Annotated in this window: 102 protein-coding genes and 1 tRNA gene (1 of these 103 only partly in view); 57 read left to right on the forward strand and 46 right to left on the reverse strand. The window is 59.9% G+C overall.

What is annotated here, in order from left to right; genetic code table 11:
* Nucleotides 1–71: 71 nt before the first annotated feature.
* Together AC3IT6_RS26375 and AC3IT6_RS26380 are read left to right on the forward strand one after the other, a co-directional pair.
* On the forward strand, nucleotides 72–1,508 hold the full coding sequence (locus AC3IT6_RS26375) for a peptidoglycan DD-metalloendopeptidase family protein (protein WP_150756620.1): 1,437 nt from the start codon (nucleotides 72–74) through the stop codon (nucleotides 1,506–1,508).
* 3 nt (nucleotides 1,509–1,511) lie between these two features.
* The gene (locus AC3IT6_RS26380) at nucleotides 1,512–2,603 is read left to right on the forward strand and encodes an anhydro-N-acetylmuramic acid kinase (RefSeq protein ID WP_489353583.1); all 1,092 of its coding nucleotides are present in this window, start codon (nucleotides 1,512–1,514) and stop codon (nucleotides 2,601–2,603) included.
* Nucleotides 2,604–2,671: 68 nt separating this feature from the next.
* Here AC3IT6_RS26380 and erpA read toward each other — a convergent pair whose 3' ends face one another.
* The 3 genes from erpA to argC all read right to left on the reverse strand — a co-directional run bounded on the left by erpA (nucleotide 2,672) and on the right by argC (nucleotide 6,142).
* Complete coding sequence (gene erpA / locus AC3IT6_RS26385) at nucleotides 2,672–3,022, reverse strand: iron-sulfur cluster insertion protein ErpA (RefSeq protein WP_007906865.1); 351 nt, start codon at nucleotides 3,020–3,022, stop codon at nucleotides 2,672–2,674.
* 194 nt (nucleotides 3,023–3,216) lie between these two features.
* Nucleotides 3,217–4,632: a group II intron reverse transcriptase/maturase gene (ltrA, locus tag AC3IT6_RS26390; RefSeq protein ID WP_489353584.1), complete on the reverse strand. Its 1,416-nt coding sequence runs from the start codon at nucleotides 4,630–4,632 to the stop codon at nucleotides 3,217–3,219.
* Between the two features lie 475 nt (nucleotides 4,633–5,107).
* Nucleotides 5,108–6,142, reverse strand: a complete 1,035-nt coding sequence (gene argC, locus AC3IT6_RS26395; protein WP_007980174.1) for an N-acetyl-gamma-glutamyl-phosphate reductase — start codon at nucleotides 6,140–6,142, stop codon at nucleotides 5,108–5,110.
* A gap of 135 nt (nucleotides 6,143–6,277) precedes the next feature.
* Here argC and hemJ point away from each other — a divergent pair, with 135 nt between their 5' ends.
* The 6 genes from hemJ to coq7 all read left to right on the forward strand — a co-directional run bounded on the left by hemJ (nucleotide 6,278) and on the right by coq7 (nucleotide 10,832).
* Entirely contained in the window at nucleotides 6,278–6,706 is a 429-nt protein-coding gene (gene hemJ, locus AC3IT6_RS26400) for a protoporphyrinogen oxidase HemJ (protein WP_489353585.1), read from the forward strand.
* A gap of 33 nt (nucleotides 6,707–6,739) precedes the next feature.
* Complete coding sequence (locus AC3IT6_RS26405) at nucleotides 6,740–7,708, forward strand: NAD(P)H-dependent flavin oxidoreductase (protein WP_489353586.1); 969 nt, start codon at nucleotides 6,740–6,742, stop codon at nucleotides 7,706–7,708.
* Nucleotides 7,709–7,801: 93 nt separating this feature from the next.
* Nucleotides 7,802–8,767, forward strand: coding sequence for a DUF805 domain-containing protein (locus tag AC3IT6_RS26410; RefSeq protein WP_489353587.1), 966 nt, complete (start codon nucleotides 7,802–7,804; stop codon nucleotides 8,765–8,767).
* A 61-nt stretch (nucleotides 8,768–8,828) separates the two neighbouring features.
* Nucleotides 8,829–9,617 (forward strand): SDR family NAD(P)-dependent oxidoreductase, encoded by a 789-nt coding sequence (locus AC3IT6_RS26415; RefSeq protein WP_489353588.1) that lies wholly within the window; start codon nucleotides 8,829–8,831, stop codon nucleotides 9,615–9,617.
* Nucleotides 9,618–9,697: 80 nt separating this feature from the next.
* A complete protein-coding gene (locus AC3IT6_RS26420) occupies nucleotides 9,698–10,036 on the forward strand; it encodes a histidine triad nucleotide-binding protein (protein ID WP_007986008.1) in 339 nt (112 codons plus the stop codon).
* A 148-nt stretch (nucleotides 10,037–10,184) separates the two neighbouring features.
* Nucleotides 10,185–10,832, forward strand: a complete 648-nt coding sequence (gene coq7, locus AC3IT6_RS26425) for a 2-polyprenyl-3-methyl-6-methoxy-1,4-benzoquinone monooxygenase (RefSeq protein ID WP_489353589.1) — start codon at nucleotides 10,185–10,187, stop codon at nucleotides 10,830–10,832.
* 105 nt (nucleotides 10,833–10,937) lie between these two features.
* Here coq7 and speD read toward each other — a convergent pair whose 3' ends face one another.
* Both speD and AC3IT6_RS26435 read right to left on the reverse strand, forming a co-directional pair.
* Complete coding sequence (gene speD, locus AC3IT6_RS26430) at nucleotides 10,938–11,729, reverse strand: adenosylmethionine decarboxylase (RefSeq protein WP_007986012.1); 792 nt, start codon at nucleotides 11,727–11,729, stop codon at nucleotides 10,938–10,940.
* A 239-nt stretch (nucleotides 11,730–11,968) separates the two neighbouring features.
* Nucleotides 11,969–12,391 carry an OsmC family protein gene (locus tag AC3IT6_RS26435; RefSeq protein ID WP_007941657.1) on the reverse strand — a complete coding sequence of 141 codons (423 nt, stop codon included), beginning with the start codon at nucleotides 12,389–12,391 and terminating at the stop codon, nucleotides 11,969–11,971.
* Nucleotides 12,392–12,620: 229 nt separating this feature from the next.
* On the opposite strand from AC3IT6_RS26435, the gene crp reads away from it, so the two are divergent.
* On the forward strand, nucleotides 12,621–13,265 hold the full coding sequence (gene crp, locus AC3IT6_RS26440) for a cAMP-activated global transcriptional regulator CRP (RefSeq protein ID WP_223445706.1): 645 nt from the start codon (nucleotides 12,621–12,623) through the stop codon (nucleotides 13,263–13,265).
* Between the two features lie 10 nt (nucleotides 13,266–13,275).
* On the opposite strand, the gene AC3IT6_RS26445 is transcribed toward crp, so the two are convergent.
* From AC3IT6_RS26445 to AC3IT6_RS26460, 4 genes are all read right to left on the reverse strand, one after another.
* Nucleotides 13,276–13,977: a lipoate--protein ligase family protein gene (locus tag AC3IT6_RS26445; RefSeq protein WP_489353590.1), complete on the reverse strand. Its 702-nt coding sequence runs from the start codon at nucleotides 13,975–13,977 to the stop codon at nucleotides 13,276–13,278.
* 133 nt (nucleotides 13,978–14,110) lie between these two features.
* Nucleotides 14,111–14,947 carry an indole-3-glycerol phosphate synthase TrpC gene (gene trpC / locus AC3IT6_RS26450; protein ID WP_489353591.1) on the reverse strand — a complete coding sequence of 279 codons (837 nt, stop codon included), beginning with the start codon at nucleotides 14,945–14,947 and terminating at the stop codon, nucleotides 14,111–14,113.
* On the reverse strand, nucleotides 14,944–15,993 hold the full coding sequence (gene trpD / locus AC3IT6_RS26455; RefSeq protein ID WP_150725215.1) for an anthranilate phosphoribosyltransferase: 1,050 nt from the start codon (nucleotides 15,991–15,993) through the stop codon (nucleotides 14,944–14,946). The genes trpC and trpD overlap by 4 nt, the downstream gene beginning before the upstream one ends.
* A 9-nt stretch (nucleotides 15,994–16,002) precedes the next feature.
* A complete protein-coding gene (locus tag AC3IT6_RS26460; protein ID WP_007906885.1) occupies nucleotides 16,003–16,596 on the reverse strand; it encodes an aminodeoxychorismate/anthranilate synthase component II in 594 nt (197 codons plus the stop codon).
* Nucleotides 16,597–17,004: 408 nt separating this feature from the next.
* Between AC3IT6_RS26460 and estP the strand changes: the two genes are divergently transcribed.
* Nucleotides 17,005–18,915, forward strand: coding sequence for an esterase EstP (estP, locus tag AC3IT6_RS26465; protein ID WP_489353592.1), 1,911 nt, complete (start codon nucleotides 17,005–17,007; stop codon nucleotides 18,913–18,915).
* A gap of 167 nt (nucleotides 18,916–19,082) precedes the next feature.
* Here estP and trpE read toward each other — a convergent pair whose 3' ends face one another.
* From trpE to AC3IT6_RS26515, 10 genes are all read right to left on the reverse strand, one after another.
* Entirely contained in the window at nucleotides 19,083–20,564 is a 1,482-nt protein-coding gene (trpE, locus tag AC3IT6_RS26470) for an anthranilate synthase component I (protein WP_489353593.1), read from the reverse strand.
* A gap of 70 nt (nucleotides 20,565–20,634) precedes the next feature.
* Complete coding sequence (locus AC3IT6_RS26475; protein ID WP_489353594.1) at nucleotides 20,635–21,453, reverse strand: phosphoglycolate phosphatase; 819 nt, start codon at nucleotides 21,451–21,453, stop codon at nucleotides 20,635–20,637.
* Nucleotides 21,450–22,124: a ribulose-phosphate 3-epimerase gene (gene rpe / locus AC3IT6_RS26480; protein WP_150725211.1), complete on the reverse strand. Its 675-nt coding sequence runs from the start codon at nucleotides 22,122–22,124 to the stop codon at nucleotides 21,450–21,452. The genes AC3IT6_RS26475 and rpe overlap by 4 nt, the downstream gene beginning before the upstream one ends.
* A 115-nt stretch (nucleotides 22,125–22,239) precedes the next feature.
* Entirely contained in the window at nucleotides 22,240–23,388 is a 1,149-nt protein-coding gene (locus AC3IT6_RS26485) for an iron-containing alcohol dehydrogenase (RefSeq protein ID WP_489353595.1), read from the reverse strand.
* Between the two features lie 220 nt (nucleotides 23,389–23,608).
* Nucleotides 23,609–24,433: an ABC transporter permease gene (locus AC3IT6_RS26490; RefSeq protein ID WP_489353596.1), complete on the reverse strand. Its 825-nt coding sequence runs from the start codon at nucleotides 24,431–24,433 to the stop codon at nucleotides 23,609–23,611.
* A 12-nt stretch (nucleotides 24,434–24,445) separates the two neighbouring features.
* On the reverse strand, nucleotides 24,446–25,693 hold the full coding sequence (locus tag AC3IT6_RS26495) for an ABC transporter permease (RefSeq protein ID WP_007980201.1): 1,248 nt from the start codon (nucleotides 25,691–25,693) through the stop codon (nucleotides 24,446–24,448).
* Between the two features lie 180 nt (nucleotides 25,694–25,873).
* The gene (locus AC3IT6_RS26500) at nucleotides 25,874–26,917 is read right to left on the reverse strand and encodes an ABC transporter substrate-binding protein (RefSeq protein ID WP_150725209.1); all 1,044 of its coding nucleotides are present in this window, start codon (nucleotides 26,915–26,917) and stop codon (nucleotides 25,874–25,876) included.
* Between the two features lie 48 nt (nucleotides 26,918–26,965).
* On the reverse strand, nucleotides 26,966–28,090 hold the full coding sequence (locus AC3IT6_RS26505) for an ABC transporter ATP-binding protein (RefSeq protein ID WP_046039490.1): 1,125 nt from the start codon (nucleotides 28,088–28,090) through the stop codon (nucleotides 26,966–26,968).
* Nucleotides 28,091–28,361: 271 nt separating this feature from the next.
* Complete coding sequence (locus tag AC3IT6_RS26510) at nucleotides 28,362–29,015, reverse strand: response regulator (protein WP_223445688.1); 654 nt, start codon at nucleotides 29,013–29,015, stop codon at nucleotides 28,362–28,364.
* Between the two features lie 93 nt (nucleotides 29,016–29,108).
* The gene (locus AC3IT6_RS26515; protein ID WP_489353597.1) at nucleotides 29,109–31,505 is read right to left on the reverse strand and encodes a PAS domain-containing sensor histidine kinase; all 2,397 of its coding nucleotides are present in this window, start codon (nucleotides 31,503–31,505) and stop codon (nucleotides 29,109–29,111) included.
* 73 nt (nucleotides 31,506–31,578) lie between these two features.
* On the opposite strand from AC3IT6_RS26515, the gene AC3IT6_RS26520 reads away from it, so the two are divergent.
* The gene (locus AC3IT6_RS26520; protein WP_489353598.1) at nucleotides 31,579–32,568 is read left to right on the forward strand and encodes an alpha/beta hydrolase family protein; all 990 of its coding nucleotides are present in this window, start codon (nucleotides 31,579–31,581) and stop codon (nucleotides 32,566–32,568) included.
* Between the two features lie 142 nt (nucleotides 32,569–32,710).
* On the opposite strand, the gene AC3IT6_RS26525 is transcribed toward AC3IT6_RS26520, so the two are convergent.
* The 3 genes from AC3IT6_RS26525 to AC3IT6_RS26535 are packed head-to-tail and all read right to left on the reverse strand — an operon-like array spanning nucleotide 32,711 to nucleotide 35,167.
* Nucleotides 32,711–33,478 (reverse strand): TerB family tellurite resistance protein, encoded by a 768-nt coding sequence (locus AC3IT6_RS26525; RefSeq protein WP_150725206.1) that lies wholly within the window; start codon nucleotides 33,476–33,478, stop codon nucleotides 32,711–32,713.
* A gap of 1 nt (nucleotide 33,479) precedes the next feature.
* The gene (gene murU / locus AC3IT6_RS26530) at nucleotides 33,480–34,151 is read right to left on the reverse strand and encodes an N-acetylmuramate alpha-1-phosphate uridylyltransferase MurU (RefSeq protein WP_489353599.1); all 672 of its coding nucleotides are present in this window, start codon (nucleotides 34,149–34,151) and stop codon (nucleotides 33,480–33,482) included.
* Nucleotides 34,148–35,167 (reverse strand): aminoglycoside phosphotransferase family protein, encoded by a 1,020-nt coding sequence (locus tag AC3IT6_RS26535; RefSeq protein WP_489353600.1) that lies wholly within the window; start codon nucleotides 35,165–35,167, stop codon nucleotides 34,148–34,150. Before AC3IT6_RS26535 ends, murU begins: the two co-directional genes overlap by 4 nt.
* 130 nt (nucleotides 35,168–35,297) lie before the next feature.
* On the opposite strand from AC3IT6_RS26535, the gene AC3IT6_RS26540 reads away from it, so the two are divergent.
* The 11 genes from AC3IT6_RS26540 (at nucleotide 35,298) to AC3IT6_RS26590 (ending at nucleotide 49,494) form a co-directional block, all read left to right on the forward strand.
* The gene (locus AC3IT6_RS26540) at nucleotides 35,298–38,108 is read left to right on the forward strand and encodes an LPS-assembly protein LptD (RefSeq protein WP_489353601.1); all 2,811 of its coding nucleotides are present in this window, start codon (nucleotides 35,298–35,300) and stop codon (nucleotides 38,106–38,108) included.
* Nucleotides 38,089–39,405 (forward strand): peptidylprolyl isomerase SurA, encoded by a 1,317-nt coding sequence (gene surA, locus AC3IT6_RS26545; RefSeq protein WP_489353602.1) that lies wholly within the window; start codon nucleotides 38,089–38,091, stop codon nucleotides 39,403–39,405. Before AC3IT6_RS26540 ends, surA begins: the two co-directional genes overlap by 20 nt.
* Complete coding sequence (pdxA, locus tag AC3IT6_RS26550) at nucleotides 39,402–40,391, forward strand: 4-hydroxythreonine-4-phosphate dehydrogenase PdxA (protein ID WP_150756416.1); 990 nt, start codon at nucleotides 39,402–39,404, stop codon at nucleotides 40,389–40,391. The genes surA and pdxA overlap by 4 nt, the downstream gene beginning before the upstream one ends.
* Nucleotides 40,388–41,206: a 16S rRNA (adenine(1518)-N(6)/adenine(1519)-N(6))-dimethyltransferase RsmA gene (gene rsmA, locus AC3IT6_RS26555; RefSeq protein WP_489306469.1), complete on the forward strand. Its 819-nt coding sequence runs from the start codon at nucleotides 40,388–40,390 to the stop codon at nucleotides 41,204–41,206. The genes pdxA and rsmA overlap by 4 nt, the downstream gene beginning before the upstream one ends.
* A 115-nt stretch (nucleotides 41,207–41,321) precedes the next feature.
* Nucleotides 41,322–41,702 carry a Co2+/Mg2+ efflux protein ApaG gene (gene apaG / locus AC3IT6_RS26560; protein ID WP_223445650.1) on the forward strand — a complete coding sequence of 127 codons (381 nt, stop codon included), beginning with the start codon at nucleotides 41,322–41,324 and terminating at the stop codon, nucleotides 41,700–41,702.
* Nucleotides 41,702–42,583, forward strand: coding sequence for a symmetrical bis(5'-nucleosyl)-tetraphosphatase (locus AC3IT6_RS26565; RefSeq protein ID WP_489353603.1), 882 nt, complete (start codon nucleotides 41,702–41,704; stop codon nucleotides 42,581–42,583). The genes apaG and AC3IT6_RS26565 overlap by 1 nt, the downstream gene beginning before the upstream one ends.
* 33 nt (nucleotides 42,584–42,616) lie before the next feature.
* Nucleotides 42,617–42,946 (forward strand): thiosulfate sulfurtransferase GlpE, encoded by a 330-nt coding sequence (gene glpE, locus AC3IT6_RS26570; RefSeq protein WP_008051614.1) that lies wholly within the window; start codon nucleotides 42,617–42,619, stop codon nucleotides 42,944–42,946.
* A 297-nt stretch (nucleotides 42,947–43,243) separates the two neighbouring features.
* A complete protein-coding gene (locus AC3IT6_RS26575) occupies nucleotides 43,244–45,166 on the forward strand; it encodes a PrkA family serine protein kinase (RefSeq protein ID WP_007982655.1) in 1,923 nt (640 codons plus the stop codon).
* Between the two features lie 204 nt (nucleotides 45,167–45,370).
* A complete protein-coding gene (locus AC3IT6_RS26580; protein ID WP_007993202.1) occupies nucleotides 45,371–46,642 on the forward strand; it encodes a YeaH/YhbH family protein in 1,272 nt (423 codons plus the stop codon).
* On the forward strand, nucleotides 46,639–48,201 hold the full coding sequence (locus AC3IT6_RS26585; RefSeq protein ID WP_223445646.1) for a SpoVR family protein: 1,563 nt from the start codon (nucleotides 46,639–46,641) through the stop codon (nucleotides 48,199–48,201). The genes AC3IT6_RS26580 and AC3IT6_RS26585 overlap by 4 nt, the downstream gene beginning before the upstream one ends.
* Nucleotides 48,202–48,264: 63 nt before the next feature.
* On the forward strand, nucleotides 48,265–49,494 hold the full coding sequence (locus AC3IT6_RS26590; RefSeq protein WP_489353604.1) for a multifunctional CCA addition/repair protein: 1,230 nt from the start codon (nucleotides 48,265–48,267) through the stop codon (nucleotides 49,492–49,494).
* 82 nt (nucleotides 49,495–49,576) lie between these two features.
* On the opposite strand, the gene folK is transcribed toward AC3IT6_RS26590, so the two are convergent.
* Complete coding sequence (gene folK, locus AC3IT6_RS26595; protein WP_489353605.1) at nucleotides 49,577–50,095, reverse strand: 2-amino-4-hydroxy-6-hydroxymethyldihydropteridine diphosphokinase; 519 nt, start codon at nucleotides 50,093–50,095, stop codon at nucleotides 49,577–49,579.
* On the reverse strand, nucleotides 50,086–50,442 hold the full coding sequence (folB, locus tag AC3IT6_RS26600; protein ID WP_008051601.1) for a dihydroneopterin aldolase: 357 nt from the start codon (nucleotides 50,440–50,442) through the stop codon (nucleotides 50,086–50,088). Before folB ends, folK begins: the two co-directional genes overlap by 10 nt.
* Before the next feature lie 74 nt (nucleotides 50,443–50,516).
* On the opposite strand from folB, the gene plsY reads away from it, so the two are divergent.
* Nucleotides 50,517–51,086, forward strand: a complete 570-nt coding sequence (gene plsY / locus AC3IT6_RS26605; RefSeq protein WP_008051600.1) for a glycerol-3-phosphate 1-O-acyltransferase PlsY — start codon at nucleotides 50,517–50,519, stop codon at nucleotides 51,084–51,086.
* A 23-nt stretch (nucleotides 51,087–51,109) separates the two neighbouring features.
* Here the strand turns inward: plsY and tsaD are convergent, their stop codons facing one another.
* On the reverse strand, nucleotides 51,110–52,135 hold the full coding sequence (tsaD, locus tag AC3IT6_RS26610) for a tRNA (adenosine(37)-N6)-threonylcarbamoyltransferase complex transferase subunit TsaD (RefSeq protein ID WP_489353606.1): 1,026 nt from the start codon (nucleotides 52,133–52,135) through the stop codon (nucleotides 51,110–51,112).
* 199 nt (nucleotides 52,136–52,334) lie between these two features.
* On the opposite strand from tsaD, the gene rpsU reads away from it, so the two are divergent.
* From rpsU to AC3IT6_RS26650, 8 genes are all read left to right on the forward strand, one after another.
* Nucleotides 52,335–52,550, forward strand: a complete 216-nt coding sequence (rpsU, locus tag AC3IT6_RS26615) for a 30S ribosomal protein S21 (protein ID WP_002551877.1) — start codon at nucleotides 52,335–52,337, stop codon at nucleotides 52,548–52,550.
* Nucleotides 52,551–53,030: 480 nt separating this feature from the next.
* A complete protein-coding gene (gene dnaG, locus AC3IT6_RS26620; protein WP_223445630.1) occupies nucleotides 53,031–54,998 on the forward strand; it encodes a DNA primase in 1,968 nt (655 codons plus the stop codon).
* A 67-nt stretch (nucleotides 54,999–55,065) separates the two neighbouring features.
* Nucleotides 55,066–56,913 (forward strand): RNA polymerase sigma factor RpoD, encoded by a 1,848-nt coding sequence (rpoD, locus tag AC3IT6_RS26625; protein ID WP_489353607.1) that lies wholly within the window; start codon nucleotides 55,066–55,068, stop codon nucleotides 56,911–56,913.
* Between the two features lie 123 nt (nucleotides 56,914–57,036).
* Complete coding sequence (locus tag AC3IT6_RS26630) at nucleotides 57,037–60,783, forward strand: bifunctional diguanylate cyclase/phosphodiesterase (RefSeq protein ID WP_489353608.1); 3,747 nt, start codon at nucleotides 57,037–57,039, stop codon at nucleotides 60,781–60,783.
* 15 nt (nucleotides 60,784–60,798) lie between these two features.
* Nucleotides 60,799–60,875 (forward strand) — tRNA-Ile (locus AC3IT6_RS26635).
* A gap of 406 nt (nucleotides 60,876–61,281) precedes the next feature.
* Nucleotides 61,282–61,602 (forward strand): DUF3077 domain-containing protein, encoded by a 321-nt coding sequence (locus AC3IT6_RS26640; protein ID WP_489353609.1) that lies wholly within the window; start codon nucleotides 61,282–61,284, stop codon nucleotides 61,600–61,602.
* Between the two features lie 68 nt (nucleotides 61,603–61,670).
* On the forward strand, nucleotides 61,671–62,273 hold the full coding sequence (locus AC3IT6_RS26645) for a nucleotidyltransferase domain-containing protein (protein ID WP_489353610.1): 603 nt from the start codon (nucleotides 61,671–61,673) through the stop codon (nucleotides 62,271–62,273).
* Nucleotides 62,263–62,703: a hypothetical protein gene (locus AC3IT6_RS26650; RefSeq protein WP_489353611.1), complete on the forward strand. Its 441-nt coding sequence runs from the start codon at nucleotides 62,263–62,265 to the stop codon at nucleotides 62,701–62,703. Before AC3IT6_RS26645 ends, AC3IT6_RS26650 begins: the two co-directional genes overlap by 11 nt.
* Before the next feature lie 15 nt (nucleotides 62,704–62,718).
* On the opposite strand, the gene AC3IT6_RS26655 is transcribed toward AC3IT6_RS26650, so the two are convergent.
* The gene (locus tag AC3IT6_RS26655) at nucleotides 62,719–63,399 is read right to left on the reverse strand and encodes a zinc metalloprotease (protein WP_489353612.1); all 681 of its coding nucleotides are present in this window, start codon (nucleotides 63,397–63,399) and stop codon (nucleotides 62,719–62,721) included.
* A 128-nt stretch (nucleotides 63,400–63,527) separates the two neighbouring features.
* Here AC3IT6_RS26655 and AC3IT6_RS26660 point away from each other — a divergent pair, with 128 nt between their 5' ends.
* From AC3IT6_RS26660 to AC3IT6_RS26705, 10 genes are all read left to right on the forward strand, one after another.
* Nucleotides 63,528–63,989: an Lrp/AsnC family transcriptional regulator gene (locus AC3IT6_RS26660; protein WP_007980298.1), complete on the forward strand. Its 462-nt coding sequence runs from the start codon at nucleotides 63,528–63,530 to the stop codon at nucleotides 63,987–63,989.
* Between the two features lie 260 nt (nucleotides 63,990–64,249).
* Nucleotides 64,250–65,932: a flavin monoamine oxidase family protein gene (locus AC3IT6_RS26665; RefSeq protein ID WP_489353613.1), complete on the forward strand. Its 1,683-nt coding sequence runs from the start codon at nucleotides 64,250–64,252 to the stop codon at nucleotides 65,930–65,932.
* A 12-nt stretch (nucleotides 65,933–65,944) separates the two neighbouring features.
* Nucleotides 65,945–66,739 carry a carbon-nitrogen hydrolase family protein gene (locus tag AC3IT6_RS26670; protein ID WP_489353614.1) on the forward strand — a complete coding sequence of 265 codons (795 nt, stop codon included), beginning with the start codon at nucleotides 65,945–65,947 and terminating at the stop codon, nucleotides 66,737–66,739.
* Between the two features lie 48 nt (nucleotides 66,740–66,787).
* The gene (pqqF, locus tag AC3IT6_RS26675) at nucleotides 66,788–69,217 is read left to right on the forward strand and encodes a pyrroloquinoline quinone biosynthesis protein PqqF (RefSeq protein WP_489353615.1); all 2,430 of its coding nucleotides are present in this window, start codon (nucleotides 66,788–66,790) and stop codon (nucleotides 69,215–69,217) included.
* A gap of 158 nt (nucleotides 69,218–69,375) precedes the next feature.
* Nucleotides 69,376–69,450 (forward strand): pyrroloquinoline quinone precursor peptide PqqA, encoded by a 75-nt coding sequence (pqqA, locus tag AC3IT6_RS26680; protein ID WP_003444522.1) that lies wholly within the window; start codon nucleotides 69,376–69,378, stop codon nucleotides 69,448–69,450.
* 81 nt (nucleotides 69,451–69,531) lie between these two features.
* A complete protein-coding gene (gene pqqB, locus AC3IT6_RS26685; protein WP_489353616.1) occupies nucleotides 69,532–70,443 on the forward strand; it encodes a pyrroloquinoline quinone biosynthesis protein PqqB in 912 nt (303 codons plus the stop codon).
* A gap of 142 nt (nucleotides 70,444–70,585) precedes the next feature.
* Nucleotides 70,586–71,338, forward strand: coding sequence for a pyrroloquinoline-quinone synthase PqqC (gene pqqC / locus AC3IT6_RS26690; RefSeq protein WP_008051584.1), 753 nt, complete (start codon nucleotides 70,586–70,588; stop codon nucleotides 71,336–71,338).
* Nucleotides 71,335–71,610: a pyrroloquinoline quinone biosynthesis peptide chaperone PqqD gene (gene pqqD, locus AC3IT6_RS26695; protein WP_489353617.1), complete on the forward strand. Its 276-nt coding sequence runs from the start codon at nucleotides 71,335–71,337 to the stop codon at nucleotides 71,608–71,610. The genes pqqC and pqqD overlap by 4 nt, the downstream gene beginning before the upstream one ends.
* A gap of 7 nt (nucleotides 71,611–71,617) precedes the next feature.
* Nucleotides 71,618–72,754, forward strand: a complete 1,137-nt coding sequence (gene pqqE, locus AC3IT6_RS26700) for a pyrroloquinoline quinone biosynthesis protein PqqE (protein ID WP_489356682.1) — start codon at nucleotides 71,618–71,620, stop codon at nucleotides 72,752–72,754.
* Complete coding sequence (locus AC3IT6_RS26705) at nucleotides 72,720–74,546, forward strand: S9 family peptidase (protein ID WP_489353618.1); 1,827 nt, start codon at nucleotides 72,720–72,722, stop codon at nucleotides 74,544–74,546. The genes pqqE and AC3IT6_RS26705 overlap by 35 nt, the downstream gene beginning before the upstream one ends.
* Nucleotides 74,547–74,691: 145 nt before the next feature.
* Here the strand turns inward: AC3IT6_RS26705 and AC3IT6_RS26710 are convergent, their stop codons facing one another.
* Nucleotides 74,692–74,850, reverse strand: a complete 159-nt coding sequence (locus AC3IT6_RS26710) for a YqaE/Pmp3 family membrane protein (RefSeq protein ID WP_007904205.1) — start codon at nucleotides 74,848–74,850, stop codon at nucleotides 74,692–74,694.
* Between the two features lie 206 nt (nucleotides 74,851–75,056).
* Nucleotides 75,057–76,340, reverse strand: a complete 1,284-nt coding sequence (locus tag AC3IT6_RS26715) for an aspartate aminotransferase family protein (RefSeq protein ID WP_489353619.1) — start codon at nucleotides 76,338–76,340, stop codon at nucleotides 75,057–75,059.
* Nucleotides 76,341–76,509: 169 nt separating this feature from the next.
* On the opposite strand from AC3IT6_RS26715, the gene AC3IT6_RS26720 reads away from it, so the two are divergent.
* Nucleotides 76,510–77,439 carry a LysR family transcriptional regulator gene (locus AC3IT6_RS26720; protein ID WP_489353620.1) on the forward strand — a complete coding sequence of 310 codons (930 nt, stop codon included), beginning with the start codon at nucleotides 76,510–76,512 and terminating at the stop codon, nucleotides 77,437–77,439.
* A 227-nt stretch (nucleotides 77,440–77,666) separates the two neighbouring features.
* Here AC3IT6_RS26720 and AC3IT6_RS26725 read toward each other — a convergent pair whose 3' ends face one another.
* From AC3IT6_RS26725 to bioB, 10 genes are all read right to left on the reverse strand, one after another.
* Nucleotides 77,667–79,445: an acyl-CoA dehydrogenase C-terminal domain-containing protein gene (locus AC3IT6_RS26725; protein ID WP_489353621.1), complete on the reverse strand. Its 1,779-nt coding sequence runs from the start codon at nucleotides 79,443–79,445 to the stop codon at nucleotides 77,667–77,669.
* Nucleotides 79,446–79,620: 175 nt separating this feature from the next.
* Complete coding sequence (locus tag AC3IT6_RS26730; protein ID WP_489353622.1) at nucleotides 79,621–81,417, reverse strand: acyl-CoA dehydrogenase C-terminal domain-containing protein; 1,797 nt, start codon at nucleotides 81,415–81,417, stop codon at nucleotides 79,621–79,623.
* A gap of 85 nt (nucleotides 81,418–81,502) precedes the next feature.
* Nucleotides 81,503–82,795: a GGDEF domain-containing protein gene (locus AC3IT6_RS26735; protein WP_489353623.1), complete on the reverse strand. Its 1,293-nt coding sequence runs from the start codon at nucleotides 82,793–82,795 to the stop codon at nucleotides 81,503–81,505.
* Between the two features lie 196 nt (nucleotides 82,796–82,991).
* Nucleotides 82,992–84,797 carry a phenylacyl-CoA dehydrogenase gene (locus tag AC3IT6_RS26740; RefSeq protein ID WP_008051571.1) on the reverse strand — a complete coding sequence of 602 codons (1,806 nt, stop codon included), beginning with the start codon at nucleotides 84,795–84,797 and terminating at the stop codon, nucleotides 82,992–82,994.
* A gap of 278 nt (nucleotides 84,798–85,075) precedes the next feature.
* On the reverse strand, nucleotides 85,076–85,372 hold the full coding sequence (locus AC3IT6_RS26745; protein ID WP_489353624.1) for a pyrroloquinoline quinone biosynthesis protein PqqE: 297 nt from the start codon (nucleotides 85,370–85,372) through the stop codon (nucleotides 85,076–85,078).
* Between the two features lie 123 nt (nucleotides 85,373–85,495).
* Nucleotides 85,496–86,176 (reverse strand): dethiobiotin synthase, encoded by a 681-nt coding sequence (gene bioD, locus AC3IT6_RS26750; RefSeq protein ID WP_489353625.1) that lies wholly within the window; start codon nucleotides 86,174–86,176, stop codon nucleotides 85,496–85,498.
* The gene (gene bioC / locus AC3IT6_RS26755; protein WP_489353626.1) at nucleotides 86,173–86,985 is read right to left on the reverse strand and encodes a malonyl-ACP O-methyltransferase BioC; all 813 of its coding nucleotides are present in this window, start codon (nucleotides 86,983–86,985) and stop codon (nucleotides 86,173–86,175) included. Before bioC ends, bioD begins: the two co-directional genes overlap by 4 nt.
* Nucleotides 86,978–87,709 (reverse strand): alpha/beta fold hydrolase, encoded by a 732-nt coding sequence (locus AC3IT6_RS26760; RefSeq protein WP_489353627.1) that lies wholly within the window; start codon nucleotides 87,707–87,709, stop codon nucleotides 86,978–86,980. Before AC3IT6_RS26760 ends, bioC begins: the two co-directional genes overlap by 8 nt.
* Nucleotides 87,702–88,880, reverse strand: coding sequence for an 8-amino-7-oxononanoate synthase (bioF, locus tag AC3IT6_RS26765; RefSeq protein ID WP_489353628.1), 1,179 nt, complete (start codon nucleotides 88,878–88,880; stop codon nucleotides 87,702–87,704). The genes AC3IT6_RS26760 and bioF overlap by 8 nt, the downstream gene beginning before the upstream one ends.
* 159 nt (nucleotides 88,881–89,039) lie before the next feature.
* Nucleotides 89,040–90,095, reverse strand: a complete 1,056-nt coding sequence (bioB, locus tag AC3IT6_RS26770; RefSeq protein WP_150725167.1) for a biotin synthase BioB — start codon at nucleotides 90,093–90,095, stop codon at nucleotides 89,040–89,042.
* A 93-nt stretch (nucleotides 90,096–90,188) separates the two neighbouring features.
* Between bioB and AC3IT6_RS26775 the strand changes: the two genes are divergently transcribed.
* The 5 genes from AC3IT6_RS26775 to rarD all read left to right on the forward strand — a co-directional run bounded on the left by AC3IT6_RS26775 (nucleotide 90,189) and on the right by rarD (nucleotide 95,973).
* The gene (locus AC3IT6_RS26775) at nucleotides 90,189–90,929 is read left to right on the forward strand and encodes a ComFC family protein (protein WP_489353629.1); all 741 of its coding nucleotides are present in this window, start codon (nucleotides 90,189–90,191) and stop codon (nucleotides 90,927–90,929) included.
* Between the two features lie 63 nt (nucleotides 90,930–90,992).
* Entirely contained in the window at nucleotides 90,993–91,757 is a 765-nt protein-coding gene (locus AC3IT6_RS26780; protein ID WP_489353630.1) for a TOBE domain-containing protein, read from the forward strand.
* A 66-nt stretch (nucleotides 91,758–91,823) separates the two neighbouring features.
* Nucleotides 91,824–93,725, forward strand: a complete 1,902-nt coding sequence (locus AC3IT6_RS26785; protein WP_489353631.1) for a PhoX family protein — start codon at nucleotides 91,824–91,826, stop codon at nucleotides 93,723–93,725.
* A gap of 180 nt (nucleotides 93,726–93,905) precedes the next feature.
* Nucleotides 93,906–94,880, forward strand: coding sequence for a serine/threonine protein kinase (locus AC3IT6_RS26790; RefSeq protein ID WP_095944920.1), 975 nt, complete (start codon nucleotides 93,906–93,908; stop codon nucleotides 94,878–94,880).
* A gap of 205 nt (nucleotides 94,881–95,085) precedes the next feature.
* Nucleotides 95,086–95,973, forward strand: a complete 888-nt coding sequence (gene rarD / locus AC3IT6_RS26795) for an EamA family transporter RarD (RefSeq protein ID WP_489353632.1) — start codon at nucleotides 95,086–95,088, stop codon at nucleotides 95,971–95,973.
* A 215-nt stretch (nucleotides 95,974–96,188) separates the two neighbouring features.
* Here the strand turns inward: rarD and AC3IT6_RS26800 are convergent, their stop codons facing one another.
* Nucleotides 96,189–96,707 (reverse strand): glycine cleavage system transcriptional repressor, encoded by a 519-nt coding sequence (locus AC3IT6_RS26800; RefSeq protein ID WP_095944918.1) that lies wholly within the window; start codon nucleotides 96,705–96,707, stop codon nucleotides 96,189–96,191.
* A 568-nt stretch (nucleotides 96,708–97,275) separates the two neighbouring features.
* Here AC3IT6_RS26800 and AC3IT6_RS26805 point away from each other — a divergent pair.
* Nucleotides 97,276–99,453 (forward strand): malate synthase G, encoded by a 2,178-nt coding sequence (locus AC3IT6_RS26805; RefSeq protein WP_489353633.1) that lies wholly within the window; start codon nucleotides 97,276–97,278, stop codon nucleotides 99,451–99,453.
* A 74-nt stretch (nucleotides 99,454–99,527) separates the two neighbouring features.
* On the opposite strand, the gene AC3IT6_RS26810 is transcribed toward AC3IT6_RS26805, so the two are convergent.
* The 3 genes from AC3IT6_RS26810 to AC3IT6_RS26820 all read right to left on the reverse strand — a co-directional run bounded on the left by AC3IT6_RS26810 (nucleotide 99,528) and on the right by AC3IT6_RS26820 (nucleotide 101,259).
* Nucleotides 99,528–100,091, reverse strand: coding sequence for a DMT family transporter (locus tag AC3IT6_RS26810; RefSeq protein ID WP_489353634.1), 564 nt, complete (start codon nucleotides 100,089–100,091; stop codon nucleotides 99,528–99,530).
* Between the two features lie 54 nt (nucleotides 100,092–100,145).
* Nucleotides 100,146–100,439: an EamA family transporter gene (locus AC3IT6_RS26815; protein WP_489353635.1), complete on the reverse strand. Its 294-nt coding sequence runs from the start codon at nucleotides 100,437–100,439 to the stop codon at nucleotides 100,146–100,148.
* Nucleotides 100,440–100,800: 361 nt separating this feature from the next.
* Nucleotides 100,801–101,259 carry a response regulator gene (locus AC3IT6_RS26820; RefSeq protein WP_223445557.1) on the reverse strand — a complete coding sequence of 153 codons (459 nt, stop codon included), beginning with the start codon at nucleotides 101,257–101,259 and terminating at the stop codon, nucleotides 100,801–100,803.
* 253 nt (nucleotides 101,260–101,512) lie between these two features.
* On the opposite strand from AC3IT6_RS26820, the gene AC3IT6_RS26825 reads away from it, so the two are divergent.
* From AC3IT6_RS26825 to AC3IT6_RS26860, 8 genes are all read left to right on the forward strand, one after another.
* Complete coding sequence (locus tag AC3IT6_RS26825) at nucleotides 101,513–103,453, forward strand: putative nucleotidyltransferase substrate binding domain-containing protein (protein ID WP_150759050.1); 1,941 nt, start codon at nucleotides 101,513–101,515, stop codon at nucleotides 103,451–103,453.
* Nucleotides 103,450–104,157 (forward strand): 3'-5' exonuclease, encoded by a 708-nt coding sequence (locus AC3IT6_RS26830; RefSeq protein WP_489353636.1) that lies wholly within the window; start codon nucleotides 103,450–103,452, stop codon nucleotides 104,155–104,157. Before AC3IT6_RS26825 ends, AC3IT6_RS26830 begins: the two co-directional genes overlap by 4 nt.
* 226 nt (nucleotides 104,158–104,383) lie before the next feature.
* Entirely contained in the window at nucleotides 104,384–104,902 is a 519-nt protein-coding gene (locus AC3IT6_RS26835) for an RNA polymerase sigma factor (RefSeq protein ID WP_223445551.1), read from the forward strand.
* Complete coding sequence (locus AC3IT6_RS26840) at nucleotides 104,899–105,873, forward strand: FecR domain-containing protein (protein ID WP_223445549.1); 975 nt, start codon at nucleotides 104,899–104,901, stop codon at nucleotides 105,871–105,873. The genes AC3IT6_RS26835 and AC3IT6_RS26840 overlap by 4 nt, the downstream gene beginning before the upstream one ends.
* Nucleotides 105,874–106,116: 243 nt before the next feature.
* Complete coding sequence (locus AC3IT6_RS26845; protein ID WP_489353637.1) at nucleotides 106,117–108,552, forward strand: TonB-dependent siderophore receptor; 2,436 nt, start codon at nucleotides 106,117–106,119, stop codon at nucleotides 108,550–108,552.
* Nucleotides 108,553–108,624: 72 nt separating this feature from the next.
* Nucleotides 108,625–109,755, forward strand: a complete 1,131-nt coding sequence (locus AC3IT6_RS26850) for a PepSY-associated TM helix domain-containing protein (protein WP_489353638.1) — start codon at nucleotides 108,625–108,627, stop codon at nucleotides 109,753–109,755.
* On the forward strand, nucleotides 109,752–109,931 hold the full coding sequence (locus tag AC3IT6_RS26855) for a hypothetical protein (RefSeq protein WP_489353639.1): 180 nt from the start codon (nucleotides 109,752–109,754) through the stop codon (nucleotides 109,929–109,931). The genes AC3IT6_RS26850 and AC3IT6_RS26855 overlap by 4 nt, the downstream gene beginning before the upstream one ends.
* 178 nt (nucleotides 109,932–110,109) lie before the next feature.
* A complete protein-coding gene (locus tag AC3IT6_RS26860; RefSeq protein WP_489353640.1) occupies nucleotides 110,110–110,739 on the forward strand; it encodes a glutathione S-transferase family protein in 630 nt (209 codons plus the stop codon).
* Nucleotides 110,740–110,751: 12 nt separating this feature from the next.
* Here AC3IT6_RS26860 and rloA2 read toward each other — a convergent pair whose 3' ends face one another.
* A complete protein-coding gene (rloA2, locus tag AC3IT6_RS26865) occupies nucleotides 110,752–111,258 on the reverse strand; it encodes a retropepsin-like aspartic peptidase RloA2 (protein WP_489353641.1) in 507 nt (168 codons plus the stop codon).
* 164 nt (nucleotides 111,259–111,422) lie between these two features.
* Between rloA2 and yihG the strand changes: the two genes are divergently transcribed.
* Nucleotides 111,423–112,310: a 1-acylglycerol-3-phosphate O-acyltransferase, YihG family gene (yihG, locus tag AC3IT6_RS26870; protein ID WP_489353642.1), complete on the forward strand. Its 888-nt coding sequence runs from the start codon at nucleotides 111,423–111,425 to the stop codon at nucleotides 112,308–112,310.
* 1 nt (nucleotide 112,311) lies between these two features.
* Here yihG and AC3IT6_RS26875 read toward each other — a convergent pair whose 3' ends face one another.
* The 3 genes from AC3IT6_RS26875 to purU form a co-directional block, all read right to left on the reverse strand.
* Complete coding sequence (locus tag AC3IT6_RS26875) at nucleotides 112,312–112,866, reverse strand: DUF2780 domain-containing protein (RefSeq protein WP_489353643.1); 555 nt, start codon at nucleotides 112,864–112,866, stop codon at nucleotides 112,312–112,314.
* Nucleotides 112,867–113,136: 270 nt separating this feature from the next.
* Nucleotides 113,137–114,336 (reverse strand): formaldehyde dehydrogenase, glutathione-independent, encoded by a 1,200-nt coding sequence (gene fdhA, locus AC3IT6_RS26880; RefSeq protein WP_150756169.1) that lies wholly within the window; start codon nucleotides 114,334–114,336, stop codon nucleotides 113,137–113,139.
* A gap of 202 nt (nucleotides 114,337–114,538) precedes the next feature.
* Nucleotides 114,539–115,343, reverse strand: the 3' portion of a protein-coding gene (gene purU / locus AC3IT6_RS26885; protein WP_007981374.1) for a formyltetrahydrofolate deformylase. 53 nt of this gene lie beyond the right edge of the window; only the last 805 of its 858 coding nucleotides appear in the window; the start codon falls outside the window, past its right edge — the gene reads right to left on this strand; its stop codon occupies nucleotides 114,539–114,541.

The raw sequence follows: 115,343 nt of genomic DNA on the forward strand, positions 1-115,343 counted from the left end.
TACAGTTATTTCATCTTCATCATGTCATTCATCTTTTCCAATTCATCTTTTTCAAAGTCAAAACACTACTTATGACCAAAGAATCGTCTAAAGCGCCTCCGCTTTACCCGAAGACCCACCTGCTCGCAGCGAGTGGCATCGCCGCCCTTCTGAGCCTGGCGCTTCTGGTATTCCCTTCCAGTGATGTTGAAGCCAAAAAGACGACCCTAAGTCTTGAACTGGAAAGCCCCGCTGAACAACTGACACAAGATCAAGACGCCGCCGAAGCCGTCGAAGCCACAAATGAGGCAGCACCTTCTCCCTTTGCGCAGATTGAAAACACCGCAGAAGAGCCACAGGAAACCGCTGAAGCCGCGCCTGCGCCCACCCCCGCAGTAGCAGTGGTCGCTGAAGAAAAGAAGCCGGATAGCCACAGGGAAGTGACCGTTGCCAAAGGCGACACGCTCTCTACGCTCTTCGAGAAAGTTGGTCTACCTGCCACTTCAGTGACTGACATTCTGGCCAGCGATAAACAAGCCAAACAGTTCACCCAGCTCAAGCGCGGGCAGAAACTTGAGTTCGAACTGGGTCCGGATGGCCAACTGACCAGCCTGCATAGCAAAGTCAGCGACTTGGAAACCATCACCCTGTCCAAGAACGACAAGGGTTACACATTCAACCGCATTACGGCTAAACCGACTGTGCGCTCAGCCTACGTGCATGGTGTGATCAACAGTTCGTTATCTCAGTCCGCCGCTCGCGCCGGCCTGTCCCACAGCCTGACCATGGACATGGCAAGCGTGTTTGGCTACGACGTCGATTTCGCCCAGGATATTCGCCAGGGTGACGAATTTGACGTGATCTACGAGCAGAAAGTGGTGAACGGCAAGGCTGTCGGCAATGGTCCGATCCTGTCCGCACGCTTCACCAACCGCGGCAAGACTTACACTGCCGTGCGTTACACCAACAAACAAGGCAACAGCAGCTACTACACCGCTGACGGCAACAGCATGCGCAAGGCGTTCATCCGCACACCGGTGGACTTCGCCCGCATCAGCTCGAAATTTTCCATGGGCCGCAAACACCCGATCCTGAACAAGATCCGCGCCCACAAAGGCGTCGACTACGCAGCACCGCGCGGCACGCCGATCAAGGCAGCCGGTGATGGCAAGGTCTTGCTGGCCGGCCGCCGTGGTGGCTACGGCAATACCGTGGTCCTCCAGCACGGCAATACCTACACCACGCTCTACGGCCACATGCAAGGCTTCGCCAAAGGCGTGAAGACTGGCGGCACGGTGAAACAGGGCCAGGTGATTGGCTATATCGGCACCACCGGTCTCTCCACCGGCCCGCACTTGCACTACGAATTCCAGGTCAATGGCGTGCACGTCGATCCGCTGGGCCAGAAAGTAGCGATGGCCGATCCGATCTCCAAAGGTGAACGCGCACGCTTCCTCGCGCAAAGCCAACCGCTGATGGCGCGCATGGATCAGGAAAAATCTACCCAGCTAGCTTCGGCCAAGCGCTAAGCCATGGCGCTCTATATAGGCGTGATGTCCGGGACCAGCCTTGATGGCCTGGATATCGCGCTGATCGAGCAAGCCCCGGCGATCAAGCTGATCGCCACCCATTACATCCCGATGCCCGATTCACTGCGCGCCGAGCTGCTTGGCTTGTGCGCCAGTGGGCCGGACGAGATTGCCCGCTCCGCCATCGCCCAGCAGAACTGGGTAAAACTGGCAGCGCAGGGCATTAATACCCTCCTGACCCAACAACAGCTCAAGCCTGAGAGCATTCGTGCGATTGGCAGTCATGGCCAGACCATCCGCCACGAACCGGCACGCGGTTTCACAGTGCAGATTGGCAACCCGGCCCTGCTGACGGAGCTGACCGGCATCACCGTGGTCAGCGATTTCCGCAGCCGCGATGTCGCTGCCGGCGGACAAGGCGCACCGCTGGTTCCCGCCTTTCACGAAGCCCTGTTTGAAGAGCGGGCTGGTAATCGCGCAGTGCTGAACGTTGGCGGCTTCAGCAACCTCAGCCTTATCGAGCCCGGCAAACCGGTCGCCGGTTTCGACTGTGGCCCGGGTAATGTGCTGCTGGACGCCTGGATTTACCAGCAACGCGGCGACCACTTTGACCGTGACGGCCAATGGGCTGCCAGCGGCAACGTAGAACCGGTGCTGTTGAATGCACTGCTCAGTGATCCGTTCTTTGTGACCAAAGGCCCGAAGAGTACCGGCCGGGAAGTGTTCAACCTGCCATGGCTGACACGGCATCTGGCACAACTGCCAGCCTTCGCCGCCGAAGATGTTCAGGCGACGCTGCTTGAACTGACCGCGCTGACCATCATCGAATCACTGCAAAGCGCCCAGGCAGACACGCAGGAGCTGCTGGTCTGCGGCGGCGGCGCCCACAACACTGCCTTGATGAATCGCCTGGCCAGCCTGCTGCCAAACGCCAGCGTCAGCAGCACCGCTACCTACGGTGTAGACCCCGACTGGGTCGAAGCCATGGCCTTCGCGTGGCTGGCTCATTGCTGCCTCGAAGGCATCGCAGCCAACCGTCCGAGCGTTACCGGTGCCCGTGGCTTGCGCGTACTGGGCGCCATCTACCCCGCATAAATCCTCCACACAGCAAAACGCCGCAAGGCCCTGAGGCATTGCGGCGTTCTGTGAAACCGGTGCGCTGATCAGATCGAGAACGAAGAACCGCAGCCACAAGTGGTGGTCGCATTCGGGTTCTTGATGACGAAACGCGAACCTTCCAGACCTTCCTGGTAGTCCACCTCGGCACCTGCCAGGTACTGGAAGCTCATCGGATCGACAACCAGACTCACACCTTCGCGCTCGACGATGGTGTCGTCATCGGCCACTTCCTCATCGAAGGTGAAGCCGTACTGAAAACCTGAACAACCGCCGCCCGTAACGAATACGCGCAGCTTCAAGCGATCATTCCCCTCTTCATCGACCAGGCTCTTCACCTTGTGCGCGGCACCGTGGGTGAATTGCAAAGCCGTGGGGGTGAAGGATTCGACGCTCATGCTGACTATCTCCCGGCGTTACGCCGTCATATTGCGTGATGACGCGCATTATCCGCTTCTCCTAGAAAAGCGGTCAACTATTGTTATGGTATATCAACCAATCCAGTCGCCGGCCCGGATCGAGTAGGAGGCGGCTTCACAGCCGCCGTCCTCTCACACCACCGTACGTACGGTTCCGTATACGGCGGTTCAAGTCATGCGACTAAGCCGTTTATCGTATCCAATATTGAGATCAGCCCAAGGCTGTCCCATAGCTTCTTCGGGAGTGCCTGATTCATATGTGATCCTCCAGAGTTCCACCATGGGCCCAGCCCTTTGGACGCTGACTTACAGGCGCGCGCCTCGCTCAGCCCCAGACGCATCAGATTGCGCGCCCTGGTAAAGGGCTGCTTCCATTGGCGCCAGATGGCACAGCGAAGTTTACGACGCACCCAACCATCCAGATCCTCAAGTGAACGCTTGCTCTGACTGAGCTTGAAGTAACCTGCCCAGCCACGCAGCACCGGGTTTATGCGTTCAATGACCGTTGCCATTTTGCAACTCCGTGCTCCGCGCAGCAGGTCTCTGAGACGGTCGCGCAAGCGACCCAGACTCATCGTCGCCACTTTCAACCTCGGCTGTCGATGCCAGCTCATCCCGTAACCTAGATAGTCGCAGGCCCAAGGCCGTGCCACTCGGCTCTTTTCCCGGTTCAGCGTCAGTTTCAGACGCTGATTCAAGAAGCGCTCAACATTAGCCATCACTCGCTCACCGGCACGACGACTACGCACATAGATGTTCGCATCGTCGGCATAGCGTACAAATCGATGGCCCCGCTGTTCCAACTCTCGGTCAAGTTCGTTGAGCAAGATATTCGACAGCAGCGGCGAAAGCGGGCCGCCTTGCGGCGTACCCTCCTGTCGTTGGCTGACGAGTCCGCCCGACATCGTTCCCGCTTCGAGGTAACGGCGGATCAGTGTGAGCACTCGCTTGTCTTCGATTTGACGCGCCATGTAAGCCATCAGCACGTCGTGGTTCACTCGATCGAAGAACTTCTCCAGATCAAGTTCCACGCACCAGCGATGTCCCGCTGTTACGTGGGCGCGGGCGGTTTCGATGGCTTGATGAGCGCTTCTGCCCGGACGAAAGCCGTAGCTGTAATCCGAGAACAAAGGATCGAAGATCAGCGTGAGCTGTTGCAGCAAAGCCTGTTGGATCAGGCGATCCACGACATTGGGAATACCCAGTTGCCGCGTTCCGCCTTTGAGTTTGGGGATTTCGACGGCGCGTACACCTTGCGGGTGGTACTCGCCGGCCAGCAACCGAGCCTTGAGGATCGGCCAATACTGCTTCACGTAGTCCGCCAACTGGTCGACCGTCATGCCATCGGCACCCTGTGCGCCCTTGTTGCTGACCACGCGTTGATACGCACGCTTGAGGTTGGCCGGTGCAAGCACCCGCGCCATCAGCGTGTCCGGCTCCGCGTTCGTCCACGTCACAGACGCCGTCGATGCTTGCGCCCTGTCAGCCGTCATCCTCGGATACCGTCCGGGACTCGGGGGAACAGTTTTCTCTTGGAGAACATTCTGCGTTTCAGCATTCAACGAGACTCTAACGCCTACTGGCGGCACAACCTGTTCAGCCCTTGGTGACGGGGTTATTCGCCACTTACTACGGCCTCGGCTGACTTCTGCACGCTCGTCCCGAAGCCTTACGACACTCGGTAGCACAGTGGCAAACGTGCAGATCTCCCAGGGTAATTCGCGCGACCTTCCTGCTTATGCCTGTCGGATCTACGTCACAGCGTTCCGTGCAAGTACTGGGCTTTGATGAGCATTGCCATCTCACCCCGCTGCGCCGCCTCTATCCGCTTCCTGTTCGTCAGGCCAGCATTTTGCCTCGGGCTTCCTTCAGATTCGCAGTCGCCCGCGACACCCTTGCCTCTGGCTAACACTTCCCCTTGCCGGGTATGTAGAGGACTTTCACCTCCAAGTCACCAGCGAGGCCACCACAGCCAAGCTGGTTGCGCTTGCGCGCAACGCGCCATGCCTGGCGCACAATGCAAAAAGGCCCGTCAGACGGGCCTTTTGCTGTACGTGATAAAGCTTACGGCAGCATGCCGGCGTGGGACAGGCCCAGACGCTCATCCAGCCCGAACAGAATGTTCATGTTCTGCACGGCCTGACCCGAAGCGCCTTTGACCAGGTTGTCGATCACCGACAGCACAACCACCAGATCGCCATCCTGAGGGCGATGCACAGCGATACGGCAGACGTTGGCACCCCGTACGCTACGAGTCTCCGGATGGCTGCCGGCCGGCATCACATCGACGAACGGTTCGTTGGCGTAACGCTTTTCAAACAATGCCTGCAGGTCCACCGAGCGATCAACAACGGTTGCGTAGAGCGTGGAGTGAATGCCACGAATCATCGGTGTCAGGTGCGGAACGAAGGTCAGGCCGACGTCCTTGCCTGCTGCGCGACGCAGCCCCTGGCGAATCTCCGGCAGGTGACGGTGACCTTTGACCGCATAAGCCTTCATGCTTTCCGACGTCTCGGAGTACAACGAGCCTACGGAAGCACCACGACCGGCACCGCTGACGCCGGACTTGCAGTCAGCAATCAGATGCGCGGCATCGGCCAGGCCGGCTTCGAGCAATGGCAGGAAGCCCAATTGCGTTGCAGTTGGGTAGCAGCCCGGCACGGCAATCAGACGTGCTTTCTTGATCTGTTCGCGATTGACTTCCGGCAAGCCATAGACCGCCTCGTCCAGCAACTCCGGTGCACCGTGCGGCTGGCCGTACCACTTGGCCCATTCATCCGCGTCTTGCAGACGGAAGTCGGCCGACAGGTCGATGACCTTGGTCCCGGCCGCCAGCAGTTCGCCCGCCAAGGCATGGGCAACACCGTGCGGCGTGGCGAAGAACACCACATCGCAGGCACCCAGGGTCTTGATGTCCGGAACGCTGAACGCCAGGCCGTCGTAATGGCCTCGCAGGTTCGGGTACATGTCGGCCACGGCCAGGCCAGCCTCGGATCGGGAAGTGATGACAACCACCTCAGCTTGCGGATGTTGCGCCAACAGACGCAGCAGTTCGACACCGGTGTAACCCGTGCCGCCGACGATACCGACCTTGACCATAAACCTGCCCTCAACGAACCCACTGGAAAGCCGTCGATAATAGGGGCCGCGCGCCCCTGCGACAACCGTCAAGGTGACGTGCGGACGCTCAAGCCTCTACTATTCCCAGTACCGTGAATTGGGGAATAACTAAAAATGCTCTATCTGTGGCTAAAAGCTTTTCACATCATCAGCGTCGTTTGCTGGTTTGCCGGCCTGTTCTACCTGCCACGACTGTTCGTTTATCACGCACAAAGTGAAGACACGATCAGCAAGGAACGCTTCAGCATCATGGAGCGCAAGCTGTACCGGGGCATCATGGGCCCGGCGATGATCGCCACGCTGATCTTCGGCGGCTGGCTCATCTACCTCAATCCAGGCATCTTCAACCAGGGTGGCTGGATACACGCCAAACTGACCCTGGTCGTGTTGCTGATCGGCTACCACCACATGTGCGGCGCCCAGGTAAAACGTTTTGCCCGTGGCGAGAACACCCGCAGCCATGTCTTTTATCGCTGGTTCAATGAAGTGCCGGTTCTGATATTGCTGGCTATCGTAATTCTGGTCGTCGTTCGGCCGTTCTAAATCCAAGAGACACAACTCACCGGGGTACTTCCAATGTCGCTGCCCGCTCTGCTCGAAGAACGTTTGCGTCTGCCCGTGGTGGCGGCGCCGATGTTCCTGATTTCCAATCCGCAATTGGTACTCGCCTGCTGTCGCCAGGGCGTGGTCGGCAGCTTCCCGGCGCTGAACCAGCGCGAAAGCAGCGGTTTCAAGGCCTGGCTGGAAGAAATCGAAGCCGGGCTGGCGACACTGGAAAACCCCGCGCCTTATGCCGTGAACCTGATCGTCCATAACAGCAATCCTCGTTTACAGGCGGATCTGCAGATCTGCGTCGAACACAAAGTGCCGATCGTGATCACCAGCCTCGGTGCCGTGAAAGAACTGGTCGACGCGGTGCACAGTTACGGCGGCCTGGTGTTCCATGATGTGACGACCCGTCGTCATGCCGAGAAAGCGGCCGAAGCCGGCGTGGATGGCTTGATCGCCGTGGCTGCCGGCGCCGGTGGACACGCCGGGACCTGGAGCCCGTTCTCGCTGATTGCCGAAATCCGCCAGTTCTTCGACAAGACCCTGTTGCTGGCCGGCTGCTTGAACCACGGCCATGAAATTCTTGCCGCTCAATTGCTCGGTGCGGACTTGGCCTACTTTGGTACACGATTTATCGGCACGACCGAAAGTCACGCGCCCGACGCCTACAAAGAAATGCTGCTGACATCCAAAGCGGCAGACATCATCCATACTCCAGCCGTGTCAGGTGTCCCCGCGAGCTTCATGCGTAAGAGCCTGGAGGCCGCCGGTTTCGACATGGCTGCCTTGCAAGGCAAGGGCGAGATCAACTTCGGTTCCAAGCTCAAACCCGTGAGCGATGAGGCCAAAGCCTGGAAAACCGTTTGGTCTGCCGGCCAGGGCGTGGGAGAAATCGAGGACTTGCCGAGTGTCGAGCAGTTGATTGCACGTCTCGACGCGGAGTACCGCAAGGCCCTGGAGCAGGCTGCCCAGTTGACCAAGCGCTGGCCGAGCTGACAGCAAACCTTGGCCAGTCTTGCTCGGCTGGCCTTACACTCGCTTGGGCACAACATTCTTCTTTCAACCTCTCGCGACAAGGATGCTTCGCACATGGGCGAAAATCATTTCAAAATCGTATTCGAGGGCGCCTTGCTGCCCGGTGTCGACATCACCACGGCAAAGCTCAATCTCGCCGATTTGTTCAAAAGCGATGTCACGGCCATTGAGCGCTTGTTCACCGGGCGTCCGGTAGCGCTCAAACGCAACCTGTCGCAAGTCGATGCCCAGACCTATCTCCAGGCGCTGAGCAAAACCGGTATCGACGCCCGCATCGAAGCCGAAACGTCGATCGAACTGAACCTCGCCGACGTTCATGACCATGCTCCGGCCAGCAGCCAGGCGTCTTTTACAGATCCGCAGTCCCCTTACGCGCCGCCTCGCGCGCCCGTCGGCGAAGCCGTGGCGGAATTCGCCACACTCAAGCCCTTCAGTTTCGATGGCCGTATCGGCCGCTTGCGTTACCTCGCCTGGACGCTGGTGCTGTCAATTGTGCTCCTGGCCGTTTGCGGGGTGTTTGCATTGGCCGCTCTGACCGTCATCGGCGCGAATTCGACCGGCGGCCTGATATTGGGCAGCTTGCTGGCCTTGATCCTGTTCGTCGGATTTGTCTTCGTCAGCATCCAGATCACTGTTCAACGCTTGCACGATGTCGGCTGGTCCGGCTGGCTGTGGCTGCTGAACCTGGTGCCGTTCGTTGGCAGTTTCTTTCCGTTCGTGATCATGGTCGTACCGGGCAACGACACCGCCAACCGCTACGGCCCGCCGCCTCCGCCGAACAGTACCGCAGTCAAGGTATTGTCTTCGCTGTGGCTGATCGTTATCGCGCTGGTTCTGTTCGGCTCGCTGGCCGGTGGTCTCACGGCGATACGGGAAGAATACAAAAGCGCCGCCCAGAGCAGCTACGAAAGCAGTTCGGTCACCACCGATGAAATCGACGTCGAGGTCGAACCGGTGCCAAATTCCACCGACGATGCAGCCGAAGAGGCCCAGCCCCCTGTAGACTCTGCGAAAAAATGAACAGCGCTCCTGGCCCGTGACACCTGCGTCGCGGCGCGGAGCTGTTGCGATGGAGAACTGCATGACCCGTTACGCTCTGATCACTGGCGCCTCCAGCGGCATCGGCCTGGCAATGGCCGAAGCGCTGGCCCGCCGCGGCCGCAGCCTGATTCTGGTGGCCCGACAACGTGATCAGCTGGAAAGTATTGCGATTGAACTGACCCAACGGTTCGGCGTGGAAGTGCTGTTCCGTGCCTGTGACCTGGGTGAACCGCTGCGCCTGTCCGGATTCCTGCTGGAGCTGGAAGAAGGCGACCGGCAGATCGATCTGCTGGTCAATTGCGCCGGTATCGGTACATGCGGCCCGTTTCTGGCCCAGGACTGGATGACCGAGCAAGACCTGATCGAAGTGAACATTCTCGCCCTCACCCGCCTGTGCCATGCCATCGGCAACAGCATGGCCCTGCAAGGCGGCGGGCAGATTCTGAATGTGGCCTCGGTGGCGGCGTTTCAACCCGGGCCGTGGATGAGCACCTATTACGCCAGCAAGGCGTATGTGCTGCACTTTTCCGAAGGATTGCGCGTTGAGCTGAAAAAGTGTGCGATCAAGGTTTCGGTGCTCTGCCCCGGGCCGACCCGCACGGCGTTTTTCCGTACCGCACAACTCGACAGCGACAAACTGGCCAACAGCAAACTGCTGATGAGCCCCGAGGAAGTGGCGCTCTACACCGTGCGCGCACTGGAAAAGAATAAAGCGATCATCATTCCCGGGCGGCGCAACCGCTGGTTCGCCTTCCTGCCGCGGCTCGGCTCGCGCTGGCTGACTCGCACAATCGCCGGCATGATCAACAAGGCTTACTGCCCGCGCTGATCCAATTCAAGGTAAAAAGCTGGGCGCTGGCATACGCCATGAGTACACTCAGGCCAGCCCAAATAACGGAGAAAACAGCTGTGGATACTCTGTTCACCAAGATCATCAACCGGGAAATCCCGGCGAAGATCATTTACGAGGACGACCAGGTACTGGCCTTCCACGACATTGCCCCACAGGCACCGGTACATTTCCTGGTGGTCCCGAAGAAACCGGTTCGCACCTTGAACGACCTGACCGAGGACGACAAGGCATTGGCCGGGCACATCCTGTTCACCGCCCAGCGCCTGGCACTGGAACTGGGCTGCGAAAAAGGTTTCCGCGTCGTCATGAACTGCAATGAAGAAGGCGGACAAACCGTCTACCACATTCATATGCACGTGCTGGGTCAGCGCCAGATGCACTGGCCACCGGGCTGATTGCGCTAAACCCTGTGGAAGCGGCGCACTGCCGCTTCCACAAAAAGCATCACAACACTGTCACAGCCTCTGCATCACAATGACCCAGCGCAAACCTTCCCCGGCCGTTTGGGTTAAACTGGCCGCCGAAATCCCCCCGGAGGTCAGCATGACTACCCAACGTCACTACTCGCCAATTGACCGCCTTCTGCTGCAAGCCGATGCCGCGATGCGCACCCTGCTGCCCTTCAGCGGCCAGCCGTACCGTCCGTCGCCAGCCATCGTGCAGCCGGATGCGAAAATGAGCGACGAAGACACACGCCACGTTGCCGGTCTGATGCGCATCAACCATACCGGCGAAGTCTGCGCCCAGGCGCTGTACCAGGGACAGGCGCTGACCGCCAAGCTGCCGCAAGTGCGCGCTGCGATGGAGCATGCCGCCGAAGAAGAAATCGATCACCTGGTCTGGTGCGAACAACGCATTCACCAACTGGGCAGCCACACCAGCATCCTCAATCCGCTGTTCTATGGCATGTCGTTCGGGATTGGCGCAGTGGCCGGCCTGATCAGCGACAAAGTCAGCCTGGGGTTCGTTGCGGCGACGGAAGACCAGGTGTGCAAGCACCTGAACGAACATCTGGAGCAATTGCCGGCCGAGGATGAAAAGTCCCGGGCGATTCTTGAGCATATGCGCATCGATGAAGAACAGCATGCCGAAAGTGCGCTGGATGCTGGCGGGTTCCGCTTTCCGGCACCGGTGAAGTTCGGGATGAGTCTGATGGCCAAGGTGATGACCAAGAGTACTTATCGGATCTGATAGCTCTGTTGCCTGATAGGGCAAGCACGCTCCTACATGGGTTCGGTGATAACAATAAAAAAGGCGACTTCCGTGAGGGAGTCGCCTTTTTTGTGTTCGAGAATCTTACGCCATATTGCGCGCGTAGAAGATTTCGAGCATTTCGTGTTTCACCCGCTCGGTCACCTGGGCACGTTGCTCAGAGGACAGGTTGCTGGTGGCGTCGCCGAACAGGTAGTTATCCAGTTCGAAGTTCTTCAGCAGCATCTTGGTGTGGAACAGGTTTTCCTGGTACACGTTCACGTCGGTCATCTGGTACGCGTCGTAAGTGTCGTCGGAGAGGTAGTTCTGGATCGAATTGATCTCGTGGTCGATGAAGTGCTTTTTGCCTTCAACGTCACGGGTGAAGCCGCGCACACGGTAATCCACGGTCACGATGTCCGAATCGAACTGGTGAATCAGGAAGTTGAGCGCTTTAAGCGGTGAAATGACCCCGCAAGTCGACACGTCGATGTCCACACGGAAGGTTGCAATACCACTGACCGGATGGATTTCCGGATAGGTGTGCACCGTGATGTGGCTCTTGTCGAGGTGGGCCAGAATGATTTCGGGCAGCGGGCCCGGGGACTCTTCGATCTGACTGTCGGTCGGGGTTACCGGCTCTTCCGAGATCAGTATCGTGACGCTGGCGCCCTGCGGCTCATAGTCCTGACTGGCAATGTTCAGGATGTTGGCACCAATGATATCGACAACTTCCGTGAGGATCTGCGTCAGGCGTTTCGCGTTGTACTCTTTATTGATGTACTCGACGTAAGCCTGCTGGTCTTGCGGGGTTTCCGCGTAGCAGATGTCATAGATGTTGAAGCTCAAGGTCTTTGTCAGGTTATTGAACCCGTGGAGCTTGAGTTTGCTTTTCACCGTTAAAAACTCTCTATGTGTTTGCGGCCCGGCCGCGTGATCAAGCATGCCCGTCAAATGCGAACAACGCACCTGCGTAGGACGGTTAACACCTCTTCGCGATGGCGATTTTGGTTGTCTGTTCGGGTGCGAGGCCTGTCGGCTGACGGGCCACTACCCTGAAAAAAGTGGCGCATTATGCAGACGTCAGCTTGTGTTCGCCAGAGTCTGCACAGACTTTATGATAGTTGAATGTCGATTCAACCGAGCTCGATGATTTCGTAGTCGTGGGTGATTGCCACGCCGGCCGCACCGAGCATGATCGAAGCCGAGCAATATTTCTCGGCAGACAGCTCGATGGCGCGTTTGACCTGGGCTTCTTTCAGCCCGCGGCCCTTGACCACGAAGTGCATGTGGATCTTGGTGAACACCTTTGGATCTTCGGTCGCACGCTCGGCTTCGAGGAAGGCTTCACAGCTTTCCACTGCCTGGCGGGACTTCTTGAGGATGCTGACCACATCGAAATTGCTGCAACCGCCGACACCCAGCAACAGCATTTCCATCGGCCGGACACCCAGGTTACGTCCGCCGGCATCGGGCGGACCGTCCATGACCACGACATGACCACTACCGGATTCGCCGAGGAACATGGCTTCGCCAGCCCATTGGATGCGTGCCTTCATCGCCAAGACTCCACTGTATAAAAAAGGGTCGCCAGCTTAGCACAGGCCCCGTGATTGACGGCGCCCGGCGTCCTGGGACATATCCCACCGCCTTGTAGGTAAATGCTCGAATATTTCAGGAAGTGTCTGTTAAGCTGACGCCAAATCAATGGCGCATGGCCAGCTTTTCCCCAGCGTTCGCTATTCATAAAAAACCAAACACACCGTGCAGTCTTTTCGGGATACAACCATGGTTGCGATTGCCCCCAACCCCAAGATCAAGAACCTCGACAAGCTGTTGATGCATTGCCAGCGCCGCCGTTATCAGGCCAAGAGCAACATCATTTGTGCCGGCGACCGCTCGGAAACGCTGTTCTTCATCATCAAAGGCTCAGTCACCATCCTGATCGAAGATGACGACGGCCGGGAAATGATCATTTCCTACCTGAACACCGGGGACTTTTTCGGCGAGTTGGGCCTGTTTGAGCAAGCTGGCCTGGAGCAGGAGCGCAGCGCCTGGGTGCGGGCCAAGGTTGAATGCGAAGTCGCGGAAATCAGCTACGCGAAATTCCGCGAATTGTCCCAGCAGGACCCGGACATTCTTTACGTGCTCAGCGGACAAATCGCACAGCGCCTGCGCAACACCACGCGCAAGGTCGGTGACCTGGCGTTTTTTGACGTGACCGGCCGAGTTGCCCGCTGCCTGCTGGAACTGTGTAAACAGCCAGACGCCATGACTCACCCCGATGGCATGCAAATCAAGGTGACCCGTCAGGAAATCGGGCGGATTGTCGGTTGTTCCCGGGAGATGGTCGGTCGCGTGCTCAAGGATCTGGAAGAACGCAACCTGGTGGGCGTCAAAGGCAAGACCATGGTGGTCTTCGGTACGCGATAAGCTCGAAGACCTAGCCGCTGTACATCTGCGCCAGCATCAATCGGTAGAGTTCGTCGAGGCGCGCCAGGGCATGGGGTGCCGTGAACTTCTCATGCAGCGCGATGTGGCTTTCGGCACGTACTCGATGTTCCAGACCGCAGGCCTCGTTGAAACGATTGACTGCAGCGACCATTGACTCTCGGTCGTTGTCCATCAGCATCGCACCGTGCACCAATCCCACTGGTCGCTGACCACCCTGGCTCTGGCGCCACCGTTGCGCGGTGCCGACCATTTTGCGTCCGTCCAGGTTGACGTTGAAGCGGCCATCGCAGAACGCGCCGTCGATTTCGCCAAGGGACGAGGAACCACCCAATTCATCCAGCAACTGGCAGATGGGATCACACAGGCGCCGGTAACCGGTTTCGATGCGGTTCAAATCACCTTCGTTGCGTGGTGGTGCGTAAACCAGGGCGATGTTGATCGTTGTGGCCGATTGTGGAACCGGTTCGCCGCCGGTATCACGCAGCAGTACTGGCCAACCTGCCGCCGCCGACACTTCGCAGGCAGCTTCGAAACCCGGCAAGCGGTTCAAACGGCGCGGCATGACCAGCGCCCGGTCGCTCGGCTGCCAGTACAACAGGCCGAACTCCGCGTCGCCGGCGCAGACCGATGCCAGCAAGTCCTGTTCGGCTTGCAGGCCGGCTTCGATGGTCAGATGGGTCGGCTGGGTCATAAGCTGCTCCGCAACTCTGAAATCTTCAGGGAATTTGAATGCCCCTTCGCGAGCAAGCCCGCTCCCACATTCGACCGCGATCAAATGTGGGAGCGGGCTTGCTCGCGAAGGGGTCGACTCGGTCTGTGAGTAATCAGTCGAGGGTCGAGCCGCTGACAGGCACACCGCGCTCTGGGAAGAACAGACGCTGCAACTCGGTACCCGGGCTTTCGGCGCGCATGAACGCCTCGCCGACCAGGAATGCGTAGACGTCGTTGATTTCCATCAGTTCGACATCGGCGCGGTTGAGAATGCCGCTCTCGGTGATGACCAGACGATCGCGCGGAATACGCGGCAACAGGTCGAGGGTGGTTTCCAGGCTGACATCGAAGGTGTGCAGATTGCGGTTGTTCACGCCAACCAGCGGAGTGTCGAGGGTTTTCAAGGCCCGCTCCAGCTCGTCGCCATCGTGGACTTCCACCAGCACATCGAGGTTGACGCTTTTGGCCACGGCTGCCAGTTCGGCCATTTTCACGTCATCCAGCGCGGAAACGATCAACAGCACGCAGTCGGCACCCAAGGCACGGGCTTCGACGATCTGGTACGGATCGATCATGAAGTCCTTGCGGATCACCGGCAGCTGGCACGCCGCGCGAGCCTGCTGCAGGTACGCATCCGCGCCCTGGAAGTAGTCGATGTCGGTGAGTACCGACAGGCAGGTCGCGCCGCCCTTCTCGTAGCTTCTGGCGATGTCGGCGGGAACGAAGTTCTCGCGGATCACGCCTTTGCTCGGCGAGGCTTTCTTGATTTCGGCAATGACTGCCGGCTGCTTCAGCTTGGCCTGAGCCAGCAAGGCCTTGGCAAAACCACGGGGTGCATCGGCCACCTTGGCCAGGCTTTCCAGCTCGGCGAGGCTGACGCGAGCGCTGCGCTCGGCCACTTCCTCGACTTTGCGCGCCAGAATCTTTTCCAGAACCGTCGGTACACTCATCCCTCATTCTCCACTCTGAATACCGCGGTAAACGCACCCAGTTCCTCGAGCTTTTCCCGAGCGAGGCCGGTGTGCAGCGCATCGTGCGCAAGTGCAACTCCCTCTTTCAAACTGCTGGCATGATCGGCGGCGTACAGCGCGGCACCGGCATTGAGCATGATCATCTCGGCCGCTTTCTGACCGTTTTCGGTCTTGCGCTTGCCCAGGGCATCGCGAATCAGTTCAAGAGAAGCCGCCGGGCTTTCCACCGCCAGGCCATGCAGACTCTGGCTCTTCATGCCCAGGTCTTCCGGCTCGACCCAATACTCGGTGATCTGGTCGTTTTTCAGCTCTGCCACGAAGGTCGGTGCAGCCAGGCTGAACTCATCCAGGCCATCCTTCGAATGCACCACCAGCACATGCTTGCTGCCCAGACGCTGCAACACTTCCGCCAGCGGCCGGCACAAGGCCTGGGTGAATACACCTACCACCTGATGCTTCACACCGGCCGGATTCGTAAGCGGGCCTAGCATGTTGAACAATGTCCGCAGACCCAGTTCGCGGCGCGGGCTTGCAGCGTATTTCATCGCAGAGTGGTGAGTCTGGGCAAACATGAAACCAATACCAACGTTGTCAATGCAGCGCGCCACTTGCACCGGCGTCAGGTTCAGGTAGATACCGGCCGCCTCCAGCAGATCGGCACTGCCGCTCTTGCCCGAGACTGCACGGTTGCCGTGCTTGGCCACGGTGCAGCCCGCAGCGGCAACCACGAACGAAGCAGCGGTCGACACGTTAAAGATATTGGCGCCGTCACCGCCGGTGCCCACCACATCGACCACACCGTCGAGAGTCTTGAGCTCGACCTTGTCCGCCAGTTCGCGCATCACCGACACGGCACCGACGATTTCGTCGATGCTTTCGCTCTTCATGCGCATGGCCATCATGAACGCGCCAATCTGCGCATCCGAGCATTGCCCGGTCATGATCTCGCGCATGACATCGCGCATTTCATCGGTGCTGAGGTCGAGGTGATCGACGATACGGCTCAGGGCTGTCTTGATGTTCATGAAAAGTCCTTAGCGCGTGCCGCCGGTTTGTTTGAGGAAGTTGGCGAACAGTTCGTGGCCCTGTTCGGTGAGGATCGACTCAGGGTGGAACTGCACGCCTTCGATGTTAAGAGTCTTGTGACGCAGGCCCATGATCTCGTCGACCGAGCCGTCTTCGAGCTGGGTCCAGGCCGTCAGCTCCAGACAATCGGGCAGGGTTTCGCGCTTGACGATCAATGAATGATAGCGGGTCACCGTCAGCGGACGATTCAGGCCTTCGAATACACCCTTGTCCTCGTGAAATACCGGGCTAGTCTTACCGTGCATCACTTGACGGGCGCGCACCACATCACCGCCAAAGGCCTGTCCGATGGACTGGTGGCCGAGGCAGACGCCGAGAATCGGCAGTTTGCCGGCGAAATGCTTGATCGCTTCAATCGAGATGCCGGCTTCGGTCGGCGTGCAAGGACCGGGGGACACAACGATGCGCTCAGGGTTGAGGGCTTCGATTTCAGCGATGGTCAGTTCGTCGTTGCGCACGACCTTGACCTGGGAGCCGAGCTCGCCCAGGTACTGCACAACGTTGTAGGTAAAGGAGTCGTAGTTATCGATCATCAGCAACATGGCGTTTAGAACCTCTTGAATTCACTGACTTTGAAGATGGCCTTCGAATGATTGACCCGCAGAGCGCTGCGCTTTGTCAGATGCTGGAGCAGCGCCAGCAAAGCGGCATTTCAAACAGGTAAAGAAGGCGAAGCGATACAGGTCCGGCGAGGCCGGCAAAAGAATTCAGGCGCGCCAACGCCAGCGGGCGTGTGCCTTGATGACTTGATCCAGGAGTTTACTGATGATCAACACGGGGAAGGTCTCGTTCGTACGTCCCGGCACAGTAACTTAGCTGGCCAGAGCGCGCAATATCGCCGGGGGCACTGCCTGCGAAACTATCAAAGGCTTCGCGACAGATGGCAAAAGGCCGGAAGTTTTTGGTACTGTCGTTTCGTTCACTAAAACAATAAATAAACGGACTTGCTCATGATCAAACAGTCGTTGTTTGTACCGCTCGCAGGATGCTTGCTCGCGATCGCATGCGCCCAGGCGAACGCCGCACCCAATCCTTATACAAATTTCGTTGTCTTCGGCGACAGCCTCAACGATGCAGGGACCTTTGCCGACACGGGCGGGCCTGCCGGGGCGACACAGCGCTTCACCAACCGGACGGGGCCGGTGTACCTGGATGGCAGCGGCGAAGTCCGCTCGCTCAACTCCACACAGATTCTGGGTGGGAAACTGGGGTTTTCAGCGGATCAGACGGCATCCTCTGCTTCAGCAGTTCGTGCCAACGAAGGCCTGCCTGATGGTAACAACTGGGCTGTAGGCGGCTACCGTACCGACCAGATTCTTGATTCGATTACCAGCATCTCCGCCACCGGCGAACGCACCCGGGCCGGCTATCTTCCATCCAATAACTTCCGTGCCGACCCGAACGCGCTGTATTACCTGTCCGGTGGCGGTAACGACTTCCTGCAAGGACGCGTCACCAGCCTGCCCCAGGCCAGTGCCGCCGCCGACCGCCTGGCCGACAGCGTGCAGACGCTGCAAACCGCTGGCGCCAAATACGTCATGGTCTGGTTGCTGCCCGATATCGGCTTTACCCCGGCGTTCAACGGCACCCCGCTGCAAGCGTTCACGTCCCAACTCAGCGCCCAGTTCAACACTGAACTGGTAAGCCGACTGCAAAACATCAATGCCGAAGTCATCCCGCTGAACATTCCGGTACTGCTCAAAGAGACGTTCGCCAATCCGGCACAGTTTGGCCTGGCCACCGACCAGAACCTCATCGCCACCTGCTTCAGCGGCAGCGGCTGCACCGAGAACGCCCGCTACGGCATCAACAGCGCCACGCCGGACCCGACCAAGCTGATCTACAACGACTCAGTGCACCCCACCGAAGCTGGGCAGCGCCTGATTGCCGATTACGCGTATTCCCTGCTGGCGGCGCCGTGGGAGCTGACCCTGTTGCCGGAAATGGCCCAGGGCACCGTGCGTGCGCATCAGGATGAGTTGCGCAACCAGTGGCTGGCCGATTGGGAAAACTGGCAAAGCATCGGCCAATGGCGAGCCATTGTTTCCGGCGGCGGACAGCATCAGGACTTTGACGGTCAGGACAGCGTGGCAAGCGCCGACGGCAACGGAGCCAACCTGAACATCGGTGGCAGCTACCGTCTCGATGACGCCTGGCGTGTTGGTCTGGTGGCCGGTTTCTATAACCAGAAACTCGAAGCCGGCAACAACGACTCCGACTACAAGCTCAACACTTACCTGGGCACGGCATTCGCCCAGTACCAGCAAAACCGTGTATGGGCTGACGCGGCGTTGACGGCCGGGCATCTGGATTACGACAGCCTCAAGCGCAAATTCCAGCTGGGCGTCAACGAACGCGGCGAAAAAGGCGATACCAGCGGCTACGTCGAAGCCTTCAGCGCACGCGTGGGTTACGACATTGCGCAACAAGCCAGCAGCCCCTGGCACCTGTCGCCGTTTGTCAGCGCCGACTTCTCCAAGGTACAAGTCGATGGTTACTCGGAGGACGGCAACAATTCCACGGCGCTGACCTTCGCCGATCAGGAGCGTATTTCCCGACGTCTGGGCGCTGGCCTGCAGGGCAAATACCAGATCACCCCGCAAACTCAGGTTTTCGGCGAAGCGGCAATCGAGCGCGAGTACAACGACGATACCCAGGACGTGGACATCAACCTCAATACCCTGCCAAACAATCAGTTCACGCTGGAAGGCTACACCCCACAAAGTCACTTGCAACGTGTGAACCTGGGCGTGAGCCACAACCTCACCCGGGACCTGGCACTGCGCGCCAGCTACAACATCCGCAAGGACGACGACTTCACCCAACAGGGCATCAACGTAGGTGTTGCGCTGGACTTCTGATGTGCAGCCAATAAAAAACGCGGCGCCCTCACAGGCGCCGCGTTTTTTTGGCGATGAGATCATTGTGGGAGCGAGCTTGCTCGCGATAGCGGTGGGTCAGACAACATCAATGTGGCAGTGATGGCCCCATCGCGAGCGAGCTCGCTCCCACAGAATTTTTCGCAAACTCAGGCGTTCGGGGTTTGTTCAGCCAGGGCAACGGCGCGGAACATCGCGCGGCGCTTGTTCAGGGTTTCTTCCCATTCCAGCGCCGGCACCGAGTCGGCGACGATGCCGCCACCGGCCTGCACATGCAGCTCGCCGTTCTTGATCACCGCCGTGCGGATCGCAATGGCAGTGTCCATGTTGCCGTTCCAGGCGAAGTAACCGACCGCACCGCCGTAGACGCCACGCTTGACCGGTTCCAGTTCGTCGATGATTTCCATCGCGCGAATCTTCGGTGCACCGGACAAGGTGCCCGCTGGCAGGATCGCCCGCAGTGCGTCCATGGCCGTCAACCCGGCTTTCAGTTGCCCGGTGACGTTGGACACGATGTGCATCACGTTGGAGTAACGCTCGATGACCATCTTCTCGGTGAGCTTCACCGAGCCGATTTCCGATACGCGACCGGTGTCGTTGCGGCCGAGGTCGATCAGCATCAAGTGTTCGGCGATTTCCTTGTCGTCCGACAGCAGGTCTTTTTCCAGCGCCAGGTCAGCCTCTTCGTTGGCGCCCCGCGGACGGGTGCCGGCAATCGGGCGCACGGTGATCAGGTTGTCTTCGACCCGCACTAGCACTTCCGGCGAACTGCCGACGACGTGGAAGTCGCCGAAGTTGAAGAAGTACATGTAAGGCGTCGGGTTGAAGCAGCGCAGCGCGCGATACAGATCGATCGGCGCTGCCTTGAAGTCGATCGACATGCGCTGGGACGGCACGACCTGCATGCAGTCACCGGCCAGGATATATTCCTTGATGGTGTCGACAGCTTTTTCGTAATCGTCCTGGGTAAAGCTGGAGCGGAACACCGGGTCAGCCGATTGTTGCTTGCTGAAGTCCAGGCCTCGGCGTGGGGTGATCGGCTGACGGAGTTTTTCCAGCAGCTCTTCCAAGCGCGCGCGACCTTGTTCGAAGGCGTCTTCCTGCGCCGGGTCGGCCAGGACGATGGCGTGCATCTTGCCAGCCAGGTTGTCGAACACCACCACGGCGTCGGACACCATCAGCAGAATGTCCGGTACGCCCAGCGGGTCCGGGTTCGGGCATTTGCCCAGGCGCTTCTCGACATAACGCACGCAGTCATAACCGAAGTAACCCACCAGGCCGCCGTTGAAACGCGGCAGGCCAGCAATGGTCGGCACGTTGTAGCGAGCCTTGAAGGCTTCGACGAAGGCCAGCGGGTCTTCCACGTCGTGGTTTTCGGTCTCGACGCCATCGACGGTCACGCTGACGTGATGATCGTGAACCCGCATCACGGTGCGGCACGGCAGGCCGATGATCGAGTAACGGCCCCATTTCTCGCCGCCCTGTACGGACTCCAGCAAGTAGGAATTGGGCTCGTCGGCCAGCTTCAGGTAGATCGACAGCGGCGTGTCGAAGTCGGCCAGGGTTTCGCAGGCAAGCGGGATGCGGTTGTAGCCGGCAGCGGCCAAACGCAGGAATTCTTCGCGGATCATGAGGTGCCTCGTGGCTTGAGGGTCGAACAGTCAGGTATGCAAACGCGCCGGATAACCGGCCGGGATCAAGTCAGGCGCGCCAACGCCAGCGGGCCAGGGCCTTGATGACTTTCATCCAGAGTTTGCGAGTGACCACCACGATGGCGTTTCCAGAAGGGGGTTTGACAGCGTCGGCCAACGTTATCTCAGCGGCCGGATCCAGGCAACCGGGAATTAGTTTGCGCAGGTCGTCGATCACCATTGCCGGTGATTCTTCCGCGATCGGCCGACCGTGGTTATAGCCATAGCTCAGGGCCACGCACTTGACCCCCGCCGCTTTCGCCGCCAACACATCGCTGCGTGAATCGCCGACGAACAACGACTGCGAAGCCGGAATGTTGGCCATTTTCATCACGAAAAACAGCGCGGCCGGATCGGGTTTTTTCTGTGGCAGGGTATCGCCGCCGATGATCCAGCGGAAATAACGGCCGATTTTCATCTGATCCAGCAGCGGCGCGACGAAACGCTCCGGCTTGTTGGTGATCAGCGCCATCTCGACGCCCTGCTTTTGCAGCCATTTGAGGAAGTCGCGCACACCGGGATACACCACCGTCAACTCATGGCTTTCGCCATAAGCCTGCATGAAATGCTCCAGCGCCCGTTCGGCCTCGTGGTCATCGACCGCCGAATGATCGATAGCGCCAGCCAGCGCACGACGCACCAGCACCGGCGCGCCGTTGCCGACCCATTTGCGTACCGCTTCCAGACCGGCGGGCTTGCGACCGAGTTTGAGCAGCATCTTGTCCACAGCCACTGCCAGGTCCGGGACCGAATCGATCAAGGTACCGTCCAGATCGAACATCACCAGCCGCGGCAGTTGCCCCGGGAACAACTGCTCAAAACCACTCATGGGCGAGCCAGCGCCAGTTCGGAACGCATCTTGTCGATGACTTCCTGATAGTTCGGCGCATTGAAGATGGCCGAGCCGGCGACGAAGGTGTCAGCGCCTGCCGCTGCGATTTCGCGAATGTTGTTCACGTTCACGCCACCGTCGATTTCCAGGCGAATGTCACGGCCCGAAGCATCGATCAGCGCCCGCACTTCACGCAGCTTGTCGAGGGTGCCGGGGATGAACTTCTGCCCGCCGAAGCCCGGGTTGACGCTCATCAACAGGATCATGTCGACCTTGTCCATGACGTGCTTGAGCACATCCAGCGGGGTCGCCGGGTTGAACACCAGGCCCGACTTGCAGCCGCCTTCGCGGATCAATTGCAGGGAGCGGTCGATGTGCTGCGTGGCTTCCGGGTGGAAGGTGATGTAGGTAGCGCCGGCTTCGATGAAGTCGCCGACGATGCGGTCCACCGGGCTGACCATCAGGTGCGCGTCGATCGGCGCAGTCACGCCGTACTTGCGCAGCGCCGCGCAGACCATCGGGCCGATGGTCAGGTTGGGCACGTAGTGATTGTCCATGACATCGAAGTGCACGAAGTCGGCGCCGGCGGCCAGGACGTTGTCCACTTCTTCACCCAGGCGGGCGAAGTCGGCGGAGAGAATCGACGGAGCAATTACGAAGGGCTGCATGACGCACCTTTTCTGAGCAGAATCACGATGGCGCGCATTGTATACCTCATGCTTTGACGCGCGCACCGTGAGCGCGATGATTGGACCTTGCCATCATCCCTGATCAGAGAAGGCCCTAGTACGCCGCGCGATAGATCTTTTCGATATCGACGGCACTCAACTTACGCGGATTGTTGCGCATCAAGCGCTCGATCCCCGCCGCTTCCACGGCCATGGAAGGGATGGCGTCCTCGGGCACACCGAAACTGCGCAGGCCCTGGGGAATGTCCACGGCGGCACACAGTTCGGACATGGCTTGCACGGCTTTGTCGGCCGCTTCGTTGATGCTCAAATGAGCGGTCTTCACACCCATGGCCTCGGCGATATCCTGCATGCGTTCGATGCAGGCCATCTTGTTCCAGGTCATGACATGGGGCAGTAGCAAGGCATTACTGACGCCATGGGCAATGTTGAAACGCCCGCCCAGCGGATACGCCAGCGCATGCACCGCGCCAACCCCGGCATTGCCGAACGCCATGCCGGCCATCAGGCTGGCAGTGGCCATGTCTTCCCGGGCTTGCAAGTTCGACGGGTTGGCGTAGGCCTTGGGCAAAGCCTTGGCGATCAACTTGATGGCGCCGATGGCCAGGGCATCGGTAATCGGCGAGGCATTGACCGACAGATAGGACTCGATAGCGTGCACCAGCGCATCGACGCCGCTGGCCGCCGTAACGCTGCGCGGACAGGTCAGGGTCATTTGCGGGCTGACCAGCGCCACATCCGGCAACAGGTAGTCGCTGACAATGCCCTTCTTCAGTTGCGCGAGCTTGTCGGAAAGGATGGCGACGTTGGTCACTTCCGAGCCGGTGCCGGCGGTGGTCGGAATGGCGATCAGCGGCGGGCCTTTGCGCGGGACCTGATCGATACCGAACAAATCCTCCAGCGCACCGTGGTACCCGGCGTAGGCCGCCACGCTCTTGGCAATGTCGATGGCACTGCCGCCGCCGAGGCCAATCAAGCCGTCATGCCCACCGTCGCGATAGACCTGCATGCAATCTTCGACGATGGCGATTTCCGGGTCCGGCAGTACCCGGTCGAAAATCTCGTAACTGCGTTCGCCCAGCTGCGCCAGTGCCAGTTCTACCGTGCCGGACTTGACCAGGGCGGCGTCGGTGACGATCAGCGGGTTGTCGATGTCCAGACGCGTAAGCTCGGCAGACAGCTGCTCGATGGCACCTGCGCCGGTGATCAGTTTGTGAGCGATTTTGAAAGAGGAAAGACTCATGTGCGCAGCCTCTTATAGGTAGGGGAGCTGGGCACAATAGTAGCTGGGGATTGGGGTTTGTCTGCCATTCAGGCGCTGAATGACCAAGGTTTCCGGGAACACTAAAAACCATTGTGGGAGCGGGCTTGCTCGCGAAGGCGGTGTGTCATTCAACTAATACATCAGCTGACACTCCGCTTTCGCGAGCAAGCCCGCTCCCACATTTTTACCGAGTTCGGCTTCAGACCTGCGCAGTACGCAGTTTCTCGCTACGCCCACGCAGCCATTCCAGGGTCAGCAACAGGATCACCGAGAAGGCAATCAGCAGTGTCGCGGCGGCGGCGATGGTCGGGCTGAGGTTTTCGCGGATGCCGCTGAACATCTGCCGTGGCAACGTCGCTTGTTCAGGGCCGGCGAGGAACAACGTCACCACCACCTCATCGAACGAAGTCGCAAAGGCAAACAGCGCCCCGGAGATCACGCCCGGCGCAATCAGTGGCAAGGTCACCCGGCGGAACGTAGTCAGCGGCGAAGCGCCCAGGCTCGCAGCGGCCCGCACCAGGTTGTGATTGAACCCCTGCAAGGTCGCCGACACGGTAATGATCACGAACGGCACACCCAATACCGCATGCACCACGATCAGCGAGAAAAAGCTGTTACCCAATCCCAGCGGAGCAAAGAACAGATAACTGGCCACACCGATGATCACCACCGGCACCACCATCGGTGAAATCACCAGCGCCATCACCAGCGCCTTGCCGGGGAAGTCGCCCCGGGTCAGGCCGATGGCCGCCAGCGTACCGAAGATCATTGCCAGCACTGTAGCCGCCGGAGCGACGATGATGCTGTTCTTCAGGGCGCGCATCCATTCCGCCGAAGCGAAGAAATCGTGATACCACTGCAGCGAGAAGCCCTGCAGCGGGTACACCAGGAAGCTGCCGGAGTTGAACGACAGTGGAATGATCACCAGCACCGGCAGGATCAGGAACAACAGAATCAAGCCGCAGAGAATCCGCAAGCTGTAGAACCACCCCCGTTCGATGGGCGACATATAAGGACTCAGCATTTCGTTCTCCCCTTAGCTCAGGCGCAGGCGGCTCGCGCCCACCAGCCAGCTGTAAATCAGATAAAGCACGACCGTCGCGAGCAACAGCAGCCCACCGAGTGCGGTCGCCATGCCCCAGTTGATGCTGGTGTTGGTGTAGAAGGCGACAAAGTAGCTGACCATCTGATCGTTCGGGCTGCCCAGCAATGCCGGGGTGATGTAGTAGCCGATGGCGAGGATGAACACCAACAGGCAACCGGCACCGACACCGGCATAGGTCTGCGGGAAGTACACCCGCCAGAAGCTGGCGAACGGATGGCAACCGAGGGAAATCGCGGCACGCATGTAGGTCGGCGAGATGCCTTTCATCACGCTGTAGATCGGCAGGATCATGAACGGCAGCAGGATGTGCACCATGGAGATGTAGACACCGACGCGGTTGAACACCAACTCGATCGGCTTATCGATGATACCCATGGCCATCAGGCCGCTGTTGATCAGGCCACCCGATTGCAGCAACACGATCCACGCCGCGACCCGTACCAGGATCGACGTCCAGAACGGCAACAGCACCAGAATCATCAGCAGGTTGCTCTGCCGTGACGGCAGGTTCGCCAGCAGGTAAGCCAGGGGATACGCCAGCACCAGGCAGATCACAGTGATGATCAGGCCCATCCAGAAGGTGCGGGCGAAGATGTCGAGATAGATCGCCTGATCCGGTGTGGCCGGAGCGATTTCGCCAAGGTCGTCGATGCGGTGATCGACAGCCGCCAGCAAGTAATACGGGGTGATGCTGCTGGTGTTGCGGCGCACCGCTTGCCAGTAGGCCGGGTCGCCCCAGCGCTCATCGAGGCCCTCCAGCGCTTCTTTATAAGAGGCCGGCTCAGTGGCGAGCGGCAAGGCGCGGGCGGTTTTGGTCAGCAGGCTGCGGTAGCCAGCCAGTTCCATGTTCAGGCGTTTGGACAGATCACCCAGGGTCTGATTCTTGCGAGCCTCGGCGAGGTCTTCGGCCGCTGCTTTATAAACCGGTTCCGCGGGCAGGCCGCGGCCGTCCCAACTGGCAATGGCGGTCACGGTGCGCGGCATGCCGCCGACCACTTCCGGGTTGCCAACGCTTTTGTAGAGCAGCGCCACGATCGGCACCAGGAACACCAGCAACAGAAACAGCACCAGCGGCGCGATCAACGCCTGGGCCTTCCAGCGGTTGACCCGCTCGGCGTGCTTGAGCCGCTGCTTCAAGGTGGGGCTGGTGCCCTCGTTCAGGGGAACGGCGATAGCCATGACGTACTCCGGGAATCTTTGATCGTTACAGAGATGGAAATACCACCTCGATCGTTATTGTGGGAGCGGGCTTGCTTGCGAAGGCGTCAGCACATTCAGCATCGCTGTTGACTGACACTCCGTCTTCGCGAGCAAGCCCGCTCCCACAGGTGGGGCAAGCCCACCATCACAAGGTTCTGCTTACTTCGCAGCCCAGGAATTGAAGCGCTGTTCCAGTTGCTCGCCGTTGTCAGCCCAGAAGCTGACGTCGATCTGCACCTGGTTGGCGATGTTTTCCGGGGTGGTCGGCATGTCTTTCAGGACTTCCTTGGCCAGCAAGGGTACGGCCTGGGTGTTGGCCGGGCCGTAGGCGATGTTTTCCGAGTAGGTCTTCTGCTGCTGTGGCATTACCGAGTAAGCGATGAACTTCTTCGCCGCTTCAGCGCGCTTGGCATCCAGACCTTTTGGAATGGCCCATGCGTCGAAGTCGTAGATGCCGCCGTTCCACACGACTTTCAGGTTGCTTTCTTTCTGCACGGCAGCGATACGACCGTTGTAGGCCGAACTCATGACCACGTCACCGGAAGCGAGGTATTGCGGCGGTTGTGCGCCGGCTTCCCACCACTGGATGTTTGGCTTGAGCTCATCGAGCTTCTTGAACGCGCGGTCCTGACCGTCCTTGCCGGCCAGCACTTTGTAGACGTCCTTCGGCGCAACGCCGTCGGCCATCAGTGCGAACTCCAGGGTGTACTTGGCGCCTTTACGCAGGCCACGCTTGCCCGGGAACTGCTTGGTGTCCCAGAAATCCACCCAGCTGGTCGGTGCGGTTTTCAGCTTGTCGGCGTTGTAGGCCAGCACGGTCGACCACACGAAGAAACCCACGCCGCAAGGCTGGATGGCGCCCTTGACGTAGTCTTCGGTCTTGCCGAACAACTTCGGATCAAGCTGTTCGAACATGTCTTCGTCGCAACCACGGGACAGTTCCGGCGATTCAACCTCTACCAGATCCCAGGACACACTCTTGGTGTCGACCATGGCCTTGACCTTGGCCATTTCGCCGTTGTACTCACCGGCCACGATCTTGCCGTTGCCTGCCGCTTCCCACGGTGCGTAGAAGGCTTTGACTTGAGCCGCCTTGTTCGCGCCGCCAAAGGACACCACGGTCAGGTCCGGGCCGGCCGCCATTGCGTGTGCCGCGCCCATCATGCCCAGTGCCAAAGCGGTGAATTTCAGGGATCTCAACATTTATTGTTCTCTCCACGTGCAGGGTTGGTGTTGGTGTTGCCGGGGCGATCAATGCGCCTCTAAAAGAGGATCGAGTGCGCGAACGTGCTCGACCTGCCAGCCAAGCGGTACCACGTCGCCGACGGCGAGCGAGGGATCAAGCTCGGCAATCGGCTGTTTCACGAAGAAGTCGGTCTTGCCGCAGACTTCCATGCGAACCCGGACGTGGTCGCCCAGATAGATGAATTCTTCGACTCGCCCGGAGAAGCGGTTGACGCATTGGTCGCTGGAGCCATTGAGGCTCACTCGCTCCGGACGAATGGACAGGGTCACCGGCTCGCCGGTCTGGCCGACGTTGACCGCCAGGGCTTCCACCTTTTCGCCGCGTCCGAGCTCGACAATGCAACGGTCGCCGGTTTGGCTGTGCAGGCGGCCATTGAGGCGGTTGTTCTCGCCGATGAAGTTGGCGACGAAGGTGTTTTTCGGCTCTTCGTAGAGAGTGCGCGGCGGCGCGATCTGCTGGATTTCGCCCTGGTGGAACACTGCCACACGGTCGGACATGGTCAAGGCTTCGCCTTGATCGTGGGTCACGTAGACCACGGTGACGCCCAGGCGCTGGTGCAGGTGCTTGATCTCCATCTGCATGTGTTCACGCAGTTGTTTGTCGAGTGCGCCGAGGGGTTCGTCCATCAGCACCAGTTGCGGTTCGAACACCAGCGCGCGGGCCAAGGCCACACGCTGTTGCTGACCGCCGGAAAGCTGCGCCGGGTAGCGCTGGGCGAAGGCATCGAGCTGGACCATGCTCAGCACACGCTTGACCCGGGCACTGACGTCGCTCTTGTTCATGCCGCGCACGGTCAGCGGGAACGCCAGGTTCTCGGCCACCGTCATGTGCGGGAACAATGCGTAGTTCTGGAACACCATGCCAATGTCGCGCTTGTGCGGCGGCACGTTGTTGATGGCGCGCCCGGCCAACAGAATTTCGCCCGCGGTCGGCGTTTCGAAGCCGGCGAGCATCATCAGGCTGGTGGTCTTGCCGGAGCCGGACGGCCCGAGCAACGTCAGGAATTCGCCTTTGCGAATGTCCAGGTTGAGGTCCTTGACGATCAGGTTCTCGCCGTCGTAGCTCTTCTGCACTCCACGAAAGCTGACCAGAACATCATTGGCCCCTGCGCTTGAATCGACCTGGCTCATACCCACACCTTTGTTATTGATGACTGCTGTGGGACTAAGCCTAGTGGACGCTGGTGTCCACGCAAATCGGGGCGCAAGAGAGATTGGCCTCAGCCGGATGGAAGGCTGGGGGTAGGGATTGCCCTACAAGGATGGCGCGTTTTGGCAAACGCAGTGGCAAATGGTCAGCTATAGGCCACAAGTAACGGTAAAAGTGGCTCGTCAGGCGCGTCGCTATTGGATATGCGCACGATTCAACGACTGATGGAGAACCCTGTGGGAGCGGTGTGGTTTAGAGGAGCTTGTGTTCCATCGCGTACTTCACCAGTTCCGCCAGCGAGGTGATGTTGAGCTTCTGCATCAGCCGCGCCTTGTGGGTGCTGATGGTCTTGCTGCTCAGCGCCAGTTGCTGGGCGATGTCATTGACGTTGGCGCCCTGGGCCAGGCGTTCGAACACGGAAAATTCGCGCTCGGAGAGTAGCGAGTGCAATGGACGCGAGTCGGTAAGACCGACCTCGAAAACCATGCGGTCGGCCAGTTCCGGATCGATGTAACGCCCGCCTGACGCCACTTTGCGAATGGCCGTCAGCAACAGCGCCGGGTCGCTGTCCTTGGTCGCATAACCCGCAGCACCCACCTTCAACGCCCGGGCGGCCATCTGCGCTTCATCGTGCATCGACAACACCAGGATCGCCGGTGGATTGTTCAGCGCGCGAATCCGCGGAATCGCTTCCAGGCCGTTGACGCCCGGCATGGAGATGTCCAGCAACACCACTTCGCAGGGCACATGACGCAAGGTGTCGAGCAACTGCTCGCCATTGCTCGCCTCCCCCACCACCTGCAAGTCCTTGGCCAGGCCGATCAACTGCTTGATGCCTTCGCGAACAATGGTGTGGTCTTCGGCTACCAGTACTCGGATCACGTTCTTCTCCAGATTCAAGATCATTCGCGAGCAAGCCCGCTCCCACATTTGGAATGCGTTTCCCCCTGTGGGAGCGGGCTTGCTCGCGAAAGCGTCAGCACAGACACCAAAAATTCTTCAGGCTTCGCCCAAAGGCACTCGCACTTCTAACGTCGTACCCTCACCCGGCTCACTCTCAAGCGACAACTCACCGCCCATGATCAACACCCGCTCACGCATTCCGACGATCCCAAAGGACGTTGGCCTGCCAGGCGCGGCGACAAATCCTACGCCATCATCGCTGACCGTCAGACACAACTCGTCGCCTTCCAGCGCCAGTGTCAGTTCAACAGTATGCGCCTGGGCGTGCCGCATGACATTGGTCAGCGCCTCCTGAAGGATTCGAAACAGGCCGATTGCCTTCGCATCGCTGAGCACTGGCAAATTGTCCGGCACCTGCACCAGACACGGGATCTGCGTGCGCGCCTCGAATCGACGGGCCTGCCACTCTATGGCCGAGGCGATGCCAGCATCGAGAATCGGCGGTCGCAATGCCGTGGCCACATCACGGACCAACTGAAACAACTGAGCGATCAAGCGCTTCATGCTGTTCAAGCGCTCATTCAGACCAGGGTCGAGCTGGGCGTAGGCCAGTTCGCACATGGACGTTTCCAGCTTCAACACGGTGAGCATCTGACCCAACTCGTCGTGCACTTCCCGGGCGATGCGCGCCTTTTCTTCTTCGCGCACGCTTTCCAGGTGCGCGGACAACTCACGCAGCTGCTCCCGGGAGCTGGCCAGTTCAAGTTCGATGCGCTTGCTTTCGCTGATGTCCCAGACGATCCCGTCCCAGACATACGCGCCGTCTTCCAGCCGGCGGGTGATGGCCTTGATTTCCGCCCAGCGCTGCTCGCCCTGACGCGTGAGGATTCGCCCCTGCCACGACCAGTCGCTGTCGGTATCCAGCGCATGATCCTGGGTCTGGTGATAGCTGACCTTGTCATCTGGATGCACGAGGCTGCGCAGGCCTTTATCGCGATGCGCCAGCGTGGCCGGCGAGTAACCCACCAGGCTTTCGCTGCCTTCGCTGATGTAGGCAAAGTCGATCTGACCGGTCACCGGCGCCCGCTCCAGCCGGAACACCAGCCCCGGAACGTTGGCGGCGATGCCTTGCAGTCGCGCCTCGCTTTCCTGCAAGGCCGCCAGGGCGCGACGCCGCTCGGTGACATCGTTGAGGTAAACCACCAGGTATTCGCCATCGCGAAAGCGCAGAAAACTCAGCGAGACATCGGCCGGCAGGATGCTGCCATCGGCCCGCACGCAATTGGATTCGAAACTTTGCGGGCCATCTTCACTGGCCCGGGCGCGCTTCCACAGGTTCAGCCAACGGTCCATGTGCAGGCCAGGCTCGAAGTCGATCAGGGGGCGATCGATGATCCCGCCAGCCGGATAGCCCAGCATGCTTTCCGCCGCGCGGTTGGCGTAGCGCACATGGCTGTCCCAGTTGACCCAGAGGATGCCGACGGTGCTCTGGTCGATGGAAAACTGGGTGAGCCGCAAGGCCTCTTCGCTGGCGGCGCGCAAGGCGATGTCTTCCTGCGCGGCCAGCAGGCGCTGTTCCAGGTTGTGCTGCTGGCGACGCTGCCAGACCACGATGGCCATGCAACTCAACGCCAGCACGGCCAGCAACAGGCAGAGGTTCTGCCAAAACCCCGGAGACTCGGTGAGCCTCGGATACTTGGGCTGCAGCCATTGATTGTGCAGTTGCTCCAGGTCCTTGGCCGGGATCGCCCGCAATGCACTTTCGACGATGCCCGCCAGTTCCGGTTTGTCGCGGAGCGTGGCCACCCGCAGCAGCTGCGGCAGGCCGACATCCCCCACCACCACCAACCCGGCGAACTCCGTCTCGATCGACAAGCGTCCCAGCTGCGCCTCATCGATCACCGCATAAGTCGCCTGCTGGCCGACCAATAATTGCAATGCCTGGCGCTCCATCGGTACGCCTTGCAGATTCAGGTGCGGGTAGTTGCCGCGCAGGTAATCGGCGATGGCACTGGGCATGCGCACGGCGACGCGGGTCTGGCTGTCGAGTTTTTCCAGCTCGACCGCGCCGGCGCTTTTCTGATCGCTGACCACCAGTTGCGGCACCCGCATGTAGGGGTCGGAAAACTGCCAGAGGCGCAGCCCGCCAGGGGTCTGGGTCAGCCCCGGGGCGATGTCGATTTCGCCCTCGCGGGCCGCGGCTTCCAATTGCTCAAGGTCGGGAAAATTGCGCCAGCTCAGTTCGACATTGAGGTTTTTTGCCAGCCACTTCATCAACTCGACGTTCACCCCGGACAGGCGCTGCAAACGGCGATCGTATTGCGCATAGGGCGCCTGCAACACCACGCCGACCCGCAACTCGCCCTGCTGCGCCAGCCAGTGCTGCTGTTTCGGGGACAGTTGGGCAACGGGCGCCGGAGGCGCGGCGGCCGCCCAGCCCATCAAGGGAAACCACAAGCAGCCGATAACCCACAGGCAGCGAAAACGCATCATTGAACTCTCACACACTGACAAATACTGACCAACCCATTAGGCTGCCGGAACATCTTCTGGCCTGGAATATCCGATGCCCCCTGTCTACCGCCTGGCACTGCCAGCATTGTGCCTGTCGCTGATCCTGCCTTGCGCTTTTTCCGTCAAGGCGGCCGACCCGGCGCCCGCCGCGGAGGAAAAAACCGCCGAAGAAAAACCACTTGAACGTCAGCCGCTGCCTGAGCGTAGTCAGGAAGAAGCGACTGCACTTGAGCGAAAGATCCCGGCTCAGGAACAGCAACAACTGCAAGCAGGCACCGACACGTTTCTGGCCTTGTGGAAACCGGCCAATACCGCCGAACCCAAAGGCGCGGTAATTATCATCCCGGGCGCCGGCGAAACCGTTGACTGGCCGCAAGCGATCGGCCCTTTGCGGCGTAAATTGCCGGATGCCGAATGGAGCAGCCTGAGTATCACCTTGCCTGACCTGCAAAGCGATGCCATTGCGCCTCGAATCGTCGAAGCAGTGCCGGCTCCCAAGGCCGCCGAAACCGGCAGTAAAGACTCGACCACCGCGGCCCCCATCGAACAGGTGGCCGGTGGCGAGGCCGATGTGGCCGACAAGGCCATTGCCGAAACCACTGAGGAACAGTCCAAGGCAGATGCCGAGCGCATCTTCGCCCGGATCGACGCCGCGATCGCCTTCGCCGAACAGCAAAGCGCCCGCAGTATCGTGGTGTTGGGGCATGGTTCCGGCGCCTATTGGGCCGCGCGTTACCTGAGCGAGAAGCAGCCATCGCAGGTCGAAAAGCTGGTGATGGTTGCTGCCCAGGCACCTGTGGCGGCGAAACCGGAACTGGCTGAACTGACCCCAACCTTGAAGCTCCCGACTGTCGACATTTTCTATAACGACAGACTGCTGGATCGCAACGCAGCGCTGGCCCGCTTGCAGGCCAACAAACGCTTGAAGGCGTCGTCATTCAGCCAGGTGTCGCTCAAGGCGTTGCCAGACAACAAGGCCGAACAGGAGCAACTGTTCCGTCGGGTGCGGGGCTGGTTGAATCCGCAGAACCCGGCGGGCTGACAGACCGCGTCGCCCTCTTCGCGAGCAAGCCCGCTCCCACATTTGTCCTTGGGCGATCACAAATTTTGTGTTCACTCTGGAACTAATGTGGGAGCGGGCTTGCTCGCGAAGGGGGCATCACAGACGACATAACGCTGTTCGGCTAACGAAAATCCCGCCGCTCCCGAATCAGCGTATAGGCGTTATGCAGCTCACGCGTTCGCTCGGTGGCCTCACGAACCTGCGTCGCCGTCGCGCCACTGCCGGCAATCTTGTCCGGGTGATGACGACTGAGCAGGCGCCGATAAGCACGCTTGATCTGCGCCGGTTCAGTGGTGGCCGACACCCCCAAAAGCCTTAACGCATCCTGATAACTTGGCACACTGCTGCCCAATGGCCGCTTCTGCGGCTCATAGTCGTGGGCCAGCGCCTGCACCTGATGGGGCGTCCAGCCCAGCCACTTGCCCCATTGGCCGATCAATTGACGTTCACTGCTGCCTGCACGACCATCGGCCCACACCATTCGCCAGCAGGCGCGCAACACGCCTTCTGCCGCATGGGGCTGGGCACTCAGGCGACGCAGATATCCGTGTAGCCGGTCGCGGCCCGACTTGCCGCGATTGAACGCGGCAATCGCACGACACCGGGCCGATTCGGACATGTCCAGCGAGCGCATTTCCGCTCGGGCCTGTTCGATGTGCCCGGCCATCACCTGGCCGTCGCACTTGGCCAGGCGCCCCAACAGAACAAATAGCAATTCATCGTTACGCAGCACCGGGCGACCGCCCAGTTTTTCCCGCAAGTGCCCCCAGCTCTGCAGGTGCAAGCGCCGGTCCAGCGCCTGCCCCAACAACGCGCCGAGCATGGCCCCCGGAATGCTGGCTATGGCAAAGCCTGCTCCGGCTCCGATCAGAGTCCCTGGCCACAGCATGTCAGCGGCTCGCTTCTATCAATGTTTCAACTTCGGCCAGACGCTCGTGAGTGCCGACATCGACCCAGTGCCCCCTCAATTGCTCGCCGGTCACCTGCCCGTCAGCCATGGCCTTGCGCAACAGCGGCGCGAGCTTGAAGGCCCCCGCAGTGCAACCGTCGAACAGCTGCGGATGCAACACGGCGATGCCGCTGTAGGTCAGAGTGGCGGCCTCCGGCTGACCGTCGTGCACCTGAGTTCCGACCAGGCTGAAGTCCCCGGCCGGATGATGGGGCGGGTTGCCGGCCAGCACCAGGTGCGCCAGGCCGTTGATGGGCTGATGCAACACGCTGAAGTCGTAATCGGTCCAGATGTCGCCATTGACCACGACAAACGCTTCATCCCCCAGCAACGGCAACGCGCGGAAAATCCCGCCGCCGGTTTCCAGTGGCTCACCTTCCGCCGAGTACTGAATGCTCACGCCATAGCGCGAACCATCGCCCAGATAGTCTTCGATCTGCTGACCGAGCCAGGCGTGATTGATCACGATATCGGTGAACCCGGCGGCGGCCAGCGCTCGCAGGTGATACTCGATCAGCGGCACGCCGCCGGCACGAACCAGCGGTTTTGGCGTGGTCAGGGTCAGCGGGCGCATGCGCTCGCCTTTGCCCGCGGCCAGAATCATTGCCTTCATGCTTTCACTCCGGCACGCAGACTGGCCAGCAACACATCCAGCCCGGCCAGTTCAGGGCGGCGAGCGATCACCGCTTCTATGTACGCAAAGAAACGCGGCACGTCGCCCAGATAACGCGGCTTGCCGTCGCGGTGGCAGATACGCGCGAAAATGCCGATGACTTTCAGGTGACGTTGCACGCCCATCAAATCGCTGGCACGCAGGAAGTCCTCGAAGTCGGGCTGAACCGGAATGCCGAGGGCTCCCGCTTGCTGCCAGTAGCTTTCGAGCCAGCCGTGCACGCGTTCTTGCGGCCAGCTGAGAAATGCATCCTTGAACAGGCAGGTCACGTCGTAGGTCACCGGGCCATACACCGCATCCTGGAAATCCAGTACACCGGGATTGGGCTCGCTGAGCATCAGGTTGCGCGGCATGTAGTCGCGATGCACCAGGACTTTTGGCTGTGCCAGGGCGCTGTCGATCAACAGTTCGCTGACCTGCTGCCAGAGCACTTGCTGCGCCGCGTCGAATTCGATGCCCAATTCGCGCTTCACGTACCATTCGGGGAACAGTTCCAGCTCGCGACGCAGCAAGGCCACGTCATAGCTCGGCAGAGGCGCAACCATCGGCAACTGCTGGAAAGCCAACAATGCTTGCAGGGCATCCTTGAACAAATCGTCGGCATTTTCGTTGTCGATGACGTCCAGATAGGTCTTGCTGCCCAGGTCATTGAGCAAAAGAAAACCACGCTCGAGGTCTTCAGCATAAATTTTCGGCACATTTATTCCGGATTTCGCCAGCAAAAAGGCGATATCCACGAAGGGTTTGCAGTTTTCCTGGGGCGGCGGCGCGTCCATCACGATGAAACTTTTGTCACCGCCTTCCCAGCGGAAATACCGCCGGAAACTCGCGTCGCTGCTAGCCGCAGTCAACGTGGCCGGGGGTACGACGCCCCAGCCCTGCTCGGCAAAAAGGGTCGCCAATTGTTCATCGAGCCAAACTTTCAGGTGTTGCAAGCGTACATCTTGATCAGGCATTGCAAGGGTCTCCGACGGCGCTAGCCGTCAAGCGGGTCATGCTTTATTATCCAGCATCTTTTTCAGACCATCGAGAGGCGTGCGGCCCACACCGCGGGCAGATGGCACGCAGGAAGCCCGGACTAATAAGATGGCATTGAAATCCCCCGCGTTTGGTAAAAAATTTCCGTTGTTGGTTACCGGCAGTTTGCTGGCGCTGCAACCCCTTGCCACTTCCTACGTGGTCGCCGCGGAACAGTTTGACTGCTCAGTCTCTGCTTCGGGTTCCTGGGACTGTGCACCAAAGTCGCCGGCGGCTGCATTGCCACCGCGTCCCGTTCATGATGGCAGCGCAGTTTCCGCCACCGGCGAAGCCCCGGCCGAGAACGGTTCCAGCGAAGACACTGGCGCCAAGCCGGTGCTGGTCACCGAATCCAAAGGCCGTGGCCTGAAGTCGCGTAGCGCAGACTACAGTCACCTCGACTGGGTTCCCCGCGAGCAGCTCACCGCCGCACAATTGGCCGAAACCGGTCCTTATTGCTCTGGTTCCTATATCGAACCGATTCGTCCTGGCATGGATGACAAGACGAATAAAAGTGACGCTCCAACTTTTATCGGCGCAAAAGCCTCCCGCTATAAGCAGGATGAGCAAGTTGCGACCCTGGCCGGCGACGTTGTCATGCGTCAGGGCAGCATGCAGGTCGAAGCCGACGAAGCCAACCTGTACCAGGCCGAGAGCCGTGGCGAGCTGAACGGTAACGTGCGCATTCGCGACAACGGCGCACTGATCGTCGGCGACCACGCCGACGTGCAGCTCGACACCGGTGAAGCCAAGGTCGACAACGCCGAATACGTGATGCACAAATCGCGCATCCGCGGTAATGCGCTGTACGCCAAACGTGCCGAGAACGCGATCATCCGCCTCAAGGATGGTACGTACACCACGTGCGAACCGAACAGCAACGCCTGGCAGCTCAAAGGCAACAACATCACCCTGAACCCGGCCACCGGTTTCGGTACGGCGACCAACGTAACGCTGCGGGTCAAGGACATTCCGGTCCTGTACACGCCGTACATCTATTTCCCGATCGACGACCGTCGCCAGTCCGGCTTCCTGCCGCCGACCATCGGCACCGGCAGCGATACCGGCTTCATGCTGGTCACCCCGTACTACTTCAACCTGGCGCCGAACTACGATGCCACTTTGTACCCGCGCTACATGGAAAAGCACGGTTTGTTGATGGAAGGCGAGTTCCGCTACCTGACCAAGTCCAGCGAAGGCCAGTTCGGTGCGGCGTACCTCAACGACGAAAGCGACGAACGCGACAAGCAGACCGACGCCGAAACAACCCGCTACATGTACAACTGGCAGCACAAGGGTGGTCTCGACTCGCGAGTGCTCACGCAAGTCGACTACACCAAGATCAGCGATCCGTATTACTTCCAGGATCTGCAGACCGACCAGATTGGCGTGAAAAGCAGCGACTATGTGAACCAGCAGGGCTCTGTCACCTATCGCGGCGACAGCTATACCGCTCGCGTGAACGCCCAGGCATACCAACTGGCGACCGTGTCGAACATTACGCCGTACGACCGTCTGCCGCAGCTCACCCTCGACGGTATGCTGCCTTATCATCCGGAAGGCCTGGACTTCACGTACAACACCGAACTCGTACGGTTTGACCGGGATCTGCAGAGCGGGACATACTTTGACGAGGACGGCGTCGGCTCTCCCCGTATTGATAACAACATTCAAGGCCTGGCTCGCGCCAATGGCGACCGCTTGAATCTCGCACCCGCCATCAGTCTGCCGATGAACACGACGTACGGCTTCCTGACACCGAAGCTCAAGTACCAGTACACCCAGTACCAACTGGATCTGGACAGTACCGGCAAAAGTCAAATCGCGGCTCAAAATCAAGCCGCAGCTGCAGCCGGGACTGAAAATGTCAATGGTCAATTTGACAGCAACCAGAACCGCAGCGTGCCGATCGCCAGCATCGACAGCGGTCTGTACTTCGATCGAAATACCCAATGGTTTGGCAAGAACTACCGCCAGACCCTCGAGCCGCGCCTGTTCTACCTGTATGTGCCTGAGGTCGACCAGGAAGACATCCCGGTATTCGACACCAGCGAATACACCTTCAACTATGCGTCGCTGTTCCGTGACAACCGCTTCTCCGGCTCCGACCGTGTCGGCGATGAAAACAAATTGTCCCTGGGCGTGACCAACCGCTGGATCGAAGACGACGGCTTTGAGCGTCAACGCATCAGCGTAGGCCAGGCCCTGTACTTCAAGGACCGCGAGGTTCAGTTGCCAGGTATCGATGCAAAAACCCGCGCCGATGCCCAAGCCAACGTTTCGCCGTACGCACTGGAATACGAATATCGCTGGAACCGCGACTGGCGCACCACGGCCGATTACAACTGGGACCCGGACAGCCGCAGCCCTCGCTCGGGCAGCGCGATGTTCCACTACCAGCCTGAAGATAATCCGAACAAGGTTATCAACGCTGGATATCGCTATCGTAACGACCAGGTGATCTACAACCAGACCACCGGTCAATGGCAGTTCGGCGGTGACTACGGCACCCCTGGCACTCCTGGCTACGTGAAGGATTACTACAAGATCGAACAGCACGACTTCTCGGTAATCTGGCCGATCGTGCCGCAATGGAGCGCTATCAGCCGTTGGCAGTATGACTACAACCGCAACCGTACCCTGGAAGCCTTCGGTGGTTTCGAGTACGACAGCTGCTGCTGGAAACTGCGCCTGATCAACCGTTACTGGGTCTCCTATGACGAGTTCAGTCAGGAAGCACCGCAAAACGAAAAAGGCGACCATGGCGTCTTCCTCCAAATTGTTCTGAAGGGACTCGGCGGCCTCACCGGCTCCAAGGCAGAGAGCTTCCTCGACAAAGGCATTCAAGGTTATCGTGAACGTGAAGACCAAGCTTTCTGATTGTTTGCGCCCGCTGATTCTGGGCGCGCTGTTCCTGAGTACGGCGGCCAGTGCCGCCGTACAGTCCATCGATAAAGTGGTGGCCATCGTCGACAACGACGTGGTCATGCAGAGCCAACTGGACCAACGCGTTCATGAAGTTCAGCAAACCATTGCCAAGCGTGGCTCTGCCGTGCCGCCGGCCAGCGTGCTGGAGCAGCAGGTACTTGAGCGCCTGATCGTCGAAAACCTGCAATTGCAGATCGGCGAGCGCTCCGGCATCCGCATTACCGACGAAGAGTTGAACCAGGCTGTCGGCACCATTGCGCAGCGCAACAACATGTCGGTCGAGCAGTTCCGCGCCGCCCTGACTCGCGACGGTCTGTCCTACGACGACGCACGTGAGCAGATTCGCCGCGAAATGGTCATCAGCCGTGTGCGCCAGCGTCGGGTCGCCGAACGCATTCAAGTCTCCGAGCAGGAAGTGAAGAACTTCCTGGCATCCGACCTGGGCAAAATGCAGCTGTCCGAAGAGTTCCACCTGGCCAACATCCTGATTCCTACGCCGGAAAGCGCCAACTCCGACGCGATTCAGAATGCAGCCAAACAGGCCGATGCGATTTACCAGCAGCTCAAGCAAGGCGCTGACTTCGGTCAGTTGGCAATCGCCAAGTCCGCCAGCGAAACCGCACTGGAAGGTGGTGACATGGGCTGGCGTAAAGCCGCTCAACTGCCTCCGCCGTTCGATCGCCTGCTGAGCACCATGCCGGTGGGTGATGTCACCCAGCCAATGCGCACCCCGGGCGGCTTCATCATCCTGAAGGTCCTCGAAAAGCGCGGCGGTCAGACCCAGATGCGCGATGAAGTGCATGTGCGCCACATCCTGGTCAAACCGAGCCCGATCCGCGACGAAGCGAAAACCAAGGCCCTGGCTGACTCGCTCTACAGCCGTATCGAGGCTGGCGAAGATTTCGGCGAGCTGGCGAAAAGCTACTCGGAAGACCCGGGTTCCGCCCTCAACGGCGGCGACCTGAACTGGATCGACCCGAACGCCCTGGTGCCCGAGTTCCGCGAAGTGATGGCCAAGACCCCGCAAGGTCAGCTGTCCAAGCCGTTCCAGACTCAATACGGCTGGCATGTCCTGGAAGTCCTTGGCCGTCGCGCCACCGACAGCACCTCACAGGCTCGCGAGCAGCAAGCAATGACCGTTTTGCGTAACCGCAAATACGACGAAGAGCTGCAAACCTGGCTGCGTCAGATCCGTGACGAAGCGTACGTGGAAATCAAACTCCCTGGCGCCGACCAGGCAGCGCAGTGAAACCCCAACGTTTCGCGCTGACACCCGGTGAACCAGCCGGCATAGGTCCCGACCTGTGCCTGCTGCTCGCCTCGCAAGCCCAGCCCCACCCCCTGATTGCCATTACCAGCCGCGACCTGCTCATTGAGCGGGCCGCGCAACTGGGCGTGGCTGTCGACTTGCTGCCGGTCACACCGGACAACTGGCCGGATGCACCCGCGCCAGCCAACAGCCTGTATGTCTGGGATACACCGCTCAATGCCAAGGTCGTCGCCGGGCAACTGGACAAGGCCAATGCTGCCTTCGTTCTGGAAACCCTGACCCGCGCCGGCCAGGGCTGCCTGAGCGGAGATTTTGCCGGCATGATTACTGCGCCGGTGCACAAAGGTGTGATCAACGAATCCGGGATCGCCTTTTCCGGGCACACGGAATTTCTCGCCGACCTGACCCACACCGCGCAAGTGGTGATGATGCTGGCCACACGCGGCTTGCGCGTGGCCCTGGTGACCACTCACCTGCCCCTTCGCGAGATTGCCGATGCAATCACGCCGGAGCGTCTGGAACGCGTCACGCGAATCCTGCACGCCGACCTGCAAAACAAGTTCGGCATCGCCCAGCCACGCATCCTGGTCTGCGGGCTCAACCCCCACGCCGGCGAGGGCGGACACCTGGGCCATGAAGAAATCGATATCATCGAACCCACATTAGAGCGCCTGCGCGGCGAGGGCATGGACCTTCGTGGCCCCCTGCCCGCCGACACTCTGTTTACCCCCAAATATCTGGAGCACTGCGATGCGGTGCTGGCGATGTACCACGACCAGGGCCTGCCGGTGCTGAAGTACAAAGGCTTCGGCGCGGCAGTCAACGTGACCCTTGGCTTGCCGATCATCCGCACTTCGGTCGACCACGGCACCGCCCTGGACCTGGCCGGCAGCGGCAAGATCGACACCGGCAGCCTGCAAGTCGCCCTGGAAACCGCCTACCAGATGGCCGAGACCCGTTTATGACCGAGCACTACCAACACAAGGCGCGCAAACGCTTTGGCCAGAACTTCCTGCACGACGCCGGCGTTATCGACCGCATCCTGCGTTCCATTCATGCCAAGGCAGAAGATCGCCTGCTGGAAATCGGCCCGGGCCAGGGTGCACTGACCCAAGGCCTGCTCAGCAGCGGTGCGCAACTCGACGTGGTGGAGCTGGACAAGGATCTGATCCCGATCCTCAACCAGCAGTTTGCCGGCAAGAGCAACTTCAACCTGCATCAGGGCGATGCACTGAAGTTCGACTTCAACAGCCTGAATGCCGCACCAGGCAGCCTGCGAGTGGTCGGCAACCTGCCGTACAACATCTCCACGCCGCTGATTTTTCACCTGCTGCACAACTCGCACCTGATCCGCGACATGCACTTCATGCTGCAAAAGGAAGTGGTCGAGCGCCTGGCTGCCGGCCCGGGTGGTGGTGACTGGGGTCGCTTGTCGATCATGGTTCAGTACCACTGCCGGGTCGAGCACCTGTTCAACGTCGGCCCGGGCGCGTTCAACCCGCCGCCGAAAGTCGATTCGGCCATCGTGCGCCTGGTACCCCACGCGGTACTGCCGCACCCGGCCAAAGATCACCGCTTGCTGGAGCGCGTCGTGCGCGAAGCCTTCAACCAGCGCCGCAAAACCCTGCGCAATACCCTCAAGCTGCTGCTGAGCAACGCCGAAATCGAAGCCGCCGGCGTCGATGGCAGCCTGCGTCCCGAGCAACTCGACCTGGCTGCCTTCGTGCGCCTGGCCGACAAACTCAGCGAGCAAGCGCCACAAAAGCCTGCCGCTGACTGACAGGCGATGAGCGCTATCGGGTAGGACGCCACTCTGGTCTACTACCCGATACTTGGCCTAGACTGAACTCCATCAGCTACGCCCCGCGTCCCGCTTCGTTTTTAAGGCCCCTTGCATGTCCGATCCTCGTTATCAGATCGACGTCAGCGTCGTCACCCGCTATCTGGCAGAACAATCGCAACCCGAGCACGACCGCTTTGCCTTCGCCTACACCATCACCGTGCAAAACAACGGTGAAATGCCCGCCAAACTGCTTTCACGGCACTGGGTCATCACCGATGGTGACGGGCATGTCGAAGAAGTGCGCGGCGCAGGCGTGGTAGGCCAGCAGCCCTTGATCGACCCCGGCAAAAGCCACACCTACAGCAGCGGCACGGTCATGACCACCAAGGTCGGCACCATGCAAGGCACTTATCAAATGTTGTCCGACGACGGCAAACATTTCGATGCCATCATCGCGCCCTTCCGCCTGGCGGTGCCCGGAGCCCTGCACTGATGGCAACGTACGCTGTCGGTGACCTGCAAGGCTGTCTTCAAGCCCTGCAATGCCTGCTCAAACAAGTGACGTTCGACCCACAACGGGATCGTCTGTGGCTGGTGGGCGACCTGGTCAACCGCGGCCCGCAGTCGCTGGAAACCTTGCGTTTCCTCTACAGCATTCGCGAATCGCTGGTGTGCGTGCTCGGCAACCACGACCTGCACCTGCTGGCGGCCGGACGCAACATCGAACGCCTGAAGAAGGCCGACACCCTGCGCGAGATCATTGAAGCGCCCGATAGCGCCGAACTGCTGGAATGGCTGCGCCAGCAAAAGCTCATGCACTACGACGAACAGCGCAACCTTGCACTGGTCCATGCCGGCATTCCACCCCAGTGGTCGCTGCGCAAAGCCTTGAAATGTGCTGCCGAAGTCGAGACCGCCTTGCGTGACGACAACCTGTTGCCACCCTACCTCGATGGCATGTACGGCAACGATCCGGCGAAATGGGACAACGACCTCAAAGGCGTGACGCGCCTGCGAGTGATCACCAACTATTTCACGCGCATGCGCTTTTGCACCGCCGAAGGCAAACTCGACCTCAAGAGCAAGGAAGGCCTCGATACCGCACCACCTGGCTACAAGCCCTGGTTCCAGCACAAGGAACGCAAGACCAAGGACCTGAAAATCATCTTCGGTCACTGGGCAGCGCTGGAAGGCAACGTCGAAGAGCCAGGTATCTCGGCCCTCGACACTGGTTGCGTCTGGGGCGGCGCCCTGACCCTGATGAACGTCGACAGCTTTGAGCGCCTGTCCTGCAAATGCGACGAACACGGTCATGCCGTGCCGCCAGTCGCCTCATCCATTCCCCAAACATCGCCAGCCAGCGCCCCGCGCTAGACTGCCCATTCAGCCGAGCCACAGGAGCCCGCCATGAGCGAATTCAAACGTATCCCCCCGGAACAGGCCCAGGCCCTGCGCGAACAAGGCGCAGTGGTGGTCGACGTCCGCGACCCGGCCACTTTTGCCGCCCTGCACATCGCAGGCTCGAAGCATCTGGACAATCATTCCCTGCACGCTTTCATCCAGGGCGCCGACCTCGATGCACCGACCGTGGTGGTCTGCTATCACGGCAATTCCAGCCAGGGCGCGGCCGCCTACCTGATCAGCCAGGGCTTCTCCGACGTCTACAGCATGGATGGCGGATTCGAGCTGTGGCGTACGACATATCCTGCGGAAACGGCGCAAGGCACCACTGAATAATTTTTTTGTAACGTTGAAGGCCCCGGCTCCCGCGGGCTGGCGCGGTGGCAGACGAACGGTCTGCCACAACTAATTGCGTATCTCGCCTTTACCTGCCGAATTCCCAACTATCCTTAAGCGCAGGCCATCCAAAACAGGGGAGAGCCGGTACACCGGCGCACGGGTCATCGGGAGTAGCTTTCGGAGTAGTCAGCTCCGGGAGAGTTCTGGGGGGTAAACAGCAATCGCCTGTTCGGTTGCTGCCAGCATCGACTGAGTGATCCGGCGTCGGCTCCACGTATCGAGCGAGGTGACGTCATGAGTATCTTTAGCCACTTCCAACAACGCTTCGAGTCCACACGCCAGGAAGAACTCTCTCTGCAAGAGTATCTGGAACTGTGCAAAAAAGACCGTAGCGCCTACGCTTCCGCCGCCGAGCGTCTGCTGCTGGCCATCGGTGAACCGGAACTGCTCGACACCTCGACCAACTCGAGACTGTCGCGCATCTTCTCCAACAAGGTCATCCGCCGCTATCCGGCCTTTGAAGACTTCCACGGGATGGAAGAATGCATCGACCAGATCGTGTCGTATTTCCGCCATGCCGCTCAGGGCCTGGAAGAGAAGAAACAGATCCTTTACCTGCTCGGCCCTGTCGGTGGTGGTAAATCGTCCCTGGCCGAGAAGCTCAAGCAACTGATGGAAAAAGTGCCCTTCTATGCCATCAAGGGTTCGCCGGTTTTCGAGTCGCCCCTGGGTCTGTTCAACTCCACTGAAGATGGAGCGATCCTCGAGGAAGACTTCGGCATTCCACGGCGCTACCTCAACACTATCATGTCGCCATGGGCGACCAAGCGCCTGGCCGAATTCGGTGGCGACATCAGTCAGTTCCGCGTGGTGAAACTCTATCCGTCGATCCTCAACCAGATCGCCGTGGCCAAGACCGAACCTGGCGACGAAAACAACCAGGACATCTCGGCGCTGGTGGGTAAGGTCGATATCCGCAAGCTGGAAGAATTCCCACAGAACGACGCTGATGCATACAGCTACTCGGGCGCCCTGTGCCGGTCCAACCAGGGCCTGATGGAATTCGTCGAAATGTTCAAGGCACCGATCAAGGTGCTGCACCCACTGCTGACCGCCACCCAGGAAGGCAACTACAACAGTACCGAAGGCCTCGGCGCGATTCCGTTCACCGGGATCCTGCTGGCGCACTCCAACGAATCGGAGTGGCACACCTTCCGCAACAACAAGAACAACGAAGCCTTCATCGACCGGATCTACATCGTCAAAGTGCCGTACTGCCTGCGGGTCAGTGACGAAGTGAAGATCTACGACAAGCTGCTGTTCAACAGTTCGCTGGCCAAGGCGCATTGCGCGCCGGATACCCTGAAGATGCTGGCCCAGTTCACCGTGCTCTCGCGCCTCAAGGAGCCGGAAAACTCCAACATCTACTCGAAGATGCGCGTGTACGACGGCGAAAATCTCAAGGACACTGATCCGAAAGCCAAGTCGATCCAGGAATACCGCGACAATGCGGGCGTCGACGAAGGCATGAACGGACTCTCGACCCGCTTCGCGTTCAAGATCCTGTCGAAGGTGTTCAACTTCGATCCGCACGAAATCGCCGCCAACCCGGTGCACTTGCTCTACGTGCTGGAACAACAGATCGAACAGGAACAGTTCCAGGCCGAGACTCGCGAACGCTATCTGCGCTTCCTCAAGGAGTACCTGGCACCGCGCTACATCGAATTCATCGGCAAGGAGATCCAGACCGCCTACCTCGAGTCCTACAGCGAGTACGGCCAGAACATCTTCGATCGTTATGTGCTGTACGCCGACTTCTGGATCCAGGATCAGGAATACCGCGACCCGGAAACCGGCGAGATCCTCAACCGCGTAGCATTGAACGAAGAACTGGAGAAAATCGAAAAACCGGCCGGCATCAGCAATCCGAAGGATTTCCGCAACGAAATCGTCAACTTCGTACTGCGTGCCCGGGCCAACAACAACGGCAAGAACCCGACCTGGCTCAGCTACGAAAAACTGCGGGTGGTCATCGAGAAGAAAATGTTCTCCAACACCGAGGACCTACTGCCAGTCATCAGCTTCAATGCCAAGGCCAGCAAAGAGGACCAGCAGAAACACAACGACTTCGTCACACGGATGGTCGAGCGGGGCTACACCGACAAACAGGTACGACTGCTGTCCGAGTGGTACCTGCGGGTCAGAAAATCACAATAACCCGCTGCCGGTCAGACCGGTTGTCGTCAGCCAGAGGCCTGTGTATGCATTTTCTGTTACACAGGCCTCTGGAAGGTGTTCGAAAGTCGGTAGCGAGTTCAGGCAGCATTCAAAGCGCTTGGGGGAGCGTTCAATATCCCCCGGCTCTCGGTTCGATGCTGTATCACCGCTCGCCCCTTTCAGGACAGCTTCTAAGGAGCAGTCATGAGCTATGTGATCGACCGACGTCTCAATGGCAAGAACAAGAGCACGGTGAACCGCCAGCGGTTTCTGCGGCGCTACCGTGATCACATCAAAAAGGCTGTCGAAGAGGCGGTCAGCCGGCGCTCCATTACCGATATGGAACACGGCGAACAAATCAGCATTCCCGGCCGCGACATCGACGAGCCGGTGCTTCATCACGGTCGCGGTGGCAAGCAGACGGTCGTGCACCCGGGCAACAAGGAATTCACCAGCGGCGAACATATCGCCCGTCCACCGGGAGGTGGTGGCGGCCGAGGCCCCGGCAAGGCTGGCAATTCCGGCGAAGGGATGGACGAATTCGTCTTCCAGATCACCCAGGAAGAATTTCTCGAATTCATGTTCGAGGACCTCGAACTGCCCAACCTGGTCAAGCGCAACCTGACCGGCACCGACACCTTCAAGACCGTGCGCGCCGGGATCAGCAACGAGGGCAACCCGTCGCGGATCAACATCATCCGCACCCTGCGTTCAGCCCACGCCCGGCGAATCGCCCTGTCCGGCAGCAGCCGGGCAAAACTGCGCGAAGCAAAAGAGGAACTTCTGCGACTCAAGCAGGAAGAACCGGACAACTTCGGCGATATTCAGGAAATCGAAGCAGAAATCGAAAAACTCAGCGCGCGTATTCACCGCATACCGTTTCTCGACACATTCGACCTCAAGTACAACCTGCTCATCAAGCAACCCAACCCCAGTTCCAAGGCCGTGATGTTCTGCCTGATGGACGTGTCCGGCTCGATGACCCAGGCGACCAAGGACATCGCCAAGCGCTTCTTTATCCTGCTGTACCTGTTTCTCAAGCGTAACTACGAAAAGATCGACGTCGTGTTCATCCGCCATCACACCAGCGCCCGCGAAGTGGATGAAGAGGAGTTTTTCTACTCCCGGGAAACCGGCGGCACCATCGTCTCCAGCGCCCTGAAACTGATGCAGGAGATCATGGCCGAGCGTTATCCGAGCAACGAGTGGAACATCTACGCCGCCCAGGCCTCCGACGGTGACAACTGGAACGACGACTCTCCGATCTGCCGCGACATCCTGATCAACCAGATCATGCCATTCGTGCAGTACTACACTTACGTTGAGATCACCCCGCGCGAACACCAGGCCCTGTGGTTCGAGTACGAGCGCATCGCCGAAGCCTTTTCCGACACTTTTGCCCAGCAACAACTGGTCTCGGCCGGGGATATCTATCCGGTCTTCCGTGAACTCTTCCAGCGCAGGTTAGTGACATGACCGCCAAAGAGCAGAAACGCCAACCCATTTCCACCGGCTCCGAATGGACGTTCGAGCTGATCCAGGCCTACGACCGCGAAATCAGTCGTATTGCGGCCGGCTACGCACTCGATACGTACCCCAACCAGATCGAAGTGATCACCGCCGAACAGATGATGGACGCCTACGCCTCGGTCGGTATGCCGCTGGGTTATCACCACTGGTCCTACGGCAAGCACTTCCTCAGCACCGAAAAGTCCTACACCCGCGGCCAGATGGGGCTGGCGTACGAGATCGTGATCAACTCCGACCCATGCATCGCCTACCTGATGGAAGAAAACACCATCTGCATGCAGGCGCTGGTGGTGGCCCATGCCTGCTACGGGCACAACAGCTTTTTCAAAGGCAACTACCTGTTCCGCACCTGGACTGACGCCAGTTCGATCATCGACTACCTGGTGTTTGCCAAGCAGTACATCATGCAGTGCGAAGAGCGCCACGGTATCGACGCGGTCGAGGACCTGCTCGACTCCTGCCATGCGCTGATGAACTATGGTGTCGACCGCTACAAACGCCCCTATCCGATCTCCGCGGAAGAAGAACGTCGCCGGCAAAAGGACCGGGAAGAACATCTACAGAAACAGATCAACGATCTGTGGCGCACCATTCCCAAGGGCGCGGACAAGTACAGCGACAAGGACAACGCACGCTTCCCCGCCGAACCTCAGGAAAACATCCTGTACTTCATCGAAAAACACGCGCCGCTGCTGGAGCCATGGCAGCGGGAAATCGTGCGCATCGTGCGCAAGATCGCCCAGTATTTTTATCCACAGCGCCAGACCCAGGTGATGAACGAGGGCTGGGCCACGTTCTGGCACTACACCTTGATGAACGACCTGTACGACGAAGGCCTGGTCACCGACGGCTTCATGATGGAGTTCCTGACATCCCACACCAGCGTGGTCTTTCAGCCGGGCTTCGACAGCCCTTACTACAGCGGAATCAACCCCTACACTCTCGGGTTTGCCATGTACCGGGACATCCGGCGCATGTGCGAAGAACCCACCGAGGAAGATCGCCGCTGGTTCCCGGAAATTGCCGGCACCGACTGGCTGGCAGCCATCAAGTTCGCCATGAGCAGCTTCAAGGATGAGAGCTTCATCCTGCAGTACCTGTCGCCCAAGGTGATCCGCGACCTGAAGCTGTTCAGCATTCTCGATGACGACCAGAAGGACGACCTGCTGGTGCCCGCCATCCACGACGAAGGAGGCTACCGCATCATCCGTGAAACCCTCGCGGCACAGTACAACCTGGGAAATCGCGAGCCCAACGTGCAGATCTACAGCATCGACCGGCGTGGTGACCGCTCCCTGACCCTGCGTCACCAGCAACACGACCGCAAACCGCTGGGAGAGTCCACCGAGGAAGTGCTCAAGCACTTGCACCGCCTCTGGGGTTTCGACATTCACCTGGAAACCCTGCAGGGCGATCAGGTCATGAAAACCCATCATGTGCCGCCCAGAAGCGAGCACAGCGAAGGCGATTACGGCCGCCTGGACCTGGCCGTCATCCATCTTTGATCCGGTTTGTGCCTCCGAAAGCTCGATGCAACGGTTATCCTGTCGAGCTAACGGAGGTTTTTTATGCGTATTTATAAAGTCGGTGGTGCGGTACGTGATCGCCTGCTGGGCAAACCGGTTACCGATATCGACTGGGTCGTGGTCGGCGCGACGACCGAAGAGATGCTCGCCAAGGGCTTTCGCCCGGTGGGCGCGGATTTCCCGGTATTCCTTCATCCCAAAAGCGGTGAGGAGTACGCCCTCGCCCGCACCGAGCGCAAAAGCGGGCGCGGTTACGGCGGGTTCACTTTTCACGCCAGCCCTGAAGTCACCCTCGAAGAAGACCTGATCCGTCGCGACCTGACCATCAATGCCATGGCCGAAGACGATCAGCAGAACCTGACCGACCCGTACCACGGCCAGCGCGACCTCGAAGCACGCCTGCTTCGTCACGTTTCCCCGGCATTTGCCGAAGATCCGCTCCGGGTCCTGCGTGTTGCCCGCTTCGCGGCGCGCTACGCGACGCTGGGTTTTACCGTCGCCACGGAAACCCTGGAACTGATGCGCCAACTCAGCGAGTCAGGCGAGCTTGAAGCACTGACCCCGGAGCGCAGCTGGAAGGAAATTTCCCGCGCCCTGATGGAAGATCAGCCACAGGTGTTTGTTGAGGTTTTACGCGCATGCGACGCACTCAAGGTCCTGATGCCCGAGGTCGACGCGCTGTTTGGCATACCGCAACCACCCGCCCATCACCCGGAAATCGATACAGGCGCACATACCCTGAGCGTGTTGCAGCAAGCGGCGCTGCACAAACAGCCGTTGACCGTGCGCTGGGCGTGCCTGCTGCACGACCTGGGCAAGGGCCTGACGCCAGAGGAGGAATGGCCGCGACACATTGCCCACGAGCTCAAGGGGCTGAAGCTGATCAAAGCGGTCAATGAACGCTTCAAGGTACCGAGGGACTGCCAGGAACTGGCTCTGCTGGTGGGCGAATATCACACCCACGGACATCGCGCCCTTGAGCTGAAGCCATCGACACTGCTCGAATTGCTGCAAAGCTTCGACATTTACCGTCGGCCACAGCGGTTCGAGGAGTTCATCGCGGCATGCGAGATGGATGCGCGTGGGCGCAAAGGGCTGGAGGAAAGAAGTTATCCACAGGCGGATTATTTACGTGGCGCGGCAACTGCGGCTCGCAGCGTGGCGGTTCAGCCTTTGTTGGAGAAAGGCTTCAAGGGGCCGGAGCTGGGGGAGGAGATCAAGCGTGAGCGGCTCAAGGCGCTGAAGGCTTACAAAGAGGCGGCGCCTGTCTGAAAAGCATCGCGAGCAAGCCCGCTCCCACAGGAATTGCATCTTACCTGTGGGAGCGGGCTTGCTCGCGAAGGCGTCAGTCCGATCACATCAAATCTGAAGGTGTCAGCTGCTCACCACGCCATTCGAAAGCCACCGGCGCCAACACCTGATCGATCTGCGCTTCACCCCACAGGGTCGCAAAGCTCTTGCCTACACCCAGATGCACCCGATCAGGCGCAATCAACGACAACGGCCACAAAACGAACGCATTTTTCAGAATTTCTGCCCGCGGCAAGATCAAGCCATCGAAGTTGCCCACCAGGTCACCGAACAACAACACGTCGATATCCAGCGGTAAACCTCGGCGATCCGGTGCGTAACGACCGTTATCCGCCTCGATGAACTTAAGTCGACGATCAAGTTCCATCAGCGGCAGGTCGGTATACGCCGACACCACGAAATTGAAGAACGGTCCGCTCTTGATGCCCACCGGCTGGCTTTCGAACACCGCCGAACAGCGGATATCCACAAGGAACGCCGCCAATGCATCGAGCCCCGCCCGCAAATGGGCTTCGCGCTCGATATTGCTACCGAGCCCGAGGTACACCTGAGTCAGCGACATCCGCGCTCGATCTCCACGCCCACACCGCCGGTGGCAGCCGGGACAGCACCGGGCTTGGTCAGCTTCAGGCGCATCCAGGTGATCTTGAATTCGCTCATCAGCACTTCAACCAGGCGCTCGGCAAAGGTTTCCACCAGCTGGAATTGCGCCTGCTCGGCAAATGCCTGGATGCGCGAGGAAACACTGGCGTAGTCGAGCGCCAGGGTCAGGTCATCACCGGCTGCGGCCGGGCGATTATCCCAGGCGAAGCTCAGATCAAGACGCAAGCACTGTCGGATGCCTCGTTCCCAGTCGTAGGCACCAATCACCGTGTCGACTTCCAGGCCCTCGATAAACACTCTGTCCAAGCACTTCTCTCCGCTACACGACAAGGGCGCAATGCGCCGTTAGAATCAGGGCTTCCTCGCCCGGAATAGTTAGCATGTTTTGGTTATTGGCGATCCTCGCCTACCTGCTCGGCTCTCTGTCCTTTGCCATTTTGCTCAGCCGCCTGACCGGTAACCCCGATCCGCGAATGAGTGGCTCGGGCAATGCCGGTGCCACCAACATGTTGCGCCTGGCCGGCAAGAAACTCGCCATCCTGACCCTGCTCGGCGACCTTTGCAAAGGCCTGCTGCCGGTACTGATTGCGCGTCTTGCGGGCCTTTCGCAGCAGGAACAGGCCTGGATCGGCGTCTATGCCGTCATCGGCCATCTGTTTCCGTTGTACTTCCGCTTTCGCGGCGGCAAGGGTGTCGCCACCGCCGCCGGCATGTTGTTGGGACTGTACCCGCCCGCAGCCCTTCTGGCGGTCTGCGCCTGGCTCTTGACGTTCTACCTGACCCGCACCAGCTCCCTGGCCGCCCTCATCGCCACACCGCTGACCCTGCCGTTGCTGGCCTGGCAAGAACCGGCCGCGCTGCTACCCATGAGCGCGCTCACCGGGCTGATCGTCTGGCGTCATCGCGGCAATCTACGCGACCTGTTTGCCGGGCGCGAACGGCATTTCTAGCGGCCGGACATGAGCACCGCTCATCACAATGCGGTCAACTGCTCCATCGGCCAACGCGCCTGCACGCTGATCGCCAGGCTTTCCTGCTGGCCGACCTGCAATCGCTGGCAGCCGGCAAAGGCGATCATTGCGCCATTATCGGTGCAGAACTCAGGGCGCGCATAAAACACGTCGCCCTTCATGTCGCCGAGCATCTTCTCCAAAGAAGAGCGCAACGCCTTGTTGGCGCTGACGCCTCCAGCGATCACCAGGCGCTTCATTCCTGCCTGCTTGAGGGCACGCTTGCACTTGATGGTCAAAGTCTCCACCACGGCCTGCTGGAACGCCAGCGAGATGTCGCAACGGGCTTGTTCGCTGTCGTCCCCGGCGCTGACGCACTGCTGCCAGGTGTTCAACGCAAAGGTTTTCAGGCCACTGAAGCTGAAATCCAGACCCGGACGGTCGCACATCGGACGCGGGAAGACGAAACGCCCTGCAACGCCCTGTTCTGCAAGGCGAGCGATCTCCGGTCCGCCCGGATAATTGAGGCCCATCATCTTGGCCGTCTTGTCGAAGGCCTCGCCAGCGGCGTCATCCAGGGTCTCGCCCAGGAGCGTGTATTGACCGATTCCGTCGACCTGAACCAGTTGCGTGTGACCACCCGACACCAACAAAGCGACGAACGGAAATTCCGGTGGTTGCGGCTCCAGCATCGGCGCCAGCAAATGACCTTCCATGTGATGCACGCCGAGGGCCGGAATGCCCCAGGCAAAGGCCAGCGCCTGAGCGCAGGAAGCCCCTACCAGCAAGGCACCGACCAGGCCAGGACCCGCGGTGTAGGCGATCGCATCGATCTCGGTCGGCACGCAGTCGGCCTCGGCCAACACCTGACGAATCAAGGGCAGCATGCGTTTGACGTGATCGCGCGAAGCCAGCTCCGGAACCACGCCACCATAGGCGCGGTGCAGGTCGATCTGACTGAACAATGCGTCGGCCAGCAGGCCGCGCTCACTGTCATATAATGCGACACCGGTTTCGTCGCAGGAGGTTTCTAATCCCAGTACTAGCATGGGTTTGCGCCTTGTTTAGGCTGAATTCGAAGGCGCGCATAATAGTCGTCGCGTGATGCCCCGACCAGCGGTTTTCGATCAGAGGCTTTGCATTCCGAGCGATGAGGGGTTAACATCCGCAACCCTTAAAAACCGACGTCTTCAAGTGCTCTTTTGCCGCGAGGATGTTGACCCCGGTAATGAATGAAGGTAGCTCTGGATGCCAGCCGTCAAAGTAAAAGAGAACGAACCCTTCGACGTAGCTCTGCGTCGTTTCAAGCGCTCCTGCGAAAAAGCCGGTGTACTGGCTGAAGTTCGTAGCCGCGAATTTTACGAGAAGCCAACTTCTGAGCGTAAGCGCAAAGCAGCAGCCGCTGTTAAGCGTCACGCCAAGAAAGTTCAGCGCGAACAGCGCCGCGCCGTTCGTCTGTACTAATACACAGACGATCGTAGCAAGCTTCTGCCAAGCCCGGCCCTCAGCCGGGCTTATGGCATTTGCGTAAAACGCTTGATGCTTCACCGTCAAAGCCGCAGACGCGACCGAGACAAATCTGCTTCACCGCGTCAGACCTGGCTCTTTTGCCAGCGGTGCACGTCTTTTCTGACGAGCCTTTCAAGGCTACTGACGAGCACACCCACTGATTCCTCTCACGACGATCAGCCCAAGGCACCTGCTTGCGTGCCAGTTGATGAGCTATCCGGGGCCTATGATTGGCCACAGCGGATTCAGCGCAACACATTCAAACAGTCGAATACTGATTGGCATTAACGTCAGTGGATTTTCGGCAGATACACTTCCCGACAGCGATTACGCAGACGACACTGGTCGAGCCGCACACTTTGCGCGCCTCAAACAATGACCGCGTTCGATCGCCGCACGTTTCGGGCTCCTTTCAGCGCAGATGACGAGAACGCCATGGCCGGGCTAATTCCCCAGAGCTTCATTGACGACCTTCTGAACCGCACCGACATCGTCGATGTGGTCAGCTCGCGCCTGCAATTGAAAAAGGCCGGCAAGAACCACACCGCCTGCTGCCCGTTCCACAAGGAAAAGACTCCGTCGTTCAGCGTCAGCCCCGACAAGCAGTTCTATTACTGCTTCGGCTGCGGCGCTGGCGGCAACGCCCTCGGCTTCATCATGGACCACGACAACCTGGATTTCGTCCAGGCTGTCGAAGAACTGGCCAAAGCCGCCGGCATGGAAATCCCCCGCGAAGAAAGCGGCCGCCCGCACAAACCGCGACAGCCAACCGATTCGCCGCTGTATCCGCTACTCAGCGCCGCTGCCGACTTTTATCGCCAGGCCCTGAAAAGCCACCCATCGCGCAAGGCCGCCGTGGAATACCTGAAAGGTCGCGGACTGACCGGCGAAATCGCCCGGGACTTCGGCCTGGGTTTTGCTCCGCCTGGCTGGGACAACCTGTTCAAGCACTTGAGCAGCGATACCCTGCAACAAAAAGCCATGATCGATGCCGGCCTGCTGATCGAAAACGCCGAAAGCGGTAAACGCTACGACCGCTTCCGCGACCGCGTGATGTTTCCGATCCGCGACAGTCGCGGGCGCGTCATCGCCTTTGGCGGCCGGGTATTGGGCGACGACAAGCCGAAGTACCTGAACTCCCCGGAAACCCCGGTTTTTCATAAAGGCCAGGAACTCTACGGCCTGTACGAAGCGCGCAAGACTAACCGCAACCTCGACGAGATCATCGTCGTCGAGGGTTACATGGACGTCATTGCCCTGGCCCAGCAAGGCCTGCGCAATGCTGTCGCGACCCTGGGCACCGCTACCAGCGAGGAACACCTCAAGCGGCTGTTTCGCGTCGTACCCAGCGTGCTGTTCTGCTTCGACGGCGACCAGGCCGGCCGCAATGCGGCATGGCGGGCGCTGGAGGCGACACTGTCGAGCTTGCAGGACGGTCGTCGTGCACGCTTTCTGTTCCTTCCCGAAGGCGAGGACCCGGACACCCTGGTCCGCTCCGAAGGCACCGATGCCTTCCGTGCCCGGATCAACCAGCACGCGCAGCCTCTGGCCGATTACTTCTTCCAGCAACTGACGGAAGAAGCCGACCCGCGCTCGCTTGAGGGCAAAGCCCATATGGCCACCCTCGCCGCACCGCTGATCGACAAAGTCCCAGGCGCCAACCTGCGCACCTTGATGCGTCAACGCCTGAGCGAAATCACCGGCCTGAGCGGCGAAGCGGTGAGCCAACTGGCACAAAGCGCCCCGCAAGAAGCACCGCCGGCCTACGACCCGGGCATCGATTACGACGCAATGCCTGATTACAGCGACTATCATCAGCCGCAGGCACAGGAAATGTATGTGCCGCAGCAGGAATGGACGCCGAAGAAACCCGGTGCAGGAGGCAAGAAATGGGACAAAAAACCGTGGGACAAGAATGGCAAGCGGGGCGGTGATCGCGATCAACCCCGCGCGCCACGGGTGCCCGCCGCCGTAGAACCGCCGACCCTCGCCGCCTTGCGCACGTTGCTGCATCACCCGCAACTGGCGAAAAAAGTCGAGGATGCCGGGCACTTCGCCGCCGAAGATCACACCAACACACAACTGCTGGTGGCGCTGCTCGAAGCCGTGCAGAAGAATCCCAAGCTAAACTCAATTCAACTGATTGCGCGCTGGCACGGCACAGAACAAGGCCGCCTGCTCAAGGCGCTGGCCGAAAAGGAATGGCTGATTGATGGAGATAACCTTGAACAACAGTTTTTCGACACCATTACTAGCTTGTCTGCCCGCCAACGCGAGCGAAACCTGGAACAACTTCTGCGAAAAGCGCGTCAAAGCGAATTGACCAGCGAAGAGAAAAATCAACTGCGCGACCTCTTGAGTCGCAATGTTTCCGCAACAAACCCGACCTCAACTGGCGCGTGAGGTCATAGCTCAGGTATAATCCTCGGCTTGTTTTTTGCCCGCCAAGACCTTCAGTGGATAGGGTGTTATGTCCGGAAAAGCGCAACAGCAGTCTCGTATCAAAGAGTTGATCACACTTGGTCGTGAGCAGGGCTACCTGACTTACGCGGAGGTCAACGACCACCTGCCGGAGGATATTTCAGATCCGGAACAGGTGGAAGACATCATCCGCATGATCAATGACATGGGGATCAACGTATTCGAGGTTGCGCCAGATAAGGATTCCCTTATGCTGGCCGACGCCGATACCGACGAAGCCGCAGCCGAAGAGGCCGCTGCAGCGTTGGCTGCGGTCGAGACCGACATTGGTCGCACTACTGACCCGGTGCGCATGTACATGCGCGAAATGGGTACGGTGGAGCTCCTCACGCGTGAAGGCGAAATCGAAATCGCCAAGCGTATTGAAGAGGGCATCCGTGAGGTGATGAGCGCAATCGCGCACTTCCCTGGCACGGTTGATCATATTCTCTCCGAGTACACCCGCGTCACCACCGAAGGTGGCCGCCTGTCCGACGTCCTGAGCGGTTATATCGACCCGGACGACGGCATCGCGCCGCCTGCGGCAGAAGTGCCGCCGCCGGTTGACGCGAAAGCCGTCAAGGCGGATGACGATTCCGACGACGACGACGCCGAAGCCTCGGATGACGAGGAAGAAGCCGAAAGCGGTCCGGATCCGGTCATCGCTGCACAGCGCTTCGGTGCTGTGGCCGATCAGATGGAAATCACCCGCAAGGCGCTGAAAAAGCACGGTCGCAACAACAAGGCAACGATTGCCGAACTGTTGGCCCTGGCCGAGCTGTTCATGCCGATCAAACTGGTGCCGAAGCAATTCGAAGGCTTGGTCGAGCGTGTTCGCAGTGCCCTGGATCGCCTGCGTCAGCAAGAGCGCGCAATCATGCAGCTCTGCGTTCGTGATGCACGCATGCCGCGTGCCGACTTCCTGCGCCAGTTCCCGGGTAACGAAGTCGACGAAAGCTGGAGTGATGCCCTGGCCAAAGGCAAAGGCAAATACGCTGAAGCCATTGGTCGTCTGCAGCCGGACATCATCCGTTGCCAGCAGAAGCTGACCGCGCTGGAAACCGAAACTGGCTTGACCATCGCCGAGATCAAGGACATCAACCGTCGCATGTCGATCGGTGAGGCCAAGGCCCGCCGCGCGAAGAAAGAGATGGTTGAAGCCAACTTGCGCCTGGTGATCTCGATCGCCAAGAAGTACACCAACCGTGGCCTGCAATTCCTCGATCTGATCCAGGAAGGCAACATCGGCTTGATGAAAGCGGTAGACAAGTTCGAATACCGTCGCGGCTACAAGTTCTCGACTTATGCCACCTGGTGGATCCGTCAGGCGATCACTCGCTCGATCGCCGACCAGGCCCGCACCATCCGTATTCCGGTGCACATGATCGAGACGATCAACAAGCTCAACCGCATTTCCCGCCAGATGCTGCAGGAAATGGGTCGCGAACCGACCCCGGAAGAGCTGGGCGAACGCATGGAAATGCCTGAGGACAAGATCCGCAAGGTATTGAAGATCGCTAAAGAGCCGATCTCCATGGAAACCCCGATCGGTGATGACGAAGACTCCCACCTGGGTGACTTCATCGAAGACTCGACCATGCAGTCGCCAATCGATGTTGCAACCGTTGAGAGCCTTAAAGAAGCGACTCGCGAAGTACTGTCCGGCCTCACTGCCCGTGAAGCCAAGGTACTGCGCATGCGCTTCGGTATCGACATGAATACCGACCACACCCTCGAAGAGGTTGGTAAGCAGTTCGACGTGACCCGTGAGCGGATTCGTCAGATTGAAGCCAAGGCGCTGCGCAAGCTGCGCCACCCGACGAGAAGCGAGCATCTGCGCTCCTTCCTCGACGAGTGATCACAGAACCCCCGGCCCAGGCCGGGGGTTTTGCTTTGTACAGATTAAATCCCCCCGCTCCCCCCCCTCCGCCCAGTAGCCGTCTACACTCGAAACATTCCCCCGAGCCATAACGAGACCGTTATGCCCAGACTGCCGACCGTGCTTTTTTTGCTGTCGCTGATGACCTGGACCGCAACGGCTGGCGCTCTGACTCTCACTGACGATGAACGTAGCTGGCTGGCGGCTCACCCGGAATTGCGCCTGGGTGTCGATGCGTCGTGGCCGCCCTTCGAGTTTCGTGACGATGAGGGCCGCTACCAGGGCCTTGCCGCGGATTACATCGAGGTCATCCGCAAAAGGCTGGCAACCCGGCTCACGCCCATCGAGCCGGTGAGTTGGACCGCCGTCCTGGAACAAGCCAAAAAGGGTAAACTGGACCTGCTGCCTGGCATCATGTCGACCCCTGAACGCCAGAAATACCTGTCGTTCACTCGCCCCTATCTGGATTTTCCGATTGTCATCCTGGCCCATGTCGGGGGCCCCCAGCCACATAACCTGAAAGACCTGTACGGCCTGAAAATCGCCGTGGTGGAAAACTACGCCCCCCACGAACTGCTGCGCACCCACCATCCCGATTTGAACCTGGTGGCGATGCCCAACGTCAGTTCGGCGCTGCAGGCGCTGGCCATCGACGAAGTAGACGCCGTGGTAGGCGATCTGGCTTCCAGCGTCTGGAGCCTGCGCCAACTCAAGCTCGACGGGTTGTATGTCAGCGGTGAAACCCCCTATCGCTATCAACTGGCCATGGGTGTACCCCGCAGCAACAAGATGCTGGTCGGCATTCTCGACAAAGTCCTGGCGGACATGAGCCCCGCTGAAATCAGCGCCATTCAGGAGCATTGGGTCGGCAACGTCCTCGATCATCGAACGTTCTGGAGTGACCTGCTGGTGTATGGCCTGCCCGGATTGCTGCTGCTGACTACCGTGTTGGCGGTGGTTATCCGCATCAATCGCCGCTTGAGCTCGGAAATCGCCCGCCGGGTCGACCTTGAACAGGAACTGCGCAGCAGCGAATACCACTACCGTGGCCTGGTGGAGAGCCTGTCGGCCATCGCCTGGGAAGCAAAAGTCACCGACTTCACCTACAGCTATGTATCGCCCCACGCCGAAGACCTTCTCGGTTATCCCCTGTCCCATTGGCTGATTCCGGGCTTCTGGCGCAACATCATTCACCCCGCCGACCTGACCCGTGCCCAGACCTTCTGCGATCACGAAGTGCTGGCCGGGCGCGATCACCGACTCGACTACCGGGTGATCACCGCCGACGGCCGCTGCCTGTGGGTGCGCGATATCGTCAGCCTGATCGAACACGGGCATGAGCCGGTGCTGCGCGGGTTGATGATCGATATCACCGACGCCAAGCGCACCGAAGAAGCATTGCGCCTGTCGGAACAGAAATTCGCATCCGTGTTCCAGCAATGCCCGGACATGCTGGTGATCGCGCGCCTGAGCGACGGCTGCCTGCTGGAAGTCAACGAAGCGTTCGAAGAACAGATCGGCCTCAAGGCCGAGGACGTCATTGGCCAGACTGCCACCAACCTGAACATCTGGGGGATTCCCGGTGTTGGGCCGGGCCTGTTGCAACGCTTGCAGGCCGGCAGCATCCGCAACCTGGAAATGCCCTTTCGTCGTAGCAACGGCCAGGTGTTTACCGGCCTGATCTCCGCCGAACCGTTCAACCTCGACATGACACCGGCGCTGGTGGTCGTGGTGCGGGATATCACCCAGCTCAAGGAAACCCAGCAACAGCTGCAAACTTCCGAAGAAAAATTCGCCAAGGCCTTCCACGCCTCTCCCGACGGTTTGCTGCTGTCTCGGCAAAGTGATGGCTTGCTGTTGGAGGTCAACGATGGTTTTAGCCGCATCACCGGGTTCAACAGCGCCATGTCGGTAGATCGTTCGGCGCTGGACCTGGGAATCTGGGTCAACCTCAATGAACGCAAGCAAATGCTCGACCTGCTGCACCGAGACGGTTTTGTCCGCGACTTCAGCTGCCATATCCGCCGCAGCGACGGACAGATCCGCCTCTGTGAAGTGTCCAGCCGTCCGCTGCCGATTGGCGATGAAGACTGCATGCTGACCATCGCCCGGGACATCACCGAGCGGCACCTGATGCAGGAAAAACTGCAACAGGCCGCCACCGTGTTCGAAAGCACCGCCGAAGGCGTGTTGATCACCGATACCCAACAGCACATCAGCGCGGTCAACCGTGCATTCACCGAAATCACAGGTTACAGCGAAAACGAAGCCCTGGGCCACACGCCACGCCTGCTCGCCTCAGGCCTGCATGACAGCGCGTTCTACGCGGCCATGTGGCATCAATTGACCGCCGAAGGTCATTGGCAGGGCGAGATTTCCAATCGGCGCAAGAATGGCGAACTGTATCCGAGCTGGCTGACCATCAGTGCCGTGCGCAACCGCGACAAGTTCATCACCCACTTTGTCGCGGTGTTCGCCGACATTTCCAGCCTCAAGCATGCCCAGGCCAAACTCGACTACCAGGCGCACCACGACCCGCTGACCGGCCTGCCGAACCGCACGCTGTTCGAAAGCCGCTTGCTGACGGCGCTCAACAACCAACAGGAAAACGGCGGCCAGGGCGCCGTGCTGTTCCTCGACCTTGACCGCTTCAAGCACATCAACGACAGCCTCGGCCACCCGGTCGGCGATCTGCTGCTCAAGGGCATTGCCGTACGTCTCAAGGAGCAGTTGCGTGACATCGACACCGTGGCGCGTCTGGGGGGTGACGAATTCATCATTCTATTGCCGGGCCTGCAACAATCCAGCGATGCCGACCACATCGCCACCAAATTGCTCAATTGTTTCGCCGCGCCGTTCCAGGCTGGCGAACACGAGTTTTTCATCAGCGCCAGTATCGGCACCAGCCTCTATCCGAAGGATGGCTGCGACGTTGCCACACTGATCAAGAACGCCGACGCCGCGATGTACCGCTCCAAGGCCAAGGGCCGCAACCGCGTCGAAAGCTACACCCGCGACCTCACCGCCCAAGCCAGCGAACGCGTGGCGCTGGAACACGAACTGCGCCGCGCCATCGAACGCAACGAGTTGCACCTGTGCTACCAACCGAAAATCAGCCTCGTGGACTACAGCCTGGTCGGCGCCGAAGCCCTGATCCGCTGGCGCCATCCGACCTTTGGCGACGTGCCGCGGGAACACTTCATCCCGCTGGCCGAAGAAAACGGCATGATCCTGCAAATCGGCGACTGGGTCCTGGAAACCGCCTGCCGGCAGATGGCCGAATGGCACCGGCTGTACGACAGTCCCGGCCCGCTGTCGGTCAACCTTGCCGGCGCCCAATTGCGCCAACCCAATCTGCTGGGCCGTATCGAACAGTTGCTCAAGGACAACGGTCTCAACCCCGGTTTCCTGCAACTGGAAATCACCGAAAACTTCATCATGAGCCAGGCCGAGGAAGCCCTGGCGGTGCTGCATCAACTCAAAAAACTGGGCGTGCAACTGGCCATCGATGACTTCGGTACCGGTTACTCGTCCCTGAGCTACCTCAAGCGTCTGCCACTGGACATCCTCAAGATCGACCAGTCCTTCGTCCGCGGCCTGCCGGACGATCCCCACGATGCGGCGATCGTACGCGCCATCATCGCGCTCGGACGCAGCATGCCATTCACCGTGATTGCCGAAGGGGTCGAGACCCTGGCACAACAGCAATTCCTCGCTGCCGAGGGCTGTGAACAAATCCAGGGCTACATCGTCAGCCTGCCCCTGCCACCCGACGAATTTGCCGCGACGTTTCTTCGTACAACCGTATTGGATTTTTCGGATAGCACAGCCGCGAAACCATCGCTATAATCCGCGACCTACTGAGGGCCTATAGCTCAGTTGGTTAGAGCAGAGGACTCATAATCCTTTGGTCCACGGTTCAAGTCCGTGTGGGCCCACCAAACAAGAAAGCCGCGTTTTTACGCGGCTTTTTCGTGTCTGGCGTTTAGTTTTGTTTACTTGATGTCTCGCAATATCGGATGACGCCCGCAGACCTTGTAGGCAAACTCCGAATCTTCTATTTGGGCACTTTGCCGCCTTGTTGCGCGTTTCTTCGACGGGATAATCTCCGGACGTCGCTGACCATTCAGTGATCGGGCTTGGAAACCCGTCGAACCGCTACGCAATAGCACCCAATCAAGACAGCAGACGTTTTTACGACTGCAATCCTGTGTCATGGCAGCTGTGCGTGGGACGCCTTCGGGCGTGCCGGTTTCTCTGGTTCCCGGTTTTCCAACCTGCGCTCAGCTGCCACCCATTCGCTTGGAAACGAAGGTGGCGGCTCCTTGAATAACCAGGAGTAATCCCATGAGTAAAACAGACTCGCCCTCACCCTCAGAACTAAAAACCGTCGGCTTCACCCCCTTCCTGTATCTCTCAGACCAACCCCTGTTCCAAGTCTGCCGCAACGTCCCCATCGCCGACGCACTGGCCCAAGCCTCCGACCTGCTGTTCCTCGCCAAGTCGCTCACCGTGGACGCCGCCTACGCCCAAGACTCCGACCGCTACGCCTGGGCCGCGCACTACCTGACGACGATAAGCAAAGCGGTGATTGACGATGTGGTGAAGGTGCTGACGCGGCGGCCTGTTCAAACGAGAAAGGAAGCAGACCCATCGAAAAACACATAATCACGGCAGAGTTGAAAATTCCCAAAAAGGGACCTATCGTTCCCTTTTTGGGACTTATAGAGTCTGCCATGCCTGCCATCCCGCTTAGCGATGCTCTCTTTACGGCCACCCAGCAAAAAGTGCTGGGCATGTTGTATGGCAAACCGGATCAGAGCTTCTATGCCAATGAAATATCCCGCTGGGCGCAGGTCGGCAAGGGCAGCCTGATGCGAGAGCTGGAGCGATTGCATGGCGCAGGCATTCTCACCATGAGTCGACGGGGTAATCAGACGCACTACCAAGCCAACCCTGAGTGCCCCATCTATGCAGAACTGCTTGGGATAGTGCGTAAGACTTTTGGCATTGCAGAGCAGCTGCGTGCGGCCTTGACTCCACTGAATGATCAGTTGGTATGGGCGTTCATCTATGGCTCCATTGCCAAGGGTAACGAGCATGCAGGCAGTGACATTGACCTGATGCTGATTGGAGAAAATCTCATCTACAGCGACTTGATGGAACGAGTACTACCCGTAGAGGAACAGCTTGGCCGCACCATTAACCCAACGCTCTATACCTTGGCCGACTGGCAAGCCAAGAAGGCGGCCGGCAACAGCTTTGTAGTGCGGGTTGAGCAACAGGAAAAAATTGATTTGATTGGCCGCAATCCAGCAGAGGTAGCCGATGGGCAGTAACGAAAATCTGGAAAACCTGGTGCGCAGCGGCGGCCTCAAAGCCGAACCGCCAGATCGTAAGGAATGTGAAGGACTGCTGAGATCGGCCACGGACCGTTTGAAGGATGCTCACAATTCGGCCCTGTCCTTCGCCAGTCGCTTCGCCAGTCGCTTCGACCTCGCCTACAACGCCGCTCATGCCCTGGCACTGACTGCCATGCGCCTGCAGGGTTTTCGCTCCGACCGTCGCTATCTGGTATTTCAGTGCCTGGTACATACTCTCGGCCTGAACAAAGTCCATGTACGCCTGTTCGCGCTCTGTCACGAGCGCCGCAATCTGGCTGAGTACGAAGGTTATATGGATGTGGACGAAACCCTTTTGGCTGAACTGTTAGCGGCGACTGATGCACTGTTGCCACTGGTGCAAGACGCTATGCTCGCGAGCAAATAACACTTCGACCCTTCGTTATTTCCAGAGCTGAACGGCATCACTGCAACTGTTAGTCCAAACACGTAACGAAGGAATAGCCTGCACTGCCCGCAGCCGTTCCAGCATCTGCCCCGTCAACGCGACTTCATAGGTATCCGCCGCCCGCCCCCACTGCTCCACGATGGCCATTCCGTCCACCAGCGCCACAGCTAATTCGGCAATCGTCCCGGCCTGATCCTCGATGATTTTTTGCGTCCGATCCCACACCCGATCAGTCATCGCTTTGAGCTGCGCCGTTATGCGTTCAGACGACGCTGGATCGGTATCGGGATAGGCGATGTTGCGCAGCAGATGCTGAAGCTCCCTGATTTTTGCGTAATCCTGTTCCGCCCCCTGCTCGCCTTTGAGGATGGCGGCGGCTTTGGGCTTATCGACGCGTTTTGCGGCTGAAGGTTTTGAAGGCAGTGTCTGCGCCATTGCGCCAGCCAGGAGCACCATCATCCGGGCTTCCAGATGTTCCTTCATGGCTTCCATCGACGAAATGGGGCGCACCAACGTAATGGAGGCCCCTCCCTGGTGCCGCAAATCCTTGGTCACTGTCAGCGTCACGCCGCCCGTTTCAAATCCCAGGGCGCGAGCCACCACGTAGTGCCCCATTTCGTGATGGGCGATCTGCAATGCAAGGTCCCGTACAGCAGCAGGTAGCTTTGTTGTCATGTCCTTGGCCTCTCACCCTCGACTGCATCAATCTTAGTCGATTGCCCACTCTCTTTCGGCCACAAGCGTCGCGTCCAACGAGCCTGTAACATGCTGGACCATTGATTCACGCCTCTGGAGCCACGCCGTTGCCCGACACTCGCCCCCCCGTTCTCGATGAAATCGACCGCCAATTGATTGCCGCCCTGCAGATCAACGCCCGCGAGAGCGTGGCCATGCTCGCCCGGCAACTGGGCATCGCCCGTACCACCGTCACTTCGCGCCTGGCGCGGCTGGAAAAGGCCAAGGTGATCACCGGTTACGGCGTGCGCCTCGGGCAGCGGGTGGTGGATGGCGGGTTGCAGGCGTATGTGGGGATAACCGTGCAACCGCGTTCCGGTAAAGAGGTTTTGCGCCGACTGAGTGCGATGGCGCAGGTGCAGCAGTTGTGTGCGGTGAGTGGCGAATTTGATTATGTGGCGTGGTTGCGCACCGATTCGCCGGAACAGCTGGATCAGTTGCTGGATCAGATTGGCAGTGTGGATGGGGTGGAGAAAACCACTACGTCGATCATCTTGAGTAGCAAGATTGATCGGGGGCAGCCGGTTTGAACACCATCTAATGTGGGAGCGGGCTTGCTCGCGAATGCGTCGTGTCAGTCGACTCCACTAGCGACTGATACAGCGCATTCGCGAGCAAGCCCGCTCCCACAGTGGTCAGCATGCATATCTAGATCGTCATATTGACCAGTTAAATAGCAAAATGACGACACTTTGCGTCTTATTAACGTGTTCTGTGCTCTCTAGAATGGCTGGCATCTTTTCCTATACTCAGATGCGCATTCCGCGTCGGGTCGCCAGCAAGGTCAGCCATGAACAAGAACAATCGCCATCCTGCAGACGGTAAGAAACCAGTCACCATTTTCGGCCCGGACTTTCCTTTCGCCTTCGACGACTGGATCGAGCATCCGGCCGGGCTGGGCAGCATTCCTGAGCATAATCACGGTGCCGAAGTGGCGATTGTCGGCGGCGGGATTGCCGGCCTGGTAGCGGCGTATGAGCTGATGAAGCTGGGCCTGAAACCGGTCGTCTACGAAGCCTCGAAAATGGGTGGCCGCCTGCGCTCCCAGGCGTTCAATGGCGCCGAAGGCATCGTTGCCGAACTGGGCGGGATGCGCTTCCCGGTGTCGTCCACCGCGTTTTATCACTACGTCGACAAGCTCGGCCTGGAAACCAAACCTTTCCCTAACCCGCTGACACCCGCGTCGGGCAGCACGGTGATCGACCTCGAAGGCCAGACCCATTACGCACAGAAGCTGTCGGACCTTCCTGCGCTGTTCCAGGAAGTGGCTGACGCCTGGGCCGATGCCCTGGAAGCCGGTTCGCAGTTCTCCGATATCCAGCAAGCCATCCGTGATCGTGATGTGCCACGTCTGAAAGAGCTGTGGAACACCCTGGTTCCGTTGTGGGACGACCGCACCTTCTACGATTTCGTCGCCACCTCCAAGGCCTTCGCCAAGCTCTCGTTCCATCACCGTGAAGTGTTCGGCCAGGTCGGTTTCGGTACCGGCGGCTGGGACTCGGACTTCCCGAATTCGATGCTGGAAATCTTCCGCGTGGTGATGACCAACTGCGACGATCACCAGCACCTGGTGGTCGGCGGCGTGGAACAGGTGCCGCAGGGCATCTGGCGCCATGTGCCGGTGCGTTGCGCGCACTGGCCGGCCGGCACCAGCCTCAGCTCGCTGCACAACGGCGCACCGCGCACTGGCGTGAAGAAAATTGCCCACGCGCCGAACGGCCGTTTCGCCGTCACCGACAACTGGGGCGACACCCGCGAATACGCCGCGGTGCTGACCACCTGCCAGAGCTGGCTGCTGACCACCCAGATCGAATGCGACGAAACCCTGTTCTCGCAAAAGATGTGGATGGCTTTGGACCGCACCCGCTACATGCAGTCGTCGAAAACTTTCGTGATGGTCGACCGCCCGTTCTGGAAGGACAAGGATCCGGAAACCGGCCGCGACTTGATGAGCATGACCCTCACCGACCGCCTGACCCGTGGCACCTATCTGTTCGACAACGGCGACGACAAGCCGGGGGTGATCTGCCTGTCGTACTCGTGGATGAGCGACGCGCTGAAAATGCTGCCGCAGCCGGTGGAAAAACGCGTGAAGCTGGCATTGGATGCGTTGAAGAAGATCTACCCGAAAGTCGACATCGCTGCGCGGATCATCGGCGACCCGATCACCGTTTCGTGGGAAGCCGACCCGCATTTCCTCGGCGCGTTCAAAGGCGCCCTGCCCGGCCACTACCGCTATAACCAGCGCATGTACGCGCACTTCATGCAGGACGACATGCCCGCCGAACAGCGCGGGATCTTCATCGCCGGTGACGACGTTTCGTGGACGCCGGCCTGGGTTGAGGGCGCGGTACAGACCTCGCTCAACGCGGTGTGGGGCATCATGAAACACTTTGGCGGTGCAACTCATGCCGAGAATCCGGGTCCAGGAGATGTGTTCAACGAGATCGGACCGATCGCCCTGCCTGAGTAAGAGGAATCCGAAATGCGCGTAGCCCTTTACCAATGTCCACCGCTGCCCCTGGATGTCGCCGGCAACCTGCAACGCTTGCAGCAGCTTGCGCTGGAGGCAAAAGGCGCCGATCTGCTGGTGCTGCCGGAGATGTTCCTGACCGGCTACAACATCGGCGTCGATGCCGTCAGCGTGCTGGCGGAAGTGCATAACGGTGAATCGGCGCAGCAGATTGCGCGCATTGCCAAGGCTGCCGGGATCGCCATTTTGTATGGCTATCCCGAGCGCACCGACGACGGGCAGATCTACAACGCCGTACAGTTGATCGACTCTAACGGCGAGCGCATCTGCAACTACCGCAAGACCCATCTGTTCGGTGATCTGGATCACTCGATGTTCAGTGCAGGTTCCGACGAGTTTCCCATCGTTGAGCTCAACGGCTGGAAGCTCGGGTTCCTGATTTGCTACGACCTGGAGTTTCCGGAAAACGCCCGGCGTCTGGCCCTGGCCGGCGCCGAGCTGATTCTGGTGCCGACTGCCAACATGATTCCGTTCGATTTCGTCGCCGACGTCACCGTGCGCTCCCGCGCCTTCGAAAACCAATGCTATGTGGCTTACGCCAACTACTGCGGCCATGAAGGCGATATCCACTACTGTGGTCAGAGCAGCATTGCCGCGCCGGATGGCAGCCGTATTGCTCAGGCAGGCCTTGATGAAGCATTGATTGTCGGTGAGCTGGATCGTCAGTTGATGGTCGACTCCCGCGCCGCCAATCGCTACCTGATCGATCGTCGTCCCGAGCTTTACGGCGACCTGAACAAGCGCTGATCCATCGTTATCCGCTAGCATTGGCACTTCACTGTTCTGGAAGTGCCCATGCCCGCGCTGAATCCCCTTCGCCCCCACACTGAAACCCTGGCCAACGGCCTGCGGGTGACGCTGCGTCATGCCCCGAATTTGAAGCGTTGCGCGGCGGCGTTACGGGTCGCCGCGGGTAGCCATGACGTGCCGCTGGCGTGGCCTGGCCTTGCGCACTTTCTTGAGCATCTGCTGTTTCTCGGCACCGAGCGTTTTCCCGCCGGGCAAGGGTTGATGGCCTACGTCCAGAGTCATGGCGGGCAGGTAAACGCGCGAACCAGCGAACGCACCACGGACTACTTTTTCGAACTGCCGCCCCAGGCGTTTGCCAGTGGACTGGAGCGTCTGTCAGACATGCTCGCCCATCCGCGTATGAATCCGGACGACCAGCAGCGGGAACGGGAAGTGTTGCAGGCGGAGTTTGTCGCCTGGTCGCAGGATGCCGCAGCGCGGCAGCAGTTTGCGTTGTTCAGCGGGCTTGGCGAGGCTCATCCATTGCGGGGTTTTCATGCCGGCAATCGCGACAGTCTGCCGCTGCAACAACCCGAGTTTCAGCAGGCGTTGCGGGATTTTTATCAGCGGTTTTACCAGACTGGGCAAATGACCTTGAGCCTGGCCGGGCCGCAGAGCCTCGATGAATTGAAGGCGATGGCCGAAGCCTTTGGCAGTGTCATTGCCAAAGGCGAAACAGTCACGCAACAAGCGCCGATACCGCTGATGGATGCGCCGGATAAAAGTTATCAACAGGCTGACGAACGACGTCTGGACCTGCTGTTTGCCCTCGAAACACTGCCTGACAACTCTGCCGAAGCGTTGGCATTCCTGTGCCACTGGCTGAACCTGGCAAAACCCGGCGGCTTGTTGGCAGACCTGCGTGAGCGCGGGCTGGCCGATCACCTGAAAGCCCAGCCGCTGTACCAGTTCGCCGGGCAAGCCTTGCTGCATATCGAATTCACCCTGCCCACCGCAGACTCGGCAACAGGCATCCGCGAACGCCTGCTGGACTGGCTCGGTTTCTTTGCCGAGCAAGACTGGAACCGATTGCGCGAAGAGTACGCCACCCTGCTCCAACGCCAGCAGCAAATCAGTAGCGCCTTGCAACTGGCCCGACTGGACAGCGAACAACGCGAAATCGGGTTATCCGAACGGGGTGTTACAGACCTCAAGAAAATCCTTCAACAGATCGGCGCTGTGGATAACTTCAGTGGGCCATGGCAATTGCCGGCACCCAACCCGTTCTTGCGCTCCGAGGCACCGGCCCCCAACGCCGGATTGATTCGCGGTCAGACCAGCGCCCACCGTGGCCTGCGTACTTTTGCCCAGGACCGTTCGCGCAGCCGTCGTGAACATTCGCCGATGCAATTCAGCCAGGCATGGCCGGACAACGGTGCTGAAGGTGCGATTTATCTGCGCTGGCGCCTGGACTCGGCTCCCGGCAGCCACCTTCAATCACGGCTGGAAAACCACCTGCAACCGTTACGCGAAGACGCACGTCAGGCCGGTGTGGATTTTTCCTTCAGTGCGTCGGGCAACGAATGGCTGCTCAAACTGAACGGGCTACAGGAGCCGATGCCCAGCGTCCTGGAGCATGCGCTGAAAGAACTGACAAAACCTGATGCCGTTGTCTCACAAGCCGAATCGACCAGCGTTGCTTTGATACCGATTCGACAACTGCTCAAGGCATTGCCCGATCACTGCCTCGGGCACACCGCGAACTCGAACGACGTGCAGCAACTCTGGTCGAGTGCGCGATGGGATGGGCTGGCCATCGGGTTATCGCCTCAGACTCAAGCTGCCATGGGCCTGGCCTTGAGCCGCATACCCGGCACGCCGGACAATCAACTGACGCCGCCCTCCTCGATCCTTTCACAGCATCTGTGGAGCACTGTCGATACCGCCTCCAGCGAGCACGCGTTGCTGCTGTTCTGTCCGACAGCCACTCAGGAAATGGCCGACGAAGCCGCGTGGCGTTTGCTCGCGCATGTCTGCCAGACACCGTTCTACCAACGCCTGCGGGTGGAACTGCAACTCGGCTATGCGGTGTTCAGTGCCCTGCGGCAGATTCACGGCCAAACCGGGTTGCTGTTCGGTGTGCAATCGCCAAGCGTTGCGCCGGTGGAGTTGCTGCAACACATCAAGCAATTCTTGAATCGATTGCCGGAGCTGATCCACGCGCTCGACGACACCACCTTCAACGCTCAACGCCAAACCCTGGCGGATCAGTTTTCCAGCGCTGCGCTCACCATGGGTCAAGCGGCCGAACTGCTCTGGCAGGGCAAGCTGGCCAGCCGTTCGTCGGATTATCTGACGCAATTGCCCGAGGCCATTGTGCGCACTGACCGGACCGCTCTACTGGCCGCGGCCCAACGCCTGAATCAGGCCGAAGGCGGCTGGCGATGTCTGGCCAACAGCGCTGTACCAGGCGCGCCATGGCAAGCGGCAAAATGATCATTACCGGGGCTGCAAGGAGCTTTCTCAAAGTTTCACGGGCAATTTCTTTGAAATTTTGAGTAACATAGCAACCTAACTATCTGGAACATCTCTGACTTGAGGTGGACTATACCTATAGATAGCGCTATCCCACCCTACCTGAAGGAGTTCAATTTATGGCCTGGACCAAACCTGCCTACACCGACCTGCGTATTGGCTTTGAAGTCACCATGTACTTCGCAAGCCGCTAATCTCAGCTTTGGCAGAGATGCAGCACAACGCCTCGGTTATCCGAGGCGTTTTATTTTCAGCGTTGAAATGATGGAGCGTCCATGTTTGTCCAGATTCTAGGTTCCGCTGCTGGCGGTGGCTTCCCCCAGTGGAACTGCAACTGCGTGAACTGCGCGGGCTTTCGCAACGGCAGCCTGCGGGCCAAGGCGCGGACGCAATCGTCCATCGCGATTTCCGATGACGGCGTGAACTGGGTGCTGTGCAACACCTCCCCGGACATTCGCGCCCAACTCCAGAGCTTCGCCCCGATGCAACCGGGCCGCGCCCTGCGCGATACCGGGATCGGCGCGATCATCCTGATGGACAGCCAGATCGACCACACCACCGGCCTGCTTATGCTGCGCGAAGGGTGCCCGCATCAGGTCTGGTGCACCGACATGGTCCACGAAGACCTGAGCACCGGTTTTCCGCTGTTCACCATGCTCAACCACTGGAATGGCGGGCTGACCTGGAACCGCATCGAGCTCGACCAGAGCTTCAGCGTAGCGGCCTGCCCGAACCTGCGCTTCACCCCGCTGCCTTTGCGCAGTGCCGCACCACCCTACTCACCGCATCGCTTCGACCCGCATCCGGGCGACAACATCGGCCTGATCGTCGAAGACCTCAATACAGGCGGAAAACTGTTCTACGCACCGGGCCTGGGCAAGGTCGATGTGCCGCTTCTGGAAATCATGGCCGGCAGCGATTGCCTGCTGGTCGATGGAACCTTGTGGGATGACGATGAAATGCAGCGGCGCGGCGTGGGTACCCGCACCGGCCGGGAGATGGGACACCTGGCGCAGAACGGCCCCGGCGGCATGCTCGAAGTGCTTGAGCAATTGCCCAACCAGCGCAAAGTACTTATCCACATCAACAACACCAACCCGATTCTCGATGAAGATTCGCCGGAGCGCGCGGAGCTGGATCGGCGCCAGGTTGAGGTGGCGTATGACGGCATGAGTATTGTGTTGTAGCGGATGGCCCTATCGCGAGCAAGCTCGCTCCCACAGTTGACTGCGTAACCCTGTGGGAGCGGGCTTGTCGGATCGCCGCACCGCCGCGAAGACGTCCGACCAGACACCCAAGATTTCAACGGTTGTACACCGGAGAACCGCAATGACCGACACCCCAATGTCCCCCGCCGAATTCGAAGCGGCCCTGCGCGCCAAGGGCGCCTATTACCACATCCATCACCCCTATCACGTGGCGATGTATGAGGGCCGGGCAAGCCGCGAACAGATCCAGGGCTGGGTCGCCAACCGTTTCTACTATCAGGTGAACATCCCCCTGAAGGACGCGGCGATCCTCGCTAACTGCCCTGATCGCGAAATCCGCCGCGAGTGGATTCAGCGCCTGCTCGACCACGACGGTGCGCCCGGTGAAGACGGCGGCATCGAAGCCTGGCTGCGCTTGGGCCAGGCCGTGGGTCTTGACCCGGACCAGTTGCGCTCCCAGGAGCTGGTGCTGCCCGGCGTACGCTTCGCCGTGGACGCCTATGTCAATTTCGCCCGCCGCGCCAGTTGGCAGGAAGCCGCGAGCAGCTCGCTGACCGAACTGTTCGCCCCGCAGATCCATCAATCGCGCCTGGACAGCTGGCCCCAGCATTACCCATGGATCGACCCGGCCGGCTACGAGTATTTCCGCACGCGCCTGGGCCAGGCACGGCGTGATGTCGAGCATGGCCTGGCGATCACGCTGCAGCACTACACCACCCGTGAAGGCCAGGAGCGCATGCTGGAAATTCTCCAGTTCAAACTGGACATTCTTTGGAGCATGCTCGATGCCATGAGCATGGCCTACGAACTGAAACGCCCGCCGTATCACAGCGTGACCGGGGAACGGGTCTGGCACAAAGGAATCACCTTATGAGTTTCGATCGCAGCAAGACCCCGACCTGGCGTCCTGGCTACCGCTTCCAGTACGAACCGGCGCAAAAAGGCCATGTGCTGCTGTACCCGGAAGGCATGATCAAGCTCAACGAAAGTGCCGCGCTGATCGGCGGTTTGATTGACGGTGAGCGGGATGTCGCGGCCATCATCAGTGAGCTCGACCGACAGTTCCCCGGCGTGCCCGAGCTCGGTGACGACATCGAGCAATTCATGGAGGTTGCCCGTGCGCAGCACTGGATCGAACTTGCCTGATTCATCGGTGCAAGTACCGCCCAAACCCGAGATCGGCCTGCCGCTGTGGCTGCTGGCCGAGCTGACCTATCGCTGCCCGCTGCAATGTCCGTACTGCTCCAATCCGCTGGATTTCGCCGAGCAAGGCAAAGAGCTGAGCACCGAGCAGTGGATCAAGGTATTTCGCGAAGCGCGGGAAATGGGTGCCGCGCAACTGGGCTTTTCCGGTGGCGAACCGCTGGTGCGTCAGGACCTCGCCGAGCTGATTGCCGAAGCCCGAAAATTGGGTTTCTACACCAACCTGATCACCTCCGGCATCGGCCTCACCGAGCAGAAAATCAGCGACTTCAAGAAGGCCGGTCTCGATCACATCCAGATCAGTTTCCAGGCCAGCGACGAGCAGGTGAACAATCTGCTGGCCGGTTCGAAAAAGGCCTTCGCGCAGAAACTTGAAATGGCCCGGGCGGTGAAGGCCCACGGCTATCCGATGGTGCTGAACTTCGTCACCCATCGGCACAATATCGACCAGATCGACCGCATCATCGAGCTGTGCATCGCCCTGGAAGCAGACTTCGTCGAGCTCGCCACGTGCCAGTTCTACGGCTGGGCGCAACTCAATCGCGTTGGGTTATTACCGACCAAAGAGCAGTTGGTGCGCGCCGAACGCATTACCAACGAATACCGCGCCAAACTGGAAGCCGAAGGGCATCCGTGCAAGCTGATTTTCGTCACGCCGGACTATTACGAAGAACGCCCGAAAGCCTGCATGAATGGCTGGGGCAGTATTTTTCTGACGGTCACGCCAGACGGAACCGCCCTGCCCTGCCACGGTGCCCGACAGATGCCGGTGCAGTTTCCCAACGTGCGCGACCACAGCATGCAGCACATCTGGTACGACTCGTTCGGCTTCAACCGCTTTCGTGGCTACGACTGGATGCCCGAGCCGTGCCGCTCCTGTGACGAGAAAGAAAAAGACTTCGGCGGCTGCCGCTGCCAGGCGTTCATGCTCACCGGCGATGCCAGCAACGCCGACCCGGTGTGCAGCAAGTCGCCACAACACGGCGTGATCCTCAAGGCCCGCGAAGAAGCCGAGAACGCCACTCAGACCATCGACCAACTGGCCTTTCGCAATGAACGAAACTCACGCCTCATCGCCAAAAGCTGAACCTTTCAGCGCTGCCAAAGCCGTGGCCGCCGGTATCGACTTTGCCGAACTGCAGGTCGGTCGGCAGGGCCTGTTCTGGAACGAGTACCGCCCCGAAGACGCGGCGTGCCGGATCTGGCATTGGCGCGACGGTACAGCGAAAAGCCTGACGCCACCGGGGTTCAGCGCGCGCAGTCGGGTGTACGAATATGGCGGCGGCGCGTTTTGTCTGACGGATGACGGCATCGTTTTCGTCAACGAGGCCGACCAGCAGTTGTATCGACAATCACTACAAGGCGAAGCGCCCGAAAGGCTGACGTCCGGTGCGTGCCGTTATGGCGATTTACAGTTCGCCAACGGGCAAGTGCTGGCGGTCGAGGAGCATCGCAATCAACACCGACTGGTGGCAATCGATTTGCTCAATGGCGCACGTCACCTGCTGGCCGAAGGTGCCGATTTCTACGCGGCACCAACGCTGAGCCCTGACACCCGGCGCCTGGCCTGGATCGAATGGAGTCGCCCGGATCAGCCATGGACAGCGACCCGCTTGATGGTTGCCGAATGCCTCGCCAGCGGCGGCTTTGCCGAGGCTCGTTGTGTGGCGGGCGACGGCGTTCAAGAGTCTGTGCAACAACCGAGGTTTGATGCCAACGGTCGCTTGCATTGCCTGACGGATCGCGCGGGTTACTGGCAGCCATGGAAAGAATCTGAAAAAGGCCTGAGTCCATTACCAAGTGCCAGCGCCGACCATGGTCCCGCGCCCTGGCAACTCGGTGGCAGCACCTGGTTGCCGCTGAGCGACGACAGTTATCTGGCCAGTTGGACCGAGGGCGGGTTTGGTCGATTAGGCATACGCGGCAATTCCAGCGTCGACTTCACCGGCGACTACAGCCGCTTCCGCCATCTCGCCATGGATGAGCAGTTCATCTATTGCATCGCCGCGTCGCCCGTCAGTTCAACCGCCGTCATCGCCATCGACCGCCAGAGCCGGCAAGTGCAAGTGCTGGCTGGCGGCATCACGCCGCTTCCCCCCGAACAGATCAGCCGCCCGCAAACCTTGCGCTACCCAAGTGGCTCAGGCGAAGCACATGGCTTCTTCTACCCGGCGATGACCGGCGCGGCGAAACCGCCATTGGTGGTGTTCATCCATGGTGGCCCGACCTCGGCGTGCTACCCGATGCTCGATCCGCGTATCCAGTACTGGGCACAGCGGGGCTTCGCCGTGGCCGACCTCAACTATCGCGGCAGCAGCGGTTATGGCCGGGCCTATCGCCAGGCACTGCACCTGAGTTGGGGCGATGTGGATGTGCAAGACGCCTGCGCCGTGGTCAGTTACCTCAACGACCGCGGCTTGATCGACGGCGACCAGGCGTTCATTCGCGGCGGCAGCGCCGGCGGCTACACCACCCTTTGCGCTTTGGCCTTTCACAACGTGTTCCGCGCCGGCGCCAGTCTGTATGGGGTCAGCGACCCGGTGGCGCTGGGGCGCGCGACCCACAAATTCGAAAGCGACTATCTGGATTGGCTGATCGGTGATCCGCAACTGGATGCCGAACGCTACACCGCACGTACGCCGCTGCTGCATGCCGGCAACATCCGCGTGCCGATGATCTTCTTTCAAGGAGAACTGGATGCCGTGGTCGTCCCGCAGCAGACCCGCGACATGGTCACGGCACTGCAGGACAACGGCATCCTGGTCGAAGCGCATTACTACGCGGACGAACGCCATGGCTTTCGCAAGGCCGGTAATCAGGCCCATGCGCTGGAGCAGGAGTGGTTGTTTTATCGGCGGGTGATGGATTCAGTGGACTGAAGCCTGCGTTCATTGCCGAAACGGTGGCGCCGCCTTCGCGGGCAAGTCGGATCGCCGCACCGCCGCTCCCACAGGTTCTGTGGCGTGCACAAATCCTGTGGGAGAGAGCCTGCTCGCGAAGGCGGCCGACCCGCCGACGCTCAACTCAGCGCTTGGCGATGATGTACACCGCATGCACGATCCCCGGAATGTAACCGCACAACGTCAGCAGAATATTCAGCCAGAACGCCCCGGCGAATCCTACTTGCAGAAACACACCCAGTGGCGGCAGCAGGATGGCGATGATGATGCGAATAAAGTCCATGGGATAGCTCCTGATTGGGGGTGGACTCGTTCGAGCCCTACAGCTAATCGACCTGTGCCGTTTGTCAGGGTTCAGTCACTCTACTCCCAAGCCCCGCCCCTTCGTTGAGTTTCGCAGACAAAAAAACGCCCCACGCCAAAAGTGTCGGACGTGGGGCGTGCGTATTACCGCGAGACGGTTCTGGAATGTGTGCAGGGCGCGTCTGATCAGACGGCAATCCCTTTGCGGCACTGCAATTGCGCGGTGCGTACTCGGGAGAAGGCGCGCGCCAGGCGCAGGAGCATTTCATCGATGTTGGCGTTGCTGACATTCAGCGCAGGGGTAAAGCGCAGGCAGTCGGGTTGCGGGGCATTGAGCAGCAAGCCTTCGTACAGTGCGGCCTTGACCACTGCGTCAGCGGAGTCGTCCGACAGCGTCAGCCCCCAAAGCAGCCCTTGTCCGCGCAACTCGCCGTGATCGTAACGATGGGCCAGACGCTCCAACCCTTCACGCAGGTGTTGACCGGCTTCTGCGACGTGCTTGAGGAAAGCCTTGTCCTGCACCGTATCGAGCACCGCAAGTCCAGCCGCCGTCATCAACGCATTACCGTGATGAGTGCCTGTCACCTCGCCAATGTCGAAACAGCAAGCCTTGCCCCGCGCCAGCAGCGCGGCCAATGGCACACCGCCGCCCAGGCCTTTGCCGAGCACGACGATATCCGCCGTGACGCCGCAGGACTGTTCCGCGAGCAAGGCGCCGCAACGGCCGATGCCGGTTTGCACCTCGTCAAGGATCAGCAAAATGCCGAGTTCACGACACAAGCGTTCGACGCCCTTGAGGTAGTGCGCGGTGGCCGGGATCACTCCGGCTTCGCTCTGGATCGGCTCGAGCATGATCGCTACGGTCCGTTCATCCACGGCCGCATGCAACGCTGGCAGGTCATTGAACGGAACACGACTGAAGCCTGGCAATTGCGGCTCGAATCGGTTGATCAATGTCGAACTGTCCGACGCCGAAATCGTCGCCAGGCTCCGGCCATGGCATCCGTTGTTGGCCACAATGATTCGCGATGCACCGCCGCGATGCTGTTGACCCCATTTGCGCGCCAGTTTGATCGCTGCCTCACAGGCTTCGCTGCCGGTATTGAGCAGGTAGGCCTGATCACTGCCGGTGCTGGCACACAGATGTTCGGCGAGGCTGAGCATGCCGCGGTTATGCAGGCCGAAGCCCGGATTGATCAGCGACTGAGCCTGGGCAGTGATTGCGTTGACCAGAACCGAAGGACTATGACCAAGGCTGTTGACCCCGCCACCCTGGGAAAAATCCAGGTACGCACGATCCTCGCTGTCCCACAACCATGAACCCTGACCACGCACAAACACCTGTTTCGGCCGCTCGACACTGGGCATCAAGTACTCGCTGGAAAGGTTAACGCCTTGGGATGGCCGGGAGGCGTCCATGACCAGATCATCAAGACTGGGAGGACTGCGGCGCAGGTTGAACAGGTTCATCTGAAAAAAGCCCTTTTGAGGTTTTTTGCCTTGCCTATGTAAATGCCATCGAAGCAAAGGGTATTCATCGCGCTCTGTGGCCCTGTACGCCCTGTGAATGCGGTTAGACTAGGCTCAGGCGAGGCATTCAGCCATTTCGATTTCCCAGCATTTTCGATAAGTATTAGTTATGGATTTCAAGCAACTGCGTTATTTCGTCGCGGTCTATGAAGAAGGCCACGTGGGCCGTGCCGCCGAGCGCCTGTCCATCTCCCAGCCGGCGCTGTCCCAGCAAATTCGTCACCTCGAACAAAACCTCGAGGTGAGCCTGTTCGAGCGCAGCAGCAAACGCCTGTTGCCGACCCTCGCGGCCCATACGCTGTACAACCACGCCCTGCCTTTGCTCGATGGCCTGCAACGGGCACGGGAAGCGCTCGGCAACTTCAAGGGGCAGGCGCTACGCACCCTGGCCATCGGTGTTTTGCAGACGGTGCATACCAGCCTCGTTCCGCAGATGCTCGAACGGGTACGCAAGGCGCAGCCGCATCTGGTGGTGCAGATCTATGAACTGACCGGGCTGGAAATCGAGCGGCGACTGCTCAACGGTTCTCTGGATATCGGCATCGGCTATCTGCCGCCCCGCCAGCCTGGCTTGCATGGCGTGATGCTGTACGAAGATGAACTGACCCTGGTCATCCCGGCAGAGCATCCGCTGCGTGAATTCAAGAAAGTGTCCATAAGTCAGGCCGCCGAACTGCCGATGTTGCTGCTGGGCGAGGAATTTCAGATAAGGCAGATCTGGCAGACACAGCTGACAAGCCTCGGACGTCGCCCACAGGTGCAAGCCGAATTGAACAACATGGCCGGCATCCTCGACAGCCTGCCGCACACGCGCCTGGCGACGGTGCTACCCGGACGCTCGCAAAAGACCCATGGCAACCACGAATTGCTGTGGAAGCCCCTGAGCGAACCCCGAGTGCCGCTGAAAGTCGGTTTGGTGTGCCGGGATGTGCAACGGCAGCAGGCCTCGCTGGCATTGCTGCGGACATTGCTGGAAGAGGTGATAAACGGCCCGGATGGGCACTTGAACAGCGCGCAGGCGCTGGATGGGGCAAGCTGAAAACTTTTCTTCAGGCAAAAGAAAACCCCGCCGAAGCGGGGCTTTGCAGACTGTTTCCCTGACATCCATTTCACTCCGCCGTCCTGGCAGAATCCTACGTGTCCCTGTTGTTGCTTTGCGCTTCCTGCGCTACGTCCATGAGAAGTAGATTAGCTCTGGATCCAATTTGCATCTATGGGAGAACAGCAGCACGTTATGTAAGAGAATGCTTACATAACGTTACTTCATCAGAATTGTCCTGCATCCAGCAGGAACAACGATTCGCTACCGGCCTTCACCGACGCGCTCAATGAGTGAATGCGCGGCAGCAGGCGGGCGAAATAGAACCGCGCCGTGCCCAGTTTGCTGGCGTAGAAATCGTCCTGCGCTTCCTTGCCGAAAGCCGCCTTGGCCATCAGAGCCCACATGTAGGCGTAGGCCGTGTAACCAAACGCTTGCAGATACTCGACCGACGCCGCACCGATTTCGTTCGGATTGCTCTTCGCACGGTCAAGCAACCACGCGGTCAGTTCATCGAGGGTGGTCACGGCGTCGTTCAGCGGCTTGGTGAACTCGGCGAGGTCCGCGCTGGCGGTCGCCGTGAAGTGGCGAATCTCGTCGGCGAACAGGTTGTAGAACGCCCCGCCGCTACCCACGATCTTGCGCCCGACCAGGTCCAGCGCCTGAATGCCGTTGGTGCCTTCGTAGATCTGGGTGATGCGCACGTCACGCACCAGTTGCTCCTGACCCCACTCACGGATGTAACCGTGGCCGCCAAAGACTTGCTGGCCGTGTACCGTGGTTTCCAGGCCGAGGTCGGTCAGGAACGCCTTGGCCACCGGGGTCAGCAATGCCACCAGGTCTTCCGCGCGCTTGCGGGTGGCGGCGTCTTCGCTGAACTTGGCGGTGTCCAGTTGCATCGCCACGTAGGTGGAGAACGCACGACCACCTTCGTTCGAGGCTTTCATGGTCAGCAGCATGCGACGCACGTCCGGGTGGACGATGATCGGGTCAGCCACTTTGTCCTTGTTCTGCGCGCCGGTTGGCGAACGGCTTTGCAGACGGTCGCGGGCGTATTCCACGGCGTTCTGGTACGAGCGCTCGCCAGTGGCCAGGCCCTGGATGCCGACGCCCAGACGCTCGTAGTTCATCATGGTAAACATCGCCGCCAGGCCTTTGTTCGGCTCGCCGACCAGGTAACCCACGGCTTCATCGAAGTTCATCACGCAGGTCGCGGACGCCTGAATGCCCATCTTGTGCTCGATCGAACCGCAGTTGGCCGGGTTGCGCGCGCCCAGGCTGCCATCGGCATTGACCATGAACTTCGGCACCAGGAACAGCGAAATGCCTTTCGGACCCGCCGGTGCATCCGGCAACTTGGCCAGCACCAGGTGGATGATGTTTTCGGTCAGGTCGTGTTCACCACCGGTGATGAAGATCTTGGTGCCGCTGACCTTGTAGGAACCGTCGGCCTGAGGCTCGGCCTTGGTACGGATGATCCCAAGGTCAGTACCAGCGTGTGGCTCGGTCAGGCACATGGAACCGGCCCAGATGCCGGCGTACATATTCGGCAGGTACGCGGCTTTCAGCTCTTCGCTGGCGTGGGCGCTGATCGACAGGCAAGCGCCAGCGGTCAGCATCGGGTACAAGCCGAACGACAGGCTGGCGGAGTTGACCATTTCTTCGACCTGGGCCGAAACGGCTTTGGGCATGCCCATGCCGCCGTAGGATGGATCGCCACCGACACCGACCCAGCCGCCTTCAGCGTAGGTCTGATAGGCCTGTGGGAAACCTGCCGGTGTGGTGACGGCACCGTCCGCCCAATGGCAACCTTCTTCATCAGCAGCACGGCTCAGCGGTGCGATGCTTTTGCTGGTGACCTTGCCGGCTTCTTCAAGGATGGCTTCGACCGTTTCTGCATCCACGGTTTCAGCCAATGCAGGCAGATCGGCCCAGAGTTTGGCGACCTCGAAAACTTCATTGAGGACGAAGCGCATATCGCGCAGGGGCGCTTTGTAGTCAGCCATGGCAAACCTCGCAAGATCTATACAGGTGATTCACAGGAAGAGTGTTTTCGTTGGGCCGGAGTGTACCTCAACAACTTTTGCGACACATAGGGTCAACTCGTGACCGTTTTGTTATTTTTAGTCATCGACAAAAAAGCCCGCGCAAGGCGAGCTTCTTTGTAACGGATTTATATGACTAAAGCGCAAACAACTCCGCCGGCAGTTGCATCAGGCAATCGCTACCCGCCTCTATGGCCGCCCGATGAGCGGCAGTGCGTGGCAACAGACGCTTGAAGTAAAACTCGTTGGTCGCCAGTTTGCCCCGGCAGAAGTCGCCATCGCCGCTGCCAGCATCGAGCTGCGCCTGAGCCACCAGCGCCATGCGCAACCACAGGTAGCCAAGGATGATGTAACCGCTGTACATCAGGTAATCCACCGACGCGGCACCGACTTCGTCCGGGTTTTTCATCGCCGCCATGCCGACCTTGGTGGTCAATTCACCCCACTGCTGGTTCAGTTGATTGAGTTGCACCACATACCCGGCCAGTTGTGGATGCTCGGCGTTCGCCGCGCAGAACTTGTGGACGATTTTGGTGAACCCGCGCAGCAGCTTGCCCTGGCTGCCGAGTACCTTGCGCCCGAGCAAGTCCAGCGCCTGAATGCCGTTGGTGCCCTCATAGATCGGCGCGATCCGACAGTCACGGACCAGTTGCTCCATGCCCCACTCGCGAATGAAGCCGTGGCCGCCAAACACCTGCATGCCATGGTTGGTCACCTCCAGCCCGGTGTCGGTCATGAAGGCTTTGCAGATCGGCGTGAGGAACGCCAACAGGTCTTCGGCGTGCTGGCGCGCCGTTTCATCCGGGCTCAGGTGTGCAACGTCGAGCAACTGCGCGGTGAAGTAGGTCAGCGCGCGGTTGCCTTCGTTGAAGGCTTTCATAGTCAGCAGCATCCGCCGCACATCAGGGTGCACGATGATCGGGTCGGCGGCTTTTTCCGGCGCTTTCGGGCCGGTCAGCGAGCGCATCTGCAAACGGTCGTTGGCGTATCTGATCGCGCCCTGGAAGCTCGCCTCCCCCAGACACAGCCCTTGCATGCCAGTGCCCAGCCGCGCGTGGTTCATCATGGTGAACATGCAGTTGAGGCCCTTGTTCGGCTCGCCGATCAAGAAGCCCTTGGCCTCGTCGAAGTTCAGCACGCAGGTGGCCGAGGCCTTGATGCCCATTTTGTGTTCGATCGAGCCGCAGGACACGCCGTTGCGCTCGCCCGCTTCGCCCGTCGCATCGGGCAGGAACTTGGGCACGATGAACAGCGAAATGCCCTTGGTCCCGGCCGGTGCGTCCGGCAATTTGGCCAGCACCAGGTGAATGATGTTGGCGCTCATGTCGTGCTCGCCGGCGGAGATGAAGATCTTGCTGCCGGAGATCGCGTAACTGCCATCGGCCGCAGGCACGGCTCGGGTCTTGATGATGCCAAGGTCAGTGCCGCAATGGGCCTCGGTCAGGCACATGGTGCCGGTCCATTGGCCAGCGGTGAGCTTCTTCAAATAGGTCTGCTTTTGCGCCTCGGTGCCATGGGCGTGGATCGCCGACATCGCACCGTGGGTCAGGCCGGGGTACATGCCCCATGAGGTGTTGCTGGAACCCACCATCTCGCTGATCACCAGGCCCAGAGAGATCGGCAACCCTTGACCGCCGTAAAGCGGATCCGCCGCCAGGCCATGCCAGCCGCCTTCGACATATTGGGCGAATGCCTGCTTGAAGCCCGCGGGCGTGGTGACCACGCCATTGTCGAAATGGCAGCCTTCTTCATCGCCACTGCGGTTGAGCGGCGACAGCACGTTTTCGCAGAACTTCGCCCCTTCTTCGAGGATCGCATCGACCATGTCCGGGCTGGCATCGGTGGCCCCCAGCGCGGCGTAGTTACTGTGAAAGTCGAAGACGTGGTCGATCAGAAAGCGCATGTCGCGCAAGGGAGCTTTGTACTCGGGCATGGTCATTCTCCGTCGGCAGATTTCTCCAACCTACTGCTGCCGACCACGCCTCACAATCACTTTGCGCTCGCTGAATGCGCCATCATCACTCAACCATGGCAGCGTCCATACGCACGGCGCCACGGCGGTTCTGCCCGTACGCCATCACGCAGTTGCGCCCGGCGCCCTTGGCACTGTAGAGCGCCTGGTCAGCGGACTTGAGCACCTCTTCGGTGGTGCGTTGATCGATCCGTTCGGCAACGCCGATACTGACTGTCACCGACACACTCGACGCACCGGAACCGGCACGCCGCTGGCGTCCCTGACTATCGTCCTGCGGACGATTTTCCTGGTTTCGCAATTGAATGTTGTAAGTGGCGATGGACTCGCGGATGACCTCAAGATGCGGCATGCATTCTTCGAGGGTCTTGCCTGCAAACACCAGGGCAAATTCCTCGCCGCCATAGCGATACGCCTTACCGCCACCGCCGATTTTCGACAGCTTGCTGGCCACCAGCCGCAGCACCTGGTCGCCGACGTCGTGGCCGTGGGTATCGTTGAATTTCTTGAAGTGGTCGACGTCGCTCATGGCCAACACGTAGTTGCGCCCCAACCGTTGCATGCGTTCATTCAGCGCACGACGGCCCGGCAGCCCGGTCAGTTCGTCGCGGAAGGCCATTTGATAGGCTTCGTGGGCAACGGCGGCGGCGATCATCAGCATCACCTGGCTGCACATGATGTTCAGCGTGAACGGCAGGATGAAGGTTTTCGGCAACATCCAGAACAACCCGAGCAGCCCCACCCATTGCGCGGCATGCAGCGGTCGCGGGTTGCGCCAGTATTGCCAGGCCAGCAGCAGGAACGCCGCAATGAACACCGGATAGGACAACTGGATCAGGCTCATCCAGGCGCCATGCAAGGCAGGCCAGCGAATCTCCGACAGCCAGATCAGCAGCGCGTGTGGATAACTTTGCTCAAGCCCCAGCGCCACGCTGCCGACTGCGAGCAACACCGCGAAGCGCGCCACCATGTCCTGAAACAGATGGGTACGCTCCTGCCACGCCGCGAACACGCCAAACAGCAGCGGCAGCAGCAGGCAACACAAATGAAAGACCACGGCGGCATCGTCACGCACCTTGCCGTTGTCGCGGTAATAGTCGGTCTGGGTGTCGAGCAGGAAGTAGGCGATGTACACCGTGACCATCAGAAACAGTTCACGCTGGCGTCGGTACACCGCGCAATAGGCGCCACCGAGCAACAACACCAGGGTGGGCAGCACGTTGAACAGCGATGTGAAGAAGACGTTCAGATCCTTGATGTATGCAGCCGCAAGCCCCGCCAGCAACAGCAGTAATGACGGCAGGAAATGGCTGAAACGCACAGCGGAAGAACGCAGCAAGGGTAAAGCTCCGACCCGTCAGTTCAATAGATGGCAATGTGCCAACCACTGTAACGGCAGAAAGTCCGAGTTGCTGAGTGAATTACTGAGGTATTTTTCAAAGGGCGTTACAAACATTTTTCCACCGGCAACCTTAAAGCAAAAAAAGCCGCTGTTCCCGAAGGAGCAGCGGCTTTTTCAAGTGCTTCGTTAAGGCTTAGTAGCCCAGGTCGAAGTTCTCTTCTTTCATGTCCATCAGGTTGTTGGCGCCCGACAGCATGGTTGCGACGTGAGTGCGGGTACGCGGCAGGATGCGCTGGAAGTAGAAACGCGCAGTCTGCAGCTTGGCGGTGTAGAACGCCTCTTCGGAAGTGCCGGCAGCCAGTTTCTCGGCAGCCAGGCGCGCCATGTCAGCCCAGAAGTAGGCCAGGCAGGCGTAACCGGAGTACATCAGGTAGTCCACGGAGGCCGCGCCGACTTCTTCGCGATCTTTCATGGCGGCCATACCGACCTTCATGGTCAGCTCGCCCCACTCCTTGTTCAGTGCAGCCAGCGGAGCGACGAACTCTTGGACCGCTTCGTTGCCTTCGTTGGTCTGGCAGAATTTGTGGACGATCTTGGTGAAGCCTTTCAGAGCCTCGCCTTGGGTCATCAGTACTTTACGGCCCAGCAGGTCGAGTGCCTGGATACCGGTGGTGCCTTCGTACAGCATCGAGATGCGGCTGTCGCGGACGTTCTGCTCCATGCCCCACTCGGCGATGAAGCCGTGACCGCCGTAGATCTGCACGCCGTGGTTGGCCGATTCAAAACCGACTTCGGTCATGAAGGCTTTGGCGATTGGCGTCATGAAAGCCAGCAATGCATCGGCTTTCTTCTTCTCTTCTTCATCCACACCGTACTTGACGATGTCGACCTGCTTGGCGGTGAAGTAAACCATCGCACGGTTGCCTTCGGCGAATGCCTTCATGGTCAACAGCATGCGGCGTACGTCAGGGTGCACGATGATCGGGTCAGCGGCTTTGTCCGGCGCTTTCGGGCCAGTCAGCGAGCGCATTTGCAGACGGTCGCGAGCGTATTTCAGGCCGCCCTGGAAACCGACTTCGGCGTGGGCCAGGCCTTGCAGCGCGGTACCCAGACGTGCGGTGTTCATGAAGGTGAACATGCAGTTCAGGCCTTTGTTCGCCGGGCCGATCAGGAAACCGGTAGCGCCGTCGAAGTTCATCACGCAGGTGGCGTTGCCGTGGATGCCCATCTTGTGTTCCAGGGAACCGCAGGACACGGCGTTACGCGCGCCAACCGAACCATCGGCGTTCGGCATGAACTTCGGCACGATGAACAGGGAGATGCCTTTGGTGCCAGCCGGTGCATCCGGCAGGCGGGCCAGTACGATGTGGACGATGTTGTCGGCCATGTCGTGTTCACCGGCCGAGATGAAGATCTTGGTGCCGGAGACTTTGTAGGAACCGTCGGCCTGAGGCTCGGCCTTGGTGCGCAGCATGCCAAGGTCGGTGCCGCAATGCGGTTCGGTCAGGCACATGGTGCCGGTCCACTCGCCGGAAACCAGCTTGGTCAGGTAAGCCTCTTGCTGCTCAGGGGTGCCGTGCTCGGAGATGGTGTTCATCGCACCGTGCGACAGGCCTGGATACATGCCCCACGACCAGTTGGACTCGCCAACCATTTCGCTGATGGCCAGACCCAGGGACTCCGGCAGGCCTTGGCCGCCGTGTTCTACGTCGTGAGCAAGGCTTGGCCAGCCACCTTCGACGAATTGCTTGTAGGCTTCCTTGAAGCCAGTCGGGGTCTTGACGCCGGACTCGCTCCAGGTGCAACCCTCGATGTCGCCCACGCGGTTCAGCGGAGCCAGTACCTGCTCACAAAACTTGGCGCCTTCCTCGAGAATGGCGTCAACCATGTCCGGAGTTGCGTCGGCACAAGCCGGAAGGCTCTGATAGTGCGCTTCGTAGCCGAGCAGCTCGTCACGAACGAAGCGAATATCACGCAAGGGGGCCTTGTAGTCAGGCATAGCGATAAACCTCTGCTGATGTAACCGGGAATGAACGACCGCATGGATTTGTTGTTGCGATCAAACAGTTGTTTGAAACATACGTTTACGCCCAAATCTTGTCAAGCGTCGATCTTTTGCCGTTCGTCATTGCAGGTTTGGGCACACGGGCACACGACAGCGCAGCCGCGCTTTCGAAGCAGCCCGCCACACTGAAAAGATTAGTTGAGCAAGAAAGACTTACGCAGAAAAACGCCGCGAACAGGCGCGGCGCTGGAGGGTGCGGATTATTTTAAGAATCAAGCGTAGGTATCGATCAACGTCCCGAGCACTTCGTCGGCTGCCTTGGCGACTTTCACGCCCAGCTCCGCCTGAATCTTGCCTTGGGCCATTTCGACCACGTTGCTGCTCAGGTCCGATTGCTGGCTGCGATCAACCGATCGCAGACGATCGACCTGCGCCGCGGAGGACTGGCTGGTGACCGAACGCTCGATCGTCAAGTTGGCGATCTGCCCGGCGGCTTGATCGGCGCGGTTCTGACCTGTCTGAAGGGTGCTCAGACCGGCATAAAAAGCGGTGCTTCCTGAGATTTCCATGGGAAAACTCGTCCTTTCAAAGGATCAACAGCGGCCATTGAAGCAGAGTGGCTGGCAAAACACCCGTCAAAAACTCTAATGGCACAGTGCCTTATCATAGGCAAAGCCCGCATTGCAAAAACGTCAGTCCAACAGGTCCAGTTGCAAGTGCTCGGCCACTGCCTCGGCCGTAACGGCCTTGAGTTTAGGCACACGCCCCAGGCATGGCGCCGGGATGCGCTCGGCAAGGGTGGCCAGGTTTTCTTCCAGCCGCGAGGTCTTGGGGTCGATGATATTGGCCACCCATCCCGCCAGTTGCAAACCGTCCCGGGCAATCGCTTCGGCGGTCAACAAGGCATGGCTGATACACCCCAACCGCACGCCGACCACCAGGATCACCGGCAGCTTCAATGCGATGGCCAGGTCCGACAGATTGTCCTGATCCGCCAAGGGTACGCGCCAGCCGCCGGCGCCTTCGATCAGGGTGAAGTCCGCCTGCATCCCCAGAATCTGCCGCATCGGCGCCAGCAACGACTGCACCGTCAGCGCCACGCCCGCCTCTCGCGCCGCCAGATGCGGGGCAATGGCCGGTTCGAAGGCCACCGGATTGACCTGTGCATACGTCAGCGGCAGCGAACACTCCGCCAGCAAGGCCAGCGCATCGGCGTTGCGCAAACCTTTGGGCGTCACATCGCAACCGGAAGCGACCGGCTTGCCCGCCGCCGTGCTCAAACCCGCCGAACGCGCCGCATGCAGCAGCCCCGCAGCGACCGTGGTTTTACCGACATCGGTATCCGTGCCGGCGATGAAATAGGCTGCGCTCATAAGGGCTTCTCCAAAACGGCGTACACCACTTGATAAGTCGCCGGCAGTCCCTGGGCCTGACGAAACTGTTCATAAGCCTCAATCAGACCCAGAATCCGCGCCCGGCCGGTCAAGCCACCGGGCCGCCCGGGATTGAGATTGTGCGCACCCAACGCCTTGAGTTCATGGGTCAGGCTGCGCACATCCGGGTAATGCAGCACGTGCGCGAGATTTTGCAGACTGAGCACCCTCAAGCCGCTGGCCGCACACAACTGCTGATAAACACCAAACGCCCGGAAGCGATTGACGTGCACCATGCCGTCGACCTGCCGCCAGCTGTCGCGCAATTCGAACAACGTCCCTACACACAGACTAGCAAACGCGAAAATGCCACCCGGTTTCAGCACCCGAAAGGCTTCACCGAGCACCGAGTCGAAGTCCGCGCACCACTGCACCGCCAGGCTGGAGAAGATCAGGTCGCAGGTCGAATCCTGCAGTGGCAATCGCTCGGCATCGCCGGCCACGAAGTGCGCGGCACCGCCCAATGGCCGGGCGTGGTTGAGCATGCCTTCGGCGATGTCCAGCGCCACACCGTGGCTGCCCGGAAACCGCTCACCCAAGGCACGACTGAAATGCCCGGTGCCGCAGCCCAGATCCAGCCAGCGCTGCGGTACAAAGTCCTGCGGCAAGCGCTTGAGCAATTGGCTGCCGACATCACGCTGCAACTCGGCCACGCTGTCATAGCTGGCCGCCGCGCGGGAGAATGATGCTGCTACCTGGCGCTTGTCAGGCAAGGCGCCGGGCAGGTTGGGAAAGGATAGATCAGTCATCGCCGGACTCATGCAAAAAGGCCTGGATCGCCCCCGCCACACCGTGGGGATCCTCCAGGAGAAACGCGTGGCTGGCCTGTTCAATCAGACCGATTTCGACATCCGGCAGCAATGCCAGCAACTCGCCCGCCGCTTGCGCCGGCACCAGCCCGTCGAGGCCGGCGAACAGATGCAGTTGCGGACCGCGGAACGCTTGCAAAGCCTGTCGGGTATCCAGTTGCGCGAGCACTTGCAGACCACTGAGCAGCACCGGCGCGGCGGTGTTCGGGGCGCCACCGAGCAACAACCGCGACAATCCGCGCGGGTCTTCGGCGCCCTGGGCGCAGAGCAGTGAAAAACGTTTCAATGTCGCGCGCGGATCGGCTTCACAGCCCGCCAGAAACGCATCGAAGGTTTCCCCTGGCATGGCGCTTGACCATTGCTCATGGGCGACAAAAGAAGCGTTGCTGGCCAGGGTGAACACACCACAGCAGCGATCGCCACGCCGGGCCGCCAACTCGCAGGCGAGCATGCCGCCCAATGACCAACCGCCAAGCCAGGCGTCTTGCGGCAAGGTCGATTCAAGCTCATCGAGCCACTCTTCAAGGTCGCTCGACTCCAGCTCCGGCAACGGCTCGATCTCGACGTGCAGGTGCTCATCCAGGCCTCGCAAAGCCGCCGCCAGAGGCTCCAGCGGTGAAACGCCAAGGCCCCAACCGGGCAGCAGAATCAGACGATCACGCATGGCTTGGCTCCGGCTTCAGTTGTTGAAAACAATCGGCCAGTCCGTTTAACAATAGCTGTACCTGGGCTTCACTGTGGGCAGCCGTCAGCGTGACCCGCAGCCGGGCGCTGCCGGCGGGTACGGTCGGCGGGCGAATCGCGGTCACCATCAACCCGCGTTCGCGCAGCATCTGCGAAAGGCGCACCGCGCGCCCCGCGTCACCGACCATGATCGGCTGGATCGGCGTGAAGCTGTCCATGAGTTCCAGGCCAATCTGTTCGGCACCGTGGCGGAACTGGCGGATCAGCGTCTGCAAATGCTCGCGGCGCCAGTGTTCGCTGCGCAGCAGTTCCAGGCTTTTCAACGTGGCACAGGCCAGCGCAGGTGGCTGGCTGGTGGTGTAGATGTAGGGACGGGCGAACTGGATCAGGCTTTCGATCAGCTCTTCGCTGCCAGCCACAAAGGCACCCGCCGTACCGAACGCCTTGCCGAGGGTGCCGACCAGCACCGGAACGTCATCCTGGCTCAAGCCGAAGTGTTCGACGATGCCGCCACCGTTGGCACCCAACGGACCAAAACCATGGGCATCGTCGACCATCAACCAGGCGCCTTTGGCCTTGGCTTCTCGGGCCAGCGCTGGCAAGTCGGCGATATCACCGTCCATGCTGAACACGCCGTCGGTGACCACCAGCGTATTGCCGCTGGCTTTTTCCAGGCGTTTGGCCAGGCTCACCGCGTCGTTGTGCAGATAACGATTGAACCGCGCACCGGACAACAGCCCTGCGTCGAGCAGCGACGCATGATTGAGCCGGTCTTCGAGCACCGTATCACCCTGCCCCACCAGCGCCGTGACCGCGCCGAGGTTGGCCATGTAGCCGGTGGTGAACAACAACGCGCGCGGGCGACCGGTCAGGTCGGCCAACGCTTCTTCCAGGGCATGGTGCGGGGAGCTATGGCCGATGACCAGGTGTGATGCCCCTCCGCCCACCCCCCACTTCGAAGCGCCGGCGCGCCAGGCTTCGATCACTTGCGGATGGTTGGCCAGGCCCAGGTAGTCGTTGTTACAGAACGCCAGCAATGGCTGGCCATCGACCACCACTTGCGGCCCCTGCGGGCTTTCGAGCAGCGGGCGCTGGCGGTAGAGGTTTTCGGCACGACGGGCAGCAAGGCGTGCGGCGAGATCGAAAGACATGCAGGCCTCGACTATCAAATGACACAGATCCCCTGTGGGAGCGGGCTTGCTCGCGAATGCGTCGTGTCAGCCAACATCAATGTTGAATGTCAGTCCGCATTCGCGAGCAAGCCCGCTCCCACAGGGTTTTGCATTCCTTCAGAGGAATAAATGCTGGATTCAAACCGCCGCGTTATAGAACTGCTCGCTGCTCTTCTGCTCCACCAGCGCCTGCTCGATAGCCGCCTGATGCACTTCATCGGCGTGCTCTTCGCGGGCTTCCGGCAGGATGCCCAGGCGCGAGAACAGTTGCATGTCCTTGTCGGCCTGCGGGTTGGCGGTGGTCAGCAGTTTGTCACCGTAGAAAATCGAGTTGGCACCGGCGAAGAACGCCAGGGCCTGCATCTGCTCGTTCATGGCTTCGCGGCCGGCGGACAGGCGCACGTGAGATTGCGGCATCAGGATGCGCGCGACGGCGAGCATGCGGATGAAGTCGAACGGGTCGACGTCGTCAGCATTTTCCAGCGGTGTACCGGCGACTTTCACCAGCATGTTGATCGGCACCGACTCCGGATGCTCCGGCAGGTTGGCCAGCTGGATCAGCAGGTTGGCGCGGTCGTCCAGCGACTCGCCCATGCCGAGAATGCCGCCGGAGCAGATCTTCATCCCCGATTCACGCACATACGCCAGGGTTTGCAGGCGCTCACTGTAGGTGCGGGTGGTGATGATGCTGCCGTAGAACTCAGGCGAGGTGTCGAGGTTGTGGTTGTAATAGTCGAGGCCGGCATTGGCCAGCGCTTCGGTCTGCTCCTGATCCAGGCGACCGAGGGTCATGCAGGTTTCCAGACCCATGGCCTTCACGCCTTCGACCATTTTCAACACGTACGGCATGTCCTTGGCCGACGGGTGTTTCCACGCCGCGCCCATGCAGAAGCGGGTCGAGCCGATGGCCTTGGCACGAGCGGCCTCTTCGAGGACCTTCTGCACCTCCATCAGTTTTTCTTTTTCCAGGCCGGTGTTGTAGTGACCGGACTGTGGACAATATTTGCAATCTTCCGGGCAGGCGCCGGTTTTGATCGACAACAGGGTCGACACCTGGACGCGGTTGGCGTCGAAATGCGCACGGTGCACCGTCTGCGCCTGGAACAGCAGGTCATTGAATGGCTGAACGAAGAGTGCTTTGACTTCGGCCAAAGTCCAGTCATGACGCAGGGTTGCAGTGGTGCTGGCACTCATGGGCGTTTCCTTTGAATTATGCTTTGGCATGCGGCTGGGCAATGGAATGTCACAGTCGCCTCACAGATGTTTCGGCATATTTAAGGAAGAGCGATGCGCTGTCAACCACGATACGAAGGGCCGGTTTACATCTGGTTAAAAAACAAACAATCATGTCTTTTGTGCGATGAAACGGCCGACGGCATCCCTCCTGTCTGCACGGCCTGCGAAATCGAATTGCCCTGGCTCGGCGATCACTGCCTGACCTGCGCCCTGCCGCTCCCGGCCGCGGGCCTCACCTGCGGCCATTGCTTGAAGCAGCCGCCGGCCTTCGAACAAGTGATTGTCCCCTGGACCTACAGCTTTCCGGTAGACAGCCTGATCACCCGCTTCAAACACAACGCCAAGTGGCCGTTTGGCCGCCTGCTCGCCGAACTTCTCGTTCAATACCTGCAACATCGCTTCGAAGACGATCTGCAGCGCCCCGATGCGCTGATCCCGGTACCGCTGGCCAACCGACGCCTGCGCCAGCGCGGGTTCAATCAGGCGGCGATGCTGGCTCGCTGGTTGAGTGCGAGTCTCGATATCCCTTGCGACGAACGGTTGCTGCTACGCACCCAAGACACCGACGCCCAACAGGCCTTGAACGCCCAAGACCGCCGAAAAAACCTGCGCAACGCTTTCGCCCTGGCACCCGGCGCCGTCGTCAAAGGCCTGCACCTGGCCCTGGTCGACGACGTACTGACCACCGGCGCCACGGCCCAGGCCCTGGCTCGCCTGCTGATGGACGCCGGTGCGGCAAGGGTCGACGTCTATTGCCTGGCCCGTACGCCTAAACCCGGCGAGACACCCTGACTTGACTCGCGCGGTCCAAGCGGCCAACGTCCTCACCATCGTCACCACCCAAAGCGACTTGTCATGTCTTTGCCAACCTTGTTGTCCCAGCACATTGTCCGCCGTCCGCAGCGCATCGCCCTGCTGCAGCACATCGCCGAACAAGGCTCGATCACCCGCGCGGCCAAAAGCGCGGGCCTGAGCTACAAGGCCGCCTGGGATGCGATCGATGAGCTGAACAACCTGGCGCAGAAGCCGCTGGTGGAGCGGATCGTCGGCGGCAAGGGCGGCGGCGGTGCGCGCCTGTCCAACGAAGGTGAGCGGGTGTTGCGCCTGTACCAGAAGCTGCAAGCCTTGCAGGCCCAGGTGCTGGAAGCCGCTGAAGACGCGAACGACCTCGACCTGCTCGGGCGCCTGATGCTGCGTACCAGCGCGCGCAATCAGTTGCACGGCAAGGTGATCGCGATTGAACCTCAGGGGCGCAACGACCTGATTCGCCTGGAAGTTGCCAAAGGCGTGATCGTCGCCGCGCAAATCACCCACGACAGCACCGAGCGCCTGGAGCTGCAAATCGGCAGCGAAGTCGTGGCATTGATCAAGGCCGGCTGGCTCGACGTGCTGGAAATCGACTCCGTCGAAACCCCTGGACACAATTGCCTCAACGGCATCATCGAAAAAATCCTCGACGCCGACGATGGCCCCAGCGAAGTGCGCATCACCCTGCCCAACGGCCTGACGCTGTGCGCATTGGCCGAATCGAGACATCTGCAGGCATTGGGGCTGACGTCCGGCAAACCGGTGCGCGTGGAGTTTTCGCCGTCCAGGGTTCTGCTGGGCACGCCGCTTTAAACAAACTGCAACAAAAGGTTCATTACTCTTCATTAAGGTGTCTGCACAAATCGCAGGGAGCCTGAAATGAGCCTATTAGAAGAAAACCAGTCCACCGACCTCGAAAACATGGTCGGCCTCAGCCGTCGCGGCTTCATCAGCGCAGGTGCCCTGTGCGGCGCGGCGATGTTCCTCGGCGGCAACCTGCTGAGCCGTAGCGTGATGGCCGCCAGCGTCAGCGCCGGCAACAGCCAGTTGCTGGGCTTCGACAGCATTGCCGCCGCCACCAGCGACACCATCACCCTGCCAGCGGGCTACAAGTCCTCGGTGCTGATCAGCTGGGGCCAGCCTCTGTACAAGGACGGCCCGGCGTTCGACCCGAGCGGCAACGGCAGCGCCGAACATCAGGAAGTCCAGTTCGGCGACAACAACGACGGCATGAGCCTGTTCGAATTTCCGGGTGAAAAAGACCGGGCGCTGATGGCGATCAACAACGAATACACCAACTACCGCTACCTCTACGCCCACGGCGGCATGCCGCAATCGGCGCAAGAAGTGCGCAAGGCGCTGGCCTGCGAAGGTGTGTCGGTGATTGAAGTGCAGCGCAAGAACGGCCAATGGCAATTCGTCCAGGGCTCGCGCTACAACCGCCGCATTCACGGCAACGCACCGATCACCCTGAGCGGCCCGGCCGCCGGACATGCCCTGCTGAAAACCAGCGCCGATCCGCACGGCAAGAACGTCCTCGGCACGTTCCAGAACTGCGCCAACGGCAAGACGCCGTGGGGCACCTATCTGACCTGTGAAGAGAACTTCACCGACTGCTTCGGCAGCAGCAACGCCGAGCAGAAATTCGACCCGGCGCAAAAACGCTACGGCGTGGTGGCCACCAGCAAAGAGATCAACTGGCACCAGCACGACGAACGCTTCGACATGGCCAAGAACCCCAACGAGCTGAACCGTCACGGCTGGGTGGTGGAGATCGATCCGTTCGATCCGAAGTCGACGCCGGTCAAACGCACGGCCCTCGGGCGCTTCAAACACGAAAACGCAGCCCTTGCGGAAACTGGCGACGGTCATGCCGTGGTGTACATGGGCGACGATGAACGCGGTGAGTTCATCTACAAATTCGTCAGCCGCGACAAGATCGACCACAAGAACCCCAAGGCCAACCGCGACATTCTCGATCACGGCACCCTGTACGTGGCGCGTTTCGATGCCGGCGACGGTAACGTCGATCACCCGAAAGGCCTGGGTGAATGGATCGAACTGACCCACGGCAAAAACGGCATCGACGCCAGCAGTGGTTTTGCCGATCAGGCCGAAGTGCTGATCCACGCGCGTCTCGCCGCCAGTGTGGTGAAGGCCACGCGCATGGACCGCCCGGAATGGATCGTGGTCAGCCCCAAGGACGGCCAGGTCTACTGCACGCTGACCAACAACGCCAAACGCGGCGAAGACGGGCAACCGGTGGGCGGGCCGAACCCGCGCGAGAAGAACGTTTACGGGCAGATCCTGCGCTGGCGCACCGAGCGTGACGATCACGGCTCGAAAACTTTTGCCTGGGACCTGTTCGTCGTCGCCGGTAATCCGGGGGTTCACGCCGGCACACCCAAAGGCGGATCGTCGAATATCACGCCGCAAAACATGTTCAACAGCCCGGACGGTTTGGGCTTCGACAAGGCCGGACGCTTGTGGATTCTCACCGATGGCGATTCGAGCAACGCCGGAGACTTTGCCGGCATGGGCAACAACCAGATGCTCTGTGCCGACCCGGTAACCGGCGAGATCCGCCGCTTCATGGTTGGCCCGGTAGGTTGTGAAGTGACGGGGATCAGCTTCTCGCCAGATCAGAAAACCCTGTTTGTCGGGATCCAGCATCCGGGCGAAAACGGCGGTTCGACCTTCCCCGAGCACCTGCCTAACGGCAAACCGCGGTCCTCGGTGATGGCAATTTCGCGGGAAGATGGCGGGATCGTCGGCGCCTGACAGGCCCTCATCGCGAGCAAGCTCGCTCCCACAGGGAATCATGTTGTCCTTGTGGGAGCGGGCTTGCCCGCGAAGGCGTCAGCCCAGACACCACACATCTCAAGCCCACCCCCTAAAACCGCGCCGTCTGCGCTACCATGCCTGGCCGGACGCAGCAGCCTGCTGCGCGCAGGAGTCAGCATGGCCCACCCGTTTGAAACCCTCACACCAGACCTCGTGCTCGATGCCGTCGAAAGCATCGGCTTTCTCAGCGACGCGCGCATCCTGGCCCTCAACAGCTACGAGAACCGCGTCTATCAAGTCGGTATCGAAGACGCCGAGCCGCTGATCGCCAAGTTCTACCGGCCGCAACGCTGGAGCAACGAAGCGATTCTGGAAGAGCACCAGTTCACCGCCGAACTCGCCGACTGCGAGGTGCCGGTCGTGGCGCCGTTGATCCACAACGGTGAAACCCTGCACGAACACAACGGCTTCCGTTTCACCCTGTTCCCCCGCCGTGGCGGCCGCGCGCCGGAGCCGGGCAACCTCGACCAGTTGTATCGCCTGGGCCAGTTGCTCGGGCGCCTGCATGCGGTCGGCTCGACCCGGCCGTTCGAGCACCGTGAAGCGCTGGCGGTGAAAAATTTCGGCCATGACTCGCTGGCCACGTTGCTCGACGGCAATTTCATCCCCCGCAGCCTGCTGCCGGCCTACGAATCGGTGGCCCGCGATCTGCTCAAGCGTGTGGAAGATGCCTACAGCAACACACCGCACCAGAACATCCGCATGCACGGTGACTGCCACCCCGGCAACATGATGTGCCGCGACGAGATGTTCCATATCGTCGACCTCGACGACTGCCGCATGGGTCCGGCGGTGCAGGACATCTGGATGATGCTCGCTGGCGATCGTCAGGATTGCCTGAGCCAGCTGTCGGAACTGATGGACGGCTACAACGAGTTCCACGACTTCGACCCGCGTGAACTGGCCTTGATCGAACCGTTGCGCGCCTTGCGCCTGATGCACTACAGCGCCTGGCTCGCCCGCCGCTGGGAAGATCCGGCCTTCCCCCGCAGTTTCCCGTGGTTCGGCACCGAGCGTTATTGGGGGGACCAGGTATTGGCGTTGCGCGAACAACTGGCGGCGCTCAATGAAGAGCCACTAAAACTCTTCTGACCCACACAGAACAAATGTGGGAGCGGGCTTGCTCGCGAAAGCGGCGTGTCAGTCGACATCAATGTTGAATGACTCACCGCCTTCGCGAGCAAGCCCGCTCCCACAGGTACCGCGTTCACAAATACCCAACCTATTCAGTCAGGACATTCGCAGACAAATCTCCTTACAATCCCTTCTTTGTTAGCTGCCTAAGCAAGGATTCTGCATGCAAGCCGCCAACCCGCGTCGCGGGTACATTCTAGGCCTGAGTGCCTACATCATCTGGGGGCTTTTCCCCCTCTATTTCAAAGCCATCGCCAGCGTGCCCGCCGTGGAAATCATCATCCACCGGGTGCTGTGGTCGGCACTGTTCGGCGCCTTGTTGCTGATGGTCTGGAAGCATCCCGGCTGGTGGCGCGAACTGCGGGAAAACCCGCGGCGGCTGGCGATCCTGGCACTGAGCGGTGCGCTGATCGCGGCCAACTGGCTGACCTACGTCTGGTCGGTGAACAACGGACGCATGCTGGAGGCCAGCCTCGGCTACTACATCAACCCGTTGGTGAACGTGTTGCTGGGCATGCTGATCCTCGGCGAACGGCTGCGGCGCATGCAATGGATTGCCGTCGGTCTGGCGGCTGTCGGTGTGGCGCAGCAAGTCTGGCAAGTCGGCAGCCTGCCGTGGGTGTCGCTGGTGCTGGCTCTGACCTTCGGTTTCTATGGCCTGATTCGCAAGCAGGCGCCAGTCAAGGCGCTGCCGGGGCTGGTGGTGGAAACCTGGATGCTGGTGCCGATTGCCCTCGGCTGGTTGCTGCTCAATCCGACGGCCAGCAGCGCCCAGGCCGAATTCTGGACCACCTCCCAAGCCTGGTGGCTGGTCGCCGCCGGCCCGATCACGCTGGTACCGCTGGTCTGCTTCAACGCTGCTGCACGGCATTTGCCCTACACGACACTGGGCTTTATCCAGTACCTGGCGCCGACACTGGTACTGCTGCAAGCGGTCCTGCTGTTTGGCGAGCACCTGTCGTCCAGCACCTTGGTAGCGTTCATGTTTATCTGGGCCGGCCTGGCGGTTTACAGCATCGATGCGTGGATAAGTTTGCGCCGCCGCAGCTGATCAAAAAACGCACAAAACCCTACAGGCCACGTCTCCCGTGGCCTGCATCATTCCTTCCCAAGGTTATCCACAGCGTGATCCCCGCCGTTTGTGCGCAAGTATCTGAAACTGCTGGTTTTTTGATCAGAACCTGAAGAGCCCCGGTCGACATGGCCTGGCGGGGTGTCTCTACAGGTTATCCACAGGCCGGTGCACGTTTAACTTGGATAACCTGATCAGGGTTCACTGCGCAGCACCAACTCGACCATCAGGTCGTCAGCCAGGGTTTCCAGGCGCGATTGCAGTACGTCCAGCGACAGGGTCAGCGGTACCGCGAGAATCGCTTCGGCGTGAAACAGCGGCTCGCTGCTCATCGGTGCCGGGCGCACTTCGGTGACCAGCCGTTCCAGATTCACCCCCTGCTCGCTCAGCAAGCGCGTGATGTCACGCACGATCCCCGGACGATCATTGCCTACCAGTTCCATGGCGATCGGTTTCCAGGTGCAGGATTGTTCGATACCGCTTTCAGCGATCAACACGCGAATATCCTGGGCGGACAAACCCTGCAGGGCATCGACCAATTCGTCGTAGGCCTCGGCCGGCACCCCCACCCGAAGAATCCCGGCGAATTGTCCCGCCATGCGCGACATGCGGCTTTCCAGCCAATTGCCGCCGTGCTCGGCAATGCATTGGGCAATGCGCTCGACTTGCCCGGGCTTGTCCGGAGCAAAAACAGTGAGTACGAGGTGGTCCATGGCGCAGCCCTCTAGTCATGACTTTTGTTATAGAGAACCAAGTATAGGCAAGGGATGGAAGGTGCCTGGGCAGATCCGGAATCAATGGTGTATCGACTGGCCTCTTCGCGGACAAGCCCGCTCCCACAGGGTCACGCGCTGTCCTTGTGGGAGCGGGCTTGCTCGCGAATGGTTGCACCGCCGATCTGACTGACCCAACAAATCGTGTACAACTTTTGATATTTAACTGGAACAATCCAATAGTTTTTTGAGAACATCACGCTCCCCGACGTGACCGCAATGCGTCATGGGGTCGCAGAACGACGTAATTAGTCTAATTTTCACAACCGCAATTCATCATGTAGTATGCCGCAGCGCGCACTACATAACGTTGGATCGATGTCTGCCGCAGGCACGTTCGCAACCCTGAAAGCCCTGTCAGCAAGGCCCCAAGCCGTTGATTGGTCCCAACCCAGCCGCCCGTCATGGGCATGTACTGGTAGAGGGGTTTGTGGTTTAAATGGCCAACGGCTTCATTGTTAAATTGAAGAGCTGAAAAGCGAAATAGCTGAGCAGAGTGAGGCAAGCAATGACTGAACACGTTCAAGTCGGTGGCCTGCAGGTCGCCAAAGTCCTGTTCGACTTCGTGAACAACGAAGCCATTCCCGGTACCGGCCTCACCGCCGATAAGTTCTGGGCCGGTGCCGACAAGGTCATCCATGACCTGGCGCCGAAGAACAAAGCCCTACTCGCCAAACGCGATGATTTCCAGGCTCAAATCGATTCCTGGCATCAGGAACGTGCCGGTCAAGCGCACGACGCCGTGGCCTATAAAGCCTTCCTGCAAGAGATCGGTTATCTGCTGCCAGAAGCGGCCGATTTCCAGGCAACGACGCAAAACGTCGACGAAGAAATCGCCCGCATGGCCGGCCCGCAGCTTGTAGTGCCGGTGATGAACGCCCGCTTCGCGCTCAATGCCTCGAACGCCCGCTGGGGCTCGCTGTATGACGCGCTCTACGGTACCGACGCCATCAGCGAAGCCGACGGTGCGGAAAAAGGCAAAGGCTACAACAAGGTGCGCGGTGACAAGGTCATCGCCTTCGCCCGTGCCTTCCTCGACGAAGCGGCGCCTTTGGCGGCCGGCTCCCACGTCGACTCCACCGGCTACAAGATCGTCGACGGCAAACTGGTGGTCGCCCTTAAAGGTGGCAGCAACACCGGCCTGCGCAACGATGCGCAACTGATCGGCTTCCAGGGCGATGCCGCTGCACCGACCGCGATCCTGCTGAAAAACAACGGCCTGCATTTCGAAATCCAGGTCGACGCCAGCACCCCGGTCGGCCAGACCGACGCGGCCGGCGTCAAAGACATCCTGATGGAAGCCGCGCTGACCACCATCATGGACTGCGAAGACTCGGTTGCCGCCGTCGACGCCGATGACAAAGTGGTGATCTACCGCAACTGGCTCGGCCTGATGAAGGGCGATCTGTCGGAAAACGTCGCCAAGGGCGGTCAGACCTTTACCCGCACCATGAACGCCGACCGCACCTACACCGCTGTCGATGGCAGTGAACTGAGCCTGCACGGCCGTTCGTTGCTGTTCGTACGTAACGTTGGTCACCTGATGACCATCGATGCGATTCTGGACAAAGACGGTAACGAAGTGCCGGAAGGCATTCTCGATGGCCTGGTGACTTGCCTGGCATCGATGCACAACCTGAACGGCAACACCTCGCGCAAAAACACCCGCACCGGCTCGATCTACATCGTCAAGCCGAAGATGCACGGCCCGGAAGAAGCGGCGTTCACCAACGAACTGTTCGGTCGCATCGAAGACGTACTGGGTCTGCCGCGCAACACCCTCAAAGTCGGGATCATGGACGAGGAGCGTCGTACCACGATCAACCTCAAGGCCTGCATCAAGGCGGCGAGCGAGCGCGTGGTGTTCATCAACACCGGTTTCCTCGACCGCACCGGCGACGAAATCCATACCTCCATGGAAGCCGGCCCGATGGTGCGCAAGGCGGACATGAAGGCGGAAAAATGGATCGGCGCCTACGAGAACTCCAACGTCGATATCGGTCTGAGCACCGGCCTGCAAGGTCGCGCACAGATCGGTAAAGGCATGTGGGCCATGCCTGACCTGATGGCAGCGATGCTCGAACAGAAAATCGCTCACCCGATGGCCGGTGCCAACACCGCCTGGGTACCATCGCCGACCGCTGCTGCCCTGCATGCACTGCACTATCACAAGGTTGACGTGTTCGCCCGTCAGGCCGAACTGGCCAAACGTGCCCACGCTTCGGTGGACGACATCCTGACCATCCCGCTGGCTGTGAACCCGCAGTGGACCGCCGAACAGATCAAGAACGAACTGGACAACAACTCACAGGGCATTCTTGGTTACGTGGTGCGCTGGATCGACCAGGGCGTTGGTTGTTCGAAAGTGCCTGACATCAACGACGTCGGCCTGATGGAGGACCGTGCAACGCTGCGTATTTCCAGCCAGCACATCGCCAACTGGCTGCGCCATGGCATCGTCACCGAAGACCAGGTCATGGAAAGCCTCAAGCGCATGGCGCCGGTGGTTGACCGTCAGAACGCCGGCGACGCGCTGTACCGTCCGCTGGCCCCGAACTTCGACAGCAACATCGCCTTCCAGGCGGCGGTCGAACTGGTGGTTGAAGGCACGAAGCAGCCGAACGGTTACACCGAGCCGGTCCTGCACCGTCGTCGTCGCGAGTTCAAGGCGAAGAACGGGTTGTAAACCAGCTCCCTCCACAGCAATCCCCCGGTTGAAGAACCGGGGGATTTTTGTTTCTGCGCCCTGCAAATTCAGAACTATCTCCTGAAACGCAACGCGTTTGCAGCGATGTGGCGGCCTATTCTCGTTGCATTCATGAACAAGGCAATTCCAAGGACCGTGATGATGAGCGCAAACAGTTTTTCGCCACCAATGGATTCGTCGAGCACATACCACGAGGTCAAGATACCCGATATCGGAACAATCACTGACAACGGTGCAACCTGGCTCGCCGGATACTTCTCAATCATTCGGTTCCACACCCAATACCCGAATACCGTCGCCACATAGGCCTGGAACAGGACAGATGCCAGCACTGGAGCAGTTATGTCCGTTAGCAACGACTGGAAAGGGGCTGCTCCCTTGACCCAGTAAGTCATCAGGTATAGAGGCGGTGTTGCATACAGACTCGACCAAACGACAAAGGAAAATATATCAGCCACTTTGCTTCTCTTGACCAGCACATTGCAAAGACTCCAGAACAGTGCGCCGAGCAGTACCAGAAAAAGCCCAAAGCTTTCGGCATCACCGTGTGTTACATGAATAATGAACATCAGCCCCACCAACGCCATGAGAATGCCGGCCACTTGTATTGCCGTCATTTTCTCACCAAACAGCAGTACTCCCCAGATGACCGTGAAAAAAGCACTGAATTGCTAGAGCAAAGATGTCACGCCGGCACTGACGCCAAGAAACATGCCGTAGTTCATCAGCCAGCACATTCCGATACCAAACAACAAACCGTAGACGATAGTTACAAAAGTACTGACACCTTTCGGTTTCGGGATGAAGAACACCAATGGCAATGCACAGAAAGTAAAGCGCAACGCTGTCAATATGAACGGATCGATACCGTCTAGACTGATATCAATGACCGTAAAATTACTGCCCCACATGACTGTCACACCGACAATAAGTACAAGATCGCGAAATTCAATTTTCTTTATCATACCGTCCTCATAGCGACACACAACCACACAATCCAGGAAGAGTAATGACCTTTGTCGGTATTTTATCCGCAGGAACTAGCCGCAGACTGAATACACGACAACCATCGGCATACTCAAGCCACTAAAAAGCGGAGTGCCAAACTGGTAACCCGGATAGTGCTACGACAGATTTCATTAAACCAAGTACAACATCAAATAGATGCCTGCATTGACTTTCAAGAACTGAACGATAACTGAATAGTCGGAAGAAGAAACAAGCTATTTGTGAGTAGCCTTTTCGCAGACCAATTAGATAAACTTAATTACAAGTTAAACCCACCAAAACAACTCCAGCCTGTAACTAACAATTACAGGCGCCCAGTTATTTAATGCCCAATTCGCGTTTTACCAGTGTCAGCAGATGACTGGCATCAATCGGTTTGAGCAGAAAGTCCACCACGCTCAGATGCATCGCGGCGATCGCATCCTTCACGTCGGCGTCACCCGAGACAATGATGATCGGCAATGCCGCCCTTACCGATTCGCGTACCTGACGGATCAGTTCCAAACCGTCAACGCGGCCCATCCGCAGGTCGGTGATCAGTAAACCGATCGAGGGCTTTTTGATCTCTGCCTCGGTCTCCAGGATCTTGAGTGCCGCTTCGCCACTGGCCGCGGTCAGGCAGCGAATGCCCTCTAATGCGAGGATCTCTGACAGCAGCGTCCGGGCGTCTTTATCGTCGTCGACGATCAGCACCCGTTGCAGCGGCAGGTCAGGTTCCAGCATGACGGCACTGAGCGCTTCGCGCTCGGCGTCACTCAAAATATCGTGGTCGGACATGGCGTTCCCTACATGTTCAATTCATTTCCCTGGCACAGTGCTGAATCATCACTGAGCAGACCACCAATGTGCACTTCGTCGGATATTTTTCCAATAGCAGAATAGAGAGGTTTTTCTCACCGTTGCGTAAGGTTTTTCCGACATTCCATCACCCTGATTGCCTACCTAGACTTACGTCCAATGGGCACCCCGGCCACAGGGGTCGACCATGTCTGGGTCATCCGACTACAACAATTCAAAAAAGACTGCGGTAATGGTTATGAGTAAAGCGGACGCCTTCACACAGGCAGGGAAAACCGCGGTGTTGCAGAACATCCAGGGTACGTTGCAATTCCTTCAGCGCTTCCCGCCCTTCAATCAAATGGAACACGCTCACCTGGCGTATCTGGTCGAGCAATGTCAGCTGCGTTTTTACGCCCCCGGCGAGAGCATCATCAAACCCGCCGACGGCCCGGTCGAGCACTTCTATATCGTCAAGCAAGGCCGGGTCGTAGGCGAGCGTCCGCATACGGCAAAAGGTGGCACCGAAACGGTCTTCGAGATCACCACCGGCGAGTGTTTCCCCCTCGCGGCATTGCTGGGTGAACGGGCGACCCGCACCGAGCACCTGGCCGGCGAAGACACCTTCTGCCTGCAATTGAACAAACCGGCGTTCGTCCGCCTGTTTTCGCTATCGGACACCTTCCGCAACTTCGCCCTGCGCTGCGTCAGCAGCCTGCTGGATCAGGTCAACCAGCAAGTGCAGCAAAAAGCCGTGGAAACCCTGGGCACCCAATACTCGCTCAATACCCGACTGGGCGAATTGGCCATGCGCCACCCGGTGACATGCGCCCCGCAGACACCGTTGCGCGAAGCCGTGACGTTGATGCACGAACAACAGGTCGGCAGCATCGTGGTGGTCGATGAACTCAAGGCGCCACTGGGGATTTTCACCCTGCGTGACCTGCGTCAGACAGTGGCCAACGGCAGCAGTGATTTCAACGAAGCCATCGAAGGGCACATGACCCGGGCGCCGTTCTTCCTGTCGCCGGATCACAGTGCATTCGACGCGGCGATTGCCATGACCGAGCGTCACATTGCCCATGTCTGCCTGGTCAAGGACCAACGCTTGTGCGGCGTGGTTTCCGAGCGCGATCTGTTTTCCCTGCAACGGGTCGACCTGGTGCACCTGGCGCGCACTATCCGCAATGCCCAGAAAGTGGAAAACCTGGTGGCGCTGCGGGGCGAAATCGGTCAACTGGTCGAGCGCATGCTGGCCCACGGCGCGTCTTCGACGCAGATCACCCACATCATCACCTTGCTCAACGACCACACCGTGTGCCGGGTGATCGAACTGACCCTCGCCGAAAAAGGCGACCCCGGCGTGCCGTTCAGCTGGCTGTGTTTCGGCAGCGAAGGCCGTCGCGAGCAGACCCTGCACACCGATCAGGACAACGGCATTCTGTTCGAAGCCAGGGATGCGGCCCATGCCGCCGAGATTCGCGGCAAGCTGCTGCCCATTGCCCAGCAGATCAACCAGAGCCTGGCGCTGTGCGGTTTCACCTTGTGCAAGGGCAATATCATGGCCGGCAACCCCGAGCTGTGTCTGTCCAGGGCCGAATGGGCACGGCGCTTTGCGGCGTTTATCCGCGAGGCCACCCCGGAGAACTTGCTGGGTTCGAGCATCTATTTCGATTTGCGCGTGGTCTGGGGCAGCGAGCAAGGCTGTGAGCAGTTGCGTCGGGGCATTCTCGATCAGGTCGGCGACAACCGTTTGTTCCAGCGCATGATGGCCGAGAACGCGCTGCGCAATCGCCCGCCCGTAGGACGTTTCCGCGAGTTCGTGCTGGCGCGCAAAAATGGCGAGAAGGCCACCCTGGACTTGAAGATCCAGGGCCTGGCACCCTTTGTCGACGGCGCCCGGTTGCTGGCCCTGGTCCACGGTATCGAAGCGAACAACACGCTGGAGCGTTTTCGCCAGTTGGTCGACAAGGAAGTCATCGACCCCCTGGACGGCGCCGCGTACGAAGAGGCCTATCACTTCATCCAGCAAACCCGCATGCAGCAACACCAACTACAGACCCGGGAGAATTTTCCTTACTCGAATCGGGTCGATCCCGACAGCCTCAATCATCTGGACCGGCGCATCCTGCGTGAGTCTCTGCGCCAGGCACAACGCCTGCAAAGCAGCCTGACCTTGCGGTATCAGTTATGAGCCTGTTTTCGTGGCTGCGCCCGCCGAGCCTTGCCCTGCCCGCCCACCTGCAACATCGGCTGGAGCAATTACCGACGGCTGCCGACCTGGCGCAGTGCAGCCTGCGCGAGCAGCGCTGGGTGGTGCTCGATCTGGAAACCACCGGCTTGAACCTGAACAAGGACCACGTGTTGTCCATCGGCGCAGTGGTGATCGAGGACGGGGCCATCGACTTTCGCCAGCAGTTCGAACGCACCCTGCAATATCCGCAAGTGAAACTCGGCCCCAGCGTGCTGATCCATGGCATTGGCCCCAGCGCCATTGCAGCGGGCAGCGACCCGGCAGAAGCACTGCTCGACCTGATGGAGTACATCGGGGACAGTCCGGTGCTGGCCTTCCACGCGCCGTTTGACCAGCACATGCTCGGCCGTGCGCTGAAAGATCATCTGGGTTTCAAATTGCAGCATCCATTTCTGGATGTGGCGGACATTGCGCCGCTGCTATGCCCCCAGGCGCACATTCGCGAGGCCGGGCTGGACGACTGGATCGACTGGTTCAAGCTCGAAGTCTTCGAGCGCCACCACGCCAGCGCCGATGCCTTGGCCACCGCTGAACTGGCGCTGATCCTGTTCAGCCGTGCGCGGCAGCAGCAGATTCATAGCCCGTTGAATCTGCAACAGCGCTTGAATCAGTGGAGACGCCGGCAGCAGGCGCCGTCCTTCTGACCCATACGCCATCCCTGTAGGAGCGAGCCTGCTCGCGAAAATCGTCAACGGTGACACGTTTTTCTGGCAAGACCGAGGTGTCAGATAGTTTTTCGCGAGCAGGCTCGCTCCTACAGGGGCCGTCGCCTAATTCCCACCCGACCAACGCCAATTGCTTACCTCCCTCGCCTCTGCCACAATCGCGAACAATTCTCGTTAGTTAATATTTCCCAATCGGTGATGCGGCGTGTCGTCAGTCCCAAGCCCTCAAAGTGAGCTCGTCGGTGCGTTATATCGCGACCATCGCGATTGGCTATTGGCCTGGCTTCGACGCAACGTCGCCTGCCCGCAGCGGGCCGAAGACCTGAGCCAGGACACTTTCGTGCGTTTGCTGGGCCGTGAGGAACTGAAGGCACCGCGCGAGCCGCGGGCGTTTCTGGTGGCGATCGCCAAGGGCCTGCTGTTCGACTATTTCCGTCGCGCCGCGCTGGAACAGGCCTACCTCACCGAGCTGATGCTGATTCCCGAAGCCGAACAACCGTCGGCGGAAGAACAGCAAATGATCCTCGAAGACCTGAAAAACATCGACCGCTTGCTAGGCAAGCTATCCAGCAAAGCCCGGGCGGCGTTCCTCTACAACCGCCTCGACGGCCTCGGCCACGCAGAAATTGCCGAGCGCCTCGGTGTGTCGGTGCCGCGGGTGCGCCAGTACCTGGCCCAAGGCATTCGTCAGTGCTACATCGCGCTGTATGGTGAGCCGACATGAATCCACTCAGTTCCAAACCGGTATCGGCCAACGTGCTGGACGCGGCGATTGCCTGGCAGTTGTCCATGGACTGCGCCAACCCGGTAGAGCGCGAAGAGTTCGCCAAGTGGCACGCGGCCCACGAAGAGCACGCCCGCGCCTGGCGCCAGTTGGGCATGCTCGACCAGCGTTTCAGCGTGGCCAGCGGCCCGGCCCGCACGGCCTTGCTGCAATCGCGCGAAGGTATTCGCCGGCGAGTGCGCAAGCTTGGCAACGGTGTCGCCAGCGTCGTTGCCGTGATCGGCCTGGCCCTGTTCGCCGGGGATCGTTACCTGCCGATCGACTATTGGCTGGCCGACCAGCGCACCGCCGTTGGCGAGCAGCGCACCCTGCGCCTGGCTGACGGCACGCTGATCAATCTCAACACCCACAGCGCGCTGGATGTGCGTTTCGATGAAAAGCAGCGGCGCATCGTGCTTCAGGAAGGCGAAATCCTGGTTGAAACCGGCCATGGAGATCCCCGGCCGTTCATCGTCGAAACCCGCGAAGGCAGCATGCGCGCGCTGGGTACGCGGTTTCTGGTCAAGCGCGAGGAAGACGGAACGCGCTTGAGCGTATTGCAGTCGGCGGTGGCGGTTCACCCTGAGTCCACCCCTGATGAACAGATCCTGCGCGAAGGCCAGCAGGTGCTGATCCGCAAAAACGGCCTGGGTCCGGTTCTGGCCGTCAACCTCGGCGCGGATGCCTGGACCCGCGGCATGCTGGTGGTGGACAACACGCGGCTGGAAGACCTGGTGCATGAAATCGGCCGCTATCGAAACGGTTACGTCGGGGTCGCACCGGAAGTGGCCGACCTGCGCATCACCGGCAGCTTCCCGCTGCGCGACACCGACCTGGCACTCAATGCCCTGCTGCCAACCCTGCCGGTGCAGATCGAACAGCACACGCAATGGTGGGTAAAGGTCGTGGCCAAGGCTGATACCAAACCCTGAAAAACTTTGTGTCTGATCGGCCGTCATCGCGAGCAAGCTCGCTCCCACATTTTGAAATGCATTCCAATGTGGGAGCGAGCTTGCTCGCGATGGCGCCGTTCGACTCCCCGCAAAAACCGTTTTGACCCAATACCAGCCGCAACCGACTTCTGAATCGAAATTATTTTCATCCAGCCCTATCACTTTTTGATTTTCGTTCGGCACACAGGCAATTGAGAAATGTTTCCATTCAGGAGCCGCTGTATGCCTCGTTCGCTAGACTCCCTGTTGCGCCGCAGTTTGCTGGCAGTCGCCATTGCCCTTTGCACCCCGTTGGCCAGTAGCCAACTGGTCGCCGCTGAACAGGTGTCCAGCGTCCGCGCCTACAACCTGCCGCCCGCGCCGTTGGCCAGCACCCTGAACCAGATTGCCAGCCAGGCCGGTTTGGCCCTGTCGCTGAATCCATCCCTGGCGGCGGGCAAGACCTCGGCGCCGGTCAAAGGCCAGTTCGACGCAGCCGGCGCCCTGCGCGAAGCCCTGCGTGGCACCGGGTTGCAACTGGAGCTGAGCAGTGCGGGCACCTATAACCTGGTGGCCGTGCCCGAGGGTGTGATGGACCTGCCGGCCACCAGCGTGATCGGCGTGCAAGACACTGAAAGCGCCTGGGGCCCGGTACAGGGCTACCTGGCCAAGCGCACCGCTGCCGGCACCAAGACCGACACCGCGCTGGTCGAAGCGCCGCGTTCGATTTCGGTCGTCACTCGTGAGCAGATGGACGACCGCAACGCGCACACCCTCGACGATGCCGTACGCTACTTGCCGGGCATCACCTCCAGCAGCTTCGGCAGCGACACCCGCGCCGACTGGTTGCGCGTGCGGGGTTTCGAGCCGACTCAATTCCTCGACGGCCTGCCACTGCCAAAGGGTGTGTACTCCAACCCGAAACAGGAAACCTGGAACCTCGACCGCCTGGCGCTGCTTCGCGGCCCGGCCTCCTCGGTGTACGGCCAGACCCCGCCGGGCGGCCTGCTGGACATGGTCAGCCGTCGCCCAAGTGCTGAAGCCAGCAGCGAGATCCAACTGCAATACGGCAGCGACAATCATCGCCAGATCAACTTCGCCAGCACCGGCAAGATCGACGACGAAGGCCAGTTCCTGTACAGCCTCAGCGGCGTGCTGCGCGACGGCGGCACGCCCATCGACCACATCGATGACAAGCGCTACAACATTGCGCCCAGCCTGACCTGGAACATCGGCGAAGACACCAAATTCACCCTGCTCACGCAGTTCACCCGTGACGATACCGGTATCACCAGTCAGTTCTATCCGATCCAGGGCACCAAGATCGACATGCCGTTCGGCGATATCTCCCACCACAAGAACCTGGGTGACCCGAACTACGACTTCTACGACCGCACCTACTACGCGCTGGGTTATGCCTTCGAACACCGCCTGAACGATGTCTGGCAGTTCCGCCAGAACCTGCGCTACACCAAGTCGGAGCTGTCGTTCCAGGCCGTGACCGTCAATAGCTACGGCCCCTCTTACGGGTCTATTGTTGACGATCAGGGCAACACCGGCCGTGGCACCACCAATGTCGACGAAGACATCGCCCAATTCGCCGTGGACAACAACTTCCAGGGCGACTTCGTCACCGGCGACGTCAGTCACACCTTGCTGATCGGCCTGGACCACCAGCGCAACACCACCAACTACCTCTCGATCTTCGGCACCGCGCCGGGCATCAACGTCAACGACCCGATCTATGGTTTGCCGATCGAACGTCCGGCACGCTCCACGGCGTTCTACGACTACGAGCAGAAGACCCAGCAGACCGGCCTGTACATCCAGGACCAGATGGCCCTCGGCCAATGGCGCCTGACCCTCGGCGGTCGTGAAGACTGGGTCCACACCGGTACCACGTTCTTCAACAAGGGCGATGCCACCAACACCGAACGCGACAAGAACTTCAGCGGCAACGCAGCGATCAGCTACGTGTTCGACTCGGGCTTCGTGCCCTACCTGTCCTACGCCGAATCGTTCCAGCCGACCAGCAATGCCGTCGCCTCGCCGACCGAGTCGTTCAAGCCGACCGAAGGCAAGCAATGGGAACTGGGGATCAAGTACCAGCCACCGGGCAGCAACACCCTGCTGACGGCGGCTGTGTATGACCTGACCCAGAAAAACGTTTCCGTCACCAACAACGTGGGCAACGTGACAGTCACCAGCCAGACCGGCGAAGTGAAAGTCAAAGGCCTGGAGCTGGAAGCGGTTTCCGACGTGACCGAAAACCTCAAGGTCACCGCTGCCTACACCCTGGCCAAATCCGAAGTGCAAGAGGGCATCTACAAGGGCAATCGCCTGCAACTGATGCCTAACCAGCAAGCGTCGGTGTGGGGCGACTACACCTGGCACAACGGCGTGCTGGACGGCTTCGGCATCGGTGCCGGCGCGCGCTATACCGGCAATACCTATGGCGACCAGGCCAACACCTGGCTGGGCAAGGCCGACGCCTACACGGTGTTCGACGCAGTGGTTCACTACGACCTCGGTCGCCTGGACAACAGCCTCAAAGGCGCTTCGCTGGCCGTTAACGCAACCAACCTGTTCGACAAGGACTACATCTCGACTTGCGACAGCTACTACTGCTACTACGGCGACCAGCGCAGTGTCGTCGCAAGTGCAACCTACAAGTGGTAACGCGTTGAGCTGACACGCCCAATGACCAGGCCGTCCTTTGTGGGCGGCTTTGGTTTTTCTGAAGGCTATGAAATGAAAAGTAAAACAATTCGCCGCTGGTCCGCTGTTCATACCTGGACCAGCCTGATTTGTACGGTGTTCCTGTTGCTGCTGGCACTGACCGGCCTGCCGTTGATCTTTCACCACGAGATCGACCACTTGCTGGGCGATGCGCCTGATGTGAAGGAAATGCCGGCGGACACCCCGCGCCTGAATTTGCAGCAGTTGGTGGAAGCGGCCGAGAAGCATCGCCCCGGCGAAGTCATGCAGTATTTCGGCTTCGAGGACGATGAGCCCAACGCGGTGCTGACCATCATGGCCGCGACCGCGGGCACCGAGCCGAACTCGTCCCATACCTTCATGCTCGACGCCCGTACCGGCGAAGCGCTGGAGACGCCATCGGCCAACGGCGGTTTCATGATGACCATGCTGCGCCTGCACGTGGACATGTTCGCCGGCTTGCCGGGCAAGTTGCTGCTGGCGTTCATGGGGATTCTGTTCGTGGTGGCGATCGTTTCCGGCACGGTGTTGTACTTGCCGTTCATGCGCCGCTTGAAGTTCGCCACCGTGCGCCAGGACAAATCCGCGCGCCTGCGCTGGCTCGACCTGCATAACCTGATCGGTGTGGTGACGTTGACCTGGGCCCTGGTGGTCGGCGTGACGGGTGTGATCAGTGCCTGCGCCGACCTGATCATTGCCGCCTGGCGCAACGACAGCCTGAGCGCGATGATCGCACCGTACCGCGATGCGCCACCGCTGACGCAACGGGCGCCGGCCACCCGTCTGCTCGACATCGCCAGGGACGTTGCGCCGGGCATGCAGCCAGACTTCATCGCCTTCCCCGGCACGCGGTTTTCCAGCGAGCACCATTACGCGGTGTTCATGAAAGGCAGCACGCACCTGACCTCGCACCTGCTGACGCCGGTACTGATCGACGCCAGCACCCTGCAAGTCACTGCCGTGGCCGAACGACCGTGGTACATGGACGCCATGGGCATGTCGCAACCGCTGCACTTCGGTGACTACGGCGGCATGCCGATGAAGATCCTCTGGGCGACCCTGGATGTGCTGACCATCATCGTGCTCGGCAGCGGGGTCTACCTGTGGGTGGTACGGCGCAAGGCTGCCAGGCCGGTGCTGGAAAAAGCGGAGAGCGTGGCATGAAGCCCCGGCAGTCGAACTTCTGGAAAGTGTTTGCCGTTCCGACCGTCATCGCGGTGCTTGGCGCGGCTGGGTTGTTTGCCGCGTTGCTCGGGGATGGTGTTTGGGATTCGCTGAGCTGGTTGGGGCTGGGCATCCCGGCTGTGCTAGCCCTACGCGGCCTCCTGCAACACCGCTGATCCCTTGTGGGAGCGGGCTTGCTCGCGAAGAGGCCGTCAGCCTCAGCATCAATGTTGGCTGACACACCGCTTTCGCGAGCAAGTCGAATCGTCGCACCGCCGCTCCCACAGGGTTCGGTTTGAGGTAATGCCCCAACGCGCTATGCTGCCCGACACTGCCACCGACCGAGACACTGCCATGTCCGCCCCGAGCATGACCCTGTACCACAACCCGCTCTCTCCCTTCGTTCGCAAAGTCATGGTGCTGCTGCACGAAACCGGCCAGCAAAACCGCGTGGCGTTGCAGACCAGCGTGCTCACCCCGGTCAATCCGGACTTGACCCTGATCGAAGATAACCCGCTGAGCAAAATCCCGGCACTGCGCCTGGCCGACGGCAACATCATCCACGACAGCCGGGTCATCCTCGACTACCTCGACCACCAGCACGTCGGCAACCCGCTGATCCCCCGCGAAGGTTCGGCCCGCTGGCGGCGCCTGACCCTCGCGTCGCTGGCCGACGGGATCATGGACGCGGCCGTACTGGTGCGCTACGAAGTCGCCCTGCGCGCCCCGGAGAAACACTGGGACGAATGGCTCGACGGCCAGCGCGACAAGATCCGTCGCGCCCTGGCATTGCTGGAAAAGGACGCGATTGCCGAGCTGACCTGCCACTTCGACGTAGCCGCGATCAGCGTGGCCTGTGCACTGGGTTACCTGGACCTGCGCCATCCGGATCTGGACTGGCGCACAGCGAATCCGCAACTTGCAGCGTGGTATTTCGAGGTGAGTCAGCGGCCTTCGATGATTGCGACGATGCCGAAGGTTTAAGCCTTCAAAAGATCAGCAATCCGGCTTGTCGGCCGTAAACCGCCGAGCCGGATTCACCGCCGCCCCAAACTCACGCAACGCCTTCGCGCCAATCAGCAACGGGTAGTTGAAGCTGCTGCGGTCAGTCAGGTTGACCTCGACCGTGCGCTTGACGTTACCCAGGCACAGCTCCAGATCGACCACCGGACGCTTGGTGGGTGCGATCACTTCACTGTCTTCCTCTTCCTCTTCGGAACGGGTCTTGATCTTGCTGATGCGCGCGACCTTGTGCTCGTAGACCTTGTTGCTCGCGTCCTTGGTGGCCAAGCGGAAGCGCACCCATTCTTCACCATCGCGGGTAAAGGTTTCGATGTCCTTGGCCGACAGCGACGCGGTCAGGGCGCCGGTGTCCATTTTCGCCTTGAGGACCTGCCCGCCGATTTCCGGCAGGGCGATGTATTCGTAACGCCCATAGAGGGTCGGCTCGGCGGCCATGACCGGCAGGGCGATGAGGGAGAGCACTGCAATGAGGGATTTCACGTAATGGGTTTCCATGAGAGTGAGCAGTCGGATTTTAGACCGTCGTTCGCTTGATCGTTCCCACAAGGTTACCGACCCAAAAGTGAAACATTCGTCAGCACCGATTTGGCCTGCCACCCGAAGCTGCTTATCATGACGCGCCCAACCGTTTCCACGAGTGACTTATGCGCCGCCTGCTCACCGGCTGTTTCGTGACCCTGCTGCTTGTGCTCAATACCCTGTTCCTGATCGGGCCGTTGATGGTGTTTGCCCTGCTCAAACTGGTCCTGCCCGGCCGCTTTCGCGATTACGCCTCCTGGTCGGTGATGTGGATCGCCGAGACCTGGTCCGAGATCGACAAGCTGATCTTCCGTGTCTGTATCCCTACCCAATGGGACATCCGTGGCGGTGACGATCTGCGTCGCGACACTTCATATCTGGTGATCAGCAACCATCAATCCTGGGTCGACATCCCGGCGCTGATCCAGACGCTGAACCGGCGTACGCCGTTCTTCAAATTCTTCCTCAAGAAAGAACTGATCTGGGTGCCCTTCCTGGGCCTGGCGTGGTGGGCGCTGGATTACCCGTTCATGAAGCGCTACAGCAAAGCCTTCCTGGCCAAACACCCGGAACTGGCCGGCAAGGATCTGGAGATCACCAAACAAGCTTGCGAGCTGTTCAAGCGCCAACCGGTGACGGTGGTCAATTACCTCGAAGGCACTCGCTTCACGGCAGCTAAATCTGCCCGGCAACAGTCACCGTTCAATCGCCTGCTCAAGCCCAAGGCCGGCGGCGTGGCGTTTGTGCTGGCAGCGATGGGCGAACAGCTGGACGCGATTCTCGATGTGACGGTGGTTTACCCGCAGCAGAAGATTCCGGGGTTCTGGGACTTGATCAGCGGCAATGTGCCGAGGGTTATCATCGATATCCAGACCCGCGAACTCGACCCGGCGTTGTGGCAGGGCGATTACGAAAACGATCCGCTGTTTCGCGAAAAAACCCGGAACTGGGTCAACCAGCTCTGGATCGAGAAGGATCAGCGCATCGACGCCTTGCGCGCCGGGCGCCGCTGAATCAGCTACCAGTGCCGGCACCCCAGATCCCGCCCAGGCTGCTCAGCAGCGAACCGCCGACACCCTGCTGGCCGAGGTATTGCAGGAGCACCGGGGTAAACAGGCCGATCATGCCGCTGTCCATGCCCAGGGCGCTGAAGGCGTTGTTCAGGTCGTTGGTGTTCTTGACGTTACCCAGGGCATTGTCCAGTCCTGCAGCTTTGCCACTGGAGCCGAGCAGACCGGCCAGTGCACCCAACTCACCGCCGCCCGAGAGCATGTCGATGCCCGGTACGCTTTTGGCCAGTTCCGAGTAGTCGTTCGAACTCAACTGGTTCTTCGCCAGCCCCAGCATCGCCCCGGCGCCGCCGATGGCTTGTTGTGGCGTGATGTTCAATTCACTGAGGGTGCTTAGCAGGTCGGCTGTCTGCGGCGTCGGTTCGGCAGTCGCGGCCGCGTCACCGCCCTTCATGCCCGAAATCGCATTGGCCGCGTCGTTCAGGCTGAACTGTGCAAAAGCCGGGCTGGCGGACAGTGCCAACAGCGAAGCCAGTGCAATACCGCGTGAAATCTTCATCCAGACATCCTCTTGTGCCATGAAACCATCCGAAAACCGGCGGTAAAACTCCCGGTTTGACCGGGCATCCTCAATCATGTTCCTTGCCGCGCATCCGTTTTTACACAGGTCAGGTAGATGAAACGTGAAACACCGGATGCCACGCGATGAATGGCACGACTGAGCGCCCGGCGGGGCCGGTATTGAATCAGGAACCCTGGCAGCCGTTTGAAAAAGATATCCAAACAAAAACGGCGACCCGAAGGTCGCCGTTTTGTATTACGCAAAGACTTACGCCGCGCTGAACATCTTGTGCGGATCGATCACAAACTTCTTCGGCACGCCGGCATCGAACTCGCCATAACCCTGCGGCGCCTGATCCAGGCTGATCACCTGAACGCCCACCACTTCGGCGATGTTGATGCGGTCCCACATGATCGCCTGCATCAACTGGCGGTTGTACTTCATCACCGGGGTCTGGCCGGTGTGGAAGCTATGGGACTTGGCCCAGCCCAGGCCGAAGCGGATGCTCAGGCTGCCCATTTTCGCGGCAGCGTCGACAGCGCCCGGGTCTTCGGTCACGTAGAGGCCGGGGATGCCGATCTTGCCTGCCACACGCACCACGCCCATCAGCGAGTTGAGCACGGTGGCCGGAGCTTCGTGTTTCACGCCGTCATGGCCATGGCCACGGGCTTCGAAGCCTACGGCGTCGATGGCGCAATCCACTTCCGGTTCGCCCAGCAGTGCGGCGATCTGTTCGTGCAGCGGGGTATCGAGTGACAGGTCGGCGATTTCGAAACCCTGCGCCTTGGCGTGGGCCAGGCGAACGGTGTTGACGTCACCGATGATCACCACCGCCGCACCCAGCAGGCGAGCGGATGCGGCCGCCGCCAGACCGACCGGACCGGCACCAGCGATGTACACGGTGCTACCCGGGCCGACACCAGCGGTCACTGCGCCGTGATAGCCAGTCGGCAGGATGTCGGAGAGGCAGGTCAGGTCGCGGATTTTCTCCATGGCCCGGTCGCGATCCGGGAGTTTCAGCAGGTTGAAGTCGGCGTACGGCACCATGGCGTATTCGGCCTGACCACCGGTCCAGTCGCCCATGTCGACGTAACCATAAGCACCACCCGGACGCGCCGGGTTGACGCTCAGGCAAACACCGGTGTGCATTTCTTTGCAGGAACGGCAGCGCCCGCAAGCCACGTTGAACGGTACGGACACCAGGTCGCCGATGTTCAGGTTCTCGACGTCGCTGCCCTTCTCGATCACTTCGCCAGTTATCTCGTGGCCCAGCACCAGGCCGGTTTGCGCCGTGGTACGCCCGCGCACCATGTGCTGGTCGGAACCACAGATGTTGGTGGAAACCACACGCAGGATGACGGCGTGGTTAATCTTCCTGCCGCGCGGGTCCTGCATTTTCGGATAATCAATACTCTGCACTTCGACCTTGCCAGCGCCGAGATACACCACACCACGATTGCCAGACATGCTTTCACCTCGCTGTTGTTTTTATGAAACCGCGTTGCCCAGGCAGGCAGCGCGTTAAGTACTCGGGTTATTGCCTGTGTGTCTTGTGTTGCTTGTAAGGGTCCCATCGCGAGCAAGCTCGCTCCCACAGTGGACCGGGGCGGACACTAGGTTTGTAAACGACACAAAACCCTGTGGGAGCGAGCTTGCTCGCGATGGCGATTTAAAGAACAACCGTACGATTGGCGTTCAAAAACACTCTTCTCTCAATGTGATACCCAACGGCCCTGGCCAGGGTCAGCCCTTCGATATCCCGCCCCTTGGCGATCAAATCTTCCGGGTAATGGCTGTGGTCCACTGCCTCCACACCCTGGGCAATGATCGGGCCTTCATCCAGGTCGTTGTTGATGTAATGCGCCGTGGCGCCCACCAGTTTCACGCCCTTGTTGTAGGCCTGGTGATAGGGCTTGGCGCCCTTGAAACCCGGCAGCAGGGAGTGATGAATGTTGATCGCCTTGCCATCGAGCTTGCGGCACAGTTCCGGCGACAGCACTTGCATGTAGCGCGCAAGGATCACCAGTTCGGCGCCGGATTCTTCGATGACCTGCCACACCTGACGCTCTTGCGACGGTTTGTCGTTCGGATCCAGCGGGAAGTGGTAGTACGGAATCTGGTGCCAGTCAGCCAGTGGCTTGAGGTCCGGGTGGTTGGAGACCACGGCGGCCACGTCCATCGACAACTGGCCGATGCGCTGGCGATAGAGCAAGTCGTTGAGGCAGTGATCGGCCTTGGAAACCATGATCACCACTTTCGGCCGGTAGTTCGGCGCGGTCAGTTCGAAGATCATGCCAAAGGCTTCACCGCGCTCGGCGAGGCCCGCGCGGAAGGACTGCTCGTCGAAACCGTCAGGCTGGCGGAACTCCACACGAATGAAGAATCGGCCCGAGAGCCGGTCATCGAAGGAATGGTGCTCGGTGACGTAGCAGCCCTGCTCGAACAGAAAGCGGGTCACCGCGTCCACGGTGCCG

Source organism: Pseudomonas sp. KH_017 (genome assembly GCF_057840285.1).

Bases quoted from the DNA above. Each gene is read 5' to 3' on its own strand.
- AC3IT6_RS26375 (WP_150756620.1), top strand. From the start codon at position 72: ATGACCAAAGAATCGTCTAAAGCGCCTCCGCTTTACCCGAAGACCCAC.
- AC3IT6_RS26380 (WP_489353583.1), top strand. From the start codon at position 1,512: ATGGCGCTCTATATAGGCGTGATGTCCGGGACCAGCCTTGATGGCCTG.
- erpA (WP_007906865.1), bottom strand. From the start codon at position 3,022: ATGAGCGTCGAATCCTTCACCCCCACGGCTTTGCAATTCACCCACGGT.
- argC (WP_007980174.1), bottom strand. From the start codon at position 6,142: ATGGTCAAGGTCGGTATCGTCGGCGGCACGGGTTACACCGGTGTCGAA.
- hemJ (WP_489353585.1), top strand. From the start codon at position 6,278: ATGCTCTATCTGTGGCTAAAAGCTTTTCACATCATCAGCGTCGTTTGC.
- AC3IT6_RS26405 (WP_489353586.1), top strand. From the start codon at position 6,740: ATGTCGCTGCCCGCTCTGCTCGAAGAACGTTTGCGTCTGCCCGTGGTG.
- AC3IT6_RS26410 (WP_489353587.1), top strand. From the start codon at position 7,802: ATGGGCGAAAATCATTTCAAAATCGTATTCGAGGGCGCCTTGCTGCCC.
- AC3IT6_RS26415 (WP_489353588.1), top strand. From the start codon at position 8,829: ATGACCCGTTACGCTCTGATCACTGGCGCCTCCAGCGGCATCGGCCTG.
- coq7 (WP_489353589.1), top strand. From the start codon at position 10,185: ATGACTACCCAACGTCACTACTCGCCAATTGACCGCCTTCTGCTGCAA.
- AC3IT6_RS26435 (WP_007941657.1), bottom strand. From the start codon at position 12,391: ATGAAGGCACGCATCCAATGGGCTGGCGAAGCCATGTTCCTCGGCGAA.
- crp (WP_223445706.1), top strand. From the start codon at position 12,621: ATGGTTGCGATTGCCCCCAACCCCAAGATCAAGAACCTCGACAAGCTG.
- AC3IT6_RS26445 (WP_489353590.1), bottom strand. From the start codon at position 13,977: ATGACCCAGCCGACCCATCTGACCATCGAAGCCGGCCTGCAAGCCGAA.
- trpC (WP_489353591.1), bottom strand. From the start codon at position 14,947: ATGAGTGTACCGACGGTTCTGGAAAAGATTCTGGCGCGCAAAGTCGAG.
- trpD (WP_150725215.1), bottom strand. From the start codon at position 15,993: ATGAACATCAAGACAGCCCTGAGCCGTATCGTCGATCACCTCGACCTC.
- AC3IT6_RS26460 (WP_007906885.1), bottom strand. From the start codon at position 16,596: ATGTTGCTGATGATCGATAACTACGACTCCTTTACCTACAACGTTGTG.
- estP (WP_489353592.1), top strand. From the start codon at position 17,005: ATGATCAAACAGTCGTTGTTTGTACCGCTCGCAGGATGCTTGCTCGCG.
- trpE (WP_489353593.1), bottom strand. From the start codon at position 20,564: ATGATCCGCGAAGAATTCCTGCGTTTGGCCGCTGCCGGCTACAACCGC.
- AC3IT6_RS26475 (WP_489353594.1), bottom strand. From the start codon at position 21,453: ATGAGTGGTTTTGAGCAGTTGTTCCCGGGGCAACTGCCGCGGCTGGTG.
- rpe (WP_150725211.1), bottom strand. From the start codon at position 22,124: ATGCAGCCCTTCGTAATTGCTCCGTCGATTCTCTCCGCCGACTTCGCC.
- AC3IT6_RS26485 (WP_489353595.1), bottom strand. From the start codon at position 23,388: ATGAGTCTTTCCTCTTTCAAAATCGCTCACAAACTGATCACCGGCGCA.
- AC3IT6_RS26490 (WP_489353596.1), bottom strand. From the start codon at position 24,433: ATGCTGAGTCCTTATATGTCGCCCATCGAACGGGGGTGGTTCTACAGC.
- AC3IT6_RS26495 (WP_007980201.1), bottom strand. From the start codon at position 25,693: ATGGCTATCGCCGTTCCCCTGAACGAGGGCACCAGCCCCACCTTGAAG.
- AC3IT6_RS26500 (WP_150725209.1), bottom strand. From the start codon at position 26,917: ATGTTGAGATCCCTGAAATTCACCGCTTTGGCACTGGGCATGATGGGC.
- AC3IT6_RS26505 (WP_046039490.1), bottom strand. From the start codon at position 28,090: ATGAGCCAGGTCGATTCAAGCGCAGGGGCCAATGATGTTCTGGTCAGC.
- AC3IT6_RS26510 (WP_223445688.1), bottom strand. From the start codon at position 29,015: ATGATCTTGAATCTGGAGAAGAACGTGATCCGAGTACTGGTAGCCGAA.
- AC3IT6_RS26515 (WP_489353597.1), bottom strand. From the start codon at position 31,505: ATGATGCGTTTTCGCTGCCTGTGGGTTATCGGCTGCTTGTGGTTTCCC.
- AC3IT6_RS26520 (WP_489353598.1), top strand. From the start codon at position 31,579: ATGCCCCCTGTCTACCGCCTGGCACTGCCAGCATTGTGCCTGTCGCTG.
- AC3IT6_RS26525 (WP_150725206.1), bottom strand. From the start codon at position 33,478: ATGCTGTGGCCAGGGACTCTGATCGGAGCCGGAGCAGGCTTTGCCATA.
- murU (WP_489353599.1), bottom strand. From the start codon at position 34,151: ATGAAGGCAATGATTCTGGCCGCGGGCAAAGGCGAGCGCATGCGCCCG.
- AC3IT6_RS26535 (WP_489353600.1), bottom strand. From the start codon at position 35,167: ATGCCTGATCAAGATGTACGCTTGCAACACCTGAAAGTTTGGCTCGAT.
- AC3IT6_RS26540 (WP_489353601.1), top strand. From the start codon at position 35,298: ATGGCATTGAAATCCCCCGCGTTTGGTAAAAAATTTCCGTTGTTGGTT.
- rsmA (WP_489306469.1), top strand. From the start codon at position 40,388: ATGACCGAGCACTACCAACACAAGGCGCGCAAACGCTTTGGCCAGAAC.
- apaG (WP_223445650.1), top strand. From the start codon at position 41,322: ATGTCCGATCCTCGTTATCAGATCGACGTCAGCGTCGTCACCCGCTAT.
- AC3IT6_RS26565 (WP_489353603.1), top strand. From the start codon at position 41,702: ATGGCAACGTACGCTGTCGGTGACCTGCAAGGCTGTCTTCAAGCCCTG.
- glpE (WP_008051614.1), top strand. From the start codon at position 42,617: ATGAGCGAATTCAAACGTATCCCCCCGGAACAGGCCCAGGCCCTGCGC.
- AC3IT6_RS26575 (WP_007982655.1), top strand. From the start codon at position 43,244: ATGAGTATCTTTAGCCACTTCCAACAACGCTTCGAGTCCACACGCCAG.
- AC3IT6_RS26580 (WP_007993202.1), top strand. From the start codon at position 45,371: ATGAGCTATGTGATCGACCGACGTCTCAATGGCAAGAACAAGAGCACG.
- AC3IT6_RS26585 (WP_223445646.1), top strand. From the start codon at position 46,639: ATGACCGCCAAAGAGCAGAAACGCCAACCCATTTCCACCGGCTCCGAA.
- AC3IT6_RS26590 (WP_489353604.1), top strand. From the start codon at position 48,265: ATGCGTATTTATAAAGTCGGTGGTGCGGTACGTGATCGCCTGCTGGGC.
- folK (WP_489353605.1), bottom strand. From the start codon at position 50,095: ATGTCGCTGACTCAGGTGTACCTCGGGCTCGGTAGCAATATCGAGCGC.
- plsY (WP_008051600.1), top strand. From the start codon at position 50,517: ATGTTTTGGTTATTGGCGATCCTCGCCTACCTGCTCGGCTCTCTGTCC.
- tsaD (WP_489353606.1), bottom strand. From the start codon at position 52,135: ATGCTAGTACTGGGATTAGAAACCTCCTGCGACGAAACCGGTGTCGCA.
- rpsU (WP_002551877.1), top strand. From the start codon at position 52,335: ATGCCAGCCGTCAAAGTAAAAGAGAACGAACCCTTCGACGTAGCTCTG.
- dnaG (WP_223445630.1), top strand. From the start codon at position 53,031: ATGGCCGGGCTAATTCCCCAGAGCTTCATTGACGACCTTCTGAACCGC.
- rpoD (WP_489353607.1), top strand. From the start codon at position 55,066: ATGTCCGGAAAAGCGCAACAGCAGTCTCGTATCAAAGAGTTGATCACA.
- AC3IT6_RS26630 (WP_489353608.1), top strand. From the start codon at position 57,037: ATGCCCAGACTGCCGACCGTGCTTTTTTTGCTGTCGCTGATGACCTGG.
- AC3IT6_RS26640 (WP_489353609.1), top strand. From the start codon at position 61,282: ATGAGTAAAACAGACTCGCCCTCACCCTCAGAACTAAAAACCGTCGGC.
- AC3IT6_RS26645 (WP_489353610.1), top strand. From the start codon at position 61,671: ATGCCTGCCATCCCGCTTAGCGATGCTCTCTTTACGGCCACCCAGCAA.
- AC3IT6_RS26650 (WP_489353611.1), top strand. From the start codon at position 62,263: ATGGGCAGTAACGAAAATCTGGAAAACCTGGTGCGCAGCGGCGGCCTC.
- AC3IT6_RS26655 (WP_489353612.1), bottom strand. From the start codon at position 63,399: ATGACAACAAAGCTACCTGCTGCTGTACGGGACCTTGCATTGCAGATC.
- AC3IT6_RS26665 (WP_489353613.1), top strand. From the start codon at position 64,250: ATGAACAAGAACAATCGCCATCCTGCAGACGGTAAGAAACCAGTCACC.
- AC3IT6_RS26670 (WP_489353614.1), top strand. From the start codon at position 65,945: ATGCGCGTAGCCCTTTACCAATGTCCACCGCTGCCCCTGGATGTCGCC.
- pqqF (WP_489353615.1), top strand. From the start codon at position 66,788: ATGCCCGCGCTGAATCCCCTTCGCCCCCACACTGAAACCCTGGCCAAC.
- pqqB (WP_489353616.1), top strand. From the start codon at position 69,532: ATGTTTGTCCAGATTCTAGGTTCCGCTGCTGGCGGTGGCTTCCCCCAG.
- pqqC (WP_008051584.1), top strand. From the start codon at position 70,586: ATGACCGACACCCCAATGTCCCCCGCCGAATTCGAAGCGGCCCTGCGC.
- pqqD (WP_489353617.1), top strand. From the start codon at position 71,335: ATGAGTTTCGATCGCAGCAAGACCCCGACCTGGCGTCCTGGCTACCGC.
- AC3IT6_RS26705 (WP_489353618.1), top strand. From the start codon at position 72,720: ATGAACGAAACTCACGCCTCATCGCCAAAAGCTGAACCTTTCAGCGCT.
- AC3IT6_RS26710 (WP_007904205.1), bottom strand. From the start codon at position 74,850: ATGGACTTTATTCGCATCATCATCGCCATCCTGCTGCCGCCACTGGGT.
- AC3IT6_RS26715 (WP_489353619.1), bottom strand. From the start codon at position 76,340: ATGAACCTGTTCAACCTGCGCCGCAGTCCTCCCAGTCTTGATGATCTG.
- AC3IT6_RS26720 (WP_489353620.1), top strand. From the start codon at position 76,510: ATGGATTTCAAGCAACTGCGTTATTTCGTCGCGGTCTATGAAGAAGGC.
- AC3IT6_RS26725 (WP_489353621.1), bottom strand. From the start codon at position 79,445: ATGGCTGACTACAAAGCGCCCCTGCGCGATATGCGCTTCGTCCTCAAT.
- AC3IT6_RS26730 (WP_489353622.1), bottom strand. From the start codon at position 81,417: ATGCCCGAGTACAAAGCTCCCTTGCGCGACATGCGCTTTCTGATCGAC.
- AC3IT6_RS26740 (WP_008051571.1), bottom strand. From the start codon at position 84,797: ATGCCTGACTACAAGGCCCCCTTGCGTGATATTCGCTTCGTTCGTGAC.
- AC3IT6_RS26745 (WP_489353624.1), bottom strand. From the start codon at position 85,372: ATGGAAATCTCAGGAAGCACCGCTTTTTATGCCGGTCTGAGCACCCTT.
- bioD (WP_489353625.1), bottom strand. From the start codon at position 86,176: ATGAGCGCAGCCTATTTCATCGCCGGCACGGATACCGATGTCGGTAAA.
- bioC (WP_489353626.1), bottom strand. From the start codon at position 86,985: ATGACTGATCTATCCTTTCCCAACCTGCCCGGCGCCTTGCCTGACAAG.
- AC3IT6_RS26760 (WP_489353627.1), bottom strand. From the start codon at position 87,709: ATGCGTGATCGTCTGATTCTGCTGCCCGGTTGGGGCCTTGGCGTTTCA.
- bioF (WP_489353628.1), bottom strand. From the start codon at position 88,880: ATGTCTTTCGATCTCGCCGCACGCCTTGCTGCCCGTCGTGCCGAAAAC.
- bioB (WP_150725167.1), bottom strand. From the start codon at position 90,095: ATGAGTGCCAGCACCACTGCAACCCTGCGTCATGACTGGACTTTGGCC.
- AC3IT6_RS26775 (WP_489353629.1), top strand. From the start codon at position 90,189: ATGCGCTGTCAACCACGATACGAAGGGCCGGTTTACATCTGGTTAAAA.
- AC3IT6_RS26780 (WP_489353630.1), top strand. From the start codon at position 90,993: ATGTCTTTGCCAACCTTGTTGTCCCAGCACATTGTCCGCCGTCCGCAG.
- AC3IT6_RS26785 (WP_489353631.1), top strand. From the start codon at position 91,824: ATGAGCCTATTAGAAGAAAACCAGTCCACCGACCTCGAAAACATGGTC.
- AC3IT6_RS26790 (WP_095944920.1), top strand. From the start codon at position 93,906: ATGGCCCACCCGTTTGAAACCCTCACACCAGACCTCGTGCTCGATGCC.
- rarD (WP_489353632.1), top strand. From the start codon at position 95,086: ATGCAAGCCGCCAACCCGCGTCGCGGGTACATTCTAGGCCTGAGTGCC.
- AC3IT6_RS26800 (WP_095944918.1), bottom strand. From the start codon at position 96,707: ATGGACCACCTCGTACTCACTGTTTTTGCTCCGGACAAGCCCGGGCAA.
- AC3IT6_RS26805 (WP_489353633.1), top strand. From the start codon at position 97,276: ATGACTGAACACGTTCAAGTCGGTGGCCTGCAGGTCGCCAAAGTCCTG.
- AC3IT6_RS26810 (WP_489353634.1), bottom strand. From the start codon at position 100,091: ATGACGGCAATACAAGTGGCCGGCATTCTCATGGCGTTGGTGGGGCTG.
- AC3IT6_RS26815 (WP_489353635.1), bottom strand. From the start codon at position 100,439: ATGATAAAGAAAATTGAATTTCGCGATCTTGTACTTATTGTCGGTGTG.
- AC3IT6_RS26820 (WP_223445557.1), bottom strand. From the start codon at position 101,259: ATGTCCGACCACGATATTTTGAGTGACGCCGAGCGCGAAGCGCTCAGT.
- AC3IT6_RS26825 (WP_150759050.1), top strand. From the start codon at position 101,513: ATGGTTATGAGTAAAGCGGACGCCTTCACACAGGCAGGGAAAACCGCG.
- AC3IT6_RS26830 (WP_489353636.1), top strand. From the start codon at position 103,450: ATGAGCCTGTTTTCGTGGCTGCGCCCGCCGAGCCTTGCCCTGCCCGCC.
- AC3IT6_RS26840 (WP_223445549.1), top strand. From the start codon at position 104,899: ATGAATCCACTCAGTTCCAAACCGGTATCGGCCAACGTGCTGGACGCG.
- AC3IT6_RS26845 (WP_489353637.1), top strand. From the start codon at position 106,117: ATGCCTCGTTCGCTAGACTCCCTGTTGCGCCGCAGTTTGCTGGCAGTC.
- AC3IT6_RS26850 (WP_489353638.1), top strand. From the start codon at position 108,625: ATGAAAAGTAAAACAATTCGCCGCTGGTCCGCTGTTCATACCTGGACC.
- AC3IT6_RS26855 (WP_489353639.1), top strand. From the start codon at position 109,752: ATGAAGCCCCGGCAGTCGAACTTCTGGAAAGTGTTTGCCGTTCCGACC.
- AC3IT6_RS26860 (WP_489353640.1), top strand. From the start codon at position 110,110: ATGTCCGCCCCGAGCATGACCCTGTACCACAACCCGCTCTCTCCCTTC.
- yihG (WP_489353642.1), top strand. From the start codon at position 111,423: ATGCGCCGCCTGCTCACCGGCTGTTTCGTGACCCTGCTGCTTGTGCTC.
- AC3IT6_RS26875 (WP_489353643.1), bottom strand. From the start codon at position 112,866: ATGAAGATTTCACGCGGTATTGCACTGGCTTCGCTGTTGGCACTGTCC.
- fdhA (WP_150756169.1), bottom strand. From the start codon at position 114,336: ATGTCTGGCAATCGTGGTGTGGTGTATCTCGGCGCTGGCAAGGTCGAA.